The organism is Serratia sp. N21D137 (assembly GCF_047530005.1).
In the GTDB taxonomy this organism is placed as follows: Bacteria; Pseudomonadota; Gammaproteobacteria; order Enterobacterales; family Enterobacteriaceae; genus Chania; species Chania fonticola_B.
Map to the genome: position 1 here is coordinate 115,343 of NZ_JBLJAJ010000003.1, position 115,343 is coordinate 230,685.

103 protein-coding genes, 3 tRNA genes, 2 pseudogenes and 1 other annotated feature (2 of these 109 running past the window's edge) are annotated in these 115,343 nt (G+C 55.2%); of the genes and pseudogenes, 36 read left to right on the forward strand and 72 right to left on the reverse strand.

All coding sequences use genetic code 11. The annotated features are described in order from the left end of the window. The 12 genes from kefC to ribF all read right to left on the reverse strand — a co-directional run. On the reverse strand, positions 1-978 hold the 5' portion of the coding sequence (kefC, locus tag ACMV5H_RS03765; protein ID WP_021179268.1) for a glutathione-regulated potassium-efflux system protein KefC. 876 nt of this gene lie to the left of the window's left edge; only the first 978 of its 1,854 coding nucleotides appear in the window; the start codon lies at positions 976-978; the stop codon falls past the left edge of the window. After that, entirely contained in the window at positions 971-1,531 is a 561-nt protein-coding gene (kefF, locus tag ACMV5H_RS03770; protein WP_059201950.1) for a glutathione-regulated potassium-efflux system oxidoreductase KefF, read from the reverse strand. Before kefF ends, kefC begins: the two co-directional genes overlap by 8 nt. 137 nt (positions 1,532-1,668) lie before the next feature. Continuing rightward, the gene (locus tag ACMV5H_RS03775; RefSeq protein ID WP_414821478.1) at positions 1,669-2,910 is read right to left on the reverse strand and encodes a cysteine desulfurase-like protein; all 1,242 of its coding nucleotides are present in this window, start codon (positions 2,908-2,910) and stop codon (positions 1,669-1,671) included. Then, positions 2,907-3,545 carry a 2OG-Fe dioxygenase family protein gene (locus ACMV5H_RS03780; protein ID WP_071682153.1) on the reverse strand — a complete coding sequence of 213 codons (639 nt, stop codon included), beginning with the start codon at positions 3,543-3,545 and terminating at the stop codon, positions 2,907-2,909. Before ACMV5H_RS03780 ends, ACMV5H_RS03775 begins: the two co-directional genes overlap by 4 nt. Positions 3,546-3,761: 216 nt before the next feature. After that, the gene (gene carB, locus ACMV5H_RS03785; protein WP_414821479.1) at positions 3,762-6,983 is read right to left on the reverse strand and encodes a carbamoyl-phosphate synthase large subunit; all 3,222 of its coding nucleotides are present in this window, start codon (positions 6,981-6,983) and stop codon (positions 3,762-3,764) included. A gap of 18 nt (positions 6,984-7,001) precedes the next feature. Beyond that, complete coding sequence (gene carA / locus ACMV5H_RS03790) at positions 7,002-8,150, reverse strand: glutamine-hydrolyzing carbamoyl-phosphate synthase small subunit (protein WP_115159055.1); 1,149 nt, start codon at positions 8,148-8,150, stop codon at positions 7,002-7,004. A 469-nt stretch (positions 8,151-8,619) separates the two neighbouring features. Further along, positions 8,620-9,441: a 4-hydroxy-tetrahydrodipicolinate reductase gene (dapB, locus tag ACMV5H_RS03795; protein WP_021179262.1), complete on the reverse strand. Its 822-nt coding sequence runs from the start codon at positions 9,439-9,441 to the stop codon at positions 8,620-8,622. Between the two features lie 372 nt (positions 9,442-9,813). Next, positions 9,814-10,767 carry a 4-hydroxy-3-methylbut-2-enyl diphosphate reductase gene (ispH, locus tag ACMV5H_RS03800; protein ID WP_021179261.1) on the reverse strand — a complete coding sequence of 318 codons (954 nt, stop codon included), beginning with the start codon at positions 10,765-10,767 and terminating at the stop codon, positions 9,814-9,816. Continuing rightward, on the reverse strand, positions 10,748-11,218 hold the full coding sequence (gene fkpB / locus ACMV5H_RS03805; RefSeq protein ID WP_414821480.1) for an FKBP-type peptidyl-prolyl cis-trans isomerase: 471 nt from the start codon (positions 11,216-11,218) through the stop codon (positions 10,748-10,750). The genes ispH and fkpB overlap by 20 nt, the downstream gene beginning before the upstream one ends. A gap of 1 nt (position 11,219) precedes the next feature. Continuing rightward, entirely contained in the window at positions 11,220-11,726 is a 507-nt protein-coding gene (gene lspA / locus ACMV5H_RS03810; RefSeq protein ID WP_024527207.1) for a signal peptidase II, read from the reverse strand. A 13-nt stretch (positions 11,727-11,739) separates the two neighbouring features. Next, complete coding sequence (ileS, locus tag ACMV5H_RS03815) at positions 11,740-14,556, reverse strand: isoleucine--tRNA ligase (RefSeq protein ID WP_094982166.1); 2,817 nt, start codon at positions 14,554-14,556, stop codon at positions 11,740-11,742. Positions 14,557-14,586: 30 nt separating this feature from the next. Continuing rightward, a complete protein-coding gene (gene ribF, locus ACMV5H_RS03820) occupies positions 14,587-15,525 on the reverse strand; it encodes a bifunctional riboflavin kinase/FAD synthetase (protein ID WP_024483575.1) in 939 nt (312 codons plus the stop codon). A 435-nt stretch (positions 15,526-15,960) separates the two neighbouring features. On the opposite strand from ribF, the gene rpsT reads away from it, so the two are divergent. Next, the gene (gene rpsT / locus ACMV5H_RS03825) at positions 15,961-16,224 is read left to right on the forward strand and encodes a 30S ribosomal protein S20 (RefSeq protein ID WP_024527210.1); all 264 of its coding nucleotides are present in this window, start codon (positions 15,961-15,963) and stop codon (positions 16,222-16,224) included. Positions 16,225-16,290: 66 nt separating this feature from the next. Here the strand turns inward: rpsT and nhaR are convergent, their stop codons facing one another. The 5 genes from nhaR to ACMV5H_RS03850 all read right to left on the reverse strand — a co-directional run bounded on the left by nhaR (position 16,291) and on the right by ACMV5H_RS03850 (position 22,230). Continuing rightward, complete coding sequence (gene nhaR, locus ACMV5H_RS03830; protein ID WP_021179255.1) at positions 16,291-17,190, reverse strand: transcriptional activator NhaR; 900 nt, start codon at positions 17,188-17,190, stop codon at positions 16,291-16,293. Between the two features lie 179 nt (positions 17,191-17,369). Then, the gene (gene nhaA, locus ACMV5H_RS03835) at positions 17,370-18,536 is read right to left on the reverse strand and encodes a Na+/H+ antiporter NhaA (protein WP_059199710.1); all 1,167 of its coding nucleotides are present in this window, start codon (positions 18,534-18,536) and stop codon (positions 17,370-17,372) included. A gap of 279 nt (positions 18,537-18,815) precedes the next feature. Beyond that, positions 18,816-19,946, reverse strand: coding sequence for a molecular chaperone DnaJ (dnaJ, locus tag ACMV5H_RS03840; protein WP_021179253.1), 1,131 nt, complete (start codon positions 19,944-19,946; stop codon positions 18,816-18,818). Between the two features lie 105 nt (positions 19,947-20,051). Beyond that, positions 20,052-21,968 (reverse strand): molecular chaperone DnaK, encoded by a 1,917-nt coding sequence (gene dnaK / locus ACMV5H_RS03845; RefSeq protein ID WP_021179252.1) that lies wholly within the window; start codon positions 21,966-21,968, stop codon positions 20,052-20,054. Between the two features lie 91 nt (positions 21,969-22,059). Further along, a complete protein-coding gene (locus ACMV5H_RS03850) occupies positions 22,060-22,230 on the reverse strand; it encodes a hypothetical protein (RefSeq protein WP_166734064.1) in 171 nt (56 codons plus the stop codon). A 61-nt stretch (positions 22,231-22,291) separates the two neighbouring features. Between ACMV5H_RS03850 and satP the strand changes: the two genes are divergently transcribed. Continuing rightward, entirely contained in the window at positions 22,292-22,891 is a 600-nt protein-coding gene (gene satP, locus ACMV5H_RS03855; protein WP_039995478.1) for an acetate uptake transporter, read from the forward strand. Between the two features lie 71 nt (positions 22,892-22,962). Here the strand turns inward: satP and ACMV5H_RS03860 are convergent, their stop codons facing one another. From ACMV5H_RS03860 to tal, 3 genes are all read right to left on the reverse strand, one after another. Beyond that, the gene (locus tag ACMV5H_RS03860) at positions 22,963-24,255 is read right to left on the reverse strand and encodes an MFS transporter (RefSeq protein ID WP_179248457.1); all 1,293 of its coding nucleotides are present in this window, start codon (positions 24,253-24,255) and stop codon (positions 22,963-22,965) included. A gap of 128 nt (positions 24,256-24,383) precedes the next feature. Beyond that, positions 24,384-24,971 (reverse strand): molybdopterin adenylyltransferase, encoded by a 588-nt coding sequence (gene mog / locus ACMV5H_RS03865; RefSeq protein WP_024483581.1) that lies wholly within the window; start codon positions 24,969-24,971, stop codon positions 24,384-24,386. Between the two features lie 137 nt (positions 24,972-25,108). Next, positions 25,109-26,062 carry a transaldolase gene (gene tal, locus ACMV5H_RS03870; protein WP_024483582.1) on the reverse strand — a complete coding sequence of 318 codons (954 nt, stop codon included), beginning with the start codon at positions 26,060-26,062 and terminating at the stop codon, positions 25,109-25,111. Between the two features lie 377 nt (positions 26,063-26,439). Here tal and ACMV5H_RS03875 point away from each other — a divergent pair, with 377 nt between their 5' ends. Beyond that, positions 26,440-27,873 (forward strand): alanine/glycine:cation symporter family protein, encoded by a 1,434-nt coding sequence (locus tag ACMV5H_RS03875; RefSeq protein ID WP_115159052.1) that lies wholly within the window; start codon positions 26,440-26,442, stop codon positions 27,871-27,873. A gap of 100 nt (positions 27,874-27,973) precedes the next feature. Further along, positions 27,974-28,747: a peroxide stress protein YaaA gene (gene yaaA, locus ACMV5H_RS03880; RefSeq protein WP_059199707.1), complete on the forward strand. Its 774-nt coding sequence runs from the start codon at positions 27,974-27,976 to the stop codon at positions 28,745-28,747. 43 nt (positions 28,748-28,790) lie between these two features. Here the strand turns inward: yaaA and thrC are convergent, their stop codons facing one another. The 6 genes and pseudogenes from thrC to ACMV5H_RS03910 all read right to left on the reverse strand — a co-directional run. Next, complete coding sequence (gene thrC, locus ACMV5H_RS03885) at positions 28,791-30,080, reverse strand: threonine synthase (RefSeq protein WP_094982169.1); 1,290 nt, start codon at positions 30,078-30,080, stop codon at positions 28,791-28,793. Positions 30,081-30,083: 3 nt separating this feature from the next. Further along, the gene (thrB, locus tag ACMV5H_RS03890) at positions 30,084-31,013 is read right to left on the reverse strand and encodes a homoserine kinase (protein ID WP_115159050.1); all 930 of its coding nucleotides are present in this window, start codon (positions 31,011-31,013) and stop codon (positions 30,084-30,086) included. Position 31,014: 1 nt separating this feature from the next. Continuing rightward, entirely contained in the window at positions 31,015-33,474 is a 2,460-nt protein-coding gene (gene thrA / locus ACMV5H_RS03895; RefSeq protein ID WP_115159049.1) for a bifunctional aspartate kinase/homoserine dehydrogenase I, read from the reverse strand. Positions 33,475-33,499: 25 nt separating this feature from the next. Further along, positions 33,500-33,618, reverse strand: a sequence feature (Thr leader region). Beyond that, positions 33,557-33,643 (reverse strand): thr operon leader peptide, encoded by an 87-nt coding sequence (gene thrL, locus ACMV5H_RS03900; RefSeq protein WP_071592991.1) that lies wholly within the window; start codon positions 33,641-33,643, stop codon positions 33,557-33,559. Its footprint overlaps the feature before it by 62 nt. A 195-nt stretch (positions 33,644-33,838) precedes the next feature. Beyond that, entirely contained in the window at positions 33,839-34,525 is a 687-nt protein-coding gene (locus ACMV5H_RS03905) for a tRNA/rRNA methyltransferase (protein ID WP_414821481.1), read from the reverse strand. Positions 34,526-34,914: 389 nt separating this feature from the next. Beyond that, positions 34,915-35,052, reverse strand: a pseudogene (locus ACMV5H_RS03910) (hypothetical protein); the annotation flags it as partial. A 108-nt stretch (positions 35,053-35,160) separates the two neighbouring features. On the opposite strand from ACMV5H_RS03910, the gene arcA reads away from it, so the two are divergent. Continuing rightward, on the forward strand, positions 35,161-35,877 hold the full coding sequence (gene arcA / locus ACMV5H_RS03915; RefSeq protein WP_024483588.1) for a two-component system response regulator ArcA: 717 nt from the start codon (positions 35,161-35,163) through the stop codon (positions 35,875-35,877). Positions 35,878-36,000: 123 nt separating this feature from the next. Here arcA and creA read toward each other — a convergent pair whose 3' ends face one another. Then, positions 36,001-36,480, reverse strand: coding sequence for a protein CreA (gene creA, locus ACMV5H_RS03920; protein WP_059199702.1), 480 nt, complete (start codon positions 36,478-36,480; stop codon positions 36,001-36,003). Between the two features lie 342 nt (positions 36,481-36,822). On the opposite strand from creA, the gene robA reads away from it, so the two are divergent. Continuing rightward, the gene (gene robA / locus ACMV5H_RS03925) at positions 36,823-37,692 is read left to right on the forward strand and encodes an MDR efflux pump AcrAB transcriptional activator RobA (protein ID WP_021179240.1); all 870 of its coding nucleotides are present in this window, start codon (positions 36,823-36,825) and stop codon (positions 37,690-37,692) included. Here the strand turns inward: robA and gpmB are convergent. Continuing rightward, entirely contained in the window at positions 37,689-38,336 is a 648-nt protein-coding gene (gene gpmB / locus ACMV5H_RS03930; protein WP_021179239.1) for a 2,3-diphosphoglycerate-dependent phosphoglycerate mutase GpmB, read from the reverse strand. The two genes, robA and gpmB, sit on opposite strands and share 4 nt — an antisense overlap. 127 nt (positions 38,337-38,463) lie before the next feature. Here gpmB and yjjX point away from each other — a divergent pair, with 127 nt between their 5' ends. Continuing rightward, positions 38,464-39,009, forward strand: coding sequence for an inosine/xanthosine triphosphatase (gene yjjX / locus ACMV5H_RS03935; protein WP_021179238.1), 546 nt, complete (start codon positions 38,464-38,466; stop codon positions 39,007-39,009). Positions 39,010-39,043: 34 nt separating this feature from the next. Here yjjX and trpR read toward each other — a convergent pair whose 3' ends face one another. Further along, the gene (gene trpR, locus ACMV5H_RS03940) at positions 39,044-39,364 is read right to left on the reverse strand and encodes a trp operon repressor (protein WP_021179237.1); all 321 of its coding nucleotides are present in this window, start codon (positions 39,362-39,364) and stop codon (positions 39,044-39,046) included. A gap of 101 nt (positions 39,365-39,465) precedes the next feature. Then, complete coding sequence (gene sltY, locus ACMV5H_RS03945) at positions 39,466-41,385, reverse strand: murein transglycosylase (RefSeq protein ID WP_094982241.1); 1,920 nt, start codon at positions 41,383-41,385, stop codon at positions 39,466-39,468. Positions 41,386-42,035: 650 nt separating this feature from the next. Here sltY and ACMV5H_RS03950 point away from each other — a divergent pair. The 5 genes from ACMV5H_RS03950 to ettA all read left to right on the forward strand — a co-directional run bounded on the left by ACMV5H_RS03950 (position 42,036) and on the right by ettA (position 49,235). Then, positions 42,036-44,765, forward strand: a complete 2,730-nt coding sequence (locus tag ACMV5H_RS03950; RefSeq protein ID WP_179252260.1) for a cation-transporting P-type ATPase — start codon at positions 42,036-42,038, stop codon at positions 44,763-44,765. A gap of 274 nt (positions 44,766-45,039) precedes the next feature. Further along, positions 45,040-45,642, forward strand: coding sequence for a YfiR family protein (locus ACMV5H_RS03955; RefSeq protein WP_059199699.1), 603 nt, complete (start codon positions 45,040-45,042; stop codon positions 45,640-45,642). Next, entirely contained in the window at positions 45,639-46,886 is a 1,248-nt protein-coding gene (locus ACMV5H_RS03960; RefSeq protein WP_059199698.1) for a diguanylate cyclase domain-containing protein, read from the forward strand. The genes ACMV5H_RS03955 and ACMV5H_RS03960 overlap by 4 nt, the downstream gene beginning before the upstream one ends. Before the next feature lie 41 nt (positions 46,887-46,927). Beyond that, positions 46,928-47,425: an OmpA family protein gene (locus ACMV5H_RS03965; protein WP_059199697.1), complete on the forward strand. Its 498-nt coding sequence runs from the start codon at positions 46,928-46,930 to the stop codon at positions 47,423-47,425. A 142-nt stretch (positions 47,426-47,567) separates the two neighbouring features. Further along, positions 47,568-49,235, forward strand: a complete 1,668-nt coding sequence (ettA, locus tag ACMV5H_RS03970; protein ID WP_021179229.1) for an energy-dependent translational throttle protein EttA — start codon at positions 47,568-47,570, stop codon at positions 49,233-49,235. 56 nt (positions 49,236-49,291) lie between these two features. On the opposite strand, the gene ACMV5H_RS03975 is transcribed toward ettA, so the two are convergent. Further along, complete coding sequence (locus ACMV5H_RS03975) at positions 49,292-50,194, reverse strand: LysR family transcriptional regulator (protein ID WP_414821482.1); 903 nt, start codon at positions 50,192-50,194, stop codon at positions 49,292-49,294. A gap of 100 nt (positions 50,195-50,294) precedes the next feature. Here ACMV5H_RS03975 and ACMV5H_RS03980 point away from each other — a divergent pair, with 100 nt between their 5' ends. Further along, positions 50,295-51,296, forward strand: coding sequence for a zinc-binding alcohol dehydrogenase family protein (locus ACMV5H_RS03980; protein ID WP_115159045.1), 1,002 nt, complete (start codon positions 50,295-50,297; stop codon positions 51,294-51,296). A 497-nt stretch (positions 51,297-51,793) separates the two neighbouring features. On the opposite strand, the gene nadR is transcribed toward ACMV5H_RS03980, so the two are convergent. Genes nadR through serB form a run of 3 tightly spaced genes read right to left on the reverse strand, consistent with a single transcriptional unit; the run spans position 51,794 to position 55,471 of the window. Continuing rightward, on the reverse strand, positions 51,794-53,044 hold the full coding sequence (gene nadR / locus ACMV5H_RS03985) for a multifunctional transcriptional regulator/nicotinamide-nucleotide adenylyltransferase/ribosylnicotinamide kinase NadR (RefSeq protein WP_037376678.1): 1,251 nt from the start codon (positions 53,042-53,044) through the stop codon (positions 51,794-51,796). Between the two features lie 57 nt (positions 53,045-53,101). Then, positions 53,102-54,490, reverse strand: a complete 1,389-nt coding sequence (radA, locus tag ACMV5H_RS03990) for a DNA repair protein RadA (RefSeq protein WP_021808023.1) — start codon at positions 54,488-54,490, stop codon at positions 53,102-53,104. Positions 54,491-54,493: 3 nt separating this feature from the next. Then, positions 54,494-55,471, reverse strand: a complete 978-nt coding sequence (gene serB / locus ACMV5H_RS03995) for a phosphoserine phosphatase (RefSeq protein ID WP_021808022.1) — start codon at positions 55,469-55,471, stop codon at positions 54,494-54,496. Positions 55,472-55,671: 200 nt separating this feature from the next. On the opposite strand from serB, the gene ACMV5H_RS04000 reads away from it, so the two are divergent. Beyond that, on the forward strand, positions 55,672-56,358 hold the full coding sequence (locus tag ACMV5H_RS04000; RefSeq protein WP_021179224.1) for a YtjB family periplasmic protein: 687 nt from the start codon (positions 55,672-55,674) through the stop codon (positions 56,356-56,358). Here ACMV5H_RS04000 and yjjJ read toward each other — a convergent pair. The 14 genes from yjjJ to ACMV5H_RS04070 form a co-directional block, all read right to left on the reverse strand. Next, a complete protein-coding gene (gene yjjJ / locus ACMV5H_RS04005; protein WP_115159044.1) occupies positions 56,355-57,698 on the reverse strand; it encodes a type II toxin-antitoxin system HipA family toxin YjjJ in 1,344 nt (447 codons plus the stop codon). The genes ACMV5H_RS04000 and yjjJ overlap by 4 nt on opposite strands. Positions 57,699-57,834: 136 nt before the next feature. After that, positions 57,835-58,566 carry a purine-nucleoside phosphorylase gene (gene deoD / locus ACMV5H_RS04010; RefSeq protein WP_021179222.1) on the reverse strand — a complete coding sequence of 244 codons (732 nt, stop codon included), beginning with the start codon at positions 58,564-58,566 and terminating at the stop codon, positions 57,835-57,837. Positions 58,567-58,631: 65 nt separating this feature from the next. Beyond that, positions 58,632-59,855, reverse strand: coding sequence for a phosphopentomutase (gene deoB / locus ACMV5H_RS04015; protein WP_021179221.1), 1,224 nt, complete (start codon positions 59,853-59,855; stop codon positions 58,632-58,634). Between the two features lie 74 nt (positions 59,856-59,929). Next, positions 59,930-61,252 (reverse strand): thymidine phosphorylase, encoded by a 1,323-nt coding sequence (gene deoA, locus ACMV5H_RS04020; protein WP_115159043.1) that lies wholly within the window; start codon positions 61,250-61,252, stop codon positions 59,930-59,932. 101 nt (positions 61,253-61,353) lie between these two features. Continuing rightward, complete coding sequence (gene deoC, locus ACMV5H_RS04025; RefSeq protein WP_037376682.1) at positions 61,354-62,133, reverse strand: deoxyribose-phosphate aldolase; 780 nt, start codon at positions 62,131-62,133, stop codon at positions 61,354-61,356. A 353-nt stretch (positions 62,134-62,486) separates the two neighbouring features. Beyond that, positions 62,487-63,764, reverse strand: coding sequence for a NupC/NupG family nucleoside CNT transporter (locus ACMV5H_RS04030; protein WP_059199644.1), 1,278 nt, complete (start codon positions 63,762-63,764; stop codon positions 62,487-62,489). Positions 63,765-63,941: 177 nt separating this feature from the next. Beyond that, a complete protein-coding gene (locus ACMV5H_RS04035; RefSeq protein WP_059199643.1) occupies positions 63,942-64,736 on the reverse strand; it encodes a TatD family hydrolase in 795 nt (264 codons plus the stop codon). Then, the gene (locus tag ACMV5H_RS04040; protein ID WP_414821483.1) at positions 64,733-65,830 is read right to left on the reverse strand and encodes a patatin-like phospholipase family protein; all 1,098 of its coding nucleotides are present in this window, start codon (positions 65,828-65,830) and stop codon (positions 64,733-64,735) included. The genes ACMV5H_RS04035 and ACMV5H_RS04040 overlap by 4 nt, the downstream gene beginning before the upstream one ends. A 10-nt stretch (positions 65,831-65,840) precedes the next feature. Continuing rightward, on the reverse strand, positions 65,841-66,026 hold the full coding sequence (locus tag ACMV5H_RS04045) for a CsbD family protein (protein ID WP_021179216.1): 186 nt from the start codon (positions 66,024-66,026) through the stop codon (positions 65,841-65,843). Between the two features lie 57 nt (positions 66,027-66,083). After that, on the reverse strand, positions 66,084-66,245 hold the full coding sequence (locus tag ACMV5H_RS04050; RefSeq protein ID WP_004933089.1) for a DUF1328 domain-containing protein: 162 nt from the start codon (positions 66,243-66,245) through the stop codon (positions 66,084-66,086). A gap of 140 nt (positions 66,246-66,385) precedes the next feature. Continuing rightward, on the reverse strand, positions 66,386-67,000 hold the full coding sequence (gene osmY, locus ACMV5H_RS04055) for a molecular chaperone OsmY (protein WP_021808016.1): 615 nt from the start codon (positions 66,998-67,000) through the stop codon (positions 66,386-66,388). A 536-nt stretch (positions 67,001-67,536) separates the two neighbouring features. After that, positions 67,537-69,126, reverse strand: a complete 1,590-nt coding sequence (prfC, locus tag ACMV5H_RS04060) for a peptide chain release factor 3 (protein WP_021808015.1) — start codon at positions 69,124-69,126, stop codon at positions 67,537-67,539. Between the two features lie 192 nt (positions 69,127-69,318). Beyond that, complete coding sequence (rimI, locus tag ACMV5H_RS04065; RefSeq protein WP_037376676.1) at positions 69,319-69,762, reverse strand: ribosomal protein S18-alanine N-acetyltransferase; 444 nt, start codon at positions 69,760-69,762, stop codon at positions 69,319-69,321. Continuing rightward, a complete protein-coding gene (locus tag ACMV5H_RS04070; protein WP_021179210.1) occupies positions 69,707-70,144 on the reverse strand; it encodes a DNA polymerase III subunit psi in 438 nt (145 codons plus the stop codon). Before ACMV5H_RS04070 ends, rimI begins: the two co-directional genes overlap by 56 nt. A 143-nt stretch (positions 70,145-70,287) precedes the next feature. On the opposite strand from ACMV5H_RS04070, the gene rsmC reads away from it, so the two are divergent. Beyond that, entirely contained in the window at positions 70,288-71,331 is a 1,044-nt protein-coding gene (rsmC, locus tag ACMV5H_RS04075) for a 16S rRNA (guanine(1207)-N(2))-methyltransferase RsmC (protein ID WP_024527242.1), read from the forward strand. A gap of 64 nt (positions 71,332-71,395) precedes the next feature. Here the strand turns inward: rsmC and ACMV5H_RS04080 are convergent, their stop codons facing one another. Beyond that, positions 71,396-72,388, reverse strand: a complete 993-nt coding sequence (locus tag ACMV5H_RS04080; RefSeq protein ID WP_414821484.1) for an aldo/keto reductase — start codon at positions 72,386-72,388, stop codon at positions 71,396-71,398. A 117-nt stretch (positions 72,389-72,505) separates the two neighbouring features. On the opposite strand from ACMV5H_RS04080, the gene ACMV5H_RS04085 reads away from it, so the two are divergent. From ACMV5H_RS04085 to ACMV5H_RS04100, 4 genes are all read left to right on the forward strand, one after another. After that, the gene (locus ACMV5H_RS04085) at positions 72,506-73,456 is read left to right on the forward strand and encodes a LysR family transcriptional regulator (protein WP_021808012.1); all 951 of its coding nucleotides are present in this window, start codon (positions 72,506-72,508) and stop codon (positions 73,454-73,456) included. Between the two features lie 65 nt (positions 73,457-73,521). Next, positions 73,522-73,608, forward strand: a tRNA-Leu gene (locus ACMV5H_RS04090). 35 nt (positions 73,609-73,643) lie between these two features. After that, a tRNA-Leu gene (locus ACMV5H_RS04095) sits at positions 73,644-73,730 on the forward strand. A gap of 43 nt (positions 73,731-73,773) precedes the next feature. Next, positions 73,774-73,860 (forward strand) — tRNA-Leu (locus ACMV5H_RS04100). A gap of 79 nt (positions 73,861-73,939) precedes the next feature. On the opposite strand, the gene ACMV5H_RS04105 is transcribed toward ACMV5H_RS04100, so the two are convergent. Further along, positions 73,940-74,224: a DUF1435 domain-containing protein gene (locus ACMV5H_RS04105; RefSeq protein WP_021808011.1), complete on the reverse strand. Its 285-nt coding sequence runs from the start codon at positions 74,222-74,224 to the stop codon at positions 73,940-73,942. Between the two features lie 238 nt (positions 74,225-74,462). Here ACMV5H_RS04105 and ACMV5H_RS04110 point away from each other — a divergent pair, with 238 nt between their 5' ends. Further along, complete coding sequence (locus ACMV5H_RS04110) at positions 74,463-75,533, forward strand: GGDEF domain-containing protein (protein ID WP_115159039.1); 1,071 nt, start codon at positions 74,463-74,465, stop codon at positions 75,531-75,533. Positions 75,534-75,674: 141 nt separating this feature from the next. Next, positions 75,675-76,817 (forward strand): D-alanyl-D-alanine-carboxypeptidase/endopeptidase AmpH, encoded by a 1,143-nt coding sequence (ampH, locus tag ACMV5H_RS04115; RefSeq protein ID WP_021808009.1) that lies wholly within the window; start codon positions 75,675-75,677, stop codon positions 76,815-76,817. Between the two features lie 11 nt (positions 76,818-76,828). On the opposite strand, the gene hpaA is transcribed toward ampH, so the two are convergent. The 9 genes from hpaA to ACMV5H_RS04160 form a co-directional block, all read right to left on the reverse strand. Then, the gene (hpaA, locus tag ACMV5H_RS04120) at positions 76,829-77,725 is read right to left on the reverse strand and encodes a 4-hydroxyphenylacetate catabolism regulatory protein HpaA (RefSeq protein WP_059199639.1); all 897 of its coding nucleotides are present in this window, start codon (positions 77,723-77,725) and stop codon (positions 76,829-76,831) included. A 123-nt stretch (positions 77,726-77,848) separates the two neighbouring features. Then, positions 77,849-79,219 (reverse strand): 4-hydroxyphenylacetate permease, encoded by a 1,371-nt coding sequence (hpaX, locus tag ACMV5H_RS04125; RefSeq protein WP_059199638.1) that lies wholly within the window; start codon positions 79,217-79,219, stop codon positions 77,849-77,851. 11 nt (positions 79,220-79,230) lie between these two features. After that, positions 79,231-80,028 (reverse strand): 4-hydroxy-2-oxoheptanedioate aldolase, encoded by a 798-nt coding sequence (hpaI, locus tag ACMV5H_RS04130; RefSeq protein ID WP_059199637.1) that lies wholly within the window; start codon positions 80,026-80,028, stop codon positions 79,231-79,233. A gap of 11 nt (positions 80,029-80,039) precedes the next feature. Further along, the gene (gene hpaH / locus ACMV5H_RS04135) at positions 80,040-80,843 is read right to left on the reverse strand and encodes a 2-oxo-hept-4-ene-1,7-dioate hydratase (protein WP_021808005.1); all 804 of its coding nucleotides are present in this window, start codon (positions 80,841-80,843) and stop codon (positions 80,040-80,042) included. Between the two features lie 14 nt (positions 80,844-80,857). After that, positions 80,858-81,244 carry a 5-carboxymethyl-2-hydroxymuconate Delta-isomerase gene (locus ACMV5H_RS04140; protein WP_021179191.1) on the reverse strand — a complete coding sequence of 129 codons (387 nt, stop codon included), beginning with the start codon at positions 81,242-81,244 and terminating at the stop codon, positions 80,858-80,860. Positions 81,245-81,253: 9 nt separating this feature from the next. Further along, positions 81,254-82,111 carry a 3,4-dihydroxyphenylacetate 2,3-dioxygenase gene (hpaD, locus tag ACMV5H_RS04145; protein ID WP_021808004.1) on the reverse strand — a complete coding sequence of 286 codons (858 nt, stop codon included), beginning with the start codon at positions 82,109-82,111 and terminating at the stop codon, positions 81,254-81,256. Between the two features lie 106 nt (positions 82,112-82,217). Continuing rightward, positions 82,218-83,672: a 5-carboxymethyl-2-hydroxymuconate semialdehyde dehydrogenase gene (gene hpaE / locus ACMV5H_RS04150; protein ID WP_115159038.1), complete on the reverse strand. Its 1,455-nt coding sequence runs from the start codon at positions 83,670-83,672 to the stop codon at positions 82,218-82,220. Further along, positions 83,669-84,433, reverse strand: a complete 765-nt coding sequence (locus tag ACMV5H_RS04155) for a fumarylacetoacetate hydrolase family protein (RefSeq protein WP_021808002.1) — start codon at positions 84,431-84,433, stop codon at positions 83,669-83,671. Before ACMV5H_RS04155 ends, hpaE begins: the two co-directional genes overlap by 4 nt. Positions 84,434-84,435: 2 nt before the next feature. Beyond that, a complete protein-coding gene (locus ACMV5H_RS04160; protein ID WP_115159037.1) occupies positions 84,436-85,062 on the reverse strand; it encodes a fumarylacetoacetate hydrolase family protein in 627 nt (208 codons plus the stop codon). Between the two features lie 260 nt (positions 85,063-85,322). On the opposite strand from ACMV5H_RS04160, the gene hpaR reads away from it, so the two are divergent. After that, positions 85,323-85,766: a homoprotocatechuate degradation operon regulator HpaR gene (gene hpaR, locus ACMV5H_RS04165; RefSeq protein WP_021808000.1), complete on the forward strand. Its 444-nt coding sequence runs from the start codon at positions 85,323-85,325 to the stop codon at positions 85,764-85,766. A 40-nt stretch (positions 85,767-85,806) separates the two neighbouring features. Here hpaR and ACMV5H_RS04170 read toward each other — a convergent pair whose 3' ends face one another. From ACMV5H_RS04170 to ACMV5H_RS04190, 5 genes are read right to left on the reverse strand one after another with little or no spacing between them, the layout of a single operon-like run. Then, complete coding sequence (locus ACMV5H_RS04170; protein ID WP_414821485.1) at positions 85,807-86,598, reverse strand: SDR family oxidoreductase; 792 nt, start codon at positions 86,596-86,598, stop codon at positions 85,807-85,809. A gap of 4 nt (positions 86,599-86,602) precedes the next feature. Then, on the reverse strand, positions 86,603-87,394 hold the full coding sequence (locus ACMV5H_RS04175; RefSeq protein WP_094982185.1) for a MoaF C-terminal domain-containing protein: 792 nt from the start codon (positions 87,392-87,394) through the stop codon (positions 86,603-86,605). A 10-nt stretch (positions 87,395-87,404) separates the two neighbouring features. Beyond that, complete coding sequence (locus ACMV5H_RS04180) at positions 87,405-88,187, reverse strand: SDR family NAD(P)-dependent oxidoreductase (protein ID WP_037376672.1); 783 nt, start codon at positions 88,185-88,187, stop codon at positions 87,405-87,407. Next, a complete protein-coding gene (locus ACMV5H_RS04185) occupies positions 88,180-88,767 on the reverse strand; it encodes a DUF3156 family protein (protein ID WP_094982186.1) in 588 nt (195 codons plus the stop codon). The genes ACMV5H_RS04180 and ACMV5H_RS04185 overlap by 8 nt, the downstream gene beginning before the upstream one ends. Then, the gene (locus tag ACMV5H_RS04190; protein ID WP_262185908.1) at positions 88,742-90,235 is read right to left on the reverse strand and encodes an APC family permease; all 1,494 of its coding nucleotides are present in this window, start codon (positions 90,233-90,235) and stop codon (positions 88,742-88,744) included. The genes ACMV5H_RS04185 and ACMV5H_RS04190 overlap by 26 nt, the downstream gene beginning before the upstream one ends. A 428-nt stretch (positions 90,236-90,663) precedes the next feature. Here ACMV5H_RS04190 and ACMV5H_RS04195 point away from each other — a divergent pair, with 428 nt between their 5' ends. The 3 genes from ACMV5H_RS04195 (at position 90,664) to ACMV5H_RS04205 (ending at position 93,729) form a co-directional block, all read left to right on the forward strand. After that, positions 90,664-91,323 carry a response regulator transcription factor gene (locus tag ACMV5H_RS04195; protein ID WP_414821486.1) on the forward strand — a complete coding sequence of 220 codons (660 nt, stop codon included), beginning with the start codon at positions 90,664-90,666 and terminating at the stop codon, positions 91,321-91,323. A gap of 106 nt (positions 91,324-91,429) precedes the next feature. Continuing rightward, complete coding sequence (locus ACMV5H_RS04200) at positions 91,430-92,620, forward strand: MFS transporter (protein WP_414821487.1); 1,191 nt, start codon at positions 91,430-91,432, stop codon at positions 92,618-92,620. Continuing rightward, positions 92,617-93,729, forward strand: coding sequence for a class II histone deacetylase (locus ACMV5H_RS04205; RefSeq protein ID WP_414821488.1), 1,113 nt, complete (start codon positions 92,617-92,619; stop codon positions 93,727-93,729). Before ACMV5H_RS04200 ends, ACMV5H_RS04205 begins: the two co-directional genes overlap by 4 nt. 41 nt (positions 93,730-93,770) lie before the next feature. Here the strand turns inward: ACMV5H_RS04205 and mngB are convergent, their stop codons facing one another. Then, positions 93,771-96,407: a mannosylglycerate hydrolase gene (mngB, locus tag ACMV5H_RS04210; RefSeq protein WP_414821489.1), complete on the reverse strand. Its 2,637-nt coding sequence runs from the start codon at positions 96,405-96,407 to the stop codon at positions 93,771-93,773. 37 nt (positions 96,408-96,444) lie between these two features. After that, positions 96,445-98,370 (reverse strand): PTS 2-O-a-mannosyl-D-glycerate transporter subunit IIABC, encoded by a 1,926-nt coding sequence (gene mngA / locus ACMV5H_RS04215; RefSeq protein ID WP_414821490.1) that lies wholly within the window; start codon positions 98,368-98,370, stop codon positions 96,445-96,447. 234 nt (positions 98,371-98,604) lie between these two features. On the opposite strand from mngA, the gene ACMV5H_RS04220 reads away from it, so the two are divergent. From ACMV5H_RS04220 to nadS, 3 genes are all read left to right on the forward strand, one after another. Then, positions 98,605-99,321: a GntR family transcriptional regulator gene (locus ACMV5H_RS04220; RefSeq protein ID WP_021807990.1), complete on the forward strand. Its 717-nt coding sequence runs from the start codon at positions 98,605-98,607 to the stop codon at positions 99,319-99,321. Between the two features lie 218 nt (positions 99,322-99,539). Next, complete coding sequence (locus ACMV5H_RS04225) at positions 99,540-99,863, forward strand: type II toxin-antitoxin system RelE/ParE family toxin (RefSeq protein ID WP_039995466.1); 324 nt, start codon at positions 99,540-99,542, stop codon at positions 99,861-99,863. Between the two features lie 42 nt (positions 99,864-99,905). Further along, positions 99,906-100,196 (forward strand): NadS family protein, encoded by a 291-nt coding sequence (nadS, locus tag ACMV5H_RS04230; protein ID WP_071682469.1) that lies wholly within the window; start codon positions 99,906-99,908, stop codon positions 100,194-100,196. A gap of 52 nt (positions 100,197-100,248) precedes the next feature. Here nadS and ACMV5H_RS04235 read toward each other — a convergent pair whose 3' ends face one another. Both ACMV5H_RS04235 and ACMV5H_RS04240 read right to left on the reverse strand, forming a co-directional pair. Continuing rightward, positions 100,249-101,169: a L,D-transpeptidase family protein gene (locus ACMV5H_RS04235; RefSeq protein ID WP_021179171.1), complete on the reverse strand. Its 921-nt coding sequence runs from the start codon at positions 101,167-101,169 to the stop codon at positions 100,249-100,251. 435 nt (positions 101,170-101,604) lie between these two features. After that, a pseudogene (locus tag ACMV5H_RS04240) lies at positions 101,605-101,962 on the reverse strand (helix-turn-helix domain-containing protein); the annotation flags it as partial. A 143-nt stretch (positions 101,963-102,105) separates the two neighbouring features. Here ACMV5H_RS04240 and ACMV5H_RS04245 point away from each other — a divergent pair. The 5 genes from ACMV5H_RS04245 (at position 102,106) to ACMV5H_RS04265 (ending at position 107,075) form a co-directional block, all read left to right on the forward strand. Then, positions 102,106-102,927, forward strand: coding sequence for an AraC family transcriptional regulator (locus tag ACMV5H_RS04245; RefSeq protein ID WP_414821491.1), 822 nt, complete (start codon positions 102,106-102,108; stop codon positions 102,925-102,927). A gap of 125 nt (positions 102,928-103,052) precedes the next feature. Beyond that, positions 103,053-103,814 carry a hypothetical protein gene (locus ACMV5H_RS04250; protein ID WP_115158996.1) on the forward strand — a complete coding sequence of 254 codons (762 nt, stop codon included), beginning with the start codon at positions 103,053-103,055 and terminating at the stop codon, positions 103,812-103,814. Then, positions 103,795-104,523 (forward strand): RES family NAD+ phosphorylase, encoded by a 729-nt coding sequence (locus tag ACMV5H_RS04255; RefSeq protein ID WP_181817525.1) that lies wholly within the window; start codon positions 103,795-103,797, stop codon positions 104,521-104,523. Before ACMV5H_RS04250 ends, ACMV5H_RS04255 begins: the two co-directional genes overlap by 20 nt. A gap of 305 nt (positions 104,524-104,828) precedes the next feature. After that, a complete protein-coding gene (locus ACMV5H_RS04260) occupies positions 104,829-105,830 on the forward strand; it encodes a PQQ-binding-like beta-propeller repeat protein (protein WP_371822171.1) in 1,002 nt (333 codons plus the stop codon). 480 nt (positions 105,831-106,310) lie between these two features. Continuing rightward, entirely contained in the window at positions 106,311-107,075 is a 765-nt protein-coding gene (locus ACMV5H_RS04265; protein WP_115158994.1) for an HNH endonuclease, read from the forward strand. A gap of 48 nt (positions 107,076-107,123) precedes the next feature. Here the strand turns inward: ACMV5H_RS04265 and ACMV5H_RS04270 are convergent, their stop codons facing one another. The 3 genes from ACMV5H_RS04270 to ACMV5H_RS04280 are packed head-to-tail and all read right to left on the reverse strand — an operon-like array spanning position 107,124 to position 110,805. Then, positions 107,124-108,734, reverse strand: a complete 1,611-nt coding sequence (locus tag ACMV5H_RS04270) for a hypothetical protein (RefSeq protein ID WP_414821492.1) — start codon at positions 108,732-108,734, stop codon at positions 107,124-107,126. 51 nt (positions 108,735-108,785) lie between these two features. Further along, the gene (locus ACMV5H_RS04275) at positions 108,786-109,577 is read right to left on the reverse strand and encodes a DNA polymerase beta superfamily protein (RefSeq protein WP_094982194.1); all 792 of its coding nucleotides are present in this window, start codon (positions 109,575-109,577) and stop codon (positions 108,786-108,788) included. Between the two features lie 4 nt (positions 109,578-109,581). After that, positions 109,582-110,805: an RtcB family protein gene (locus tag ACMV5H_RS04280; protein WP_115158992.1), complete on the reverse strand. Its 1,224-nt coding sequence runs from the start codon at positions 110,803-110,805 to the stop codon at positions 109,582-109,584. 189 nt (positions 110,806-110,994) lie between these two features. On the opposite strand from ACMV5H_RS04280, the gene rtcR reads away from it, so the two are divergent. Beyond that, entirely contained in the window at positions 110,995-112,566 is a 1,572-nt protein-coding gene (rtcR, locus tag ACMV5H_RS04285; protein WP_414821493.1) for an RNA repair transcriptional activator RtcR, read from the forward strand. A 35-nt stretch (positions 112,567-112,601) separates the two neighbouring features. On the opposite strand, the gene ACMV5H_RS04290 is transcribed toward rtcR, so the two are convergent. Beyond that, the gene (locus ACMV5H_RS04290; RefSeq protein ID WP_037376596.1) at positions 112,602-113,084 is read right to left on the reverse strand and encodes a hypothetical protein; all 483 of its coding nucleotides are present in this window, start codon (positions 113,082-113,084) and stop codon (positions 112,602-112,604) included. 119 nt (positions 113,085-113,203) lie between these two features. Here ACMV5H_RS04290 and idi point away from each other — a divergent pair, with 119 nt between their 5' ends. Continuing rightward, positions 113,204-113,758 (forward strand): isopentenyl-diphosphate Delta-isomerase, encoded by a 555-nt coding sequence (idi, locus tag ACMV5H_RS04295; RefSeq protein WP_115158991.1) that lies wholly within the window; start codon positions 113,204-113,206, stop codon positions 113,756-113,758. Positions 113,759-113,958: 200 nt separating this feature from the next. Beyond that, positions 113,959-115,343, forward strand: the 5' portion of a protein-coding gene (locus ACMV5H_RS04300; protein WP_414821494.1) for a carbon starvation CstA family protein. Its footprint extends 769 nt past the window's final position; 1,385 of the gene's 2,154 nt are visible here — the first part of the coding sequence; it begins with the start codon at positions 113,959-113,961; the stop codon falls past the right edge of the window.

The following is a 115,343-nucleotide window of genomic DNA, read 5'->3' on the forward strand; positions in this document are numbered from 1 at the left end:
GCGCTGGCGCTTGGGTACCCCAAGCATTGGCGCAACCAGCCACAACAGTGCCGCCTTCAGCAGCATAAAACCCAGTAACAGCGAGGCGATCAGCAACGGATGATGGAACAGCGTGCCAAAGTCGATTGACATCCCCACGCCGATAAAGAACAGCCCAAGCAGCAGGCCTTTAAATGGCTGAATATCGCTTTCCAGCGCATGGCGGTATTCGGAACTGGCCAGCAACACGCCAGCCAGAAAGGCTCCCATCGCCATCGATAGCCCAGCCATCTCCAGCAGAATGCCAAAGCCAAACACCAGGAACAGCGCCACGGCGCTAAAGACTTCACGCATGCCGGAACGCGCCACAAAGTGCAGCAAGGGCCGGGTCACATAGCGCCCCAGTAACACCACGACCGCCAGCGCCCCCACCACCTTGGCAGCAGAAAACACAAAGGCACCCAGCGTGGTAGCCGCACCGCTGCTGGCTAGCAGTGGGATCATCGCCACCAAGGGGATGGCGGCAATATCCTGGAACAACAGCACCGCAAACGAGCTGCGGCCAATCGGCGAAGGCGTCAGGTTACGCTCACTCATCGCCTGCATGGCGATCGCCGTAGAGGAGAGAGCCAACGTCAAGCCAATCAGCAAGGCCACCTGCCAATTCAGGCCGAGGAAATAGCAGAAGGCGCTCAGCACCAGACCGCATCCCACCATCTGGATGCTCCCACCGCCAAAGACCGCTGCCCGCAGCGTCCACAACCGCCGGGGATCCAGCTCCAGCCCGATGATAAACAGCATCAATACCACGCCGATTTCGGCAAAGGTCAGTATCGACTCGGGATCGGAAACCAGTTTCAACCCCCAGGGGCCAATGACACAGCCCGCAATCAGGTAGCCAAGTACCGATCCCAATCCCAGGCGTACGGCAATCGGCACCAACAGTCCGGCCGATCCCAGATAGATCAGCCCTTCAATCATCATCGAGTGGTTATCCATGCACGGACTCCTGCTCTGCTGCTGGATCACTGTGTTCCATCAGATACTGCACCAGCCGCTGGCGATAGGCTTCTCCAGCGGCGATCAAGGCCGGTTCGTTACAGGTAAAGGTGTTGTGCACGGCAAAATACGGTTGCCACTTCATACCGCAGTAAATCGCTGTGGCCTGCAGCGGCTGGCCCAGTGCGGCAAAGTTGGGGTAATCGCCCAACGCGAAATGCTGCTCATCTCCGCCGCTGGTGACCGCCCATAGGCAGTCTTTCCCCACCAGGGCGTTGCCCTCGTGGCCATAGGCCCAGCCATGCTCCAGCACTTTGTCGATCCACAGTTTCAGCAACGGCGGCAAGCTATACCACTGCATCGGATGCTGTAAAACCACCATATCGGCCCGTTCCAACGCCCGCTGTTCGGCGTTGATATCGATATTAAAATCCGGATACAGTTCATACAGTGCACGAACTTCCACGCCGGGAATGTCTTTTACCGCCTGTAGCAACCGTTGGTTGGCATGAGAATGCCGAGGATAGGGATGGGCGTAAATAATCAGGATCATGCGCTTCTCGTTGTTGCGTTTCATACAACGAGTATATACCAGTCATAGTGTCGCCATTACTGGCATGAAAACTTGCTGGCTCACGATGCCCCCATCCCCTGATCGTCAGGATATGGGGGCGATATGGCATCACCGGCTTACGGCAGTGACTGATTCAACGTGTTGATAATCTCAAACAAACGGTCAATTTCCTGGCGGGTGTTGTAGTGCATTAATCCGATCCGCACGACACCGCCACGTTGCTCCAGACCCAGTTGGCGGACCAGCCCCAGCGCATAAAAATGCCCGTTGCCGACACAAATATTGTGTTCTCCCAGCGCCTTGGCAACCTCTTCAGGCAGCCCGTGCGCAAACGTCACGGCAAAAGTCGGGGTCCGGCGGTTGGCATCGGGCCGATCGATACCGTACAAGCGCGCCCCCTTCACTTGCCGTAGTTTTTCCAGGAAATAAGCGCTGAGCGCTTCTTCATGCTGACTGAGTTGGCTAAAGCTGTCTTGCAAGCGCTGGCGCAACGGCGCGCCGGGTTCTCCCCACTGAGCCAGGTATTCGATCGCAGCAGTCACTCCCGCAAGCCCTTCAAAACTCTGAGTTCCCGTCTCGAAACGCCCAGGGCCAAGATCGGTGGCCGGCTCGACCTTGTAAGGACGTAACGTTTGTAACCACGGCGTAGCCAGATAGGCAATCCCGACGTGTGGGCCAAAAAACTTATACGCGGAACACAGGAGTATGTCGCAACCCAACGCCTGAACATCAATCAGACGGTGTGGAGCATAGTGCACAGCATCTACATAAACCAAAGCGCCTACCTGGTGCGCCGCCTCAACGATACGCTTTAAATCCACGATCGAACCTGTGGTATTTGACGCATAGGTAACAGCCACCAATCGGGTTTTGGCGTTAATAAGCGCACAAAGTTTATCGACGTCTAACGTACAATCCTGCTCATTAACCGGGGCCTGATGAACAACGACCTGTTTATCGGCAGCGGCCTGTTGCCAGCTCGATACGTTCGCATAGTGATCCAGAGCGGTGACGATCACCTCGTCCCCGGCTTGCCAATCCCGGCTGATGGCGCGGCTCAGTTGAAAAGTCAGTGAGGTCATATTGGCGCCAAAGACAATATTGTCGGCCGAGCTGGCATTCAACAACGCCCGAACAGACTCTCTGGCTTGTAACATCACTCGCTCAGTGGCTTTGCTGGAAAAATAGTGTCCCCCCAGGTTGGCATTATGGTGGCCCAAATAATCGACCATCTTGTCTAATACCGTGCGCGGGACCTGTGAGCCACCGGGGCCATCAAAGAACACCACGCTTTTTCCTTGATACAGCTGACCCAGAGCGCTAAATTGCATCCGGCTTTGTTCAGGCGTAAATTTCATGCCACCCTCGCTGTCAGAACAAAAACATCCATATGCCCTTCTTTATCTGTCTCGACGGCACGGATTGGGCAGGCGTTATGCCACAACTTACTGTCTGCAATCATGGCAACTTCGCCATTTTCCAACACCTTACGGAAAAATGGCTCTTCGCGATTGCTGTTATAGAGCAGGATATCCCCGCCGACAATGTTATGCCTGTCGATACCGACTATCGCGATGTGATCAAAACCATCGCGATGGATACCTTCCGGTGCCACCTGAGTTTCAACATAGGTGGTGGTAATGCGGATTTGGTGGATCTCTATCTCCTGGTTGTCCGGTAGGTCATTGCTATTAACAAAGACCTCGCACATTTCGCGCATCCCCTCATTTTGCCAGGTCGTGGTCAAGAGCGGTTCGAATTGGCGGACGATATTGCCCTGAAAATGGTTGATATCCTCAGACTGTACAAACTCATGTTTGCCCGTCTCTACCACCAAGCCTTGCTGAAAACGCAGGACGGAATAACGCCGCAGGCGGTACTTGCCATCCGCATGCTGGGTGTGGGGAAGCGTGTTGAATGAAGGAGCCAGTTGAGCAATCCCTTCCTGGCTAAGATGGGTGATCTGCAGGATATTCTCGTGTTTGTTGAGCATGATGACACCTTATTGAACAGGCCTGTTTCACAACAGAAAATAACAGTAATCACCATTAAAAATAGATAAAGATAATGGGATATCAAATTTGTCATCCCAAAAATATGACGCACCCCTACAAAATCAGCACAAGCCGCAAACCGCAACCTTTGGGGGGCTGCGGCAACAAAAAAGGCGCTGCAAAAGCAGCGCCTCAGTGGCAACCAAGTTATTAACTTACTTGGTGATACGTGCGTGTAGTTCCTGCACCGAAGTCACCTGCTCGGTTGGATCGGCCTTCATCGCCATCGAGGTGGCAAAGCCGCCGTTCATCGTGGTGTCGTAGTGCACTTTATACTGAAGTGCACTGCGGCGGATCAGCTTGGAGTCTTCAATCGCCTGACGCCCCGCCGTGGTATTCACGATGTAGGTGTACTCGCCGTTCTTGATGCGATCCTGAATGTGCGGACGCCCTTCATGCACCTTGTTGACCAGGCGCGGGTTAATCCCCGCTTCGCCCAGCACCACTGCGGTGCCGTGGGTGGCATCCAGTTCAAAGCCCTGTTTGAGAAGGCTGGCAGCCAAATCCACAACGCGAGCCTTGTCCCCACTGCGCACCGACAGCAGCGCACGGCCTTTCTTCATGCCGGAATTACTGCCCAACATCGCCTTGGAGAAGGCTTCAGCGAAGGTGCGACCAACGCCCATCACTTCACCGGTCGAGCGCATTTCTGGCCCGAGGATCGGATCAACGCCTGGGAACTTGTTGAACGGTAGCACCACTTCCTTGACCGAGTAGTACGGCGGGATGACCTCTTCAGTCACGCCTTGTTCGGCCAGTGATTTACCGACCATCACACGTGCCGCCACTTTTGCCAGCGCTACGCCGGTCGCCTTGGAAACGAACGGCACGGTACGCGCGGCACGTGGGTTCACTTCGATCAGGTAGACTTCGTTGTTCTTCACCGCAAACTGCACGTTCATCAGACCACGAACCTGCAGTTCAAACGCCAGTTTTTCTACCTGCTGGCGCATCACATCCTGGATATCTTTGCTCAGCGTGTAGGCTGGCAGTGAACAAGCGGAGTCACCGGAGTGGACGCCAGCCTGTTCGATATGCTCCATGATGCCACCAATCAGCACGCGCTCGCCGTCACAGATAGCATCCACATCCACTTCTACCGCATCGTCCAGGAAGCGGTCCAGCAGCACTGGCGCATCGTTGGACACGCTAACCGCATTCTGGAAGTAACGGCGCAGGTCGATGTCGTCATAAACGATCTCCATCGCGCGGCCACCCAGTACGTAGGATGGACGAACCACCAGCGGATAACCGATACCGGCCGCTTTCTCAACCGCCTGCTCGATGGTTGCCACGGTGGCGTTGGCCGGCTGCTTCAGGCCCAAGCGGTTAACCGCCTGCTGGAAGCGCTCACGGTCTTCGGCACGGTCAATCGCATCCGGGCTGGTGCCGATAATCGGCACGCCTGCCGCTTCCAGCTCACGCGCCAGTTTCAACGGGGTTTGCCCGCCGTACTGCACGATCACGCCTTTTGGCTTCTCGATGCGCACGATTTCCAGCACGTCTTCCAGCGTCACCGGCTCGAAGTACAAGCGATCCGAGGTGTCGTAGTCGGTAGAGACGGTTTCCGGGTTACAGTTGACCATGATGGTCTCGTAGCCGTCTTCGCGCAGCGCCAGCGAGGCGTGTACGCAGCAATAGTCGAACTCGATGCCCTGGCCGATACGGTTCGGGCCACCGCCCAGGATCATGATTTTCGGACGATCGTTGGTCGGGTTGGATTCACACTCGTCTTCGTAGGTGGAATACATGTAGGCGGTGTCGGTTGCAAACTCTGCCGCACAGGTATCCACACGCTTGTAGACCGGATGCATGTTGAAGCTGTGGCGCAGCTTGCGGATTTCGCTTTCCGCTACGCCAGCCAGCTTGGCCAGGCGCGCATCGGCAAAACCTTTACGCTTGAGCGTACGCAGGAAATCAGCGTTCAGGCCGTTGATGCCCGCTTCGGCAACCTGCTCTTCCAGACGCACCAGCTCTTCAATCTGCACCAGGAACCAGCGGTCGATGTTGGTCAGGTTGAACACGCCATCGACGGACAGACCGGCGCGGAAAGCATCGGCGATATACCAGATGCGATCTGAACCGGCATCTTTCAGTTCACGGCGGATCTTGGTCAAGGCTTCCGGATCGTCCAGGCTCACTTTCGGATCGAACCCGGTCGCACCCACTTCCAGCCCACGCAGCGCTTTCTGCAACGACTCTTGCTGGGTGCGGCCAATCGCCATCACTTCGCCGACCGACTTCATCTGGGTGGTCAGGCGATCGTTGGCTCCGGCAAACTTCTCGAAGTTGAAGCGCGGGATTTTGGTGACGACGTAGTCAATGGAAGGTTCAAAGGAGGCCGGCGTACGGCCACCGGTGATGTCATTCATCAGCTCATCGAGGGTGTAACCCACCGCCAGCTTGGCGGCGATCTTGGCAATCGGGAAGCCGGTGGCTTTCGAGGCCAGCGCCGATGAACGGGATACGCGTGGATTCATTTCAATCACGATCAGGCGGCCGGTTTTCGGGTTCACCGAGAACTGCACGTTGGAGCCGCCGGTTTCCACGCCGATCTCACGCAGTACCGCCATCGAGGCGTTACGCATGATTTGGTATTCTTTGTCGGTCAGCGTTTGCGCTGGAGCCACCGTGATGGAGTCACCGGTATGGATACCCATGGCATCGATGTTTTCGATCGAGCAGACGATGATGCAGTTGTCATTCTTATCGCGCACCACCTCCATCTCATACTCTTTCCAACCGATCAGCGATTCGTCAATCAGCAGCTCTTTGGTCGGGGACAGATCCAGACCGCGTTCGCAGATCTCTTCGAACTCTTCACGGTTATAGGCGATACCACCACCGGTGCCGCCCATGGTGAATGACGGGCGGATAATGCAAGGGAAGCCCACATCGGCGGCCACCCCCAACGCTTCTTCCATATTATGGGCAATGCCGGAACGCGCCGTATCCAGGCCAATTTTTTTCATGGCGATATCGAAACGGCGGCGGTCTTCAGCTTTGTCGATGGCATCGGCGGTAGCGCCGATCATGGTAACGCCGAACTCGGCCAATACGCCCTGCCGTTCCAGCTCCAACGCACAGTTCAGTGCGGTTTGCCCACCCATGGTTGGCAGCACCGCATCCGGGCGCTCTTTCTCGATGATTTTACGCACCACTTCCCAGTGGATCGGCTCGATATAGGTGGCATCGGCCATTTCGGGGTCGGTCATGATGGTGGCCGGGTTCGAGTTGACCAGTACGACGCGGTAACCTTCTTCACGCAGCGCCTTACACGCCTGGGCACCAGAGTAGTCAAATTCACACGCCTGGCCGATAACGATCGGGCCAGCGCCGAGGATCAGGATGCTTTTTATATCTGTACGTTTTGGCATGGCTTTTCTGGCTCCTGATTATTTGGCGTTGGTACGGTAAGTCTCAATCAGTTCGATAAAGTGATCGAACAGCGGCGCGGCATCGTGCGGGCCTGGGCTGGCTTCTGGGTGCCCCTGGAAGCTGAACGCGGCTTTATCGGTACGATGGATGCCCTGCACCGTGTGGTCGAACAGGGATTTATGCGTGACCCGCAACGTGCTCGGCAGATTATTTTCATCAACGGCAAAGCCATGGTTCTGCGCGGTGATCATCACGGTGTTGTTATCCAGATCCTTCACCGGGTGGTTACCGCCGTGGTGGCCAAGCTTCATCTTCATGGTTTTGGCACCGCTGGCCAACGCCAACAGTTGGTGGCCCAGGCAGATACCAAATACCGGGATATCGGTTTCCAGGAAGCGTTTGATGGCGCTGATGGCGTAATCGCAAGGCTCTGGGTCACCAGGGCCGTTGGACAGGAAGATGCCGTCCGGAGCCATTTTCAACACGTCTTCTGCAGGGGTTTGCGCTGGCACCACGGTGAGGCGGCAGCCGCGATCCACCAACATGCGCAGGATGTTGCGCTTGGCGCCGTAATCGTAGGCCACCACATGGTAAGGCAGTTCGCCCGCAGGTTTGGCCTCCGGCAAATCGCCTTCCAGCGTCCAGCTCCCCTGTTGCCAGGCGTAAGCCTCTTTGGTGGTGACCTCTTTCGCCAGGTCCATGCCTTTCAGGCCAGGGAAAGCCTTGGCTTTCTGCAGCGCCAGTTCGGCATCGGTGAGGTCGCCCGCGATGATACAGCCGTTCTGTGCGCCTTTCTCACGCAGCAGGCGGGTCAGCTTGCGGGTATCGATATCGGCAATCGCCACGATATTGTGACGCTTGAGGTAATCGGCCAGGCCCATTTCGTTGCGGTAGTTGCTGGCAATCAGTGGCAGGTCGCGGATGACAAGGCCTTGAGCATGAACAGCGGAGGATTCTGCGTCGGAATCATTGGTGCCGACATTGCCGATATGAGGATAAGTAAGAGTAACGATCTGGCGGGAGTAGGAAGGATCAGTGAGGATTTCTTGATAACCGGTCATCGAGGTATTGAAGACCACTTCCCCCACTGCCGTACCTTCTGCCCCGATGGCCCGACCGTGGAATTGGGTTCCGTCTTCCAGAACCAATAGCGCTGACTTAATCAAAACACCCTCCGAGGAATAATCAATCACAATATTTGCATATTAATTCAGATTTCACGCCCTAAATCAATGCAAAAACCGCCCTCAAGGCCAATTTTTGGCAAATTGGGCGCATTTTAATGATGAGCGTCCCGCTTGTCTAGATAAAGCGCCATTTTTTCCATTATTTTTGCTGACCTCAGGGTTTTAATGGGGTCACAGGCACAAAAACATCAGCAAACTAGGCCGAGTAAACGGTTGCGAGACACAGTGACAGAAAAAATAGCTTAAAACAGCTAAAATCGGTGTGGGGAGCAATAAAGATGACGGAATAAACAGGATTAAGACTGGATAACGCCAACAAAAACAGATTACAGCATTAAAATTAATCGTAAGCCTCATTTTTAATGTTAAAAAAAAGGACAATAAAATTATTGTCCGATTATCATATCATTATGATCAACACAACCACATCACGATGGTGTTCAATAAATTATAACTGGTCTAAACCGAGCACGTCTCGCATATCAAACAGCCCATTATGCTGGTTTGAGATCCAGGATGCGGCACGGACCGCGCCATTGGCAAACGTCATCCGGCTTGAGGCTTTATGGGTGATCTCTACTCGCTCGCCAATATCGGCAAACATGGCGGTATGTTCACCCACTATATCCCCGGCACGAATGGTGGCAAAGCCGATGCTCTTTGGATCGCGCTCGCCGGTATAACCCACACGCTCGTAAACCGCACACTCTTTCAGATCGCGTCCCAAAGCACCGGCAATCGCCTCGCCCATGGCTAACGCCGTTCCTGAAGGAGCATCTACCTTGTGGCGGTGATGAGCTTCCACAATTTCGATATCGGTATAATCGCCCATCACCTTGGCCGCTTTTTCCAACAGCTTGAGCACCACGTTGACACCCACGCTGAAGTTGGCGGCAAACACGATACCAATCTGCTGCGCAGCGGCCTGAATAGCCGCTTTACCCGCATCATCAAAGCCGGTGGTACCGATCACCATGGCTTTGCCGTGGGCCACGCAAAACGCCAGATGGGCCAGAGTGCCTTCCGGGCGGGTGAAATCGATCAGGATATCGAAATCATTGACGACCTTTTCCAGGTTATCGCTGACGGTGACACCTACTGCGCCAACACCAGCCAGTTCGCCGGCATCTGTACCAACCAGGCTAGAACCCGGGCGCTCCAGTGCTGCACCCAATACCACGCCCTGTGCCTGCTGCACGGCCTGTATCAATTGGCGCCCCATGCGGCCACCGGAACCCGCAATCGCGATGCGGATTTGTGAATCAGTCATACTTCGCTCTCTTTTATGGTCAAAAGCCACTCCTCGGCTATGGGTTCAGGGTAACTTCCCTACCCTATCACTACCAGAGGATTTGCTTACGGATTAGAAAATTATGATATGCCCGATATGTTATCAGTAACGCTGTCAATTGATTAACAATTACCCGATTAGCGTCAACCTTCTGTTGCTACATAATCATGCACTATTTATGCATTGCGATGAATGGCGATAAAGTCGATTTTTGCTCATTCTGCACGCTAATGGGCGAGCTCAATACTGCGACACCTGAAGCCTGATGCCGGTGGGAGCCATTAATTACAGCTAGTTAAAACGCAAAACGGGAAGCCAAGGCTTCCCGTTACTTAATGATATTGGCAACGATCAGTCGATCTGCTTGATATCCATGCGCAGTTCTTTCGGCACTTCAAACACGATGTTCTCTTCACGGCCGCTAAGCTCATGCACATCCTTGCCGCCCAAGGCTTTCAAGCGACTGATGACGTCCTGAACCAGCACGTCCGGCGCAGAGGCTCCGGCGGTGACGCCAATGTTGCTGGCGTCTTTCAACCAGGATTCCTGAATGTCCGCCGCCGAGTCGATCAGATAGGCTGGTTTACCCACACGCTGGGCAAGTTCCGCCAAGCGGTTGGAGTTGGACGAGTTCTTCGACCCCACTACCAGCACCACGTCGGCATCACCTGCCAAGCTGCGCACCGCTTCCTGACGGTTGGTGGTGGCATAGCAGATATCGTCCTTACGCGGCCCGATAATATCCGGGAAGCGCTTACGCAACGCATCGATCACGTCAGAAGTATCGTCCACCGATAACGTGGTCTGGGTCATAAAGCACAGGTTATGTTCGTTCTTCACCTGCAATTGCCAGACATCTTCCGGCGACTCAACCAGGTACATGCCCCCCTCAGGGTTGCTGTACTGGCCCATGGTGCCTTCCACTTCCGGATGCCCGGCGTGGCCAATCAGGATTGCTTCGGTGCCCTTACGGCTGGCCCGAGCCACTTCCATATGCACCTTGGTCACCAACGGACAGGTAGCATCAAACAGCATGGTCAGATCGCGGGCTTTGGCCTCGGCCCGAACTGCCTGTGACACACCGTGGGCGGAGAAAATCAGGATCGAGCCATCCGGCACTTCCGCGATCTCTTCGATAAATACCGCACCGCGCTCACGCAGGCTTTCGACCACGTAGCGGTTATGTACCACTTCGTGACGGACGTAAATCGGCGCGCCATAAATCTCCAGCGCACGTTCTACGATGCTGATCGCACGATCAACCCCGGCGCAGAAGCCACGCGGGTTAGCCAGCAATATTTGCATGCGCTTCCTCCTGCTGCGGGTCGATCTCCAGCACTTCGATATCGAAGGTCACCGGATGCCCCGCCAACGGATGGTTGAAATCAACGGTGATCGAATCTTCCGCCACTTCGCGCACCACGCCAGGCATTTCACTGCCGTCGATGGCGGTAAACAGCATGATGGTACCGACATCCGGCACGCCGGTTTCGTTGAAGTCGCGGCGTGAGAAGAACTGGATGAGATCCGGGTTCTCCGCACCGAACGCGGCTTCCGGTTGCAGGGTAAACGCACATTTGTCCCCTACCCGCAAACCGATCAACTGCTGTTCCAACGGAGCAGACAGGCTGCCATCGCCCAGGCGGAACAGCGCGGGTTTGCTGTTGCCCTGGGTGGATTCCGCGGTCGTTCCATCTGCCAGTTTCAGCGTGAAATGCACCAGCACTGCGCTGTTGCCGTTAACCTGAGCCGTCATATCACTTACCTTCGCTGTTGACGCTTTTCTTCGCTGGCAAGAACCCTTCCAGCACGATCATGGCGGCACCGACGCAGATAAAGCTGTCCGCCAGATTGAAGGTCGGGTAATGCCAGTTGCCGATATAAAAGTCGATGAAATCGACCACAAAGCCATGCCACAGCCGATCAAACAGGTTGCCGAGCGCACCGCCGATAATAAAGGCATAGGCGATATTATTCAGCTTCTGCTGGGCACTGCTGCGATACATCATCACCAGCAGCACCACCACGATGGCGACCGCAATACCGGCAAAGAACCAGCGCTGCCAGCCACCGTGATCCGCCAGGAAACTGAACGCCGCACCGTAGTTACGGGCGTAGTACAGGTTGATTGACGGGAACAACGGCTGGGTCTGGCCCAGCACGAAGTTACTCAGGATCCACTGTTTGCTGAAAAAATCCAGCGCCAGCACCACCACTACCAGCCATAGCCAGCGCAAGCCGGTCGAACTTATCGGTCTACTCATCAGGCGCTTGATCTCAGGCAAAGTTACGTTTTTCGCCGTCACCGGCTACGTTGGTCACACAGCGGCCGCAGAGTTCTGCGTGCTCCGCCACCTGGCCGACATCGGTGGTGTAATGCCAGCAGCGCGGGCACTTCTCACCATCCGCTTTGCTGAACGCAATTTTCAGCCCTTTCAACAGTTCACTTTGCTGCGCATCGGCAGGAGCATCGGCAAACGGTGCTACGCTGGCCGATGAGGTCAGCAACACAAAGCGCAGTTCGTCCTGCAGGCTGTTCAGGCGTGCTGCCAGATCGCTATCGGCATACAGCGTAACCGCCGCCTCCAACGAACCGCCAATGTGCTTGTCCGCACGTGCCTGTTCCAGCACCTTGTTCACTTCGCCACGCACTTTCAGCAGATCGGCCCAGAACGCATCGTTCATGCCTTCGCCTGCCGCCAGCCCGAACAGACCGTCATACCACTCTTCGGTAAACACGTACTGCGCGCGTTTGCCTGGCAGGAAGGCCCAGATTTCATCGGCGGTAAACGACATGATCGGTGCCATCCAACGTACCAGCGCTTCTGCAATGTGGAACAGAGCGGTCTGGCAGCTGCGGCGGGCAACGCTGTCGCTTTTCGCGGTGTACTGACGGTCTTTGATGATGTCCAGATAGAAGGACCCCATTTCTACCGAGCAGAACTGCATCAGGCGCTGCACCACTTCGTGGAAATCGTAGTTGGCATAGGCCTGCTCGATATCCTGCTGTGCGGCCATTGCACGGCCTACGGCCCAACGATCCAGTACCACCATCTCTTCCGGTGCCACGCAGTCAGTGCTTGGATCAAACCCGTTCAGGTTGGCTAGCAGGAAACGCGCGGTATTACGGATGCGGCGATAAGAATCGGCAGCACGCTTGAGGATTTCGTCGGAAACCGCAATCTCGCCGGTGTAGTCGGTAGAAGCGACCCACAGGCGCAGAATGTCCCCACCCAGCTTGTTCATCACGTCCTGCGGGCTGACGGTGTTGCCGATTGACTTGGACATTTTGCGGCCCTGACCATCGACGGTAAAGCCATGGGTCAGCACTTCTTTGTAAGGCGCCTTACCCTTCATCGCGGTCGAAATCATCAGCGATGACATGAACCAGCCACGATGTTGGTCGGAACCTTCCAGATACATGTCGGCAGAGTGGCCGTTGAATTCTGGACGCACGTCAACCACGGAAGAATGGGTTGAACCTGAGTCAAACCAAACGTCCAGCGTATCGGGCACTTTCACATAATCGGCCGCTTCGGCACCGAGGATATCGGCAGCGTCCAGATCCCACCAGGCCTGGATCCCGTCCTGCTCAACACGCTTGGCCACTTCTTCCATCAGCTCTACGCTGCGTGGGTGAAGCTGCTCGGTGTCTTTATGCACGAACAGGGACATTGGAACGCCCCAGGTACGCTGACGTGAGATACACCAGTCTGGACGGTTAGCCACCATGGTTTCGATACGCGCCTGGCCCCAATCCGGGATCCACTGCACGCCCTTGATCTCTTCCAGTGACTGCTTGCGCAGCCCCTTTTGATCCATGCTGATAAACCATTGCGGCGTGGCACGGAAAATGATCGGCGTTTTGTGGCGCCAGCAGCACGGGTAGCTGTGTTGCAGTTTTTCCACGTGCAGCAGAGCGCCTTTCTCACGCAGCAGCTCAACGATCAGATCGTTGGCCTTGAACACGAATTTACCGTCCAGCGTTGGATAGGTGCCGGTCAGGTAGCAGCCGTTCGGGCCAACCGGGTTGGCGACTTCCAGGCCGTATTTCTGGCCGATGATGAAGTCATCCGGGCCGTGACCAGGAGCGGTATGTACGGCACCGGTACCGGCATCCAGCGTAACGTGATCGCCCAGGATCGCCGGCACGTCAAAGCCCATAAACGGATGGGTAAAGCGCATCAGTTCCAGATCGCTGCCCTTGCAGCTGCCCAGCACTTCCCAATGGGTAATGCCTGCACGCTTCATCACGCTTTCTACCAGGTCCGCTGCCAGGATCAGGCATTGACCTTCAACCTGTACCAGATGGTAGCTGAACTCTGCATTCAGCGAGATCGCACGGTTGGCAGGCAGCGTCCACGGTGTGGTCGTCCAGATCACCAGTGACACCGGGCCATTCACGTTGGTTACACCAAACTTGCTGGCCACCGCCGCCGCATCAACCGCATGAAACGCGACGTCGATGGATGGCGAGGTTTTGTCGTAATATTCAACTTCTGCTTCCGCCAGGGAAGAACCGCAGTCCGTACACCAGTGCACCGGCTTGGCGCCTTTGAGCAGATGACCATTACTGATGATCTTGCCCAACGCACGGATGATGTTGGCTTCGGTTTTAAAATTCATGGTCAGGTACGGATGATCCCAGTCGCCCAGCACCCCCAGACGGATAAAGTCTTTCTTCTGGCCTTCTACCTGCTCGGCAGCATATTCACGGCATTTCTGGCGGAACTCTGCCGGTGTCAGTTTCTCACCCGGTTTGCCATACAGTTGCTCAACCTTCAGTTCGATAGGCAGACCGTGGCAGTCCCAGCCTGGAACATAAGGCGAATCAAAGCCAGCCATCCCTTTTGACTTGATAATAATGTCTTTGAGGATCTTGTTTACCGAGTGACCAATGTGAATGCTGCCATTCGCATACGGAGGGCCGTCATGCAGAATGAAGGATTTCTTGCCCTTTTTGGCGGCACGAATGATCCCGTACAGATCCTGTTCATACCAACGTGCGAGCATGCCAGGTTCACGCTTGGCGAGATCGCCACGCATCGGGAACCCTGTTTCCGGCAAGTTCAGGGTATTCTTGTAGTCACTCATTAGATTCTCGATCTCGTTTCGGTTCGTAGATTAAGCCGGTGTCTGTAGCCCGAAGAACGTCCGGGCCGTCACCACATCATTGGCGATTTGCTGCTTTAGCGCATCGAGCGAAGCAAAACGCTGTTCATTGCGCAATTTTGCGCGCAGCACCACATCAAGGTGGCGCCCGTAAAGATCCATGGTTACATCCAGCAGATGCACTTCCAACTGCTGACGTACACCTGCCACCGTTGGGCGAGTGCCAATATTGGCCACGCCCGGCAAAGGCTCGGGGCCAAGGCCATAAACATCGACGGCATATACCCCTTTCACCGGGGCAACCAGGCGTTTGAGCGGCAGGTTGGCGGTTGGGAAACCAATGGTTCGCCCCAGTTCATCGCCATGCACTACGCGCCCGGAAATACTGTAAGGATGCCCCAGCAGGGTTTCTGCCAGCGGCAAATCATCATCACGCAACGCATTGCGGATGGCGGTGCTGCTGATACGCAGATCGCCTTCACGGAAGCTTGGCGTGCTGACCACCTCAAAGCCGAATTCTTGCCCGGCAAGCTCTAACAGCGGGAAATCCCCCTGGCGACCAGCACCAAAGCGGAAATCATCCCCCACCATCAGGAATTTTACCCCCAGCTTTTCGACCAGCAGCTCGGCAACGAATGCCTGAGCGGTATGGGCGGCAAAGCGGGGATCAAACTTGACGCACAACAGGTAATCAACCCCGGCCTGCGCCAGGTATTTGGCTTTGTCACGCAAGCGCGTGAGGCGGGCCGGAGCCTTATCCGCGGCAAACAGTTCCAGCGGCTGCGGCTCAAAGATCATGACGATGACCGGTAACCCCAGACGCCGTCCTTCCTGCTTCAACTGCCCCAATAGCGCCTTATGACCGCGATGGACGCCGTCAAAATTGCCGATGGTGAGCACACAGCCACGGTGGCGTGCCCGGATATTATGGATGCCGCGAATTAGCTGCATAGCTGGCCCAACACAGTGGAAATCGGCGGATTATACCTTGTACAGCGGTCAAGGTTAACCCGCGATTGGTTCCTTTGATGTAATAGTCATACCATACCGGAGGATAATCGCCTTAACCACCGTTTATCTGGCCCAATGCGTGCTATATTAGCGCGCTGATAGCGAGCTTGGCTTCTGGCCGACGCTTGAAAGACGGGGGATAACCCACCAGGACCAACAGCTTGCAGACTGTGATGCAAATCACATGGCGATTTTTCTCGTGAAACACTGTATTCCCATGGCTGAAGCTGGTAAAATCCTGCGCCATCACAACGTAGCAAGTGCCGCCCGTACAAACGGCGCTTATTTGCACAAATCCATTGACAAACGAAGGCTAAAAGGGCATATTCCTCGGCCTTTGAATTGTCCTCAATATATATATTTGGGAGTTGGACCTTGGCTAATATCAAATCAGCTAAGAAACGCGCCATACAGTCTGAGAAACGTCGCAAGCATAACGCTAGCCGTCGCTCAATGGTGCGTACCTTCATTAAGAAGGTTGACGCAGCTATCGCAGCTGGCGACAAAGACGCAGCACAAAAAGCATTCCTCGTAATGCAACCACTTGTGGATCGCCAGGCAGCTAAAGGCCTGATCCACAAAAACAAAGCAGCGCGTCATAAGTCAAACCTGACGGCGCGTATCAACGCAATGCAATAAGCATTACGTTGTGTGCTTGTTAAAAAAACCGGCTTCGGCCGGTTTTTTTACGCCTGGCGTTCAAGCCTACAGCGCGAACAGCGCCGAGAAGTCCTTGTTGCATACCCGCTGTACCGCCGGATGCTGGATCATTCGCTCGGCAAAAATGATGTAATACTCTTCCTGCACGCTATCGACACGGCCGATCTCCACCACGTCATCATCGCTATAGGTATCCAGCGCATACAGCGTTGGCGCCACGAAGATCGCATTGTGGTACAGGCCGAAAGCCTTCATCAGGGCTGCATCGTCAAACTCCCCCAGTATCTCAACCTTGATACCTTGCGTGTTGAACCAGTTAAGCAGCTTGCGCCCCAGCATTGAACGCCTTCCCGGGATCAACAAGCGGCGCTGTTCCAGACAGGCCGGAAACGGTAAATCGGGTATCGGCTGACGACAGAAGAAGCTGACCCCACACTCCCCCAGCTTAAGCGAAAACAAGCCTTCCTGCTGGCTGGAGTCGACCGGGCAATCCGACAGGATCATATCCAGTTTATGCTGGCTCAGTTGCTCAAGCAGCATCTCATGGGTTGATTCAAAACAGCGCAGGTGGATTTGCTCATTGTCCACTACCACCGCAGTTTCCAACACCTGGCTGACCAGACGTTTGGATAGCGCATCCGCTACGCCCACGTCAAACAGCAGGTTGGACTCCTTGCGGTAGTTGACGATATCCAGCATTTCCTGGCTGAGCATAAACATCTTGTCGGCATAGCGGAACACCAGTTGGCCTAGCTCGGAGGGGACCAGCCCGCGCCCCTGGCGTTTGAACAGCTTACCGTTGAGCCGTTCTTCCAGTGCCTTGATTTGGCCAGTGATGGTCTGCGGCGTGAGGAACAGGGCTTCCGCCGCTCCCACGACCGACCCCTCCTTGCAGACCTGCCAGAAGTAATACAGATGGTTAAAGTTGATATGAGACATTCTCAAAACGTTCTCTCCTTAGGTTTCTCATCGGCAAACGGTCTGCCGTGATGAGCGACAAACTCCCTATCGTTAATTTCGGACAACGCAAAGTTATCTTTAATCCCAAGTGCAGCGTGGCTGACGAAGCCACGCTGCCGCTACTATTGTAATAGCCCTTCAGCAACGAGGGGTAAACACAAAGGTCATCGGCTGCGGGGCAAACTCAAACGCAGCAGGCCGTAACCCACTACCGCAGCGCTGGTCGATCCCAATAGTATGCCTAATTTGGCATAGGTACTGAGAGCCACATCCGCCTCGGCGAAGGCCAATGAGGCAATAAAAATCGACATGGTGAAACCAATACCACAGAGCACGGCCACGGCAAACACTTGTTTAAAGCCGATATCCTGCGGCAAACGGGCAATCCCCAGTTTCACCGCCAGCCAGCAGAAGACGAAAATCCCCAGCGGCTTGCCGATAAACAGCCCGGCAGCAATCCCCAGCGGCAACAGTGAAGTCAACCCGCTCAAGGACACCCCTTGCAACGAGACACCCGCGTTGGCAAAGGCAAACAGCGGCAGGATCAGGAAGGCGACCCATGGGTGCAGCTCATGCTCCAGGGTTTCGGAGGGCGAAGGCTCACTCTTGGCGTTCAGCGGGATCATAAAGCCGACAATCACCCCTGCCAGCGTAGCGTGAACACCCGACTTGAGGATCGCAACCCACAGCACCAATCCGACCATCATATACAGCGAGGTTTTACCCACTCCCCGCCAGTTCATTAGCGCCAATACCACGATCGCCGCAGCCGCAACGCCCAGCGCCACCATCGAGACCTGATGGGTGTAGAACAACGCGATAATGATGATGACCCCAAGGTCATCGATAATCGCCAAGGCCAGCAAAAATACTTTCAGGCTGGTCGGCACCCGGTTGCCCAGTAAGGCCATCACGCCCAAGGCAAAGGCAATATCCGTTGCCGCCGGGATCGCCCAACCCTGGCGGGTTACTTCATCGGCACCGTTGAACAGCAGATAGATCAGCGCCGGAGCCAGCATGCCGCCTAACGCGGCAATCGCCGGGAAGATGGCCTTCTCACGCCCAGCCAGGGAACCTTGCAGCAGTTCACGTTTGACTTCAAGCCCCACCACCAGGAAGAAGATAGCCATTAAACCGTCGTTAATCCACAGCAGCAGCGGTTTGGCAATGTCCAGCGAGGCGATGCTGACCGCCACGGGTAAGTTAAGGAAGGCCTGATACAGCCCCTGTACGGGGGTATTAGCCATGATCAAAGCCACCACGGCGGCAGCGATCAGAATAATGCCCCCAGCGGCTTCTTGACGCAGAAATTGACGAATAATAGTAGTCACAGTAAGTCGCTCCAAAATGCCCGTCGTCTTTCAAGCTGCGACTCGAAATCCATAGGGCATAGATAATGGGGGCAAAGCGCCCCGGTTTCCAGACAATGAAACGAGTATAGTCGAGGAATCACCTCGAAAAAATCAGTTTATAAATGCAAAACAACTCGTAAAAACCGACTTATTCGCGCTATATATCACACTTTTAATAGGGACTTTCATACATCAAAGATAAAAAAACCCCGGTTTGCTTAGACCGGGGTTTGAGGGTTGATGCGTGGAAAACGTTGATTAACGAGTCAGGTCGTCAAAAAACTTTTTCACGCCGTCGAAGAAGCTTTTCGAACGCGGGCTGTTTTTATCCCCAGAAGGGCCACCCAGGCTCTCTTCCAACTCTTTGAGCAGTTGCTTCTGCTTCTCGTTCAGACTCACCGGCGTTTCTACCACCACGCGGCACAGCAGGTCACCCTGGCTGCCACCCCGTACCGATTTCACCCCTTTGCCACGCATGCGGAACAGTTTACCGGTCTGAGTTTCCGCCGGGACTTTCAGCTTGACGCGGCCATCCAGCGTTGGCACTTCAATCTCGCCACCCAAGGCAGCCATAGCAAAGTTGATCGGCACTTCGCAGTAGAGATTATTGCCTTCACGTTCGAAGATCGGGTGAGCACTCACCTGAACCTGAACGTACAGATCGCCTGCTGGCGCGCCGTGTTCGCCAGCTTCACCTTCACCCGCCAGGCGGATGCGGTCGCCAGTATCTACGCCCGCCGGGATTTTCACCGACAGGGTTTTGGATTTCTCTACGCGACCATGGCCGTGACATTTGTTGCACGGATCCTTGATGATCTGACCACGCCCGTGGCAGTGCGGACAAGCCTGCTGCACGGTGAAGAACCCTTGGCGCATCTGCACCTGACCCTGACCATGACAGGTCGGACAGGTTGCCGGCGAACTGCCCGGCTTGGCACCGTTACCGTGGCAGACATCACACTCTTCCAGCGTTGGAATACGGATCTCTTTGGTCACGCCACGCACGGCTTCTTCGAGCGTCAGATCCATGTTGTAACGCAAATCGGATCCACGGCTAGCACGTTGACGGCGTCCGCCGCCAAAGATATCGCCAAACACGTCGCCAAAGATATCGCTGAAGTCGGCACCGCCGCCACCAAAGCCACCACCACCGCCCATACCACCTTGCTCAAAGGCCGCATGGCCGTATTGATCGTAGGCAGCACGTTTTTGATCGTCGGTCAGGACCTCGTAGGCTTCCTTGACCTCTTTAAACTGGCTTTCGGCGTCTTTTTCCTGATTACGATCAGGGTGATACTTCATCGCCAGGCGCTTATACGCCTTTTTGATTTCGCGCTCGTCTGCCGTCTTGGCAACGCCGAGCACCTCGTAATAATCTCTCTTCGCCATTATTTCTCTTACCCTTAACATGCGTGCACGGGCGTAGAGTTGCCTCGACGCCCGTGCTGGTTTCCGGTTACGGCCTGTGGCCGCACCGTGCCCGCTTAAGGGCGATTATTTTTTGTCTTTAACTTCTTCAAACTCGGCGTCAACCACGTCGTCGTCTTTCTGCGCCGCGTTGTCTGCACCGGCATCAGCACCCTGTGCCTGCTGCGCTTGCGCCTGGGCCATTTCCATCAGCTTGCCGGAAACCTGCACCAGAGCCTGGGTTTTCGCTTCGATTTCGGCTTTATCTTCGCCTTTCACCGCCGCTTCCAGATCTTTCAGCGCGCTCTCGATAGCGGTTTTGTCTTCAGCTGGCAATTGCTCACCCGCTTCTTCCAACTGCTTACGGGTACCGTGGATCAGGTGATCCGCCTGGTTACGAGTTTGCACCAGTTCTTCGAACTTACGGTCAGCTTCAGCGTTCACTTCGGCATCGCGTACCATTTTCTGGATTTCTTCTTCGTTCAGACCAGAAGACGCCTTGATGGTGATCTTCTGCTCACGGCCGGTGTTCTTGTCTTTCGCAGACACGTGCAGAATACCGTCAGCATCGATATCGAAGGTGACTTCGATCTGTGCCATACCGCGTGGTGCCGGCTGGATGCCGTCCAGGTTGAACTGGCCCAGTGACTTGTTGTCATTGGCACGTTTACGCTCACCCTGCAGCACATGGATGGTCACCGCTGCCTGGTTGTCTTCGGCAGTAGAGAACACCTGGCTATGCTTGGTCGGGATAGTGGTGTTTTTGGTGATCAGCGGCGTCATCACGCTGCCCATGGTTTCGATACCCAGTGACAGTGGGGTAACGTCCAGCAGCAATACGTCTTTCACATCACCGGCCAACACACCGCCCTGAACCGCAGCACCAACGGCTACCGCTTCGTCCGGGTTAACGTCTTTACGTGGTTCTTTACCGAAGAAATCAGCAACTTTCTTCTGAACCATAGGCATACGGGTCTGGCCACCGACCAGGATCACGTCCTGAATGTCAGAAACCGACAGGCCAGCATCTTTCAGTGCCACTTTCAGCGGCTCGATAGAACGAGCAACCAGATCTTCTACCAGCGACTCGAGTTTTGCACGGGTCACTTTGATGTTCATGTGTTTTGGACCGCTGCCATCTGCAGTGATGTACGGCAGGTTGACGTCGGTCTGCTGAGCGGAGGACAGCTCGATCTTGGCTTTTTCAGCGGCTTCTTTCAGACGCTGCATCGCCAACGGATCGTTGCGCAGATCCATGCCCTGCTCTTTCTTGAACTCTTCCACCAGATAGTTGATCAGGCGGCTGTCGAAGTCTTCACCACCCAGGTGGGTATCACCGTTGGTCGCCAGAACTTCGAAGGTTTTTTCACCGTCAACGTCGTCGATCTCAATGATTGAGATATCGAAAGTACCACCACCCAGGTCATAAACCGCGATGGTACGGTTGCCCACTTCTTTGTCCAGGCCATAAGCCAGGGCCGCAGCAGTAGGTTCGTTGATGATACGTTTCACTTCCAGACCTGCGATACGGCCAGCATCTTTGGTCGCCTGACGCTGAGCATCGTTGAAGTAGGCAGGAACGGTGATAACCGCTTCAGTTACCGGCTCACCCAGGTAATCTTCCGCCGTTTTCTTCATTTTCTTCAGGACTTCCGCAGAGATCTGCGGTGGTGCCATTCTCTGGCCCTTCACTTCCAGCCAGGCGTCACCGTTATCGGCAGCAACGATGCTGTAAGGCATGATAGCCTTGTCACGCTGTGCTTCTTCATCCTGGAAGCGACGGCCAATCAGGCGCTTGATCGCAAACAGGGTGTTCTGTGGGTTAGTAACAGCCTGACGCTTAGCAGGCTGGCCAACCAGAATTTCACCATCCTGGGTATATGCGATGATTGAAGGAGTGGTGCGATCGCCTTCGGCATTCTCCAGCACGCGCGCCTTGCCACCATCCATAATTGCTACACAAGAGTTGGTTGTACCCAGGTCGATACCAATAATTTTGCCCATCTAAACATCTCCACTAATAAATTCATAATCGGTCAGGTTGCTAACTATATGCGGGCGTTTTTTTGCTTTTCAACTGCCCGGCATCTCAGTGTTACCCGCGGTCAGCAACTGCGGTTGCCAATAAGATGGGGCCATCCACACCAGCATCAAGGGGCAGGGCAAAAAAAATTTCGTTTTTATCCGCAGCCAGATCATTGTTTCCTGGCGTGGGGATCATTATGATGCCGCGCGCTCTGATGGAAGTTATGGGTTTTTCGGCCATTCAGACCAATTATTAAATTACCTATCCATTTTCGTTACAATTCTGTTATCGCAGAGGACATATGCACTCCAACAAGTTGGCAAATCCCGGCCCCCTGGGTCTGATGGGCTTCGGGATGACTACCGTCTTGCTGAACCTGCACAACGCGGGCTTTTTCCCACTGACTTCCGTCATCATCAGTATGGGGATTTTCTTCGGTGGCATGGCTCAGATTTTTGCCGGTATTCTTGAGTTCAAGAAAGGCAACACCTTCGGCTTGACCGCCTTCACCTCTTACGGCTGCTTCTGGCTGAGCCTGGTAGGCATCCTGCTGCTGCCACGCATGGGCCTGGCAGAACCGACCGACGCGAACGTCCTCGGCATCTACCTTGCACTGTGGGGCGTCTTCACCCTGTTCATGTTCTTCGGCACGCTGCGTACCAACCGTGGGTTGCAGTTTGTGTTTGCCAGCCTGACCGTGCTGTTCGCACTGCTGGCCGTCGGCAACATTACCGGTAACCACGCGATCCTGACGTTCGCCGGTTACGAAGGCATTATCTGTGGTGCCAGCGCGATCTATCTGGCAATGGCTGAGGTGATCAACGAACAGTTGGGCCGCACCGTACTGCCAATCGGCCCGGTGGAAGCTCAGCAGGCAACACCCGCAGCTGTTACCGCATAAATCCGTACTAACGTGATATAAAAAAACCCTGCGGTGTTTAATCGCAGGGTTTTTTATTGGGCGAAAATCGCTTAGTTCAAGACTGTTTTTTCACTGTTCAGGTCGCGACGCAGGTAGATCCCGAGTAATAGGCCGAGCGTCGATAACGCCAGCATATAGTAAGCGGGCGCTAACGGGGTTAACTTCATGATCAGCGTGACAAATACCGGGGTTAAACCCCCAAAAATCGCGTATGCCACGTTGTAGGAGAACGAAATCCCGCTAAATCGCACTTCCGCCGGGAAAGCCCGCACCAACACGTAAGGCACCGCACCGACGATCCCCACACTGAAGCCAACCAGCGCGTAGGTGGCGAACAGCATTTCTGGATGTGTTGCCACCGACTGATAGAACAGCCAACTGCACCCTGCCAACAGCACACTGCCGACGATAAAGGTTTTGCTGGCGCCAAAGCGGTCCGCCGCCGAACCAGAGACGATACAGCCAGCAAACAGCATGATGATGGCGATGCTGTTGGCCTGCAATGACAGCGCCGGGGCTATGGCAAACTGTTTTTGCAGGTAGGTTGGCGTCATCAGGATCACCACCACAATGCCTGCCGACAACAGCCAGGTCAGCAGCATCGAGACCGCGATCTCTTTGCGGTGATTCATCACCACCGATTTCAGCGGCAGCTCTTCTGCCAGCGCCTTACGCGCCTGCATCTCGATAAAGATTGGGGTTTCCTGCAACCAGCGGCGCAGATACATGGCGAACAGACCAAAGATACCGCCCAGGAAGAACGGAATACGCCAGCCACCGTCATGAATGGCCTGTTGGCTGAGCGTGGTATTGATGATGGTGGCCACCAGCGAGCCGAGCAGGATACCGGCCGTCAGGCCAGCGGTGAGCGTGCCACAGGCAAAACCAACGCGTTTGCGCGGCACATGCTCCGCCACAAATACCCAGGCACCAGGGACTTCCCCCCCGATCGCCGCGCCTTGCAGAACCCGCATCAACAGCAGCAGCAACGGTGCGGCAATACCGATACTGGCGTAGGTGGGCAGCATCCCCATCGCCAGCGTCGGTAACGCCATCAGCAGGATGCTCAGGCTGAACATCTTTTTACGGCCCACCAGATCGCCGAAGTGCGCCATGATAATGCCGCCCAATGGCCGAGCCAGGTAGCCCGCAGCAAAGATACCAAAGGTCTGCACCTGGCGCAGCCACTCAGGCATATCCGCCGGGAAGAACAGGTCGCCCATTACCGCAGCAAAGAAAACAAAAATGATGAAATCATAAAACTCCAACGCACCGCCCAGAGCAGCCAACGTCAGAGTCTTATAATCTTGCCGGTTGAGCCGGCGATTATTATCGTGATGCATAAGATACCGTTAGAGGAAACAGGAAAGACACAGAAAGCATAATGGCTAACTGTAAAAAGTTTCTTACTATAACGGCAAAATACTTTCACACCAGATGCGCTGAAGGTTATCCCGCAGATTGCTGAAATTTAGAGATTTATCTCGCGCCGCGCATTCTTGGGACGAAATGCTGCTACCACGGCCTCGTGGGTCTCTACATAGGGGCCTTCGAGCAGTTGGATGCAATAAGGCACGCTGGCAAAAATACCGTGCACCACCACCTTGCCTGCCTCGTCCTTCACCCCTTCCAGCGTTTCTTTAATCGATTTGGGTTGCCCCGGCAGGTTGATGATCAACGCCTGTTTACGGATCGCCCCAACCTGACGTGAAAGAATTGCCGTTGGCACATAGTGTAGGCTGATTTGGCGCATTTGCTCGCCAAAACCCGGCATGACCCGATCGGCAATTGCCAGGGTAGCATCGGGAGTCACGTCACGCCGGGACGGGCCGGTGCCGCCGGTAGTCAACACCAGATGGCAGCCCATTTCATCAACCAGCTCACACAGGGTATGCTCAATCAGCGTCTGCTCGTCGGGGATCAGCCGGGTTTCCAGGGTGAACGGCGTCGCCAAAGCGCTGCCCAGCCACTCTTCCAGCGCCGGGATCCCTTTATCCTGATAAACGCCCCCTGAAGCGCGGTCCGAAATAGAAACCAAACCAATGCGTAATGTATCCATGTTTTACCTCTGTTTTATGCCCCGGTTACCCAAGGGAGATTCATCACGGGAGTATAGGGTGTTTGCTCAATGAGGTGGATATTCAGGTATAAAAAAAGGTGGCCGAGGCCACCTTCTGCGCTGATTGATTGCCGCTGTTACAGCAGATCGGCGATCATTTTTTCCAGCTTGCCCTGGTCTACGGCAAACTTGCGGATACCGTCGGTCAGTTTCTCAACCGCCATTGGATCCTGGTTGTGCTGCCAGTAGAACTCAGGCTCGGTCAGCGGTGCCGGACGCGCTTTCACTTCGCCGGTATAAGACAGTTTACGCTCCAGTGCACCTTCGCTCTCTGCCAGCTCTTTCAGCAGTGCAGGTGCGATGGTCAGACGATCGCAGCCCGCCAGTTCGATGATTTCACCGACGTTACGGAAGCTGGCACCCATCACCACGGTTTCATAGCCGTGCTGCTTGTAATACTGATAAATTTCAGACACTGAAACCACGCCCGGATCTTCGTGCGGGGCGAACTCTTTCTTGTCGCCATTGGCTTTGTACCAGTCAAGAATACGGCCAACGAACGGCGAGATCAGGTACACGCCAGCTTCGGCGCAGGCACGCGCCTGAGCGAAGGAGAACAGCAGCGTCAGGTTACAGTTGATGCCTTCTTTTTCCAGGCGCTCGGCGGCACGGATGCCCTGCCAGGTGGAGGCCAGTTTGATCAGGATGCGATCGTTGCTGATGCCCGCTTCGTTATACAGTTTGATCAGGCGCTTGGCTTTGGCAACGCTGGCTTCGGTATCATAAGACAGACGCGCGTCCACTTCGGTGGAAATGCGGCCCGGGACCAGTTTCAGGATCTCCAGACCAATGTTGACGGCCAGCTTGTCTGCGGCATCGGCAACCTGCTGATCGCGATCGCTGCTCTGCTCACGTGCCCAGGCAATGGCTTCATCGATCAGTTTGCGGTATTCAGGAATTTGCGCTGCATTGAGGATCAGCGAAGGGTTGGTGGTGGCATCTTGCGGTTGATATAGCTTCATTGCAGCGATATCACCCGTATCCGCAACTACCGTAGTCAGCTGGCGTAGGGACGTTAATTTATCGGTCATGTTGGCATTATCTCATCGTTTGTGCATGAACTTTTGGCATCGTTCAACCATGCCTTGTCCTGATAATAACATGCACGTAGCCCGGCGCAAGGCAGGAAAATCACGCGCTGGCGGCGGTTGTTTTATCCTTGTGCGAGCAACCGGTTACGCACCGATAATTCGCCATTACCGAAGCAATGCCACGGCATTAACGCGCTATCCCCCCTGGAAATTATGTTAAATTCCCGCCGCTGTTTTATTCACCGAAAAACCCAAAAGAAGGCTGTAATTCCCGTCAATGGGATGATTTTAGCCAAGTTCTTGTCGAGAACTGACTCAAGTTTTCCGCACCGGAGTCGAAGAACCTGAGGAGCAGTAATCTTAACAAGGAGAAACACGTGACGGATCTGATTAACTTTATCAATAACATCTTGTGGGGTTCAGTACTGATCTATTTGCTGTTGGGTGCCGGCATCTACTTCACCTTGCGTACCCGCTTTATTCAAATTCGTCACTTCAACCACATGTTTTCCGTGTTGAAGAACAGCACCAAAAGCGACGGTGCGGGCATTTCGTCCTTCCAGGCGCTATGTACTTCACTTGCCGCTCGTGTCGGCACCAACAACCTTACCGGCGTGGCGATAGCGCTTACGGCTGGCGGCCCCGGTGCCATCTTCTGGATGTGGGTGATCGCGTTTATCGGCATGGCGACCTCTTTCATTGAGAGCACCCTGGCGCAGCTTTACAAAACCAAAGACGATAACGGCCAATACCGTGGTGGCCCGGCCTACTATATGGAAAAAGGCTTGGGAATGCGCTGGATGGGTGTGATGTTCTCCATTTTCCTGCTGATCGCTTTCGGCCTGGTGTTCAATGCGGTACAGGCCAACTCCATCGCCCTGGCCAGTTCCGTGGCCTTCAACATCGACCCCATGTACGCCGGCATAGTATTGGTGGTCCTGAGTGCCATGGTGATCTTCGGCGGTATTCGTTCCATCGCCCGCGTCGCAGAAAAAATCGTGCCGTTTATGGCCTTGGCTTACCTGCTGCTGGCGCTGTGGATCATCGGCCTGAATATTGAGCATATGCCTGCCATCCTGGCGTTGATCTTCAAAAGCGCTTTTGGCCTGCAGGAAGTTGCTGCCGGCACCCTGGGCTACGGGATCTCACAGGCCATGACGCAAGGTATACAACGCGGGCTGTTTTCTAACGAAGGCGGGATGGGGTCTGCCCCCAACGTGGCCGCTTCCGCGACTCCTTATCCGCCACACCCTGCCTCGCAGGGCTATGTGCAAATGCTTGGCGCATTTGTCGATACCATCGTCATTTGCAGCGCAACGGCGGCGATTATTTTGGCCTCTGGTGCACTGGATAATCCCCCGTCCGACATCAGCGGTATCGATCTGACCCAGCGGGCCATGGCCAGCGCCGTCGGTTCCTGGGGCGCGCCCTTTGTTGCGATCGCCGTTTTCCTGTTTGCCTTTACCTCTATCATTGCCAATTATGCCTATGCCGAGAACAACCTGATCTTCCTCAAGCACCACCATCCGACCAAGCTGACGATTTTCCGCTGCTTTGCCTTGGGCATGGTGATGTTTGGTTCGATGGCAGAATTATCCACGGTGTGGAAAATGGCGGACATCTCGATGGCGCTGATGGCGATCACCAATCTGACCGCTATCTTGTTACTGTCCGACGTGGCCTTCACATTGGCCAAGGATTACAACCACCAGCGTTCACTCGGCAAGCTGCCCACCTTTGACATCAACCACTACCCGGAGCTGGGATCTCAACTCGAACCGGGGATCTGGAAGCCGACCAGGCAGCGTTAATCCTGCAGGGCGTGCGTAAAGTGCGCCCTATCACAGCCATACCTCCTGGTCTTGCGCGCTTTTTGCTACAGTAGCCACATGTTGATAACAGGATGTGACCATGCTCATTATTATTTCACCTGCCAAAACCCTGGATTATGCAAGCCCGTTAGCCACCGAACGCTTTACCCAGCCCGAATTGTTGGATCAGTCGCAAAAGCTGATCAAACTCTGCCGTAAGCTGACCCCGGCGCAAATTTCCGGCCTGATGAGCATCAGCGATAAGCTCGCGGGCCTGAATGCCGCACGCTTTGGCGAATGGCAGCCTGACTTCACCCCGGACAATGCTCGTCAGGCGCTGCTGGCGTTTAAAGGCGACGTTTATACCGGCTTACAGGCGCAAGACTTCAGCGAAGAGGATTTCGACTTCGCACAGCAGCATCTGCGGATGCTCTCTGGCCTGTACGGGGTGCTGCGCCCGCTGGACCTGATGATGCCTTACCGGCTGGAGATGGGGATCAAGCTGGAGAACCCGAAGGGCAAAGACTTGTACAGCTTCTGGGGCGATCGGATCACCGAGAAACTGAATCAGGCCCTGGAGCAACAAGGCGATGATGTGGTGGTGAACCTGGCTTCGGATGAATACTTCAAATCGGTAAAACCGGCCAAGCTGCACGGTTCACTGATCAAACCGGTATTCCTGGACGAGAAAAACGGCAAGTACAAAGTCATCAGTTTCTACGCCAAGAAAGCGCGTGGGCTGATGAGCCGCTTTATCATCAAAAATCGCTTGGAGCGCAGAGAACAGCTGGTTGATTTCAATCTGGAAGGGTATGCCTTCGATGAAGCGGCTTCGGCGGGTAATGAGCTGGTATTCAAACGCCCTGAGCAATGAGCAATCCGTTCCCTCTCCCGACAAGGAGAGGGAACGGGTTTTGTCAGACTGGCAACGTCATCATGAATTGACGCAGCGCGGCAAAGTCCGCTGCCATGTTATGCGACAACAGCGGCAACTGTGCACGCACCGCCAAGGCCTGTGGCAGCGGTAACTCCTGGCCAAGGATCTCTTCGACGCTTTCCTTGAACTTGGCCGGATGTGCCGTGCCCAGGAACAGGCCAAACTCCCCTGCTTGCAGTTGATCACGTAGAACGCGGTAGGCGATCGCCGCATGAGGCTCTGAAAGGTAGCCCAAGGCAGCCAACTCTTTCATGGTTTCTTTGGTGGTTTCATCACTCACCGCGCCATGAGCCAACTCCTTCAACTGCCAGATTTTACGGCGGAACAACTCTTCCACACGCGGCCAGTTGTTAGGCTGGCTGACGTCCATCGCGTTGGATAACGTCGCCACGGTGGCGTTTGGCTGCCATTGGCCAGTAGTCAGGAAGCGTGGCACGGTGTCGTTAGCGTTGGTGGCGGCGATAAAGCGTTTCACCGGCAGCCCCAGGGATTTCGCCAACAGCCCGGCGGTCAGGTCGCCAAAGTTGCCGCTTGGCACGGAAATCACCAACTGATTGCGGGCTTCCTGCGGCAGTTGCGCCACCGCTTCAAAGTAGTAGCAGATTTGCGCCAGCAGGCGGCTGATATTGATCGAGTTGGCCGAGTTCAGGTGTACGGCCTCTTTCAGTTCCTGATCGTCAAACGCCTGCTTCACCAACGCCTGGCAAGCGTCAAAGTCGCCATCGATAGCAATGGTGTGGATGTTGCCACCCAACGTGCAGAACAGCTTTTCCTGCAGCGAACTGATCTTGCCCTGTGGATAGAGGATCACCACGCGCACGTTTTTCAGGCCGTAGAAGGCATGGGCAACGGCAGCGCCGGTATCACCGGAGGTTGCAGTCAAGATGGTTACTGGCTGATCGCCCGCGACTTCCGCCAGCATCTGCGCCATAAAGCGGCCGCCGAAGTCTTTGAACGCCAGCGTCGGGCCGTGGAACAGCTCCAGACAGGCGACATCGCTCTCCACCTGCGCCACCGGGGCCGGGAACTCAAACGCGGCCTTCACCCGCTTGTACAGCGCTTCTTCGCCAATCTCGTCGCCAATAAAAGCGGACAGGATCTTGCTGCTGCGAGCGACAAAGTCCATCTCCAGCAGCTTATCAATCTCGGTCAGTTCGAATTCTGGCAGTTCCAGCGGGAAAAACAGCCCTTGCTGCTTACCCAGGCCCTGTTTGATAGCCTGCGCGAAGCTGACCTGTTCGTTATGATCTTTCAGATTGTACAGTTTCATGCGTTATCCCAATAGTCGAGCGCCAGCGGTATCCAGGCGGCAAATATGAACAAAACCTTCGTCGTTTTGCAGGTAATGGTTGGTCAGCCAATCGGCCATGCGTTGCGCCGTTGCGCCGTCATCACAGACCGCAAACAGCGTCGGGCCGGAGCCGGAAATGCCACAGGCCAAGGCACCGATCTCCTGTGAGGCTTTACGCGCTTCGGCGAAGCCTGGCAACAGGCGGGTGCGATAAGGCTCGGCAATCACATCCTGCATCAGCTTGGCCGCCAGACGCGGTTGCTGGGTGTGGCAAGCGTGAATAAAGCCCGCCAGATAGCGACCATGGCTGATACAGTCCTGGCGGCGGTATTGCGCGGGCAAAATGGCGCGCGCCTCGGCGGTGGACACTTTGATGCCCGGATAGGCCATCACCCACAGCCAGTCTTTAAAGCCAGGCACTTCCTGGCTGATGATCCCTTCTTCTTCCAGCATCAACTGCAAGCCGCCCAGATAGCACGGCGCAACGTTATCGTAATGCACGCTGCCGGAAATACGCCCTTCCAGTTCGCCCATCAGGGCCAGCAATTGCGTCTCGTTGAGCGGGCGCTCGCAAAATTCGTTCATCGCCATCAGACCGGCCACCACCGAGCAAGCGCTGGAGCCCAGCCCGGAACCGATCGGCATGTTCTTCTCCAGCCGCATCGCTACCGGCACTTCACGACCAATCGCCTGGCAGAAACGCTCCCAACACTGGTAAACAATGTTCTCTTTAGGATCGCTCGGCAGCTTGCTGACAAAACGCCCGCCATTTTCCAGGCTGAAGCGGCTGGCCGCTTCTACACTGACGCAATCCCCCAGCAGCGTGCCGTCGATAGGGGAAACCGCAGCTCCCAGCACATCGAACCCGACGCTGACGTTACCAATTGAGGCCGGTGCATACACCTTAACCATATTAGACTCCCAACTTCCATGACAGTGTGCGCAACAGATCGGCAAATACCCCGGCCGCCGTCACATCATTACCGGCACCATAACCGCGCAGCACCAGCGGCAATGGTTGATAGTAGCGGCTGTAGAAGGCCAGAGCGTTCTCACCGTTCTTCACTTTATACAACGGATCGTTGCCGTCTACCGCATCAATACGTACCAGACAGCGGCCTTCTTCGATAGCACCCACATAGCGCAACACTTTACCTTCAGCGGCAGCAGCGGCCACACGGCGGTTAAATTCGGCATCCAACTCCGGCAGGCGGGCAATAAAGTTCTCCACATCGCCGCTGGCATCAAACGACGGTGGTAATACCGATTCGACTTCAATATCGCTCAGTTCAAGCGCATAGCCCGCTTCACGCGCCAGGATCAGCAGCTTGCGAGCGACATCCATCCCCGAAAGATCGTCACGCGGATCTGGCTCGGTGTAACCGAGGGCCTTGGCCTGCAAGGTGGCCTCCGACAGCGACATCCCCTCATCCAGCTTACCGAAGATAAAGGACAGTGACCCCGACAGGATACCGGTGAAGCGCACCAACTCATCGCCCGCATTGAGCAGGTTCTGCAGGTTTTCGATCACCGGCAAGCCCGCCCCCACGTTGGTGTCATACAGGAATTTGCGGCGAGAACCGGCTGCTGCGGTGCGCAGTTGCTGGTAATAATTCATCGACGAGGTGTTGGCCTTCTTGTTTGGCGTTACCACGTGGAAACCGTCGGCCAGGAAATCGGCATACTGATCGGCCACCGCCTGGCTGGAGGTACAGTCGACAATCACCGGATTGAGCAGGTGGCACTCTTTCACCAGGCGGATCAGGCGGCCCAGATTGAAAGGCTCTTTGGCTTCGGCCAGTTCGTCCCGCCAGCTTTCCAGCGAGATGCCGTGCACGTTGGTCAACATCGCCCTTGAGTTGGCAATGCCACAGATGCGCAGATCGATGTGTTTTTGCTTCAGCCAAGGTTGCTGACGATAAACCTGCTCGATGAGCGCCCCGCCAACGCCACCCACGCCAATCACAAACACTTCGATCACCTGATCGGTGTTGAACAGCATCTGATGGCTGACGCGCACGCCAGTGGTGGCGGAATCGTTATCGACCACCACGGAGATTGAACGTTCGGAAGAGCCTTGAGCGATCGCCACGATATTGATGTTGGCGCGCGCCAGAGCAGAGAAGAAGCGTGCAGAGATGCCACGCAGGGTGCGCATACCATCGCCAACGACCGAGATAATTGCCAGGCGTTCCATCACGTCCAGCGGCTCCAGCACGCCGTCTTTCAACTCCAGGTAGAATTCGTCTTCCAGGGCACGACGAGCTCGTTGCAGCTCACTCTGCGGCACACAGAAGCTGATGCTGTACTCGGAAGAGGACTGGGTGATCAACACCACTGAGATCCCGGCGCGTGACATCACGGCAAACACACGGGCCGCCATGCCGACCATGCCTTTCATACCTGGGCCGGACACGTTGATCATCGCCATATTGTTCAGATTGGTGATGCCCTTTACCGGCGTATCATCGGCCACGCTTTCGCCACCGATCAAGGTGCCGGGAGCTTGCGGGTTGGCGGTGTTTTTAATCAGGCAAGGGATTTGGAACTGGGCAATCGGGGTGATGGTACGCGGGTGGAGAACTTTGGCGCCGAAGTAAGAGAGCTCCATCGCCTCCCGGTAGGACATCGACTTCAATAATCGGGCATCCGGCACGGTACGCGGGTCGCAGGTATAAACCCCGTCCACATCGGTCCAGATCTCGCAACAGTCTGCTCGCAGGCAAGCGGCCAGCACGGCGGCGGAATAATCGGAGCCGTTACGCCCCAGCACGACCAGTTCGCCTTTGTCGTTACCGGCAGTAAAGCCCGCCATCAGGATGATATGGTCTGAAGGAATGGCCGCAGCAGCGATACGCAGGGTGGACTCGGCAATATCGACGGTCGATTCCAGATAGTGGCCCTGAGCCAGCAGCTTCTCTACCGGGTTAATCACAGTAACCGGATAACCTTTGGCTTTGAAGACGCCTTCCATGATGGCAATAGAAAGCTTTTCACCCCGACAGATGATAGCCGCATTGACGCTATCCGGGCACTGCCCCAACAACGCCACGCCATGCAGTACCTGTTTGAGCTGCGCGAACTCCTGCTCGACCAGTGCCTTCAGGCGATCGTACTCAAAGCCTGGCAACGCCTTGGCCAAACCGCTGAGCAGGTCGGCAAAGATGCGCTCGGCGTCGCTCATGGTTGGCAGAATATCCTGGCCGGCTACCGTTTTGTCAATCATCGCCACCAGATGATTGGTGATCTTGGCCGGTGCGGACAATACCGTGGCTACCTGTCCTTGGCGTGCATTGTTCTCCACGATATCGGCAACGCGCAGAAAACGTTCCGCATTCGCTACCGAGGTTCCACCAAATTTAAGCACTCGCATTTCTGTTATCTCCTGAATTTATGCCGAAAAAAAAGCCCGCACTGGTTAGGTGCGGGCTTTTTTCTTCTGTTTCCTGTACGCGTCAGCCCGCCCCGTTACCTGTGGTATCGGTGGTGGTAATAATTGTCGTATTCAGGCTGATGTTTCGCATTTTGTCTGTCTGTCTCATTAGAATCTCTGTCCCCTCTATTGGTTAAAGCAATCGTCTGGCCAAGTCAAATTATTTCTTTGTTTTGCCTATTTACTGGCCACAGTGGGATCTGCGCGATGAAGCCGATAAAAAAACAGAATTGCAGAACAAAAAATCATAAGAAAGCCGATCAAACAGTGAATAACACCAGCCAAGCAACAGAAAACGCCTACATCACTTCGTCAGTTTTTTTTCAATATCATGCAGCAACCTGTGCAACATGACGGTATCGCGCTGCTGCAAGACCCCGAGCCGCTGGTGTAACCAATCGCACAATTTTTGGTCGCCCGCCACGTCCAGCGCTTGTAACAGGCGATCTGCCCGTTGCCGCAACGCGTTGAGTTGCCCGGCATCGGCCAGGGGTTCCTGCTGCGTGCTGACTGACATTAACTGCGCCAGTTGATAGCAATACACCATCACCGCCTGGCCGAGGTTCAGCGAAGGATAATCAGCCACCATCGGGACGCCGGTCAGCAGATCGGCCAACTCCAGTTCTTCATTGGTCAGGCCCGAGTCTTCACGGCCAAACACCAGTGCAGCCTGATGTACCCATTGCTGGCGTTCCGCCAACTGCACCGTCAGTTGCTGGGGGGTACAGTAGTAATGAAAGCGTGCGCGGCTGCGAGCGGTAGTCGCAACGGTAAAGTCCACATCTTCCAATGCCTGCTCCAGGGTAGCAAACGTCTGCACCGCATCCAGAATATCGCCAGCACCGTGGGCGACCCAGCGGGCAGCGGGCTGCAGATGGGCCTCGCTGTCGACGATGCGCAACGAGGTGAAGCCCATGGTTTTCATCGCCCGCGCCGCTGCGCCAACATTTTCCGCCCGAGCGGGCGCGACTAACACGATATGAAGCTGCATCAAGACTCCAGAAAAATAATGAGAATAGTTCTTTGACTGTTGGGATTTGTCTGATTATATTTACAAACGATTAACATCGTAAATGATCGCTTGCTATAATATTATTAAATAGGCATTTCAACCTATAAATCACACGAAACAATCATAAATGTAGGTTAAGTTTTAATTTTCATTAAAAACAAAGCGCTATATTTTCACCCCAAACAGTTAGCTTTCAATTGTAACGCATCAGCTCCAACAAAGCTGAATCGTTCACAGAATTTGACGATCTGTGACTTAACATGGCAGTTCTGTAAGTGTTTTTCACAAAACTGTTAACGTGCTACAATTGAATTTGATATATGTCAACAAAGCGTAGTTTTGTTAGGTGATGAATTCGGCACACACTGTTATATTGCTGTTAATAGGGTTAGGATATGCGCCGTTTTGGCATCATTCGGGGTGGTAAAAAATAGCCCCCCCACCCAGCTAGCGATCTTGTTGACATTGATGGAAAGCGCATCAAGAACGAGTTTACGTACTGTAGTCGTTTGGTAATTGAGGGAACGTGAGCGGTATCTCTGCCCTCCATGGAAGAACACCGAGACTGCTGTACTTCCTATTTTCTATTTTGTTGGCAATTTTAGGTAGCAAATATGCAGACCCCGCACATTCTGATTGTCGAAGACGAGTTAGTCACTCGTAACACCCTGAAGAGCATTTTCGAGGCGGAAGGCTACATTGTTCATGAAGCCAATGACGGTGCAGAAATGCACAACATCCTGTCCGAAAATGATATCAACCTGGTTATCATGGATATCAACCTGCCAGGCAAGAACGGCCTGCTGCTGGCGCGTGAACTACGCGAACAAGCCAGCGTCGCGCTGATGTTCCTGACCGGTCGTGATAATGAAGTCGATAAAATCCTTGGCCTGGAAATCGGCGCCGATGACTATATCACCAAACCGTTCAACCCACGCGAACTGACCATCCGTGCGCGCAACCTGCTGTCACGCACCATGAATCTGGGTAGCGTCGGCGAAGAGCGCAAACTGGTTGAGAGCTACAAGTTCAACGGTTGGGAGCTGGACATCAACAGCCGCTCTCTGATCGGCCCTGCTGGCGAGCAGTACAAACTGCCACGCAGCGAATTCCGCGCCATGCTGCACTTCTGTGAAAACCCGGGCAAGATCCAGTCCCGTGGTGAATTGCTGAAGAAAATGACTGGCCGTGAGTTAAAGCCGCATGACCGTACCGTGGACGTGACCATCCGCCGTATTCGTAAGCACTTCGAATCCACGCCGGACACGCCGGAAATCATTGCCACCATTCATGGTGAAGGTTACCGCTTCTGCGGCGATCTGGAAGAATAAGCCTGTCTTAACGTCACAGGTTAAAAAGGGTTCAGCTTGCTGAACCCTTTTTTGTTGAGGCCAGACGCGATGCCATCTGAACAGGCTACAACGTAGGAGCGCTGCATACTGCGCCCGTCTGGATTATTTGGCTTCACCCCAAGGGATGATGGGCACCGCGCTCAGGGCATTTTTCGGTGAACCATCTACCACCCGATCGGAATAGCTCAGGTAGATCAGCGCATTGCGATTGGCATCATAAAAACGCACGACCTGCAGCTTTTTGAACACCAAAGAGGTGCGCTTCTGGAACACCACGGTTCCTTCAGCCTTGCCCTTCTTAATCTTGTCGCTCAGCTCAATCGGACCAACCTGCTGGCAAGAAATGGCAGCATCCGAGGTATCCTCTGCCAGCCCTAACCCACCCTTTATGCCACCGGTTTTAGCCCGGCTGATATAACAAGTTACATTTTTAACATCGGGATCGTCGAACGCTTCCACCACAATTTTATGATCTGGACCAAACAGTTTGAATACCGTATCGACCGATCCTACCTGTTCCGCCTGCGCGCTATTAAGCGTTGCGCAAACCAGACCGAACAAAAATATCCATCCTTTTTTCATTCACTTAACTCCAATAGAACAGCGTGTTAAATCACAGGGCTGCTAATAAGAACGCTGATGCTTCAGGTCATAGAAATGGGTTTTCCTCGGCCCAGTCAGCTCTTTTTAGCACAGAGAGCGAAAAAAATCTTTGGGAGTCGTGGAGGAAAAAAGTTGCTATTATGCGGCATCGTCATCGCTTAATGCCTGTTAACACCAGTTTTCCCCCGCTTCCCGCAACGCATATCGCAAAAGCGCCGTATGTAATGCAACTGATTGATCAATAAGTCAGTGGGCATCAGGTATCAGCATGACAAATCAAACAGTTCGGGTTCCGAACCTGAAGCTCTACGAGGAAGATCTATGGATCAAGCCGGTATCATTCGTGATCTGCTTAGCTGGCTGGAAAGCCATTTGGACCAACCTTTGTCACTGGATAACGTGGCGGCAAAAGCGGGTTACTCTAAATGGCATCTGCAACGGATGTTTAAGGATATCACTGGGAACGCCATCGGCGCCTATATTCGGGCAAGAAGGTTGTCCAAAGCCGCCGTCGCATTACGCCTCACCAGTCGGCCTATTCTGGATATTGCTTTGCAGTATCGTTTCGACTCACAGCAGACCTTCACTCGCGCATTCAAAAAACAGTTTGCGCAAACCCCGGCGCTGTATCGCCGTTCAGAAGACTGGAACGCCTTCGGCATGTGCCCGCCAATACGTCTGGGCGCCTTTACGCTGCCACATCCAGAGTTTGTCACGCTACCCGAGCTGGACCTGATCGGCCTGACGCAGAGCTACTCCTGTACGTTGGAGCAAATATCCAGCTTCCGCTCCGAGCTGCGTACCCAATTCTGGCAACAGTACCTGGGGCAGATAGACACCCTGCCACCGGTGCTTTACGGCCTGCACCACTCGCGGCCAAGCCAGGAAAAAGACGACGAGCAGGAAGTGCTATATACCACTGCCCTGGAGGCGCAACATGTGCCGACCAAGGTGCAGGAAGGCCAGCCGATCACGCTGCAGGGCGGAGAATATGCCATGTTCAGCTATCAGGGGCCAGCCTCCGGCCTGCAGGACTTTATCCTGATACTGTACGGCACTTGCCTGCCAGCATTGGAACTGACCCGCCGCAAAGGGCACGATATTGAGCGCTTCTATCCGCAAGGTGACCGGCGTCCGCCTCAGCCACCCAGCGAGATCCGTTGCGACTATCTGATCCCGATCCGCCGTTAGCGCTGTAGCTCATCCAACGCGGGCATGTCCAGATGCGAGATATCGCCCGCGCTTTCCACAATCCAGCCTGGAGCCAACCAAGGGCTTTGCTGATAGTCGACGCGTGACAACGAGCAGTTGCGCAAACGCAGACGGCGCTCGGCATAGGCCGGTAGCCCTAAAACTGTCCCGATCAGGCACCCCAGCGCGATGCCGTGGCTGACAATCAACGGCTTGCTGCCCTGCGGCAGTTTCAGGCACTCGGTCAGCGCCGCATGCATCCGCGTGGCCAACTCCGTCATAGATTCACCTTGAGGGATACGGCCGTCAGCAGTACCATCGACCATCTGTTTACGCCACAGCTCTTCCTGCGGTGTCAGGCTGTCGATCAAACGTTCTTCCAGAACGCCCATATGCAGCTCACGCAGCCGGGCATCTACCATAACGTCGCAACCGCAAGCGTCCGCAATGATTTGCGCGGTCTGACGGGTGCGACCCAGATCGCTGGAAATCACGTGCGTCACGCCCTCGCGGCTAACGCGTTTGCCAACCAGATGAGCCTGGTGAACGCCAGTGGCGGTTAATGGGCTGTCGGATTGGCCCTGAATGCGGCGTGCTGCGTTCCATTCCGTTTCGCCGTGGCGAACGAGGTATACCTGTAACATTATGCTTTTCCGTTATACTGCGTGAAACTTGAGTTTATCTGTGGCTCGTGCCTTGCACTACGCATAACTTGCCGCCATCAAAAATCATGGCAAGACACAGCCCCACTTTAAGGAAGCTAAAGCCGTTATGTATCATGTTATCGCTGCAACTACCAACCCGGCAAAGATCAGGGCTATTCAACTGGCATTTGAAGATACCTTTGGCGCAGACCAATGCCGCATAGAATCGGTTGACGTCGCCAGCGGCGTTTCACTGCAACCCATTGGCAATACCGAAACCCGTACCGGCGCACGCCAGCGTGTGATGGAAGCGCGGCAGGTGCGGCCAGAAGCCGACTTTTGGGTCGGAGTAGAAGCTGGGATCGAAGAAAATATGACGTTCGCCTGGATGACGGTAGAAAATCCGACGACCCGTGGCGAATCGCGTTCTGCCAGCCTGATGCTGCCAGAATCAATTTTACAGGGTATTCGAGCCGGTCGCGAGTTAGGCGATGAAATGACCTTGATCACCGGCAATAGCGAAGTCAAACGTCAGGGGGGAGCGATCGGTATCTTTACCGATGGTCGGCTGAGCCGCACCAGCGTTTACCACCAGGCGTTGCTGCTGGCACTGGTGCCGTTCCACAATCCGATTTACCGCAGCCACAGCAGTAATAATACGCCGCAGCAATAATACGCCGCAGCAATAAGCCACCGGGGTGATTGCTTCACCCCAGTAATTGCTGTTCCAGCCACTGTTTCAGCTCTGGCGTCGCCATCTTCAGGCTGTTTGATCCTCTGGTGATGGTTGCGATACCTGCCCCGAGCTCATTCTTCAGCTCGCGCTGGCTCATTTCGCCACGCATCAGTTCCTGAATAATACGCACCCGTGTCCCCAGCGCAGTACGCTCATCCGGCGTCAGTAGCAGTTGCATCAACTGTTGGTGCAAATCCTGATCGAACGAACTCTGCAGCAGTGCGACAAAGCGCAGCCAATCTTCATTGCCTTGTTCTGAAAGAGCGGGATCGTTTAGCGATAATTGCGTCATGCCAGCCACCATACTATTTAACTAGTACAGCAGCATAGCATACCGCGAGTAAGCGTCAAAATACCGGTAACAACGCTACAGCTTGAAAGACGACGGGGATATCAATAGCGTCTTTGCCACTCGGCATCCGTCAGCACCTTCGCTGGCCGATGCATGAAGTGACGATAAAACGCGTCATAGGCCAGCACGTTCTTCACGTAAGAACGGGTTTCCGAGAACGGAATGCTTTCCACAAACGCCACGGCATCTACCCGGCCATCGCTATTGCCTAACCAGGTATTCACCCGTGATGGGCCAGCGTTATAAGCCGCAGACGCAAGAATACGGTTACGACCAAATTGCTGGTACACCGACTCCAGATAGCTGGTGCCAATGGTGATATTGGTTTGCGGATCAAACAGCTGGCTCGGGCTGCTGTAGCCCGGGATACCGAACAGATCCACCGTATGTTTCGCGGTGCGCGGCATAACCTGCATCAAACCTGCGGCCCCGACCGGCGACTGCGCTTTCGGGTTCCAGGCGCTCTCCTGGCGGGCTATCGCCATGGCATAGCTCGGCGTAATGCCTTTATCTTCGGTAGCACGGCGGAATTCCTGTGGCCAGGCCATCGGGAAACGTTCTTCAAGATGATCCCACAGTTTGCCAACGATCGTTGCCTGTACGCTCAGATCGGCCCATTTCTGCTCAAAGGCATAGCGGGCCAGCGCTTCCTGCTCCGGGCGGCTGCGGCTGGCGACGAATGAGCTCCACTCGCTGCGCGCCAGGTTATCCATATTCCAGTACATTAGTTCACGCACCCGGGCAATCTCCGGGCCACTCACCAGATCGGTACGCGGTTTTGCCGCCACGGCGACCATCACCGGATAAGGCACCTGCAGTTTTTGCGCCGCCACCATCGGGTAGAAGCCGCGTTCGTTCATCAGGCTACGCAGTATCGCTTCCCCTTCGCTGCGTTTACCTTCATCGATCATGACACTGGCACGCCAGTAGCGCCATTCATCCTTGTTACGCGATTCTTCAGGCAGGCGTGCCAGCCAGGTTTTCAGCCCCTGACGATCGCCCACGCCCAGCGCCATACGCACGCGGCGCTCCAGCAAGGCTGGCTGTTGGCTGCGCAGGATCACCTGATCGCGCCATTGGGTCTGCTCAAAGGTGGCATCATTGCCCATCAACCGCCAGGCCACCTCTTCCTCCATTGCCAACTTCTCGCTTTCGCTCATTTTCTGTAGGCGGACCAGCGTTGGGATCATAGCTCGAGCATTTTCTACGTCCTGACGGGCAAGACGGGCGAATACGATGGTGGTAGCCGAACGGGTAAAATCTGTTGGGCCGACGCTACGGGCGAAGGCTTCCAGCGTGGCGGGATCGTTTTGCAACCGTACCAGCGCATCCCCCATGGTTTGATAATCGCTTGGGAGTTGGCGGTACAGGTAGTTCACCAGGCCGCTGTTGCCCTCTTTCAGCGCCAGCTTCATCCGTGCCAGCGTATTCAACGGCGTTTGCTTACCGGCAGCCTGCCAGACGCTGAACAGCTTATCGCAGGAGCCTGGCAAGGTTTTACCGCTCATCCAGATATCATCGGCACCAGCCCAAGCTGCCTGCTGATCGCCGGTGGCCCACTTGGCGTAATAGAAATTACAGCGCGCCGCAACAGGTTTAGGCTCTTGCGGGCTGAAGGCCAGCAGGGTAGTCCAATCTTGACGGCTCGCCAGCTCGTTCACAAAACGGGCAGAGAGCGATTTTGCGGGTGGCAACGTAGGATGCAACCGCAAAAACTGCTGGACCTGAGCCGCACTGGCGGTGCTGAGATCCTGCGTCAACTGGCGATATTCCAGATAAGGATACAGGGGGTAATCCTGCAGCGTTGGCATCAACTGCGCCACCACGTCCATCTGTTTACTGTCCCAGGCCTGCTTGATTTGCAGATAACGCTGGCGTTCGCCGTCCAGGGAGTCTGCCAATGTTGCACCAGAAAATGCCGTCAGGCACAGGCCTACAGCCCACAACCGCCATTTGTCCACCTTGACCATACTTACTCTTTCCTCGCTGGGTTAGCTTGCCAGAACCGATCCACCCCGCTGCCGCGCCGCGTCAGCAGCCAACGGGCCAGTAGATCCTGCTCTGCGAATATCTCACGCCCCACCGTGGGAAGCCACGCCGGGAACAAAACCGTGCCGCCACCATGGGCTGGCATCAGGTATTAATCATAGACAGCAAAAACGCGTATCCATTCATTACTTTATAACAAGTTTATCAACCCAGATGAAAACCACCCTGCCTGGCGCAATCGCCAGGCAGAACAACAAGACGACGTTTTGAAAAATCATGGGATTATGGGCAATTTTTTCATCACACAATAACCCCGGTGTTCTATAGTTTTCTATGCAGACACGAGTTTTCCTATACAAAAAATGACGTTAAAGAGACATTAATAGAGAAACATTTTCTCACTGATTAAAACAATTCCTATTACTTTGTTTTTATTATCTCAGATCAAAAACTCAAGTTTGCGATTATTTACTATCACGCGGCAGATAATTGGCCACCCACTAACTGAAAATGACTACCTTTAACGTCTGTGTGACAGAAAACAATGGAATATCAACCCGGCAAAAGGGCTGCCGACACAGATGGGGACTTAGATTCGAACGACTTTAAGGAGAGGCACTCCATGCCAAAACATTCCCCCACTGAATACCAAGCGCCACCCAAGCCGGAAAAAGCCTGGTATCAATACGATATTGAACAAACGCTTCAGCATTTAAACGTTCAGCAACAAGGCCTAAGCGAACAGGAAGCCGCCGAACGGCTGAAGAAGTTTGGCCCCAACGCCCTGCCGGAGCAGGCAGGCAAAAGCGCCTTTATGCGCTTTATTGCCCACTTTAACGATGTGCTGATTTATATTCTGCTGGCCGCCGCCTTCCTCAAAGGCATTATGGGGCATTGGATCGATACGGTGGTTATTCTTTGCGTTGCCGTGATCAATGCCCTTATCGGATTTGTGCAGGAAAACAGCGCAGAGAAATCGCTGAAAGGCATTAAGAATATGCTTTCCAGCCAGGCTATTGTGGTACGAGACGGAATTAACCACACCGTGAATGCGGAAGATTTGGTCCCGGGGGATATCGTATTATTGCGCCCTGGCGATAAAATTCCCGCCGACCTGCGGTTACTGGAATCTCACAACCTTCAGGTTGAAGAGGCCATCTTGACCGGCGAATCTACCGTGGTCTCGAAGCAAACCGACGCTATCCCTGATGAAGTAATGATTGGCGATCGCACCAACCTGTTGTTCTCCGGTACCACTATCAGCGCCGGGAATGCCAAGGGCGTGGTTATCGCAACTGGCGGCTATACCGAACTCGGCCACATCAGCGAGATGATCTCGACCGTTAAGACCCAGCGCACCCCGTTACTGCAACAGATGGATCGCCTGGGCAAAAACATCTTCATCCTGATCCTGGTGATGATGGTGTTGCTGTTCGTGTTTGCCTTCACGATGCGTGATATGCCGCTCGGTGAGCTGCTGGTGGCGCTGATCAGCCTGGCGGTGGCCTCGGTACCCGAAGGTCTGCCTGCCATCATTTCAATTATCTTGTCCCTGGGTGTGCAGTCGATGGCACGTAACCGCGCGATTATCCGCAAACTGCCTACGGTAGAAACCTTGGGCTCGATGACGGTGATCTGCTCGGACAAGACCGGCACGCTGACCATGAACGAAATGACGGCAAAAAACGTCATCATGGCTGACCATGCCTACCGCGTGGAAGGGGAAAGCTATGAACCGGTTGGCGGCATTTTCTTTGCCGACAGTAACAAACCGGCGCAAGTTCAAGATATCCCACCGTTAGCGCAGTTCATTACCGCGATCACCCTGTGTAACGACAGCCAGGTCAAGCAGGATGACAGCGGCCGTTGGCTGGTCACCGGCAGCCCGACGGAAGGCGCATTGAAAGTGCTGGCGATGAAAGCTGGATTAGCGATTGGTGAAGCACGCCAACTGGCTAAAATCCCGTTCGACTCCAGTTACAAATACATGGCGGTACGTAGCCAGGTCGCAGGCAAAAATCAGGTGTTCCTTACCGGTGCGCCAGACGTGTTGTTCTCACTGTGCGAGTTCGAACTGACCGATTCCGGCATCCAGCCCTTCCGCCTCGGCTACTGGGAAGCGGAGATGTCGCGCTTCGCCGAGCAAGGTTTACGCATGGTGGCCGCCGCCAGTAAAACGACGCCAGACGGCGAAGTGGAACTGGATCACGGCGATATCCGCCAGCAGATGGTGTTTATCGGTATCGCTGGTGTGATGGATCCACCACGTCCTGAAGCGGTCGCAGCCATCGCCGAATGTCAGCAAGCGGGGATCCGCGTGAAGATGATCACCGGCGATCACCAGAAAACGGCCATGGCCATCGGTGCCATGCTGGGAATTGGCAACAGCCAGGACTCTATCACCGGCTCCGAGCTGGAACATATGGATGACCAGGCGTTGGCTGAAGCCGCCGTGCACTACGATATCTTTGCCCGTACCAGCCCGGAACATAAGCTACGTCTGGTAAAAGCGCTGCAGGATAAAGGCGGCGTGGTAGGGATGACCGGCGACGGCGTCAACGATGCACCAGCGTTGAAACAGGCCGACGTGGGTATCGCCATGGGGATCAAAGGCACCGAGGTCACTAAAGAAGCCGCCGATATGGTGCTGACCGACGATAACTTCGCCACCATCGCCAGCGCGGTAAAAGAAGGCCGCCGTGTTTACGACAACCTGAAGAAAACCATCCTGTTCGTGCTGCCGACCAACCTGGCACAGGGCCTGCTGATCATCATCGCCATTCTGGCTGGTGCCATGCTGCCGCTGACGCCCATCCAGATCCTGTGGATGAACATGGCCACCTCCACTACCCTATCCTTTGGCCTGGCCTATGAGCCCGCCGAAAAAGGGCTGATGCACCGTAAACCAAGGATGCCGGGCAGCAACGTGTTGGATCTGCACGCTATCTGGCGCATCGGCTTCGTCGGCGTGCTGATCGCCATCAGCGCCTTCGCATTGGAAGCCTGGATGGCGCCACGCGGCTACAGCAGCGAGCTGATCCGCACCGTGCTGCTGCAAACCCTGGTCACCGCGCAGTGGGTTTACATGTTCAACTGCCGTACCGCAGACCGCTTCCCGCTCAACCGCCAATTGTTCCTCAATAAGGGCCTGTGGTTGGTCAGTGGCGTGTTGTTACTGCTACAGATGGCCATCATTTATCTGCCGTTTATGAACGCGCTGTTTGGCACCGCGCCGCTGCCGCTGTTCTATTGGGGCGTGACGCTGATGATAGCCATTGCACTATTCCTGATAGTGGAAGTAGAAAAATGGGTGATTAACCGCATCAAAGCGAGCCGAAAAACGTTATTATAAGCACCTTAGGACTCGCAATTTTCACTAAAACGCCCGGCAAATCCTGCCGGGCGTTTTATAACGTTAAAAATACCTAGGAAAAATCTCATAAAAACGAGCATAAAGCGCACAACAAACTGCTCTTATAATACAATTCGCCCTCAAGACGGTCAGGTTATGCTTTTTTGGTAGTGCGATTGATGGTACGCGGCAAAGTTTTACCCTTTTCGACTAGGCTCAATTATTTAGTATCAGACTGCCGTGCCATCAAGCCGGCCGTAGGCAGGAATGGCAAATGAAGATGTCGATAAAGGCCAGGAAGTTGGCTGTCAGGACACTGGGTTTATGTAGCAACCCGGTCCGATCGCGTCGCATGTTACCGATCCTGCTGCTGGCTCTGTTGACGTTTCCCAGCTTGGCCGGGGCTGATACACAAGATCCCTACCAAAAACGCATTCATACCGTCACCACCGTGGTGGTGGGGATTATCAGCTATGCTCGCTGGCCCGCCAAACCTGATCCGATCCGCTTGTGCGTGACTGCGCCTGTCCAGTATGCCGAAGGTCTGTTCGACCCAGTGTTGCTGACAGCACCGCAGCCAATCAAAACCTTGCGGATCGAGATAGATAATCCGCAGTTGGCAACTAGCTGCGATGTAGTGTATTTGGGCGACGTTAATGACGCCCAGAAACAAGATTTCTTCCACCGGATTTCGGGTCACTCGATCCTCAGCATCAGCGAAAAGGATATGGAATGTGCTGTTGGCAGTGCCTTTTGTTTGCAAATCAGCAACGATCAGGCGGGTTTTAAAGTGAATCTGGACTCACTGGCGCGCAGTGGCGTGCGTGTGCACCCTAACGTGCTGCAGTTGGCGCGTAAAAAGGGGCCGCCGCAATGAAACTGTTAGGTCACAAAGGTTCGGCTACCTCTCGCCCTACGCTGGGCCAAGTGCTGCAACGGATGAACCTGAGTCTGGCGTTGATCGCCGTCGGTGCCGCAGGGATCTTCCTGACGTTGCTTGCGCTGTTTGCCCTTCGAGCCTATGCCAACCATAACCTGCATCTGATTGCCCGCTCGATCAGTTATACCGCTGAAGCCGCCGTGGTGTTTGAAGACCGCCCCGCCGCTCGCGAAGCGTTGATGCTGATCGCTTCCAACGAAGAAGTGTCAGAGGCTAAAATCCTGAATATGCAGGGTGTCGCTTTGGCCAGTTGGAGCCACCCAGCGGATAGCCCATTGCATGGGTTGGAACAGATGGTGGCCCGCTGGATCTTGCCGGAAGCGGTGGTTTTGCCCATTGCCCGTGAAGGCAAACAGATAGGCCTGGTCTGGCTGACCGGCAATGGCAGCAGTCTGCTGAAATTCTTGCTGCGCGGCATGGTAGGCATGATTGCCTGCCTGATGCTCAGTACATTGTGCGCCCTGATACTTTCCCGCAGAATGCTCAGAGGGATCGTGACCTCCTTGGACGATATCACCAATGTTGCCCATACGGTACGCCGCGATCGGACTTTCGAACTGCGGGTGCCTTCAGCACCGATTGCCGAACTGCACGAACTGAGCTGTGATTTTAACGGCCTGCTGGATGAAATCGAAGCCTGGCAACAGCACCTGCAACAAGAAAATGACGCATTAACCCACCAAGCCACCCACGACAGCCTGACCGGGTTGCCAAACCGGGCCTTCTTTGAAGCTCAGTTGGGCCGCGCGCTGTCAGAGCTCGAACCCGATGAAAAGCTGGCGGTACTGTTTATCGACGGCAATCGTTTCAAGGAGGTGAACGATAACCATGGCCATGCTGCCGGTGATACCGTCTTGATCACCATCGCAGAACGCCTGCGCAGCAGGTTGCGCAAGCACGATCTGGTCGCCCGGATGGGGGGCGATGAATTCGCCATCCTGCTGGCACCGCTCAAAGACACCAACGATGTGCTGCCGATTGCCGACATCATCATCGAGTGTATGCAACAACCCATTGTGTTGCCCAACAAGGAAAGAGTGATCGCCGCACTGAGTATCGGCATCGCATTTTACCCTGAACATGCCTCTACCACTCAGGAACTGCTGCACGAAGCGGATGACGCAATGTACCGGGCAAAACACCTGTCCCATGGAGGCTGGCGGTTAGCGATGCGCAAATAGCGTCAGCACCGGGTCTCAAACAACCAAAAAGAGAAAAATCAATGTTACAGCAAAATTTTAAACGGTCTTTTTCCCTACTGGCATTAGTGTTTATCACCTTGCTCACGCTGGCAGGCTGCCAGAGCAAGCCACAAGGGCTGACGGCAGAACAGATCGCTTTACTGCAGGCACAGGGGTTCAAACTGACCGAAAACGGTTGGGAGTTTGGTTTTTCCGACAAGGTGCTGTTCGGTAACAACGTCGGTAAATTGAGCCCGCAAAGTACCGAGATTGTCGAGAAGATGGGCAAGGCGCTGAAGAGCGTAGACATCGTGCAATTCCGCCTGGACGGCCACACCGATAACTACGGTGAAGACAGCTACAACGACCAGCTTTCACTGCGCCGCGCCAACGCCGTGGCCGATGTCCTGGCTGGTGTCGGCATCCCGCGTGCCAATATAGAAACTCGCGGCATGGGTAAACGCCAACCGGTAGCCAGTAACGCCACCTCCAGCGGGCGTGCTGAAAACCGTCGCGTGGCGATCGTCGTCACCCCTTAAGAAACAGCAAAGTTCACCTAATGGTGAGCATTAGCGGTTATACTTGGCGATCGTCATAGGGGATCTGGGAACCGGTGCTGAAACGGGCTACACTCAGGCCGCCAGACATCCTATAAAAACTGATAGAGAGGCTCGGAGCAACGTGGCTCAATACGTCTATACCATGCACCGCGTCGGCAAAGTGGTTCCGCCGAAGCGTCATATTCTGAAAAACATTTCCCTGAGTTTCTTCCCTGGGGCCAAAATTGGCGTACTGGGCCTGAACGGTTCCGGTAAGTCTACCCTGCTGCGCATCATGGCCGGCATCGATACCGATATCGAAGGGGAAGCTCGCCCGCAGCCGGGCATCAAGATCGGCTACCTGCCGCAGGAACCGCAGCTCAATATGGAGCACAGCGTTCGCGAATCGGTTGAAGAAGCGATGGCAGAAGTGGTCGGAGCCCTCAAGCGCCTTGATGAAGTGTACGCACTGTACGCTGAAGAAGGGGCCGACTTCGACAAGCTGGCCGCTGAACAAGGCCGCCTGGAAGAGATCATTCAGGCTCACGATGGTCACAACCTCAACACCCAGCTGGAGCGCGCCGCCGATGCACTGCGCCTGCCGGAGTGGGACGCAAAAATCGCCAACCTTTCCGGTGGTGAGCGCCGCCGCGTAGCGCTGTGCCGCCTGCTGCTGGAAAAGCCAGACATGCTGCTGCTGGACGAACCGACCAACCACCTGGATGCCGAATCCGTGGCCTGGCTGGAACGCTTCCTGCACGACTTCGAAGGCACCGTGGTGGCGATCACCCACGACCGTTACTTCCTCGATAACGTGGCTGGCTGGATCCTGGAGCTGGACCGTGGCGAAGGTATTCCGTGGGAAGGTAACTACTCTTCCTGGCTGGAGCAGAAAGACGCTCGTCTGGCGCAAGAAGCCTCAACCGAAGCCGCTCGCCGCAAGTCGATCGAGAAAGAGCTGGAGTGGGTACGTCAGGGGGCCAAAGGCCGCCAGTCTAAGGGCAAAGCCCGTCTGGCACGCTTTGAAGAGCTTAACAGCACCGAATACCAGAAACGTAACGAGACCAACGAACTGTTTATCCCACCTGGCACACGCCTGGGCGATAAAGTGGTTGAAGTTAACAATCTGCGTAAATCCTACGGCGACCGCCTGCTGATCGAAGATCTCACCTTCGCGGTACCTAAGGGTGCCATCGTCGGCATCATCGGCCCGAACGGCGCGGGTAAATCCACGCTATTCCGCATGATGTCCGGCCAAGAACAGCCTGACTCCGGCAGCATCGTGCTGGGTGATACAGTCAAGCTGGCTTCGGTCGATCAGTTCCGCGACAGCATGGATAACTCCAAAACCGTATGGGAAGAAGTTTCCGGCGGCCAGGACATCATGCGCGTGGGCAACACCGAAATGCCAAGCCGTGCCTACGTTGGCCGCTTTAACTTCAAGGGCGTCGATCAGGGCAAACGCGTGGGCGAACTGTCCGGTGGTGAGCGTGGCCGTCTGCATCTGGCCAAGCTGCTGCAGGTTGGCGGCAACGTACTGCTGCTCGACGAACCAACCAACGACCTGGATATCGAAACCCTGCGCGCGTTAGAAAACGCCCTGCTGGAGTTCCCGGGCTGTGCGATGGTGATCTCGCACGACCGTTGGTTCCTCGACCGTATTGCCACCCACATTCTGGACTATCAGGATGAAGGCAAGGTGGAGTTCTTCGAAGGTAACTTTACCGAATACGAAGAGTACAAAAAGCGTACTCTGGGTGCCGATGCGCTGGAACCTCGCCGTATCAAGTACAAGAAAGTCACCAAGTAACATCCGGTTGGCTATCTATACTCTCAAGCCCGCATTTTGCGGGCTTTTTCTTATCCCTAATCCAGTGCCTGCGCATAATCCACAAAGACCGGATGCTGGATCACCACATCAATAAAACAGGCCAGCGCCGGAGAATTGAGTTTGCGGCTCGGGTAAACCAGATACAGTTCATTGCCTTCGGCCTGCCACTGCGGCAACACTTCCACCAATTGCTTTTGTGCGACCACTTCGCGGCTGAGAAACGCCGGCAACAGCGTAATACCCGCCCCCAAAATGGCACATTCGCGCGCGTATAACAGATTATCGGTGGTATGCCGCAGGGGCAACTGCCAACGGTAATACTCTTCCCCCCGGCGTAATATCCAGGCAGGCCAGGCACGGTGAGCGATGCAAAGATGCTGCTGCAACTGCTGCGGATGCAGCAATGGCGGGTGTTGGGCCAGATAGTCCGGTGCAGCCAACAAATAACGGGGAGCATGCCCCAGACGGCGGCCAATCAACGAGGAATCCTGCGGCCTGCCGGTACGCAATGCCGCATCAAAGCCCTCCTGCACCATATCCACCATGGCATCCGACACTGACACTTCCAACGAGACATCCGGATATTGGCGCTGAAAATCTGCCGCCAGACGCGGAAGCAACGTCGCCCCCAGCCCGGCAGGCGTGGAGATGCGTAGACGGCCACTGGGGTTATCGCGTAAGCGCTGCAAGGCCAGATCGGCCCGTTCGGCAGCAGAGAGCATCTCCTGGCAATGTTCAAGATAGCGCTCACCGGCAAAGGTCAAATTTAACTGCCGGGTGGTGCGGTTGAGCAAGCGCAGACCGAGCTTTTGTTCCAACTGGCTGACACGCTGGCTGACGCTGGATTTAGGCAGCCCGGCCCGTTTGGCTGCCGCAGTAAAACTGCCGCACTCCGCCACCAGCGCAAACAACGCCATATCCTGCAACTGCTTGAACATAATTGTTCACCTCAGACGAACACTTAGTTAGTTATTGTCCATCTTATCACTCTACTCCTCAGGGTCTACACTGGGACTATTCATGCGAAGGAGCACAATTATGTTAATCAAAGCCATTGCCGTCGATCCGAAAAATCCAGCCGGTTTTATCGAGATCGCTCCAGAAAAACCCGCACCGGGTCAATACGATCTGCTGGTGGAAGTGAAAGCCGTTTCCGTTAACCCGGTCGATACCAAGGTTCATGCAGGCCTGCAAAAGAAGGGTTTGCAGCAGCCACGTATTCTAGGCTGGGATGCCAGCGGCGTGGTGCTCGAAGTGGGCAGCAGCGTTAGCGGGTTCAAACCCGGCGATGAGGTGTGGTATGCCGGGGATATTACCCGTCCGGGCAGCAACAGCACCCATCAGCTGATTGACTCACGTATCGTGGCACATAAACCGGCCAGCCTGGACTGGGCGCAAGCCGCCGCGATGCCGCTGACCGCGCTTACCGCGTGGGAAGCCCTGTTTGAACACCTGAATATTCAGCATGCGGCTGCCGGTAAAACGCTGCTGATCATCGGCGGAGCCGGTGGCGTCGGCTCGCTGGCGATCCCCTTGGCGGCACAGCGTAGCAAGGTGAAAGTCATCGCTACGGCCTCTCGCCCGGAATCGGCCGCCTGGTGCCGCGAACGGGGTGCTGAACTGGTGGTGGATTACCGCGACCTGAAAGGCAACCTGGCTAAAGAAGGGATTGAGAGCGTGGATTATATCCTGTGCTTGAACGATACCGACGGCCACTGGCAAGCCATCAGCGATCTGGTCGCCCCGCTCGGCCATATCTGCACCATCGTCGAGAACAGCCAACCGCTGGATCAAAATGCGCTGAAACTGAAAAGCGCAGCGCTGCATTGGGAATTCATGTTTACCCGCAGCATGTTCACCACGCCGGATATTGCCCAGCAAGGGGAGATCCTCAAACAGGTGGCGCAATTGCTCGATGAGGGTAAATTGACCACCACGCTGAGCGAAACGCTACAGGGGCTGACGGTGGATACGTTGACCGCCGCGCATGCCAAGCTGTTGGGTGGGCATATGCAGGGCAAGCTGGTGATAACTTACTAAGTTAGTGGAAAGGTCGATTTATCAGGTATTAATAAATTGCTATATACATGATATTTAAGCGATGGCCCCCTCACCCCAACCCTCTCCCACAGGGCTGAGGAATCCCCACTAATTTTTTCTTAGTGGTTTCAGAGAACTAGAGCGAGTGTTTTACGATCAATCTGTTCCATTTTGGTCGTAAATTGGCAGTGAGAGAATGACGAACCACTTCTTCTCGTCTGCTTGAGGCTATTTTTTAGTCCGCTTTTGGCTAAAAAACAGCCTATTTCTCATCTCGATTTTTCTGGGGATTCCTCAGCCCACAGGGAGAGGGAGCTGATAGCCTCTGCTCGTTTGCAAGTGAAGAGAACATCTTGGCAAACTCGATCGCCTCCCCATCAAAGGTGAGTCACGACAATTTCAAACACACTCGATCGGTTCCCTCTCCCTGTGGGAGAGGGTTAGGGTGAGGGGCACTACATCGCCACTACATCGACATTTACCAGCCTAAAACGTCCCTAAAACTTCACCAAGCGGCTGGCATCCGCCGCCAGCAGTTGCTGCACCAGCTCGACACAGCGCAAGAAACGCTCCTCGTAATCGCTCGACTCTACGTGAGCATATTCGATGTTATTGGCGTGCAGCATCTCTTCCAACAAATATTGAAACGCCTTGCGATCGACCGGGCTACCCAGGCTGCGCAAGCCGTCGGCCACCCAAGGGGTATTGTTCTCCAGCAGGATCACCAGATCGAAACGGTATTCGTCGATCAACGCCTGAACGAACGGGTGCTCCCGCCCTTCATACTTTTTACAGAACGCCTGCGTGGTGACAAAGTCGGTGTCGATAAACGCCACTTTATTGGCGTATTTCACCGCAAAATCCACGTACTGGGCCTGCCCAAGCGCGATCTTGTCATAGTCGGAATACTGCAACGCCATCTCGTCACCCCCGAGGTGGGAGAAGACGTAGTCACGGCCATATTCCCAGGCGCTGGTGGTGTTGAAGATGTTCGCCAGTTTGTTGACCAGCGTTGACTTACCGCTGGATTCGCCGCCCAGGATCGCCACCGTGCGCACAAAGAACGGCTTCACTTCGGTCGGGATATAGTCCCAATAGCGGAATGGATCCTGTCGGATCTGGCTACCGCTGATGTTCATAAAGGACCGTTCCGGATCCACCAGGATGGTTTCAATCCCAAGATGTTCGCGGTAACGAGGGGCATCCAGCTCTTCGCTGGAATAGATAAAGCTCGGGACGATGCCCTTTTGCTCCATAAAGCTCTTCACGCCGTTGCTCCACACGTCCCAGCCGTGCGGGTAAGGTTCGATGCCCTTTTCGTCGAAAGAGTGAATATGGATATTTTTCTGGTATTTAAAGGTCTGCAACAGCCAGCGCAGACGATCGCTGACCGTCGGCTGCTGTGACATGGAGCTGTTCTCGAACAGCAACAGATCGCGCGGTTCATCGTGGCACAGGATCACATGCAGCTCGTCAACCTGGCTACAGGCGCGCTGGATCAGATAGATATGGCCAGTATGCAGCGGGTAAAATTTACCAAACACCACGCCGACTTTCTTCTCCCTACGTGGGAATTCCAGCCCCAGGAAACGGTGCAGGGCTTCCAGCTTCTGCGCACTAGGGCTTTTGATTTTGTCATTCAACAGCTGGCTGAGGTAGCCTTTGGTCATGCTACTGGCATCAGCTACCTGCTGTAAGGTACATCCCTGTTGCTTAATCGCTGCCTTGAGGTAATCGAACTGCCGCATAAACCCTCCCGTTTATTATGCTAAACAAAATAGCATATTCCGCGCAGCGGGCGGCAATTAATAAAACTGTTCCAGCACGTCCAGCGCATCCGCCAGCTTCTTGACGCCGAATACCTGCATATTGGCCGGTGGTTTCTTCGGCACGTTGGCATGTGGCACGATCGCCCGCTTGAAACCGTGTTTGGCCGCTTCAGAAATACGTTCCTGGCCGCTAGGCACCGGGCGGATTTCCCCTGCCAGCCCCACTTCGCCAAACACCACCAGATCGTTAGGCAATGGGCGGTCGCGCAGGCTGGAGACCAACGCCAACAGCAATGCCAGATCGGCACTGGTTTCGCTAACCTTGACGCCGCCCACCACGTTGACAAAAACGTCTTGGTCGGACATCTGCAAGCCACCGTGACGATGCAGCACGGCCAACAGGATCGCCAAACGATTCTGTTCCAGGCCCACGGCAACGCGGCGCGGGTTAGACATCATCGAGTGATCGACCAGCGCCTGGATCTCAACCAATAGCGGTCGGGTGCCTTCCCAGACCACCATCACCGAACTGCCGGAAGTCACTTCATCACCCCGGCTAAGGAAGATCGCGGAAGGGTTACTCACCTCACGCAGCCCCTGCTCGGTCATGGCGAACACGCCCAGCTCATTAACCGCACCAAAACGGTTTTTATGGCTGCGCAGCGTACGGAAACGGGAATCGGCATCGCCATCCAACAACACCGAACAGTCGATACAGTGTTCGAGGACTTTCGGCCCGGCCAGCGAGCCATCTTTGGTGACGTGACCAACCATCACGATCGCCACGCCGCGAGTTTTAGCAAAGCGGGTGAGATAGGCCGCCGTTTCGCGCACCTGCGCCACGCTGCCTGGCGATGACTGGATATCCGCCATATGCATGACCTGGATCGAGTCGATCACCATCAGCCGTGGTTGCTCCTGCTCGGCGATCAGGCAGATCTGCTCGATACTGGTTTCCGACAGCATGTTAAGGCCGCCGGTGGGCAACCCAAGACGATGGGCACGCATCGCGACCTGTTGCAGCGACTCTTCACCGGTGACGTACAGGGTTTTCATCTGCTCGGCGAGTTTGCACAGCACCTGCAACAGCAGCGTACTTTTCCCCGCGCCGGGGTTACCGCCGATCAGGATCGCACTGCCCGGCACCACGCCGCCGCCCAGTACGCGGTCAAATTCCAGAAAGCCGGTAGAGAAACGCGGCAGCTCTTGCAGACTGATGTCCGAAAGCTTCTGCACCTTGCTGATACCGGCATCGCCCGCATAGCCGCTTAAACGCTCGCTACGAGCAGCGGAAGAGGAGACTGAAGCCAGGCGCACTTCTGTAATGGTGTTCCAGGCCTGACAGGCACTGCATTGCCCCTGCCAGCGCGGATAATCAGCGCCGCATTCATTACAGACAAATGCCCGCTTTACTGCTTTTGCCACAGCTTACCTCACATCGTGTTTCAAACTGCCGCAGAGCACACAGAGCACTCCCAGCAGATCGGCATGGCGGATCGAGACCTGCGCCTTCTCATAGACCTTAGGCTTCGCGTGATAGGCAATACCCAGCCCGGCCACCTGCATCATTTTCAAATCGTTGGCACCGTCGCCTATCGCTACGGTTTGCTGCGGTGGGATCCCCAGCTTCTCTGCCAGCGCCACCAAAGTATCGGCCTTGAACTGCGCATCCACGATCGGCCCCAGCACCTCGCCGGTCAGCTTACCGTCGCGGATCTCCAGTTCATTGGCGGCTACGGCCACCAGCTTGAGCTTGTCACGCAGGTACTCGGCATAATAGGTAAAGCCGCCGGAGGCAATGGCGACGTGCCAATCCAGCGCCTGCAGCTTGCGCACCAGGCTGGTCAACCCAGGCATCAACGGCAATTCGTCACGCACCTGCTTGAGGATATTGGCATCAGCCCCTTTCAACGTACCCACGCGTTGGCGCAGGCTAGCGGTGAAATCGAGTTCGCCACGCATCGCGCGTTCGGTCACTTCACTGACCTGCTCGCCCACCCCGGCCAACTTGGCGATTTCGTCGATGCACTCAATCTGGATCGCCGTTGAGTCCATATCCATCACCAACAGGCCCGGCTTGCGCAGGTTAGGGATTTTGCCCAGTGGGGCAACGTCTAGTCCGCTTTCGTTCGCCAACAGTTTGGCGCGCGCAGTTAGCGTGCCCGCCAGGCGAACCACCTGATAATCTTCCACCGCCCAGGCCGTCACGATCACCATCGCGGCACCCAGCTTGCGCTGGAACTGAGTAATACGCTCTTTATCCAGTTCTCTGCCATATAGTAGCCAACCGGTGTGGCCCGCCCGATAGTCCAGCGGCATGACTTCGTCACCGCTCAACGAAAGAGGCAACCCCGGCCATTGAGAGATCTCAGCGGGGAGATCGCAATAGGTCAGACTATTTGGCATCCTTAACTCCTGAATAACACTGCATGATAAAACGACGCATCAAGCTATCCTATCGCCATTGCTTCTGGCAACATATTACCCTATGAATCTCTAGTTGGCCGCTCTAGCGCATCGCTGCGCTCGCGGTATTGGTACATCCCGGTACCGCACAGCCAGGTGGTCAATCGTGACTCCCGGATGACCGCCCTAAAGGAAGCCTAATGGCTAAAGCTAAACTGAAATTCCGCCTGCATCGCACCGCGATTATCCTGATTTGCCTGGCGTTGCTGGTGCTGTTGATGCAAGGTGCCTCCTATTTTAGCCTGAGCCACCAAATGGCGCGATCGGAACAGGTCGAAGAATTGGCACAAACCTTGACCAAGCAGGTGGCTTTTAGCCTGACTCCGCTGATGGATGGCGACAGCGACATAGACAATCAGCAGGTTGAGCGCATTCTCACGCAGTTGACCGATCACAGCCGTATTCTGGACGCCAGCGTCTATCAATTGGACGGCACCCTGATCGCCCATTCCGGCGAGCAGATTAGCGTGCGCGATCGCCTGGCGCTGGATGGCAAACGCGCGGGTAGCTACTTCAACCACCAGCTTGTCGAGTCAATCCAGGGCAAAGATGGCCCGCTGGGCTTTATCCGCGTAACGCTGGATACCCACGTACTGGCCACCGAATCCAAACAGGTGGATAACACCACCAACCTGCTGCGCCTGATGATCCTGCTGGCGCTGGCCATCGGCATTATTTTGGCCCGTACCCTGTTGCAAGGCCGCCGCAGCCGCTGGCAGCAGTCGCCTTACCTGCTAACCGCCAACACGCCGCTGGCAGAAGGTAACACGGTAGACGATGGTGATGACGAGAAACCGGCAGAGCAGGAAGAGACAAAGAAAGATTAAGCCAAGCGCTGAATACGATCGTTCAGCGCCTGAAGCTGTACCCGCATTTGAGCAGCAATGGCCCGGAACGATTCGCTGATCTGCGGATGTTGTGCCGTACGCTGCCAGAATTCAACCGCCATCAACTCGGCCTGCCGCCAAATGGGGCCGTTGACCTCATTGCCCAATCTGATTTCCACCGCTGTTTTTCGCATATTACCGCTATTGGCAGGGGCAAACGCCATCGGCAACATGTCATACAACGGAGCCAATACCATCGGCCACTGCTCCGTACGCAGGAACGATAGATTCCCCTGGTGCATATCGCTATTGGCGATCAGCCTGCCAAATGCCCAATATAGACCGATTGTTTTCCAGGTTTGATGATCGATGATCCCCTGCTGCAATAGCTTTTCCGCTGCGGTGACCCAGTTAGCCCCGCCGCTGCCGCTAAACTCGGCATCCAACGCTTCCAGTGAAACCAGAGCGACTCTCCCATGTTCACCAATACGATCAAATCGTTCGATCTCCAAAAAACACTGTTGGTTATCGCCAAACAGCACCTTTGTCGGTGCGGAACACAACCCGGCCTCTGCAACCACTTGCAATGCCAATGACTCTGCGATTAGCAAATCGCTCCAGCGTTGCGCAATGGCGTTGTCCGGTACCGTACTGAACTTCACCAACACATGACTTCGGCGACCTCCCGACAGTTCGGCATAGGCACTAAACTTGGGCTGCTCGCCACCGGCAGAAGAACCAATCAGTTCCCCCGCTAATGCGCGTGCAGACAGCGTAGCGTAATGCTTGGCCTTGCCCGCCATCGGTACCGGGATTTCAGCCGCACGCGTTAACCAACGCTGATAACTCTCTGCGCCTGGCAACAGATCGCCACTCATATCCTCACCATAATGACAAAGCGCTACCAGGCGCTGTTCTTCATTCCATTGCAGAACGTCTTCCGGCAACTTTAGCTGCCGTGCAACGGCTTTCCCCCAGGCGCGGCCAAGAAAACCTACCGGGCGCAGATCGTTCAGATACCAAGGCAAACCATCATACAACTGCCACTTACCGCTTTGTTCATCGAACACCGCGCAGCTGTCTGCCGGATAGAGGGAATAGAGCGTGGCAAACAGATGCGCCTTACCCAGCTTATCGATTTGATACAGTGGGAAATTCGACTCACCAGCCACCTCCCGCCTGAGCGCATAACGCGTGGATCTGCCTTTGTCGATGACCAGAACCGATCTTGCCAAATCGCGGATACGGCGCGACAGCGTGGGTTGGCTGATCCCCAATGCGGCAGTCAGTTCCCGGGAAGAAGCGGGTCCATTACGCAGAATTTTTTCGACTGTGCTCATCGCTGAATAGATTAGTGAATAGATAGATGAATAGAGTAATAGCGCTAATTAGCGGAAAGGTAAAGAATTAGCTAGAAAGGTTGGTATAAGGGGGAATAGATAAAATGGGGCGCAGCGTGCTGCGCCCGCGAGGTCATTACGCTTTGTCGCCCAGCAGGACAGATTCCAGCGCGATAACGATCATCTCGTTAAAGGTGGTCTGACGCTCGGCAGCAGTGGTCTGCTCGTGACGCAGGATATGGTCGGAAACGGTGCAGATGGTCAACGCCGTGCTACCAAACTCTTCATACAGCTCTGCGGCCACGCCGTAGATGCCTGCCGCTTCCATCTCTACGCCCAGGATGCCGTACTTCTTCATCACCTGGAACATATCCGGATCTGGCGTGTAGAACAGATCGGCGGAGAAGATATTACCCACGCGTGCAGGGATGCCCTGAGCAGCCGCAGCGTCTACCGCATTACGCACCATGTCGAAATCCGCAATGGCCGCATAGTCGTGGCCTTTGAAGCGCATACGGTTAACCTGGGAATCGGTACAAGCCCCCATGCCGATCACCACATCACGCAGTTTGACGTCATCACGCACGGCGCCACAAGAGCCGACACGGATGATTTTCTTCACGCCAAACTCGGCAATCAGTTCACGCGCATAGATAGAGCAGGATGGGATGCCCATGCCGTGGCCCATTACCGAGATTTTACGACCTTTGTAGGTGCCGGTGAAACCCAACATGCCACGCACGTTGTTCACTTCCACTGCGCCTTCCAGGAAGGTTTCTGCGATATATTTTGCCCGCAGCGGATCCCCCGGCATCAGCACTACATCAGCGAAATCACCCATCTCAGCATTAATATGTGGCGTTGCCATAATCACTTCCCTCAATTCATTGAAATAAAGACGCTGGCATCAAGGCCAGCGTCATTAAAGCGATATTAAAACATGGATTTGCCGTAATCCATCGGCGATACGCCAAAATAGCTGGCGACGGTCTGGCCGATATCGGCGAAGGTTTCGCGATGCCCCAGCGAACCTGGTTTGACTTTCGGGCCATAGACCAGAACCGGGATGTGCTCACGGGTGTGGTCGGTGCCTGGCCAGGTCGGGTCGCAGCCGTGGTCAGCGGTGAAGATGATGATGTCATCCCCTTTCACCAGCTTCAGCAGCTCTGGCAGACGGCGGTCGAACAGCTCCAGCGCGGCAGCATAGCCAGCCACGTCACGGCGGTGGCCGTAGGAGGAGTCGAAATCAACAAAGTTGGTGAACACGATGGTGTTGTCACCGGCTTTTTCCATCTCGATCAAGGTGGCGTCGAACAGGGCGTCGATCCCGGTAGCTTTCACCTTCTTGGTGATCCCTACGTTGGCATAGATATCGGCAATCTTACCGATGGAAACCACTTCGCCACCCTTCTCATCTACCAGCTTTTTCAGCACGGTTGGAGCCGGGGGTTCCACGGCCAGATCGTGACGGTTACCGGTACGCTGGAACTCACCTGGCTTATTCCCCAGGAACGGACGGGCAATCACACGGCCGATGTTGTAGCCACCTTCGGTCAACTCTTCACGAGCGATCTCACACAGCTCGTACAGGCGATCCAGGCCGAAAGTCTCTTCATGGCAGGCAATCTGGAACACCGAGTCCGCAGAGGTGTAGAAAATCGGCTTGCCGGTTTTCATATGCTCTTCGCCCAGTTGATCCAGGATCACGGTACCGGATGAATGGCAGTTACCGAGGTAGCCTGGCAGGTTGGCACGCGCCACCAGCTTGTCCAGCAGTTCCTGCGGGAAGCTGTTGTGCTCGTCCGAGAAATAGCCCCAGTCGAACAAGACTGGCACACCGGCAATTTCCCAGTGACCTGATGGCGTATCTTTACCGGAGGAAAGCTCGCTGGCATGGCCGTAAGCACCAATGATTTCAGCGTCTTTATCCAACCCTTCCGGGAACTTGCCGGTCGATTCTTCCGCCGCTTTGCCCAAGCCCAAACGGCTCAGGTTTGGCAGGGTCAGCGGGCCGCTACGGCCCACGTTGGCTTCGCCGCGCGCACAGGCAGCAGCGATATGGCCAAGGGTATCGGAACCTTCATCACCAAAGCTTTTGGCATCTTCACTCGCGCCAATGCCGAATGAGTCTAATACCATAATAAATGTACGTTTCATCATACTCTCCTGCGTATTCACGCTGAGGGCGACAGCGAAAAGGCCGCTGCCACTCCTGATTCTTTAGACAGAGGTTATTCGGTGATGCGTTTGTAAACCACCGGCGTGACTTCTGGCGCTTTGTCGCCCAGAACCATCGCGCTGCGTACCGCATCTGCCGCCTGCTGCCAGCTTTCTTCGTCGTTGGCATGGATAACCGCCAATGGACGCTGCGTATCGACAGTGTCGCCAAGGCGGGCCACATCGGTCAGGCCCACGCTGTAGTCGATGCTGTCGGTCGCGCGACGACGGCCACCGCCCAGTGACACCACCGCCATACCCAGAGCACGGGTATCCATCGCGGTAATGATACCTGGTTTCTCGGCATAAACCGGTTTGGTTAACGTCGCGGCTGGCAGATAGCTGTCGTAACGCTCGATAAAATCGCTTGGGCCTTTCTGTGCCGCCACCATACGGCCAAAGATTTCCGCCGCTTTGCCGTTATCCAGCACCGCCTGCAGTTTGGCACGCGCGTCAGCATCGTCGGTGGCCAGGCCGCCAGACAGCAGCATTTCCACGCTCAACGCCATGGTCACTTCCAGCAGACGCGGATTGCGATATTCCCCGGTCAGGAAGCGTACCGCTTCACGCACTTCGACCGCATTACCGGCGCTGGAAGCCAGCACCTGGTTCATATCGGTCAACAGCGCGGTAGTCTTGCAACCGGCACCATTCGCAACGCCCACGATCGCCTGCGCCAGATCGTCAGAAAGCTGGTAGGTCGGCATAAAGGCTCCGCTGCCAACCTTCACGTCCATCACCAACGCATCCAGCCCTTCGGCCAGTTTCTTAGCCAGAATAGAGCCGGTGATCAGCGGAATGGAGTCGACGGTAGCGGTGATATCGCGCGTCGCGTAGAAACGCTTGTCTGCCGGAGCCAGTGAACTGGTCTGGCCGATAATCGCCACGCCAACGTCTTTGATGATCTTACGGAACGCGTTATCATCCGGGAAAATATCAAAACCTGGGATCGCTTCCAGTTTGTCCAGCGTACCGCCAGTGTGGCCCAGACCACGGCCTGAAATCATCGGTACGTAGCCGCCACAGGCTGCCACCATCGGGCCAAGCATCAGCGAAGTCACGTCGCCCACGCCGCCGGTAGAGTGTTTATCCACAATCGGGCCTTTCAGCGACAGGCTTTTCCAGTCCAGCACCGTGCCGGAATCACGCATTGCCATGGTCAGCGCCACACGCTCTGGCATGGTCATGTCGTGGAAATAGATGGTCATCGCCAGCGCAGCAATCTGCCCTTCTGACACCACGTTATCGCGAATGCCGTTAATGAAGAAGCGGATCTCAGCTTCGCTCAACGGTTGCCCGTCACGTTTTTTACGGATTATTTCTTGTGCCAAGAACAAAGTAGCCCCCTGTTTTAGCTAAATAGAGTCATTCGATACGCCTGCGCGCTGCGTTAACGGGGCCGCTTGGCAGCCCCAACGCAACAAGACGTGAGAGAAAATCAGTAACCGTTACCAGCGGCTTGGGTGCTATGCCCCAGCGTGGTCAGCAGGCTGGCTAACAGGCTCGAAGCACCAAAGCGGAAGTGGCGCGCGTCGGCCCAGTCTTCTCCCAGCAGACGCCCGGCAAGTTGCAGATACTGTTGAGCATCTTCAGCGGTACGCACGCCACCGGCTGGCTTGAAGCCAACGGTTTTGCCTACGCCCATATCACGGATCACGGTCATCATCAGCTCAGCGCTTTCCAGCGTGGCGTTGACCGGCACCTTACCGGTAGAAGTCTTGATAAAATCAGCACCAGCCTTGATAGAGATCTCGGAGGCTTTACGGATCAGTTCCGCCTGCTTCAGCTCACCGGTTTCGATGATCACTTTCAGCAGCACGTTGGCAGCGGCGCAGGCCTGCTTGCACTGTTTGACCAGCTCAAACCCGACTTCCTCGTTACCGGCCATCAGGGCACGGTAAGGGAATACCACGTCAACTTCATCGGCACCGTAGGCGATGGCCGCACGGGTTTCTGCCACGGCGATGTCGATATCATCATTGCCATGGGGGAAGTTGGTGACGGTGGCGATACGGATATCTGGCGTCCCCTGCTCACGCAGCGTTTTGCGGGCAATCGGGATAAAACGCGGATAGATGCAGATGGCGGCAGTATGGCCTGCCGGGCTGTTCGCCTGACGACACAACGCGATCACTTTCTCGTCGGTGTCATCTTCGTTCAGCGTGGTTAAATCCATCAGGTTCAGCGCGCGTTGCGCTGCTGCGGTTAATTCGGTCATAAAACTCTCCAACTGAGCATTCTGATGTTGGCGAGCGGACTTGGTTCCTTGAAGATAGCGCGCGGGATAGTCTTCCCACGCCAGCAACTGAGATCCTTCTCACCGCACATAGCCCTTCGATTTTCGCATAGCCAGCAATCGCCATTTGAACACGATCACTCTGGCATATTTGTGCTCTGATTCACACTACACAGGATAGCACTGTAACAGGACTGAATTATATGTGAAGATAATCACAAAATAACGCGATATTGTTCACAAATTCACTAAAGAGACGGCGGTCATCAGGCGAATGCCCTTTTGGCAGGCAACCAGGCCCCTTCAGGAGCCTGATTGTTGATACCAAGTATAGCTTACAACGCCAGGAAGAATCCGGCGATGGTGGCACTCATCAGGTTGGATAAGGTACCGGCTGCCACCGCTTTCAACCCGAAACGAGCAATGTCGTGACGACGGCCTGGTGCCATGCTGCCTAGACCACCCAGCAGGATCGCTACGGAAGACAGGTTGGCAAACCCACACAGCGCGAAGGAGATGATCGCCTTGGTGTGCTGTGACAACACCTGTAGACCCTCAGCAGCCACCACGTCATCTGGACGCAGGTAGGCACCAAAGTTCATGTAGGCCACGAATTCGTTAACGATCACCTTCTGCCCGATAAACGAACCGGCCACCATCGCTTCACTCCAAGGCACACCAATCAGGAACGCGATTGGCGAGAACACCCAGCCCAGGATCAGCTCCAGCGACAGCTGTGGGAAATCGAACCAGCCACCAATACCGCCAAGAATACCGTTAAGCAACGCGATCAGAGCGATAAATGCCAACAGCATCGCCCCCACGTTCAGCGCCAACTGCATACCGGATGCCGCACCCGAGGCAGCAGCGTCGATGACGTTGGCCGGGCGGTCATCTTCGGCGATCAGCTTCATCGCATCGGCTCGGTCTTGGGTATTTTCGGTTTCCGGCACCATCAGTTTGGCAAACAACAGCCCACCCGGCGCGGCCATAAAGGAAGCGGCGATCAGGTATTCCAACGGTACGCCCATCTGGGCATAGCCCGCCAGCACGGAACCGGCTACCGAAGCCAGGCCGCCGCACATGACGGCAAACAGCTCCGACTGGGTCATGGTGGCGATATAAGGGCGCACCACCAGCGGCGCTTCGGTCTGCCCCACAAAAATATTGGCCGTGGCTGACAGCGATTCCGTCCGCGAAGTACCCAACAGCTTATGTAAACCACCGCCGAGGAGCTTGATCACCACCTGCATGATGCCCAGGTAATAGAGCACCGCAATCAGCGAGGAGAAGAACACAATCACCGGTAACACGCGCAGGGCGAACACGAAGCCGCCACCGCCGAACACTTCAAACATTTTGTCGGAAACCAGGCCACCAAAGATAAAAGAGATGCCCTCGTTACCGTAAGCGATGACGTTTGCCACCCCTTCCGACATGCCACCAAGAATACGTCGCCCGATCGGGACATAGAGCACTAGCGCGCCAATGCCAACCTGGATGATAAACGCGCCGAGTACGGTACGCAGTTTAATAGCGCGCCGGTTGCTGGAAAGCAGCACCGCAATGGCGATCAAGACCACCATACCGACCAGGCTCATGAAGAGTTGCATACGAATATGTCCCTGTTGCGAAGAAGAAATGCCCCCGGCCCGCAGGATAAAACGGGTTGCCCAAGGGCGATAATGGGACGCAATTATACTGAGCGAGGCGGGATGAGACTCGTTTTATGTCACAAATATATACAAGTGGAAGTAACTGAAAATCACACAACGTGATTCAAATCACATTTAAAGTGAGAGGTACGGATCTAGTGCAAACAGGGATTGGCTATTTTGTTGTAGCTGTTCGGCAATGTCGTCGGCAGATTCAGGCCGCAGTTGGCAGAGTACCTGAAATACCTCCGCAGCCCGTTCAGGTCGGTTCGGCTGCCCTTGATAACCCGCCAACGGCATGTCCGGCGCATCGGTTTCCAGCAACAGCGAGGTCAACGGCAACTGCGCCATCACCTGGCGGGTTTTCTGCGCCCGCTCGTAGCTGATCGTGCCGCCTACACCAATGTAATAACCGAGGCGAATAAAGGCCTGCGCCTGAGCCAGACTGCCAGCAAAGCCATGCACCACACCACGGCGCGGCACCTCGGTACGACGCAATGCGGCAGCTAACTGATCGTGGCTACGGCGAGAGTGCAGGATCACCGGCAGATCATACTGCTTTGCCAGCTTCAGCTGTGCCTTGAGCAACGCCTGTTGGCGTTCAAACTGCGGCTCGGCCATATACAGATCCAACCCTATCTCCCCCACCGCGACCAGCTTCTGCGGCTTACTGGCCAGAAAACCTGCCAGTTGTTCGAGCTGCTCATCATGGTGTTGGGCGATATACAGTGGGTGTAACCCCAGCGCGGCAAACAACGGAGTATGTTCGCGCGCCAGTTTGAGAATACGCACAAAGCGATCGGCCGTTACCGCTGGCACAATAATTTGCTGCACCCCAGCTTGCGCGGACAGTGCCAGGCTCGCTTGCTCATCCCCGCTAAAAGGCGGGAAATCAAAGTGGCAATGGGTATCCGTAAAGGCGTAACTCACAGCACATCTCCGTCACCTGGCAGGATGATTTTTGGTGGCAGTTCAGGTTGCACGGCATGGCCCTGCGGGTTGAGCACATCGGTAATAATCGGCGAAGGCATCCGCACGGTTTCCGGCTGGATCAGACGACGCGAGAGCGACTTTTTCACCTTCATACCATCCATCTTTTCCTGCTCCAGCAGCCAGTTGCCAACCGTAGCCAGGAAATAGCGCCCACAACGGCGGCCCAGATGGTAATCGCGATTAAGCGCGGGCAAACGGCTGCCGAGCGCATTGCTCGCCAGCGGCTTAGGCGGGAATATTTCGAAGATGCGCAGTTTACCGGGAGGTTTTTCAATAAATTGCTGGATGCGCAAATAGCTCTGCTCATGATGCTGCAACACCCGCACCATTTGCTGCAGGCTGCTTTCACCCAGCCATTGCTCCATGCGTTTCATCCACTTCGGCGTATAAACCATCTGTGAAGGTACGGTGCGGATCACCACGATGGTATCCGCCCCACGGCGATAGGCCTCTTCCACGGGGATAGCATCGCTGATGCCGCCATCCTGATAGCTGATGCCATCCAGCTCTACGCCCATACGATAAAAACCGGGAATGGCGCTGGAGGCCTTGATTGCCGGTAACCAGCTATCCCGTGCCGCAGGGAGATAAACCGGCGTAAAGTCATCGCTGCGGCAGGCACACATCAAAAATTCACGGCCATCGCCCAACTGTTGCTCCGCCACGTCAAAGGCCAGTGGCAACTGTTGCGAAGTGATGTCCAACAACCAATCGAGATCGATAAGATGCCCACCACGTACAAAGCGCAGCGGGTTGAAGAAATTGGCAGAGGTGGTGTAGCGGGTGATCACCCGCCGTGCGTAGCCCATCTGGCCACAAATAAATGCCGACAGGTTCTGCGCGCCGGCAGAGGTGCCAATCATCAGCTCAAAAGGGTTGAAGCGGGCGCGCTGGAATTCATCCAGTACACCGGCGGTAAAGATACCGCGCTGTCCGCCGCCCTCACACACCAGCGCCATTTTACCGGGCCGGTATGGTTTATACGCCAGGGGTTCAATATTCCCGAGCGTGATGGGTATTCTGTATCCCAACCCTATATCCTCAATGTGGCCGTTTTCTCGAGGATACCTCTTCTTGCTCTCTTCCGTAATCTTCTTGTAATACGCCAGAGAGGCAGTCATTGCTCCCTGCCAGCCACAGGCCGTCATTGCCGGAAAACTCCGCCCATGCCTGCCAAACCTGGCCTTTCAGCTGTTTCCAACGGCCAACAATGATGTCGCTATTCATGACCTGCCTCCTGGCGCCGAGAAAAAGAATCAAGCTTTGTTACAGTTTAGAGAGACGCTAAGGGCGCCGACGGCCGGTAAACAGGCTGACCAGGAACAGAATGATCCCTACCACGAACACGACTTTGGCGGCCCAGGCAGCAGTACCTGCCAACGAACCAAAACCCAGTGCTGCGGCGATCAATGCAATAACTAAAAATATAATGCCCCATCGAAACATAAGCCTCTCCTTACCATGGTGATAAAAATTTCGCGTTTGGCTCGCCCCTGCTGGGTGCGGCTTAAAACTGCGGATTATTCTATTTCTGGTAGTACATCCCAGGCGTTAGCCTGGGAGTTGTTGCTTACTGTTACTGACGATTAAGGTTTTACCGCCAGATCGTTCTTGACGCTTTTCACGCCATCAATGGCTTTGGCAATACTTTCTGCACGGTCAGACTGCGCCTGGGTTTTCACCTCACCGGAAAGCTGCACCACACCATCGGTGGTTTCTACTTTCACGTTGCGTGAAGGCACGATGTCGTCGGCCAGCAGTTTGGCTTTCAGTTCGCTGGTAGTCGCAGTGTCACCGGCATAGGATTTCACCGACTGGGTCGCTTGATCTTTCACGTGCAGCTTATCGCTGACGGATTTGACCCCTTCTACCCGACCTGCAACGTCTACCGCTTTCTCAGCCTGAGCCTGAGTGGCGACAAAACCGCTTAACGTCACCACACCTTTTTCGGTTTCCACCGAGATGTCGGTGCTTTTGATGGCTTTATCGTCAACCAGCGCAGTTTTAACTTTAGCCGTTATGCCGCTGTCATCCATATAGTTGTCGACTTTTTTCATGGAGCTATCGATTTTGGCACCAGTACTATCAACTACGCCTGATGCTTTGTTCATCATGGTCTCTTCAGCCAGGGCTGAACCACTAACCAGTACCGAACCCAAAACGACTGCCATCAGCGAATGTGCAAACTTGGTATTTTTCATCGATCTCTTCCTTCTTGTTGTAGAACCCCAAACTGCTGTGGGCTCTGGTGCCGCCAGAGTGCGGCTAACTCAAATGAATACTTCACGATCTCTATACAATCAAACGTTCACGACCGGACTATTGCTCTACGGTAAGTATACCTGCAATGCCCGTGCCAAGTTAAAAACGCCGTTAAAAATCAACAACAACAAAACAAATGAGCAACAATTAAGCGCAAAACTGTCGTCTATTGGAGACATATGACAGTTGATTTGGGATCCACATCACTATCTTATTGATATTACTAAGATAGGACTGTCTCCAATCGGCAACACTACCGAATAACTCTCTAAAATATGTGGATACGATAGTATTTTACGCTCAGATGTCGCTACGCACCCTGATAAATATAGACCATAAGTGAAAATTTGCCGCCAGATCGCGGAAAATCTTGTTCGGTCTAGACGAAAGGATTAGTGAGAAGGGTTTAATAATTAGCAGGATGGGGGGTGAAGAAGGAAAACACAGGGCGCTTAGAAGCGCCCTGTTGACGAGATTAATGCTCGCGGGTTTTGCGGAACACCACTTCTGGGTAGCGTTCCTGAGTCAGGTTGAGGTTCACCATGGTTGGTGCGATATACGACAGGTTGTTGCCGCCGTCCAGCGCCAGGTTCAGCTCGCTCTTACGCTTGAACTCTTCGAATTTCTTCACGTCGTCGCACTCGACCCAACGGGCTGTGGAGACGTTCACCGATTCATACAGCGCTTCCACGTTGTATTCGCTTTTCAGACGGGCAACCACCACGTCAAACTGCAGCACGCCGACCGCACCAACGATCAGATCGTTGTTGGCGATTGGGCGGAATACCTGCACCGCCCCCTCTTCCGACAGTTGGACCAGCCCCTTCAACAACTGTTTCTGCTTGAGCGGATCGCGCAGGCGGATACGGCGGAACAGTTCTGGCGCAAAGTTCGGAATACCGGTGAACTTCATATCCTCACCCTGGGTGAAGGTATCGCCGATCTGAATGGTGCCGTGGTTATGCAAGCCAATGATGTCGCCTGGATAGGCTTCTTCAACGTGCGAGCGGTCACCGGCCATAAAGGTCAGCGCATCGGAGATCACCACGTCTTTGCCGGTACGAACCTGGCGCAACTTCATGCCTTTCTCATAGCGGCCAGACACCACGCGCATAAACGCCACACGGTCGCGGTGTTTAGGATCCATGTTTGCCTGGATCTTGAACACGAAGCCGGTGAATTTCTCTTCAGCGGCGACCACTTCACGGGTATCGGTTTTACGCGGCATTGGCGCAGGCGCCCAGGCCACCAGCCCATCAAGCATATGATCGACACCAAAGTTGCCCAAAGCGGTACCGAAGAACACCGGGGTCAGTTCGCCTGCCAGGAAGGCTTCCTGCTCAAACTCATGGGAGGCCCCTTGCACCAGTTCCAGCTCATCACGCAGCTGGGCGGCCAGATCTTCGCCTACGGCAGCATCGAGCTCCGGGTTGTTCAACCCTTTAACGATGCGCACTTCCTGAATGGTGTGGCCTTTACCGGTCTGGTACAGATAGGTTTCATCTTTATAGAGATGGTAAACCCCTTTGAACAGCTTGCCGCAGCCGATCGGCCAGGTGATCGGCGAGCAGGCGATTTTCAGTTCGCGCTCAACTTCGTCCATCACTTCCATCGGATCGCGGATGTCACGGTCAAGTTTGTTCATGAAGGTCAGGATCGGCGTATCACGCAGGCGGGTAACTTCCATCAGCTTGCGGGTACGATCTTCAACGCCTTTTGCGGCATCGATTACCATCAGGCAGCAGTCCACCGCCGTCAAGGTACGGTAGGTATCTTCGGAGAAGTCTTCGTGCCCAGGGGTATCGAGCAGGTTGACCAAGCAGTCGCGGTACGGGAACTGCATCACCGAGGTGGTGATTGAAATACCACGTTGTTTTTCCATCTCCATCCAGTCGGATTTGGCATGCTGGCTGGAGCCACGGCCCTTTACCGTACCGGCGGTCTGGATAGCGTGTCCGAATAACAGCACCTTCTCGGTGATGGTGGTTTTACCCGCATCGGGGTGCGAGATAATGGCGAAAGTTCTTCTTTTCGCAACTTCGCGGGCGAATTCACTAGGAGACATGTTTTTCACGTTTCTATGGTTAGTCCGCCCTGCTCATCATCACAACGCGCCAATCGCGGCGCCAGGCAAAGCGGTAATAAAAAGATAGTAGCCGAGTATTTTCGCTGATTTACCAACCGGTGACAATCAATGGTTTCTTCGGTACAAGATAATGGCAGGCCAAACTGGCTGCACAAGGGGAACTATAAGTCGCTACCCCAGCGGCAGCGCCATAACGATCGCGTCTTCGCGGCCACTGGCTGCGGGGTAATAGTTGCGGCGCACCGTCACTTCATTGAAGCCAAGGTCTTCGTAGAGTGCTATCGCTCCGCGGTTGGAGGCTCGAACCTCCAGCCATAGAGTGACCACACCGCGCGCTGCCAATTGCTCGATCACGGCAGTCAGCAAAGTGCGACCAAAGCCCCGGCGCTGCCAGCTTGGATGGATGGCAATATTAAACAGCGTGGCTTCGTCCAGCACGATTTGGGTAATGGCAAAACCCGCCATTTGCCCTTCAGCTTCCAGTTTCAGGTTAAGGTAACGTTCACCCTGATTGCTGGCTAGCGTCGCCTCGGTCCAGGGAAACGCATGGCTGGCTTGTTCAATCTTGAAGGCTGTGGCCAGATCGGCCGCTGTCAGGGTAGAAATGCTGTTCATGATGACAAATCTGCTGCCAGAGCGCGCGTTTCGCACTCGCATCTTGAGAAAGCTCGGCCAGCGCCGGGCTATGTAGTTGCGCGCCGGCCACCGCTAACGGCTCCGTGACGCCCAACCGCCAACTGTTGCACTCGGTATCTTGTGGCAGCATCGCTACCTGATCCGGTGTCAGGCCATAGGTTTGTGCCGCCGTCAGCCCCAGGCTGCGCAGCACGTCACAAAACAGCGGGTCGTGCTGGTCTGGCAATGTCTGCGCCACCACCAGCAGGCGCACGTGTGGGGGCACGCTTACCGCCACCTCCCCCTGCAACACTCCAGGGCGGCGTAATGTCCACTGCGTAATCCCCAGCTGTTGTAACAACCAGTCGCGTTTTGATGCCATGCCGATCCCCGTGTGTGACGCACCCTACCTGCCCTATGCCGCGCTATGCTAACAAACCCGCGCAGCCTGCGCCAACAAACCCGTCGAACATCTGGCCACAAAGCTCTATAATCTCCGGCTAAATCTTGAGGAGCCGAAAACTGATGTCTGCATTAACCCCCGCCAGTGAAGTCATGCTGCGCCACAGTGATGAATTTATGGAACGCCGCGTGCTGTTTGCCGGCGATCTGCAGGATACCCTGCCGGCCCAATTCGAGGCCGCGGATGTGCGTGTCCACACCCAGCAATACCATCACTGGCAGTTACTGAACCGGACGATGGGAGAGCATGCACAGTTCGGCCTGACGATCGATCCTGCCTTCGTCGCCGAGTGCGATACGCTGGTGTATTACTGGCCAAAGAGCAAGCAGGAAGCGCAGTTCCAACTGTGCAATATCCTGGCCCTGCTGCCGGTTGGCGCAGAAATTTTTGTCGTCGGTGAAAACCGCAGCGGCGTGCGCAGTGCGGAACAAACCCTGGAAGGCCATGCCACGCTTGCCAAGATCGACAGCGCTCGCCGCTGTGGGTTGTATCATGGCCGCATCGATGTGCAGACCCAGTTTGATCTGGCCGACTGGTGGGAAAGCTATCAGCTGCACGATCTGGAAGTGAAGACGCTGCCTGGCGTGTTCAGCCGTGACGGCCTGGACGTTGGCAGTTCACTGCTGCTCTCCACGCTGGAAAAACACATGAAAGGCAAAGTGCTGGACGTGGGTTGTGGCGCTGGCGTAATGGCTTCGGTGCTGTCTAAACTGTCGCCGAAAATGAAGCTGACCCTCAGCGACGTCAACGCCGCAGCCGTAGAATCCAGCCGGGCGACACTGGCTGCCAACGGTATTGAAGGGGAAGTGATCGTCAGTAACGTCTACTCCGACATTACCGGCCGCTTTGACCTGATCATCTCCAACCCACCGTTCCATGACGGCCTGGCCACCAGCCTGACCGCCGCAGAAACGCTGATCCGCGGGGCGTTAAAACACCTGCCAATCGGTGGCCAACTGCGTATCGTCGCCAACGCCTTCCTGCCTTACCCGGATATTCTGGATGCCACCTTCGGCAGCCATGAAGTGTTGGCGCAGAATGGCCGCTTCAAGGTGTATAAAGCCACCGTGGCCCGCCAGCCACGCGATGCGAAGAAGAAAAGGTAGTAGGTCAGGATTCCCCCTTACCACTCTGGTTAGGGGGAAATATCCTCACTGTAGCCCCCTGCCATCAACCGTTAACCAACTCCATACCTACCGTTGTATAGCGTGCACCTGCCACGCCTGCCAGTGGGAATACAGCCTCGATCGCTGCCAGTTCATGCTCACTTAGCGAGATCTCCGCTGCCATCACGTTCTCTTCCAGATAGCGCCGACGTTTGGTGCCAGGGATTGGGACAATATTTTCCCCCTGCGCCATCACCCAGGCCAACGCCAGTTGCGACGGGGTCACGCCTTTCTGCCTGGCCAGTTCACTGACCTTGGTGACCAGCTCCAGATTGCGAGCAAAGTTTTCCCCTTGAAAACGTGGATTGTCGCGGCGGAAATCGTCTGCAGCCAAGTCCTCGATACTCTGGATCGCCCCGGTCAGAAAGCCACGCCCAAGCGGGCTATAGGCGACAAAGCCAATGCCCAAACGTTGGCAAGCGGCCAGTTGCCCCTGCTCGGCATCCCTGCTCCACAAGGAATATTCAGTCTGCAACGCGGTGATCGGATGCACCTGGTGAGCGCGTTCCAACGTGGCAACCGAGGCTTCACTCAGGCCAATATGACGGATCTTGCCTTCTTTGATCAGATCCGCCAGGGTGCCAACCACCTCTTCGATCGGTACCGTAGGGTCGACCCGATGCTGGTAGTAAAGATCGATGGTTTCTACCCCCAGCCGCTGCAAGCTGCCTTCTACCGAGCGACGGATATAGTCCGGTTTACTGCTCACGCCCCGCGCTGTGGGATCTGCCGGATCGCGCACAATACCGAACTTGGTGGCCAGAAATACCTGGTCGCGTTTGCCTTTGATCGCCTTGCCGATCAGTTGTTCATTGGTGTGAGGGCCGTACATATCTGCGGTGTCCAGCAGCGTCACCCCCAGTTCCAGAGCCCGATGTAGCGTGGCGATCGCTTCCTGCTCGTCATAGCCGGTGAAGTAAAAATCGCTCATCCCCATGCAACCTAAACCCAGGGCAGAGACGAGGGGGCCATTAGTACCTAATTTGCGCTGTTGCATTGTGTGGTCCTTGTTGAACATGGATGTCGAAACAAAGTCTGGTTGTTTATGCCACAAAGATAAATAATGCAGATTGCACATCACTGTTCATAAATCACCAACAATGCGGGCGGAAAAATGGATCAGGTTCAGGCTATGCGCATCTTTACCCGGATCGTGGAACTAGGCAGCTTCAGCCGCGCGGCCGAACGGTTGCAACTGCCGCGAGCCACGGTAAGCAACGTGCTCAAACGCCTGGAGCAACGGCTTGGCGTCAGATTATTGGTGCGCACCACGCGCCAGGTTCAGGTCACCGCCGAGGGGACGCTGTACTACCAACGTTGTCTGCACCTGCTGGACGCCCTGGAAGAAGCAGATACCCTGTTCAGCCACCACAAGCTGCAACCTACCGGCAAGGTGCGGATCGATATGCCCCATTCGCTGGCGCGGGAAATCGTTATCCCGGCGCTCGATGAGTTCTATCAACGCTATCCAGAAATAGAAATTGCGCTGGGGGCCAACGACACCCACGTTGATCTGCTGCGCGAAGGTGTGGACTGCGTGCTGCGGGCTTGGGAAACCGCAGACGATACGCTGGTTGCCCGGCGGATTGCCCAACTGCCGCAGCTCACCTGCGCCTCCCCCGATTATCTAAAAGCGTTTGGTACCCCACAATCGATCGACGAGCTGCAACATCATCGGGCGGTGGGCTATTTCTCTTTGGTGAATAACCGCAACTACCCGCTGGAATTTTGCCGTGATGGTCACCTTGAGCTTCGCGAATTGCCAAGCAGATTGAGCGTTAGCGGAGCCGATGCCTACACCAGTGCCTGCCGTGCCGGATTGGGCCTCATCCAGGGGGCGCGTTATACGCTCTCTCCCTGGTTGCAAAGTGGTGAAATGGTGGAAGTGCTGGCCGATACGCCACCACCGCCGATGCCGATCTACATCATGTATCCGCCTGGCCGTTTCCTTGCCCCTCGTGTCAGGGTATTGATTGATTGGCTGATTACGTTGTTCGAGGGCCATAAAAGTGCTGATATGCCGTTTTTTACAGCAAACGCCGCTAATCCAGGAAATAACTATTGACGTCCCCGCCAAAATCTCTAGAATTCGCCTCCGTGGTAGCGTTACTCCGGTAACGTATCTGGTATGCGAAGGTGGCGGAATTGGTAGACGCGCTAGCTTCAGGTGTTAGTGTCCTTACGGACGTGAGGGTTCAAGTCCCTCTCTTCGCACCAAATAACCACATGATTTATATTGCACAGCATCGTATGCGAAGGTGGCGGAATTGGTAGACGCGCTAGCTTCAGGTGTTAGTGTTCTTACGGACGTGAGGGTTCAAGTCCCTCTCTTCGCACCAAGCTGGTGATATAAATCGACATCAAAGCAACACATCAAACTGTGCGAAGGTGGCGGAATTGGTAGACGCGCTAGCTTCAGGTGTTAGTGTTCTTACGGACGTGAGGGTTCAAGTCCCTCTCTTCGCACCACTTGATGGGTTCTCTTCTAGCTGTTCCTGCATTAAAACTCACTGAAAAAACCAACACGCTCAGGCGTGGTTTTGTCGTTTCAGTTAAAGCTGAAATGCAGGCTGATTGCGGCCAGTCCTCCGGCTAGAGCCATGCAGGAAGGGAGCAGCAGGTAATGACGCCAGCGGCTGTTAAACAGCATCACCAGCGTGGCCAGCATAGCAACCACGATCAGAGTACGTAGTTGCATCATATCCAGGTCGATCAACGCCAGAAACGGCATCAGAGCACAGGGCAGCAACACGCCCCAGGCGCTGGCAAGCCGATTCCCCAGGCACCAACTGATGCCCCACAATCCACAAGCGGTAACCATGGCTGCTAACATGATAACCCCACCCTTTAAGTGATAATGATAACCAATATCATATAACACTTTTTTTGGGCCCGCACTCTTTTCAAGATCCGGCTGAACGCGGATGACAGCCTGCGCGAAAAATGTTAGTTTTATATAAGAAAATTCTTAACATTTATAGTCTGTTAATAATAACCAATTGGAATTATTCAGCAGGCATTGTCCAACATTTTTCCTTCGACCGGCCCCATTGGTAAAGAGTGATCCCCGTATGAACTCGCGTTCTTATCAGCAACTGCAAACCAGCAAACAGCGCTTATCCCTGTTTCTTTTCTTGTTGATGAATGCAGCCTCTGCCATTTTTACTTTATTCGTGCCCTTTAAAGAAATCCCGGCATTCACGCTGCCGCTATTGTGCATTCCAGCAATTTGCCTGGCGGCCATGCTATTTACGCTGTATTCACCGCGCCACTATGTCCAAAGGCTCAACCTGCTCGCCATCACCCTTGGGTTGCTATGGGCAGCGCACATCTATAGCAAGAGTCAACTTATCGCCAGTGACAACCACGGCTTTTTGCTGATCAGCCTGTTCAGTATTTTCTTTATCAGCGCGATCTCGCTGACGGATAACCTGCTGGCCTTCTGTCTGCATGCCGTTCCCTCGGCGCTGATAATCCTGTGGCTGGACGGCATGCATAACACCATGCGTATTCTGTTCACCACCCTGCTGCCAATCGTCGCCTTCTCGGTGCATCATTTGCTGTTGAAGCGCAGCGAAATGTTTACCCAACATCTGGTGGCCAACCTGTATCACGAACGGGATAAGTTCAGCGATCTGAGCATGATCGATCCGCTAACCGGCCTGTATAACCGCCGTGGGCTGGAGAGTAAACTGGATCAGTTGCTCTCGCCGACCTCGGGCAACCACTTTGTGCTGCTACTCGATATCGACCACTTCAAGGTCTACAACGATCGCTACGGTCACACCCTGGGCGATCAAGCATTAGTCCAGGTGGCAACGGCCATCCGCGATGCGGTGCGCTCACGGGATATCGTGGTGCGTTACGGCGGAGAAGAGTTTTTGGTTCTGCTGACCAACGTCGGTGAAGATTACGCGGCCTATCTGGCGGAAAAGGTGCGCCAATGCGTGCAGGAATTGACCATCACCCATCGTTTCCACGCGCAGGAGACAACCAGGGTGACGTTAAGCGCCGGGATTTCTGCTCTGGATAAGCTGGACATCGACTCTGCGATCTGTGCCGCCGACGCCGCGCTGTACCGGGCCAAAAACAGTGGCCGCAACAATATTCAGCTAGCCCCCCACCCTCAGCCAGTCGCCTGATCTTTTCCCCTTCGCCGGAAGGGGAAAGGTGAAAAACTTTTACCTGTCGCCACTTTTACCACATGCCAATCGCGCCGTAGCGCATTACACTAGCGGACAACTTACGCCTTCCCTGCCACATTTTTATATGGAACACGACCGTTGAAGACCTCACTCTCCACGTTATTGCTGGCGCTTGGCCTGTGTGCCACCCCCTTGGCCAGTCAGGCGACCGACGCGCAGCTCACCTCACAGATTGTCGATCGGTATGCTGAACATATCTTCTATAACAGCGGCGCAACCGGTATGGCGCTGGTGGTGATCGATAACAATCAGGTGGTTAACCGCAGTTTTGGCGATACCAAACCGGGCAACGATCTGCGTCCACGGCCAGATTCCCTGATCCGCATCGCCTCCATCACCAAACTGATGACCAGCGAAGTGATGGTCAAAATGGCGGCGGAAGGTAAGGTTAAACTCACCGATCCACTGCGCAAATATGCTCCCAAAGGGGCCGTCGTTCCTGCCTACAATTCTCGCCAGCCGATTACCTTGCTGAACCTGGCAACGCACACCAGCGCCCTGCCGCGTGAGCAACCCGGCAAGAAACCGCCAAAAACGCCGGTGTTTACCTGGCCCACCAAGTCACAGCGCTGGCAGTGGTTGTCTCATGCCACCATTACCGTGCCACCGGGCGTGCGGGCGGCCTACTCCAACCTGGCCTACGACCTATTGGCCGATGCGTTGTCACGTGCCGCTGGCAAGCCTTATAACGTCTTGTTGCGCGAGAAAGTCACTGGCCCACTGGGGATGGTTGATACCACGCTGACGCCAAGCGCAGAGCAGTGCTCACGCCTGATGGTGGCTGCCTCTGGGCCAAGCGCCTGCCGCGATACCACAGCCGCCAGTGGCAGCGGTGGCGTTTACTCAACGCCGCGCGATATGCAGCGCTGGATGCAGCAGTTCCTCTCCTCCAACGTAAGCGGCTCGCGCAAGCCAACGGCTTTAACCGAACAAACCATGTATTTCCAGCGCAAAGATCTGACGTCACTGAAAGGCATGGACGTACCAGGTGAAGCCTCTGCTTTAGGGCTGGGCTGGGTCTATATGGCGCCGAAAGACGGTCTGCCAGGGATCATCCAGAAAACCGGCGGCGGCGGCGGCTTCATCACCTATATGGCGATGGTGCCGCAGCAAAATATCGGTGTGTTTGTGGTTGTTACCCGCTCGGAGTTGACCAAGTTCACCAATATGAGCGATCCGGTCAACCGGCTAGTCGCGGATTTGGTGGCGAACAAAGGTTGACCCGCTCCTGGTTATGACAGCACGTGTTGCGTAGCGCGATAGGCGGAAGGCGAACAGCCTTCCAGCCGATTGAAGAAGCGTGCGAAGTAGGCGGGATCTTTGAACCCCAGGCTGTAAGCCGTTTCATGTACCGTGCAGGCGCTGAACAGCAGCAGCCGTTTGGCTTCACGCAGCAGGCGATCGAAGATTAACCGCTTGGGTGGCCGATTGGCAAAACGGCGGCACAGGTCGTTGAGGCGTGATTCCGTCACTCCCAGCGACTGGGCATATTCCGGCACCGACAGGTGATCGCGAAAACGCTCGTCCACCATCTTGTTAAAACGCTGGAACAGCTTCAGTTCGCCGCGCACACCGCTGGCGGCCTTGTCATCCAATGAGGTATTGCGCAGCATCAACGTGAAGACCGCTTGGGCCAGCAATGCCAGCGTCTGCTCGCGCCCTGCCATCTTTTGGCTGAACTCGCGGGCGATCAGTTCCCAATAATGCCCAAGCGCCGCCAACTCTTGCGGTACTGCGGCCAGCGAAAGGCAAATTCCCGGCATATCCAGCGCCAGATTACTGCCCGGATACAGGCGTTCCAGCAACGGCCAGATCAGTTCTTGCCGCACCGTTAACACGTGGCCGTCGCTGTCTGGTTCGGTGAAAAAGGCGTGTGGTACTGAGGGTGGGGTGAGGATAAACAGCGGAGCCTGCACCGAATAGTGCTGATCGTCGAGCTGTAGCTCTATCCTGCCAGTGGCCAGATAATGCAACTGGAAGAAGCGGTCGTGCCAGTGCACCTGCATATCCCGGCCAAAAAATGCCGCCAGCCCGGCAAAAGTTTCGTAGTGCACCTCATCAGCGGCGTAACGCGCGTCATACTCTTTGCCAATATCGATATTGGCGATAAAGCCGTTACTTTTCTGCACGTTATCCTCCGGTGAAAATAAGAGAAGGAATGGGTGAAAAGGAAAATATTACCGATTCAATTTCCCCTCACCCCGACCCTCTCCCAAAGGGAGAGGGGGCGTATCCTCAAGCACTATCAAAGTTTATGGCGTGGCCCGCGGGCGCGAGTCCTTCATCGGGATGCGCCATACCAGCACGGCCCCGATAATCAACAACGCCGAGACAAAATAGAGCCCGGAGTTAAAGCTGCCGGTCACATCCTTGAACCAGCCGATCAGCAGCGGGCTGACCGCCGAGCCGATGTTACCGGTGGCGTTGATCACCGCGATCCCCACCGCTCGAGCTTCGAAGCTGATTGACTGATCCGGCGTGGTCCAGAAGATCGCCATCGCGGTAAACGAGCCGACTGACGCCATCACGATCCCTAATAGCTGAACCATGCTGTGGTTGGTCGCCGAAGCCAACAGCCAACCTGCCGCCGCAAACAGATATGGCAGCGCGGTGTGGAACTTGCGCTCCTGCAAGCGATCCGAACGTTTACTCCACCAGATCATACCGGCGATGGTACAGATTTGCGGGATTGCCGCCAGAAAACCGATCATGATGTTACTGCTGCTCTGGTTGAAGCTCTGCAGGATCTGCGGCGTCCAGATATTGATGGCGCTCAGAGTATTGGTGAGGCAGAAATAGGCCAGCGTATACATCAACACCACCGGCGTCAGCACCTCACGCCACAGGCTGCGCTGTTGCAATGCCCGGTGGCTGCTTGGCCCTTCCGGCTGCACCAGTTGCAATTTGTCGGCTTCCATCATCGCTTTTAGGCTGGCCTTCTCTTCACTAGTCAGCCACTTGGCTTTGGCCGGTGTGTCGTCCAGGTAGAACCACACCACCACGCCAAGGATCACCGAAGGGATCCCTTCCAGCAGGAACAGCCATTGCCAGCCTTTCAGGTTCATCATGCCATCCAGCGCCAGAATATAACCGGACACCAGCGACCCCAATGCCATCGTGACCGGCATGGCAATCATAAACAGCGCGTTGGCCCGGGCACGGTAAAACGCCGGGAACCAGTAGGTGAGATACACCAGGATCCCTGGCAGGAAGCCCGCCTCGGTAATGCCGACGATCATCCGCAGCACGTACAGGCTGGTTGGCCCAGTGGCGAACATGGTGCAGGTAGAAGCAATGCCCCACAGCACCATGATGGTAGCGATCCAACGCCGTGCCCCCACCCTGCTCAGCATCATGTTGCTAGGGATACCGAAGATCACGTAGGTGACGTAAAACAGCGTTGCGGCCAGGCCGAACATGGTGGAGCTAAGACCAAGGTCCTGCTTCATGGTCAAACCAGCAAACCCGATGTTGATGCGATCAAGGAAAGAGAAAACAAACAACACAAATAAGAAAATAATCAGGCGCCGAAATAACTTTTTAATCACCGACTGCTCGGTGGCGGTTAACGCTTTATGTTGCTCTGCCGGGTTCAGCGGCTTGAGCGAATCGACGTTGCTCATGATGACTCCGATTAGTAAACGCCCTGGGATGGTGTCCCCGCCGGTTTATCCTGTTTGAAACTGCTGAGCAGGGAGTCTGCCGCCCGCACCAGCAGGGTGGTATCCACGCCAACGGCAACAAACAACGCGCCGGATGCCAGATAGTGCTGCGCCAGTTCCTGCTGTGCCATCAGGATGCCCGGTGCCTTGCCTGCGGCACGGATACGGGCAATGGCATCGTCGATAGTGCGCTGTACTTCGGGATGCTGTGGATTACCGGCAAAGCCCATGTCGGCACTCAGATCCGCCGGGCCGATAAAGACTCCGTCCACGCCTTCCACTTCCAGAATGGCGTCCAGATTTTTCACCGCCTCACGGGTTTCTATCTGCACCAACACGCACATCTGGCTGTCGGCTAGGTGCAGGTAATTCGGCACCCGGTTCCAGCGCGAGGCCCGAGCCAGCGCACTGCCAACCCCGCGAATACCGTTTGGTGGATAACGGGTAGCCCGCACCGCCTCCTGCGCCTGTTCGGCGTTTTGGATCATCGGGATCAACAGGGTTTGCGCACCGACGTCCAGCAGCTGTTTGATCAGCACCGGATCGTTCCAGGCCGGGCGCACCACCGGATGGCTGGCATAAGGCGCAATCGCCTGCAACTGGCCCAATATCGTTTGCACATTATTGGGCGCATGCTCGCCGTCGATCAGTAGCCAGTCGAACCCGGTTCCGGCCAGCAGTTCAGCGCTGTAGCTGCTGCACAGCCCCAGCCACAGGCCGATCTGCGGGCGTTTTTCCTGCAGGGCCTGTTTGAAATGGTTAGTTAGCATGGTGTTTCTCCTTAGACAAACCGGCAACTGATGCAGCCCATAGGGCCATAGTCGGCATGGAAGGTATCGCCGCGCCGCGCCGCCACCGGGCGGGTGAAAGAACCGCCAAGAATGATCTGCCCGGCTTCCAGTTCCACGTCATACGGGGACAGCTTGTTAGCCAACCAGGCCACGCCGTTGGCTGGGTGATTGAGCACCGCCGCAGCCACGCCAGACTCTTCAATCACGCCATTGCGATACAGCAAGGCACTGATCCAGCGTAGATCCAGCGCGTCCGGCTTGATCGGCCTGCCCCCCATCACCACACCCGCGTTGGCAGCATTGTCGGAAATGGTGTCGAACACCTTGCGTGGCCGCTGGGTTTGCGGATCGACGTTATGACTGCGAGCATCGATGATCTCCAACGCCGGGATCACATAATCGGTAGCGTTATAGACATCAAACAGCGTGCAGTTCGGCCCGCGCAGCGGCTTCGCCAGCACAAACGCCAGCTCCACTTCGACGCGTGGCACGATAAAGCGATCGATCGGAATGTCGCTGCCATCGTTAAAGAACATGTCGTCCAGCAGCGCGCCGTAGTCCGGCTCGGTGATCTGCGAGCTGACCTGCATGGCGCGCGAGGTCAGCCCGATCTTATGCCCCTTCAGAGTGCGCCCTTCGGCGATCTTCAGCTCAACCCACTGGCGCTGGATAGCATAGGCATCTTCAATAGTGATCTCCGGGTGATCCAGCGATAGCGCGCGGATCTGTTCCCGGCTCTGCTCGGCCTGATGCAGGCGCTGCACGGCTCGGCTCAGTACGTCTTTATCCAGCATTTACCACTCCTTGTTCAGTCCTTGCTAAACAGCGCATGGACGTTGTTCTGCTTATAGTTGAGCACCGGATCCAGCTCTTCGATGGTGAAGGAGAGCGCCAGATAACGGTTAGCCATCAGCGCGGCGAAGTGATCCTTGATCAGGATGAACAGCATTTCGCCCACCTGCTGGCGGCTCTCCAGGCTGCGGCCGTGGCCAATCTTCAGCGTCATATGCACAAAGGCATAGTTCTGCTTGCCGTCGGCCATCTGCCAGGTATCCAGCCAGATGGCGCGGCTACGGATGCCCGCCAGCGGGAAGATGCCGGTTTCCGCCAGCGCGTGATTAACCTTGTCGAACAGCGCGGGTAAATCCGCCTCCCGGCGGATGTTGTCGGTACATTCAGCGTAAAAATGGGGCATTGGGTATCCTCAGGCTTCAGCAGGAAGAGGGAATATGCCGTTGACCTGGCCGGTTCCGGAACTGGCAAACAGCGGGGTAACAAACTCCACCTTGCCCTGATATTTGTCCCAGCCCAGCAGGCCCAGCAACATCACGGTGTCGTGCATATTGCCTTCGCCATAGCAGTAGTCAGCGTACTCCGGCAGCATTTCGCAGAACTCGCGGAAGCGCCCTTCTTCCCACAGTTTCACTACCCGTTCGTCCATCTGCTGGTCGAACTGGCGGGTGTAGCTGTTCATGCCCTGCTCGGCACGTTGATCGTCGATAAAGCGATGCGACAGCGAGCCGCTGGCCAATACCGCCACGGTGCCGTCGTATTTCTCAATCGCGGTTTTAATCGCTTCACCCAGGCGGCGGCTATCGGCAAAATCATGCACGGTGCAGAAGGCAGAAATGGAGATCACCTTGAAGTGGCGGTCGCTGTTCATGTAGCGCATTGGCACCAGCGTGCCGTACTCCAGCTCCAGGCTTGGGATCTCGTGCGCCTTGGCACGTACGCCAAGCTTGCGAGCTTCCTCGGCAATCATCTGGCCCAGCTCCGGGTTGCCGTCATATTCGTAAGTCATGTCACGAATGAAGTGCGGCAGCTCGTTGCTGGTGTAAAGCCCTTTGAAATGCGAGTTGCAGTTGATGTGGTAGGCGCTGTTCACCAGCCAGTGGGTATCAAACACGATAATGGTGTCGACGCCCATTTCGCGACAGCGGGCACTGATTTCTTTGTGACCATCAATGGCGGCTTGACGGCAGCCATGGTGTTCTCCTGGCAATTCAGACAGGTACATCGAAGGAACGTGTGTAATCTTTGCGGCTAATGCTAATTTACCCATATGTCCTCCTATTCCCTTTATCTTTCAGCCTGCGGCACGGCTGGCCGCAGGCTGATGTCTATCGGGTCTAGTCCTTGGTTGTTGTTTTAAAGGGCACGGAGCTATCTCACACTCCCCAACGTGGGATCGGGTGATCCCCCATGGAGATACAAACGTTTTTCATCTCGGCAAATACTTCGAAGCTGTACTCACCACCTTCCCGGCCGGTGCCAGAGGATTTCACCCCGCCAAACGGCTGGCGCAGATCGCGTACGTTCTGGGTGTTGACGAAAACCATACCCGCTTCAATATTGCGGGCCAGACGCAGTACTTTGCTCACATCCTGCGTCCAGATGTACGACGCCAGGCCGTACTCCACATCGTTGGCCATGCGCAGGCCGTCTTCTTCTGATTTGAACGGCAGGAGGCAGGCCACCGGCCCGAAGATCTCTTCCTGCGCGACACGCATATTGTTGTTAACATCGGCCAGCACCGTTGGGCGCAGGAAGTTGCCGTGGGTCAAACCGGCCGGTTTATCCGGGCCGCCAGCCAGCAAAGTGGCCCCTTCTTCGATACCCAGGCGGATATAACCGGAGACTTTTTCCCAATGCTGCTGGCTGATCAACGCCCCAACCTGAGTATTTGGATCGGTTGGATCCCCCACGCGCAGGCGGTTGGCACGCTCGGCAAAGCGTTTGACGAATTCCGGATAAATGCTTTCTTGAATGAAAATGCGTGAACCTGCGGTGCAACGCTCACCGTTGATCGAGAAGATGGTGAACAGCGCCGCATCCAGCGCCCGTTCGATATCGGCATCCTCAAAGATCAGCACTGGCGACTTGCCGCCCAGCTCCATCGAGAACTTCTTCAGCCCGGCGCTTTCAATAATGCGACGGCCGGTTGAGGTACCACCGGTGAAGGACACTGCACGCACGTCTTTATGACGCACCAAAGCATCCCCCGCCGTCGCTCCGTAGCCCTGGACCACGTTCAGCACCCCGGCAGGAATACCGGCTTCCAGCGCCAGTTCACCCAGGCGATCCGCCGTCAGTGGCGAAAGCTCGGACATTTTCAGCACCGCAGTGTTACCCAGCGCCAGGCAAGGCGCGGTCTTCCAGGTGGCAGTCATGAATGGCACGTTCCACGGCGATACCAGCGCACACACGCCCACCGGCTGGATCAGCGTGTAGTTGAGCATCTTGTCGTCCACCGGGTAGGTGCGGCCATTCATCTGCTGGCAGATCTCGGCAAAGAACTCAAAGTTGTGCGAGGCGCGTGGGATCAGCACGTTTTTGGTCTGGTGGATCGGCAACCCGGTGTCCGCGGTTTCCATCTCGGCAATCTGCGGCACGTTCTGGTCGATCAGTTCACCCAGGCGACGCATCAGGCGCGCACGCTCTTTCATCGGCGTATTGGCCCATTTCGGGAAGGCTTCTTTGGCTGCGGCTACTGCCTGGTCGATTTCGAGCTGGCCACCGGACGCCACTTCCGCCAGCACCTCGCCGTTAGCCGGGTTGGTGGTGGTGAAATACTCTTTGCTGGCGACGTTCTTGCCGTTGATCCAATGGTTGATGGTTTTCATCCCTTGCTCTCCTCGTAATCTTTTTCACTGATGATGTGGTTAACCAAGCGGCCAATGCCTTCGATCTCCACCACAATTTCATCCCCAGGCTGCACGTCGGCCAGCCCTTTCGGCGTGCCGGTGGCGATCATGTCGCCAGGCTGCAACGTCATAAATTCACTCAGGTATTCGATCAGGAACGGGATGTCGAAAATCATGTCGGCAGTGGTGCCGCGCTGGCGCAGTTCACCGTTAACATAGGTGCTGAGCGTCAGGTTATGCGGATCCGCGACATCGTCACGATCGACAATGTAGGGGCCGATAGGCGTCAAGGTGTCGCGGCTTTTCACCCGCAGGTTGGGGCGGTAGTAGTTTTCCAGGTAGTCGCGGATGGCGTAGTCGTTACACAGGGTGTAACCGGCCACGTAATCCATCGCCTGCTCACGGCTGACGTTGCGCGCGGTTTTACCGATCACCGCCACCAGCTCGGCTTCGTAGTGCATGTATTCCACCTGCGCCGGTCGCACGGAAACCTGGCGGTGGCCGGTCAGGCTGTTTGGCCCTTTGAGGAACACCAAAGGCTCTTCCGGCGCTTTAAACTCCAGCTCACTGGCGTGATCGGCATAGTTCAGGCCGAGGGCAAATATCGTGCCCTGCGCCGGTGGCAGCCATTCCACATCGTACTCATCGAGCTTACTGCCATCGGGTAGGGTAACGCTTAGCTGGTCGTCTACGGTGACGTTAACAATCTGGCCATGATGGCGGATACGAGCATGTCTCATGGTTATTCTCCTGCCTGCGTCACTGGGTTGGTAAGGGTTGGCAAACCTGCGGCCCGCACCGTCACTTGGTCACCCGGTTTGATCTCAACCCGCTGGTGTGGCGTGCCAATCAGCACCGCATCCCCCGGTTGCAGGGTAATAAAATCGCTGATGGCGGCGATCAGTTCCGGCACCGAACGCACCAGATCGGCCGTTGACCAGCGATCCTGTTCCACGCCATTGATTTCGGTGATGATTTCCAGGCCGCTGGTGCTAGCCAGTGGAGCTACCTCTCCCAGCGGGCAGAAACCGTCGCGGCATTTGGCTTTGATTGCCGGGCGATAGAAGCTGGTTTCCGGCAGGCTGACGTCGTTTGCCAAGGCGTAACCGGCCACATAATCGGCCACCTTATCCGCTGGCACCTTGCGAGCAGTGCTACCCATCACTACAGCCAGCGTTGCGCCACTTTGTACGGTTTCACCGGCCGGAAACGGGATACAGCCACCGTTGGCAAGATGGGTATTGCGCGGTTTGATGAACCACACCGGCGTCTTGGGCGGCGTTTGGTAAGGGGCGGCGCGAAACGCCTGATCCCAGGCATCAAGCTGGCTGCGGTGGTTAAGTGCTACGGAAAATACGGTGCCTTTCATGCAGACTCCTTCTACGGAACGCCAATCATTAATATGTTAATGAATACTTTTATACGCTGTTCAGCATTTACGCAACGTTGTTAATTTAATTTGTGATCGTGATAACGAAATATTCACAAATTATGCACATTAGCGTTATTAATCAGCAAATTAACCTTTTTTGCAGGATTTTTACGTGACGGATCGCGTTTTACCGTTCTCCGCCGGTCAAAAATTGGCTACTATTAAGTTGTTAATAAAATTAAGCCAAGGCCATCGACATGCATGAATCGTTAACCATCGCCCTGTTGCAGGCGCGTGAAACCGCCATGGGGTTCTTCCGCCCGATCCTGAAAAGCCACAACCTGACAGAGCAGCAATGGCGCATCATTCGCGTATTGGCCGATAACCGTTCCATTGAGTTTCACGAATTGGCCGCAGAGACCTGCATCCTGCGCCCCAGCCTGACCGGCATCCTGTCGCGCATGGAGCGGGATAAGCTGATCTTTCGCCTCAAGCCGGTTAACGATCAGCGCAAGCTGTACGTGTCCTTGACCCAGCAAGGCCAGGAGCTGTATGAACTGGCACGCCACCAGGTGGAACAGGGATATGGGGAAATAGAAGCAGCATTCTCGAAGCAGAAGATGGATCAGTTGATGACGTTGCTCGATGAGCTGATCCGCTTAGGGGATCAACAGGCTAACAACGTGGTTGCTCACAAATAGGGGCGCTGCTCGCAGCCCCCATCAGCACCTAGAGGGTTCCTCAATTAATGACAGGTTGGGCTTCCGGCAATAGCGCACCGCCATCCACCACCAGCGTCTGGCCGGTGATATAACTCGCAGCCGGCGAGGCCAAAAAGACCATCGCTGCCGCAATATCCTCCGGCTCCCCCAACCTGCCCAGCGGCACCGCAGCGGCTATCGCCTGATTCAGCGCTTCCCCGCCCAGATTTGCCATCGCGGGCGTGCGGATCATCCCCGGCTCCACGCCATTTACCGTGATCCCGTCACATGCCAGTTCCAACGCGGCAGCGCGAATAAAACCATTTACCCCCGCCTTGGAAGCCGCATAGTGCGCCAGCCCTGGGTAGGCTACCCTTGGCCCAGTGACCGACGAGGTCACCAGAATACGTCCGCCCCCCTGGCGCTTCATCCACGGCAACGCCGCCTGCGCCAGAAAGAACGGGGCCATCAAATTGACGCTCAAGGTGCGTTGCAACAGTTCGGCATCAATCTGGTTAAACGGCCTCAGCGGAAAATAAGCGGCGTTGTGGATCACCACGTCCAGCCGTTGATGCCGCTTCGCTGTCTGTGTGACCAGCTCGTCAATCTGCCCTGCATCGGCCATATCACAGGCTGTAGCCTCCACGTTACAACCCCGTTGGCACAGGCTTTCAGCCGCCTCCAGTGCCTTTTGCAGTTGTATGTCCGCCATCACCACCTTGGCCCCCAAACGTGCAAAGGCGCTGACGATCGCCAGCCCAATGCCCTGTGCACCGCCGGTCACCAGCACCACCTGCCCGGCAAACGCATCACTGGCATAAATCGCCGTCATCGGCTCAGGCCTTAGGGTAATGCGTGGTGTTCAGGATCTGCGCGTGAGCGCCTACGGCAAAGTTGCTCAGGCTGCTGAAATCGCTGCCCTGATAACCGAGGATCTTGCCATCGGTGCGCATCTCTTGCAGGTCGATCATCACTACGCCAAGCGTCGGAATGATCTTCTCGCGCCAGACGAACAGATACAGCTTCTCCGCCACTTTGACGTAATGGCAGCGATCGACATCCGCCAGCCCTTTCTCGACCCCGTCCAAGCACTGCCAAGCGTAGAAATTATTGTTCAGATAAATATGCTCATAGCGCTCCGTCGGGCTGTAGGTATATAGATTACGCATCCCAATCAGTTCGTCGGTAAACTGCGGCAACGCTGCATCGTTCTTGTCCAGACGGCCAAAGCGGAATTCGGCATTCACCGCCGTGAGCGGCAACCCCTGCTCTACCCGGCTAAAAGCATCCAGCCGCGCCTGCGATTCCTCCGGCAACTGACCATAGACGGCGGTAAAGTTACCCTGCTGACGATCGCACACCAGCGTAACGCTGCTGTTGGGCCGCTGCGGATCGAGGAAATCGATAAACAGGATCCCCGGGCGAATGCCGGTTGCCCGGTAATCAACCCGTTGCTCTCCCCACTGCAGGGTTTGATCGTCGTTAAAGCTGCACTGCACCGTTTCCCCCTCGGCAAAATGGAACGCCAACGAAGTACCGGCCAAATCCTGCTGCTCCAGCGTATGGCTGTGAGGGGCGAAACCTTCCGCCAGTGCGCCAACCTGAATAAATACCGCTTCTGAACTCATGACAATCTCCTTACAGGGAAGTGAAAGCTAAGGTCGGCACATCGACAATGGTGGAACCGCCATCGGCCACCAGCGTTGCGCCAGTAATAATTGACGCCTGCGTTGAGCAGAGAAAACGACACACCTGGGCGATCTCTTGCGCACTGGCCGGGCGGCGCAGCGGCACATCGCGACAGACATGTTGATAGGCCTGCTCGAGCGTTAAGTTATGTGCCGCCATCAACGGCTGCATCTCTTCATCGGCCATCGGCGTGGTTACCCAGCCGGGGCAAACCGCGTTGGCACGCACGCCCTGTGGGCCATAGTCACGGGCGATGGAACGCATCAGGCCGATTAGCGCGTGTTTGGCGGTGACATACCCACACACCTCCGGCCCGGCGGCCAACGAGGCGATAGAAGCGACAAACAGCAGATTGCCGCCGTGCTTCACCAGCTCCGGCAAACAGGCCCGGGCGCTGGCAAACGCACTATTGAGATTGCTGTCCAACGCCTGCTGCCATTGGACATCGGTGACGTCGGTGATACGACCCAACCCCATCCCGCCAGCGCTGGCAATCAGGCAGTCGATACGTCCGGCCCGCTGTAAAATGGCTGGCAGGATGTCGGTTTGCCAACTGGCTCCGCTGGCGGCGTCTCCAACTACGGCATACGCCCCAATCTCCGCAGCCAAGGCGTTCAGAGGTTCACGGCGACGTCCGACGATAAATACCCGGTCCCCCTCCTGCACCAGCAAACGAGCACAGGCAGCCCCAATGCCGGTTCCGCCGCCGGTGATCACAACCACTCTACTCATCGCATTGCTCCATCAACTGGCTGACCATCAGGAAACTGCTCAACAGCAAACGCCGCTGCTCGGCTTCCAACCGCAGATAGCGACGGCTGGCGGGAAGGCGGCTGACCACTTCGGAAGCGGCAAAATGCTCAATATCCAACTGCCAGTTGCCCTCTGTTATCGTGAGCGTGGCGCGGCGGAAATCGAGCTTGGCTAACGTGTCGCCGATTTGTGGGTATTGCCGCAACGCGGCAATCAACTGCTGGGCACCATCATGTTTGGCCTTGGTGCGATAAACCACGCCATTACGACGCAGCCAACCACCAGTGATGATGTTGAGCACCAGCGGCTCGGTAAAACGTGCGTTGCCCTGCAAGCGGAAACGGTGAGTGACGATGTGCGCCAAAAACAGCGACTGCACCTGCTCTGCCACCTCTATTACCGGCCCCTGTGGCAGCGTGAGCCGTAACTGATTAACGGCAACGCGCTCACAGGCGTAAGGCTGCAGGTTCGCCGTCAACCGGGTGAGCGTGGCCCCTGCCTGATAACCTGGAGGGTCACGCCGCCAATAACGATTAAGTGAGGGAAGTAAGCCGATCAAATTCCACCTCCGCAGCTTCTGCCTTGTTGAAGGCGCTCTCCAGCACCTCTTCCACCGGCACCGGTTTAAACGGATTCACCTTCTGTACGCACAAGGTCCAGAACAGCGCATAGGCGGAGGTCAGGCCGATCATGATGCCAAAGGGAATGTAGACATCGCGTGGGTTCATGCCCGGCGGCGTGATGTAGAAAATCGCCAGCACGATCCCGATGCTGGAGACAATCTGCGGCAGCGGGAACCAAGGCGACTTATAGGCGCGTGGCAGATCTGGACGGCGGATACGCAGGATCACCACCGAGCAGGTCACCAGCAGGTAAGCCACGCCCCAGGCACAGACCGCTGCCAGCACCATCGGCATGATGCGGTCCAGATTGCCCTGAATGGCGAAAGCGTGAACGCAGGGGATCAGCACCGCAGCGGCAATCGCAACTACCGGTGTTTTAAAGCGTGGATGCAGATAAGCGAAGATGCGCGGCATAGCGCCGTCCAACACCATGCCGTAGATAATGCGTGGCACCGCCGCCATCAGGGTGTTAATGGTGGCCGCCCCGGCTAACAGCAGCCCAACACCCAGCCAGTATTTACCGAAGTTGCCCATGATCTGGCCAGCAAATGCCGGGATAGCCATCGGCGTATCCAACAGATGTACGTTATTGGCAGCATCTACTACCACGTTCTCCACTTGATGGCTAAGTGCTGCTCCGTATAACGCCATACACAACGCTACACCGCATAGTCCCAAGGACATGGCACGCGGGATCACGCGGTGAGAACGTTTGATCTCCGGCGCCATCGGCGTCACCAACTCGCAGCCGACGAACATAAACATCGCCATACCCACCAGGCTGAACACCGCCAGGGGATCGCCGACATCCAGCATGGTGCCAAACCAACCTTCTAGCGGTACAGCATGCGGTAAAAGCAACCCGGCGATCGAAAAGATCATCAAGGTGCTCCACATGCAGAACGTCAGCACGACCTCAGCCTTACCGAAGGCTTCAATGCCAAACGCATTCAGAATACCGAAAATGATCACCAAGCCCACGCCGATCATCCACGAGCTGTTGTTGCTTTCCATCAGGGTATTGAGGTGCTCAAAGTTCACCAGCGCCATGATGCCGGAAAGAATGGTTTCGGCGGTACCGGCAAAGATATGCACGATCAGATAGGCAGACAGGGTGCCGGTAATGGCAAAAAATCGCCCCATGCCGCAGGAGATATAGTCATACACCGAGCCGGTGGTGGGCAGGATCGCCGCCGCTTCCGAGAAGGTGGTGAGCTGGGCTTGCATCATGATAAAGGCGATCAGCATCGCCAGCGCGAAGGTGTCGCCACCGATACCAAAACCGCTGGTAACGGTGAGGATCACCGGGCTAGCCATGATCACCCCAACCGAACTGGCTAACGTGGTGGGGAACCCGACCTTGCCCCGTTCTAGCTGGGCACTGAGCCGCGACGACAGGTTCATGGTTACTTCCTCTTATAGTAGTTTTACCCGGTGTTGTAGCCGCCAAGGGCGGTAATCTCACTATAGGAAGGAAAGCAAAAGGCTGGCTATCGTCCTTAAGGACGAGAGACGTAAAGGGAGTAAGGGGGAGTTGAGCTACTGGGCAAAAAGCACCATTAGCGAGAAATTACTTTAAATTCAATAGTAACCGCTCGGCAATTTTTATTAATGTGTTAATGAAAAAGCCACTTTCTGTCAGAAAGACACCCCGTCAATCAGCATGGGGATGTTGTTATTAATGTATTTTATTGCAATCCGGCTCACGTTGTTAATATGTTTTCGTTGTGTTGCATAATTGCTACACCTATGCTGATATCGTTCACATATTGTCCAGATACCTTTGCAGGTGTCCTTCAGGGTACTGAGCGATCAACGGAGGAAAATGCATTATGACAACCACATCATCCTTCATGCGTAACGACGCTTTTATCTCGAGCTGTCTGAATACCATTGCGCATCTGATCCCAGTTTCTGCCGGGGTTTTTTATCTGGTGGACCCAAATCTGCGACCAGATCACTATATTCTTCATGGTATTAGCGCTGATACGCATCAGCAATATCTCGACCATTTTCAACAGTTGGACCCGTTAAAACCGGCCAACTTCCACCAGCAAGACATCCAGATGGTGAACATGACGCCAGCGGCGATCGCCAATAACCGCCACTATTATCACGACTTTATGCTACCCAATCGCATGCGTGACATGACGGAGATTTTTATCCGCCAGCGTAAGCGGATCATTGCCGGGGTTTCTCTGATCCGCGATACGCCGTTCACCGAATTGGAGCGCAGCCGCTTACGTGCGGTGCTGCCGTTGATCGAGTTGGCCACCCGCGATCTGCTGCCAGATAGTGAAGCCCAGTTGCTCACTGCCAAAGAGCAGGAGATCGTCAATATGGTGCGTGAAGGGGCCAGCAATAAGCGCATTGCCTTGCAGCTCGGTATCTCTCTATCGACGGTGAAAACCCATATGCGCAACATCTTTGCCAAAACCGCCGTGGTTAATCGCACCGAACTGGTCTCCAGCGGTTTTATTGCCTACGGCTGATCCTGACTAAAGCAGTAACAATCAACCATACGCCAATGCTGGCGCGGCCTCCCCATGCTTAAAAAGCGTGGAGGGTAATGATTGACGAAACTCAAGGATAACGACGATGTCCAGTGATGCAGTTTCTGTGCCTTCTGCCGGGGCCTTGCTCCCCTGCCCACCCAGGCTGTTAACGGCGATTATCGTGTTTGCCGCCATCGCACCGGGGATCCTGATGACCGCCCCCGCCGTCGCTGCCCAGTTAGCTAGCCAGTGGCACCTCACGCCAGGCCAGATCGGCCATCTGTTTTCCACCGAACTGGGAGCCATGAGCATCGCCACGCTGCCTGCCTGGTGGTGGATCAGCCGGATCAACTGGCGCAAAATCGCCACGCTGGCGGCTATCGTCTTCCTGATCGGCAATCTGGCCTCGGCGATGGCCACCGATTTCAGCCTGCTATTGGCCTTGCGATTTATTGCTTCACTAGCCGGTGGCACGCTGATGATCCTCTGCATTTCCTGCGCGGCGGGCACCGCCAACCCCAGCCGGGTCTATGCCTTTTGGGTGCTGGGCCAACTGCTGCTAGGCGTATTCGGCTTACTGGCATTGCCTCCGCTGTTTGCTCATTTCGGTCTGATGACCGTTTATCTGATCCTGGCGGCGATCATGCTGTGTTGCCTGCCGTTACTGGGCGCATTCCCTAGCGGCTTTCGCCATAGCCACAGCGCGGCCAGTCAGATACCTCCAAGCCCCCCCATCTACAAGCTGTTTGCCGTGCTGGCGGTATTGGCCTTTTACATCAGCCTGAGCGCGGTCTGGACCTTTATCGGCACTATCGCCGAGGCCGCAGGCCTTTCACCGGTGCACAGCGGGCAGGTACTGGCCGCCGCCACCCTGTTTGGCATCATTGGGGCTGGTGGGGCGGCACTGGTTGGCGCAAGACGCAGCCACAAGCCGTTGTTGTGGATCGGTTACGGCCTACTGATTGCCAGCGTCCTGCTACTGAGCCGCAACCCGCTACTCATTCGCTTCACCCTCGCCGCTGTGATGTTCAAGTTTACCTGGACCTTTGTGCTGCCATTTATTCTGGCGCGCGTCTCGGTGCTGGATAACAACGGCAAGCTGATGAACAGCATCAATCTGGTGATTGGCGGCGGCATGGCCATTGGCCCCACGCTGGCTGGTTACCTGATCGAATCTTCCGGCGGGATCAACGCATTGCTGATCGGCGCATTGAGCTGTGCGCTACTGTCACTGCTGCTGATCTCGCTGGCTTCACCGCGCGCGCCGCGCCGTTTAACAGGAGTCATAAGGTGAAAAGAACAACCGGTTTTTTCTTCGATGAACGCTGTTTCTGGCATAGCACCGGCCTACATGCCACCACGCTGCCGGTGGGCGGCTGGGTGCAACCGCCTTCGGGGGCTGGGCATGCCGAATCGCCGGAAACCAAGCGGCGGATGAAAAACCTGATGGACGTTTCCGGCCTGTCGCGCCAGCTCAAACTGCTGAGCGCCGAGCTGGCCGATGAGGAAGACTTACTGCGCATTCATCCGGCACATTATCTGCAACGATTCAAACAGCTGAGTGATAACGGCGGCGGTATGTTGGGAGAAGAGGCACCTTTGGGTCCAGGCAGCTATGAGATTGCCAAACTCTCCGCCGGGCTGGCCTGCGCTGCGGTCGAGGCGGTGCTGAAAGGTGAACTGGACAATGCCTATTCCCTGTCGCGCCCACCGGGCCATCACTGCCTGCCGGATCAATCGATGGGGTTCTGCTTCCTGGCTAATATTCCTATTGCCATCGAACGCGCCAAAGAGCGCTTCGGGTTAGGCAAGGTGGCGGTGATCGACTGGGACGTGCACCACGGCAACGGCACCCAGCATATCTACTGGCAACGTAATGACGTGCTGACCATCTCATTGCACCAAGACGGCTGTTTCCCGGCGGGCTACGCTGGCGAACAAGATCGCGGTGAAGGGGCAGGAGCGGGTTACAACATCAATATTCCGCTGCTGGCCGGGGCCGGTGACGACGGTTATCACTACGCCATGCAGCAAATCGTCATCCCAGCACTGGAGCAGTTCAAGCCAGAGTTGATCATCATCGCCTGCGGTTACGATGCCAACGCCATCGATCCACTGGCGCGGATGCAGTTGCACAGCGACAGTTTCCGCGTTATGACCGCGCAGGCGCAAAGCGCTGCGGACAGGCTCTGTGGTGGCAAGCTGGTGATGGTGCATGAAGGGGGTTATGCCGAAGCCTATGTGCCGTTCTGCGGCCTGGCAGTAATGGAAGAGTTGAGCGGCATACGCACCGAGGTGCAGGACCCGATGCTGGAATTTATTCAGCAACAGCAGCCCCGCGAAGCGTTTAACCAGTTCCAGCGTGACGCTATCGACCAACTGGCACGCCAATTCGGTTTATAGCTGCATTCGGAGGCGTGGCAATCCACGCCTCTGGCTGTTAGCTAGCGAATAAAGCGGAAGGTTTTCGACTGGCAAGGGGCCAAGGTAGCGAAATCCCCTTTAGCCACATCCTGCTGTGGCAGCGGATGCTCGTCCATCCCAGTTTCCAACCATTCCTTGACTGGTTCTGCCAACGTTAACTTTCCGCCGAACGACACCTGTTCCGAAGGGTTATACACACGGATAATCAAAGCATCGGCATCCTCGGCTTTCTTCAATACGCTCAACACCGGGCCTGACTCAGGCATCGAAAGCAGGCTAAAGTGCAGCGGCGTGCGGAAGTTTGCCAGATTGAGCTTCATCGCATCAAACGGGATCTTGTTGTAACAGCGCACCGGTGTGACGTAGGCCCGCGCCTGCTGCATCACGCCCGCCCGGTGTGGATCTCCTGCAAAACCGAACAGGCTGAACCGGCAATGCAATTTGCCACGCATCTGGGAATCAGGCGTTGGTAGCTTGATGCCAGAAGGGCGACCTGGCCGCAACAGCAATTCTTCTTTACCCAACACGCCTACCGAACGGAACAGCGTCAGGGCAAAGGTATCGCGCCGCTCACCAACAATCTCGAACTCGCGCAGCCCCTCGGTAAACAACGCCAACCCATGCAGATCGTCATTCAGGGCGGCAAAATTCATGAGTTGCCACACTGGGATCGGCGCTTCTTTCCAGCCCTCTTGCTGCCAAACGGCCATCGCCGGATCGTCCACCGGACGAGTAATGCAGCCAAACTGGTTATCCGCCAGCACGCTTTCACTGGCGAACGGCGTTGGGATCAACACCCGTACGCGGTGATCGTCGGCCTGGTTATCCAGCCACATCTCAATATCGATCCGGCGGCTGTTGTGGGCTAACGTCACTTGGCACAGCACATCCAGATAACCGTCACTACGGCGCTCCGCCCGCTGTTGCAGGTTGGCTGGCAATGCCATACGCAGTTCCAGTGTGGCGATACTCTGCCAAGCCTCATGTTTGATGGAGGTAGCCACTGCGCTTTGCGTGGAATAGATCAACCACTCTTCACGGGAAGGCGAATAGTCATACTCATCGCCATCGTCGGAGCCATCCTCCAGTTGCAGCACCTGCTGATAGAGATAGCCGCTTTGTTTATCGCTAATATCCAACGTACCGTTGGCATTCAGGGCAATGCGGTAATACTCGTTTTCCAACAGTTCTGCCGGTTGCGAGGCAGCTTGGCGTTGCTGGCCTAACTGGTTGGCATGAATATGCAGGGTGCAATATCCCATCGCGGGCAATGGCTGACAGAGTTGAATGTCGTATTCCATAAAGGGATCGTAGTTGCCGTAATGCACAATCTGGCGATCTACCAGTCCAGGATCGATCTCCCGCGCGGCGCGGATAAAATACTCCACCGGCTGGCCCTGTTCGTCCACCAGCGAGAACTGCTGGGCACGAATACGAATGGTGGTGTTGATCACCTCTTCACGCGGGTAAGGCAGCAGGTTGAAGAACGTCAGTTTGTCGGCATCTGCGTGCTGTACCGGCATATTGTCGACGATCTTGCGCATATAGAAGCGCACCAGGTTTTCCGCCATGTCGTCCGCCAGAATAAAGCGCGTCATGATCTCCTGATGTACCTTGTCGCTACAGCAACAGCCGATGCTGTCATGGGCGTGGTTCTTGAGGATCTCTTTCCACATTTTCTCCAGCAGGCCGTGATGGTATTCAAAACCCAGCGACCAGGCGATCGCCGCCAACGGCTCGAGGATATTAACGATTTTGTTCTCGATCTCGGCGTGGGCGATCTTGATGTCCATGCGGGTAGACGAGATGGTGCGGTGCACGCGCATGTATTTGCCGTCGTTAAACTCCCCCTTCAGCGTCGCCAAACGTTCACGACTGGCCTCAATCCGTTCGAAGACCTCTTCAAAGCGGCTCATGACAAACTCGCGCTGCGGGTAAATCTCGCGCAGTTTGGCCATCACCTGGAAGATATTCTGTTGCAGCGGCATCTGATCGTGGCCGTTCGGCAACAGGATATCCTTGGTAACCGAGGCGTTTTCCAGCACGGTGAAATAGCTGTCCAGCCGTTTGCGCAGCCCGGCTTCATCTTCGGGCAGGTATTTACCAATGGCGTAACCCAGCGGCAGCACCTGTGCCGCAACTTCGCTGCCGTCGTTGCTTTGCCACAGGAACTCGGTCTTGTCGGTGCCGTGGCGCTCGGAGCAGCCGCGCCAGAACATGGCGCGCGTGATACCAAACCCGTTGAAAATATGCGGTAACTGCGAAGACATGCTGAAAGAGTCCGGCAGATAGCCGATCTTCATCGGTTCGCCAAAGGACAGGCAGTCGCGCATGCCATACATCAGGTTACGAACGATCGATTCCCCTGACACCACCATGGTATCGGTTTGGGTATACCACGGGCCAACGATCAGCTTGCCAGCCTGCACCAACGCTTTCACCCGCTCGTGGTTTTCTGGTTTGATGGCGAAGTAGTCTTCCAGCACCGCCGTTTGCCCATCCAGTACATAGAAGCGATACTCGGGATCGGTTTCCAGCCGGGTCAGGATCTCTTCCATGTTGTTGATCAGCAGGATGCGTGACTCCTCGGTGGTGAAATACCACTCACGATCCCAATGCATATGCGGTGTAATGTGAACACGTGATACAGCTTTCATAATCAATTCCTAAATAAGACAGCTAATTCGTCTGGAATTACTGCGGCTGAACGAGGGTGTATTTGCCCTGCTTCATCGCCTGACGGCGCCAAAGGATCAGCACCAATGTTGAGATCGCCGTGCCAAGCAGCGCCGCCCCCAGCCAAACGGCTGCCGACAGCAAGCCACCGAGGCCATTATCGTGCAGCAGGAACAGCGAGAAGATCCCCGCGCCCGGCGTCGACAGGCCAATCCCCATCCCACCAACGATCGCACCGGTCACCAGCGATCCCACCAGGAAGGAACCGATCACCCGCACAGGATCTTCAATTGCCATCGGGATTGCCCCTTCGGTAATGCCTGCCAGGCCAAGCAACCAGGTCGATTTACCGGTTTCAATCTCGAACTGTTGGAACAGCCGTGGGGCCAGCAACGTTGAAGCGGTAACCGTAAAGGCCGAGACCATTTTGACCGCGCCAAAGATCGCATAAGGGCCGAACACACCGTTGGCCATCGCACCCAGGCAGAACGCATAGGCTGCCTTGTTCACCGGGCCGCCGAGGTCGAAAGAACACATAAAACCGAGGATCGCTCCCAGCACCAACGCGTTGGTACCAGACAGGCCGTTAAGCCAGGCGGTCAGGCTGTTGTTCAACCAGGCCACCGGCTCGCCGATCACAAACAGCATCAAGCTGCCCGCTACCAGCGTGCCAATCACCGGGTAAAGATAAAACGTCAGGAAACCGTTGAAGTTGGGGCTGAGGCGCACATGGTTTTTCACCCAGCGCATCAGATAGCCGGCGATCAGGCCGCCCACAATACCGCCAAGGAAGCCGGAACCAATCATGTTTGCCGCCAGCCCGGCCGCAAAACCTGGGCCAAGGGCCGGTTTATCCGCCAGCGAATATGCCGTGTAGGCCGCCAATACCGGCACCATCAAGATACCCAGCATGCCACCACCCAGCTTGCGGTACATCCACAGCCAGGAGTTCTCTTGATCGAACAGATGCTGCAGACCAAAGATTTGCGCCAGCAGTACCGAAACGGCCAACACCGTGCCACCCGCCACAATCAGCGGCACTGCAAAAGAGATCCCGCTGAGTAATGCCTGTTTGAGTTCGGTCTTCACGCTATTTTTCTGCACCGGCGCTTCGCTTTGCTGCACCCGCTCAGCACCGTTAGCGGATTGGCCCACAGCCAATGCCTGCTGCAAAATGCGTTCGGCGTGTTTGATTGGCTCGGCGACCGGCGTTTCGATACGGGGGATACCGTTGAAGCGCTCCACTTCTTTAATCGCGACTTCGGCAGCGAACACGCAGGCCGTCGCACTATTTAGCTGTTCCGCCGTCAGGCGGCCCTCGATCCCGTTGGCCCCTTGTTTCTCCACATACACGTTGATGCCGAGCTTACGCCCCGCCTTCTCAAGATATTCCGCCGCCATATAGGTATGGGCGATACCGGCCGGGCAAGCGGTGACGCACACCACCGTAGGCCGCGAATCATCCTGCGGTTTGGGGGCAGATTCCGGCGTCCCTCCTGCCAACAGGGCCAACAGCTGTTCCGGAGTGCTGGCCTGTAACACTGCCGCGCGGATATCGTTATCCACCAGCGCCGTTGTCAGGCTGGTCAGTAATTGCATATGCGTGGTACCGGCCTGCGCCTGCGGGATCGCCAGCAGGAAGATCAGGTTGACGCTTTCCGGCCCATCAATCCCTTCCCACTCCAACGGCGTGTTCAGCGTGGCAACGGCAAATGCGGATTCCTTTACCGCATCGCTTTTACCATGGGGCACTGCCAGCCCTTCACCCAGCGCGGTAGGGCCTTGCGCTTCCCGGGCAAAGACCTCGCGTAGAAAAGCCGCTTTGTCGTGTAATTTGCCTTGCGCATCTAGTTGGTCGGCAAGCAGATGAATGGCCTGATCGCGCCCCGCAAAGGCTACTTGCAGGTTTATCAGGCTGGGGTGGGTCAGGCTGCTCAGGTCCATCTTAATCCTCACGCTGAAGCCAGGGCGGCTCCGTCAATAAACAGGCGGCGATCATACCAACACAATCCACACCAATTTGTGATCAATTTCAAATCAACGTCATTTTTGTATTAAATTTGTATTAATTCAACTTAAAAACAACTTAACGAGAAATAGCGTTATTGGTTTGTTTATCCCTGGCCTAAGGCTAGAATGCGGGCAGCAGATCCAACAACCAGCCGGGGACACTCAAGCGTGAGCAAAAAGCCTATTTATCGCCAGATTGCGGATACCCTGCGCCAACAGGTTGCGGATGGTGAACTGAAACCCGGCGACGCGTTACCGACCGAGGCTTTACTGCGCGAGGAGTACAACGTCAGCCGGGTAACGGTGCGCCAGGCGTTGAAATTGCTGACCGAAGAGCAGGTGATTGAGAGCATTCAGGGCAGTGGCTGGTACGTCAAAGAGGAAAAGGTCAATTACGATATCTATCAGCTCACCAGCTTTTATGAAAAGTTGGCGGATCGCAACGTGGAAACCCACAGCGACGTGCTGATCTTTGAAGTCGCCAAGGCCAGCCCAACCATCGCCGAAGCATTGCACCTGACCACTGAAGACAAAGTGTATTACGTCAAACGGGTGCGCTATATCAAGCAAAAACCGGTCACGCTGGAAGAGACCTGGATGCCGTTGGCGCTGTTCCCCGACCTCAGTTACGAAGTGATGCAGAAATCCAAATATCACTACATCGAACAGGTTAAAAAGCGGGTGATTGACCGCAGCGAGCAGGAGATCATCCCGGTAATGCCAAGCGAAGAGGTGGTGAAGGCGTTAGGGATCGATCCGCAGAAACCGATCCTGGAGAAGGTCTCCACTGGTTTTCTCAACGACGGCACGGTGTTTGAGTTCAGCCGCAACTTCTTTAAAAGCGAAGATTACAAGTTCACCCTGGTGGCCAAGAGAACACGCTGAGTTTTTCCCATAAAAAAAGACGCCCGCAGGCGTCTTCTGAAACTGCAGACATTCCCCACCAAACTCACAAGGGGGCCCGTACGGCCCCCCTACAAACTCCACAATATTGTCAAACTGAGATTGCCGCAGGCGTCTGTGCAATTTTTCTGTACAATAAACCATCAGAACTTGATTGTCGTACTATGTACGAGTATTGTGAATGATATGGAGGCGTCGTAATGGAATACTTTGAGTTCATCGAAACCCCAGTTTTTAGCAGGCAACGCGAAACCCTATTAGACGATGATAGCTTTCGTGAACTACAAACCCACCTGTTAAAATATCACTCAGACGGCGATACTATAAGTAAAACAGGCGGTTGTAAAAAAATCCGATGGAACCGTCCAGGCATGGGGAAACAAGGTGGTGTAAGAGTTATCTATTACGTTATCACCCGCAGCGGCAAGCTTTACCTACTGATTGTTTATCCTAAAAACGCCAAAGACGACTTAACCGAATCCGAGAAAGCGATACTTAAAGCGTTAACGGATAAACTGAATTAAACGGTGCCGCACAAGGTATAGCACTTGCTTAGAGGTTGCACAGTGGACAAAGAACTTTTTAACGATCTGGTCGAAAGCATGGAACAGATGGTCGCGATTGAAAAAGGCGAAATGCAGCCTGCTCGTGTCCATCGCCATCATATCCCCAACGTGAAATCACTACGCGAAGCCAGCGGCATGAAGCAGGAAGAGTTTGCGCAGGCGGTTGGAGTTAGTCCTTCCCTAGTGCAAAGTTGGGAACAAAATCGCCGAATACCCTCCGGCTCTTCACTCAAAATCTTGCTGATGATTGAGCGCCACCCCACAATTGTTAACGATCTACTCACCATCTAAATTCCATAAAAAAAGACGCCCGCAGGCGTCTTTTTCACAGCAACAGCCTAAATCAGTTCACTTTAACCGGCATACCGGAACGAGCCTTGATGGCCGCGTCCACGACGCTCTGGTCAACAGCTGGATCCATTAGCACTTTACCAACCGGCGCGGTAATGGTGATTGGCACTGGCTCTTTCGACTTCAGCTCTTCTTCGTTGGCAGACAGCGGGTTGTGCACTTCCAGGTAACGTGAACCGTCTGGCTCAACGGAAGCCTTCACCGGCTCGTTGATGAACTGTACGCGAGTGCCTACTGGCACGCTGTCGAACAGGTATTTGATGTCATCAGCACGCAGACGCACACAGCCATGGCTCACGCGCAGGCCGATACCGAAGTTGGCGTTGGTACCATGGACCGCATACAGACGGCCAACATAGAGCGCGTACAGACCCATCGGGTTATCCGGGCCTGCCGGGAATACGGCTGGCAGGATTTCACCATCGGCAGCGTACTCTTCGCGCATTTTAGCGGTTGGCGTCCAGGTTGGGCCTGCCTTCTTACGCTGTACTGTAGTCACCCAGTCCAGCGGCGTATCTTTACCCAACTGGCCGATACCAATCGGCAGCACCACGACGGTCTTGGTGCCTTTCGGATAGTAGTACAGACGCATTTCTGCGCTGTTGATAATGATGCCTTCACGCGGGGCGTCTGGCAGGATCAACTGTTGTGGGATGGTCAGCGTGCTACCTGGCAGCGGCAGGAACGGGTCAACACCAGGGTTAGCCTCCAGCATGTTGCTCAAGCCCATCTGGTATTGAGCCGCAAAGCTCTCCAGCGGCAGTTTGCTGTCTGCAGGCACGGTGATCTGAATATTTTCCCCAACCAGACGGCTGTCTTTGGCGGGCAAAGGGTATACAACGGCGAAGGCAGCCTGGCTGAATGCAACCAGAGCGGTAAACAGGGTTAATAACGCGCGAATGCTCATTTTCATCTTCGTAGTAAAGTGGTGGCCGCACTGGCTAAAAATGGTATGTGTTCTGCCCGGCCTGGTTTGACCGGATGCGCATTATATGTGCACTTGCCGCCAAGATGGAAACATTACTCGCGCCGATACCTCACTTTTTTGTAGCCGGATATGGGGAAAAGTGTTCTTTTGGTAAATTCCTGCCTTAGCGTAGCCCATTTCCCCCTCGCCATGGTGGATCGAGATAAGATATTTACAGCCGATTGCCGCCGTTGAAACCTCTGCTGACAATGCCTGATGTCGCCTTTCAGGCTATACGCGGTGACGGATAATCCCTGCTGGAGCAGCGGCTGTTGCGAGTACCCACCTGCCCCAGCGTACAGCTCCCCTGCTGCACGTGCCCCCCTGATTTCATCGGCGGCAGCGCAATCATCTCCACCTCTGGCGTTGGCTCATTGGTCATATGCAACGGCGGTTGCAAACCCTCACCAGGCCAGTCCAGATTGCGGCGATAGGCCGCTGGCGGCACACCAAACTGCTTTTTAAAACTCCGGGTGAAGGTCTGCTGGGAGTCGAACTGGTATTTATCTGCGATACAGGCAACCGTGGTGCTGGTCAGGCGCAGTTCACGCGCCGCCGCCGTCAGCCTTCTGCGCCGGACATAGCTCCCCAACATTTCACCGGTGAAGTGTTTAAACATCCGTTGCAGGTGCCATTTGGAATAGCCAGATTTGGCCGCGATGCTACCCACCGTCAAGAGCTGATCCAGGTTTTGCTCAATCCAGGCCAGAAGTTGACTGATGACATTTTCCTGGTGCATAGCCTCTCCTTTTGCGTTATCGGTCATGAGCGCGTTACCACAAAACACGCCAGTGGCGCTTACTCTATCGGCGTTGGCGCTAGACCACATTGCACAATCAAGACATAATATTGCTCAAACACGCCAATGTGATAATTATTCTCATGAAAGCTACTTGCCAAGATCCCAGGCCCGATATCGATAACGTGCCACGCGCCATCTTCGCGGTTCAGGCATCAAGCGTGCAGAAAGACTGGGAATGCACCCATCATCGTCACCGCAAGGCGCAATTGATTTACACGGTGCGCGGCATGATCCGCTGCGAAGTGGAAAATGGCCTGTGGCTGGTGCCGCCACAGTGCGCGCTATGGATGCCCAGTAACGTCAGCCACAACGCGCGGGCCACCAGCCAAAGTGAATGTTATTGCCTGTTCGTTGAGCAGGATGCCATCCCTGGTTTGCCGCAAAACTGCTGTACCCTGACAGTGTCCCCTTTGCTGCGAGAGCTGCTGCTGCAGGCCAGCCAGTTCGATATTCTCTACCCGGAAGAGGGCCCGGAAGACCGCATTGCGCAGGTTTTGTTGGATCAACTGGCCGCCGCGCCGCTGGAGAACCTGCACCTGCCGGTGTCCAATGATGCACGCATCCGCCAACTGACCGAACAACTGCTGGCCAACCCGGCCGATAAATCCACTCTGGGCCAGTGGGCACAACGCATTGGCATGAGCGAGCGTTCACTCAGCCGTACGCTGCAACAGCAGATGGGCATGAGCTTTGGCCACTGGCGGCGGCAATTACATGTGATGCTGGCTCTGCAACGCTTAACCCAAGGTGAAAGCGTCCAGACCGTGGCGTTAGATCTCGGCTACGAGAGTGCCAGTGGCTTTGTCACCATGTTCCGTAAAGCGGTAGGTAAGCCCCCTGCCCGTTATCTGGCCGAAAAAGCTGCTGCAGATCAGGCTGTTGCTGGTGCGATTAGGCTGTGAGTTCGTTCTTCGACTGAACATGTTGCCTGCATCTGTTCTGGTCAATTCTCACACAACCTGCTATAACTGAGGATAGTTTGGTTAGAATGATTAAAACGGTTAGCTTTAGCTAACGGGAGAAGAGAATGCTGGCCCGAGAAATCGACATCAACAGAGATGGCCTCAGGATCAGGGAAGATGGGCTGCAGATGGTCATCAGTAAAAGGAAAATGAAGGCGCAGAAGCCTTTCTTTCAGCTGAAAGTTGATATAGACAACTCAACGTCTCTCGGCGTGGTCGAAGAGCACCTGAAAATCATGTTGCAAACTCTCCGCCAGGTTAGAGAAGCTGAAAACGATCACGGCGACATATGCCACATCGACGAAACACGTTTTGAAGCCATGTTTCATAGCCTGGAGCAACAGATCAATCCAGATGACACTGCCCGGATAATTCTTCCGCGGGATACGCAAAAGCCCGTCAACCACAGCGGACTGGTTGATATCTCCAAGGTGGAGCGCGGGCGTGAGCATATCCTGGCGGCCAGTGAATGGCTCACGGCAGAGCAGATTTCCCATCTGGCAGGCTTTGCTACCGAGAATCCCTCGGCCCAGCCAAGCAAATGGAAAAGCCATAACCGCATATTTTCATTGAAGAAAGGGGCAACACAACTCTTTCCTCGTTATGCGCTGGATGATAACTATCGCCCTCTCCCCGTTATGGCAGCGTTACTCGCCAGCTTTAAAAACCTGAAACACGGCTGGGGGCTTGCCCAGTGGTTCGCGACGTCAAACGCCCTGCTGGCTGGCCGCCGTCCCATGGAGATGTTGCAATCATATCCGGCCAATGTGATTGCGGCGGCGGAATATGAAGCGAAAAGGATCGCCGATGGGGCAGAACAAAATTAAACAGAAGGGTGAGCCCAAAAAGGAAGATTTTGGTTCACCCATTTTTCTTGGCCGCAAGATTACTGCCCCTGGTAAGACTCTGCGGGTAAGAATCGAAGTCATCCCCAAAGGCACGGTGTTACATCGCTGCCATGATGCGCAGTACCCCGGTGACAGTTTTAATCCCGGCAGAATATTGCTTCCCCATGAGTATGGAGCCCGCTTCAGCCCTATCTGGGATGCGGCCTCGGATCTGATCCCCACCATGTATCTGGCCAGCAGTTGCGAAGCCGCAATCGCAGAATCGGTTTTTCACGATGTGGTCGCCACCGGCAAAACGGAATTTTTCGACTTACGCCCATTTACCAATATGCACTACATCCAGTTGCAACTAGAGCGGGATCTTAACGTCGTCAGTTGCCGAGCACAGGACTGCATCTATATGGGCATCGATCGTGACGAATTGATCGGCAGTTCCCAGCTCGAATACTCACAAACCCGAGCCTGGTCGCAGGCTATTTATCAACAGCATCATAACGTTGACGGAATGAAGTGGTACTCAAAAAGAGATGACGATCATTTCGCCTTGGTCCTGTTTGGCGGCCAACGGGTCATGGCTAGTGAACTCTCAATAGTCGAACCCTCAAGCCGTCTTCTCAGCCATAAAACCCTTGGCCAAATTATCCAAAAGACCGCCGAGCGTCTGGGCCTGATCCTGACCGAAGAGTAGACACTGGCCGGATATTCTCCTCTCTCTGATTTCCCTAAACGTGACAGTTATCGCCCCAAGCAACAAAAGTGCTCCCCTTCCGTAAGAATAATGATTATCATTCACAAATATAGTGAGCCGCATGCGATGACATGTCCGGCCAGATTTTGCTTTCGATTCAATGTTGAGCCCGATTTAGCCGCCGAGCAGCAGCCCGGTGGTGACCTGTATTTTGATGAAATGGAGCTTTTATGAACGCTATGATGACCACCAGCCGTAAGTTTGGCGGACGTGCGGTTTACCCTCTGTTACTGCTCAGCAGCCTGATGTTTTCCACCTCTGTGCTGGCACAGACAGAAACGGAACTGCTGCGTAAGCCGGTAGGTAAAGGCGCTTACGAGATGGTGTACAGCCAGGGCGAGAATGCGCTGTATCTGGCAACTTCACAGAGCCGCAAGCTGGATAAGGGCGGCATCGTCTATCGCCTCGACCCACAAACGCTGGATATCACGCAGATCATTCATAACGATATCAAACCGTTCGGTGCCGCCATCAATACCAAGACCGACACTCTCTATTTTGGTAACACCACCAGTAACTCGCTGACCGCGATCGACGGCAAAACCGGCGAAGTGAAAGGCCGCCTGGTGCTGGATGCGCGTAAACGCTCTGATACCGTCAAACCATTGGCCCCGCGTGAGCTGGTGGCAGACGCGACCACGGACACCGTCTATATCACCGGCCTGGGCGAATCCAGCGTGGTTTGGGTTGTGGATGGCAAGGATCTGACCCTGCGCACCACCATCACCGAAACCGGTAAATACGGTACCGGTCTGGCGCTGGATGCAGCGGCAAGCCGCCTGTATGTGACCAATGCCGATGGCGAGTTGGTGACTATCGATACCAAAACCAACAAGGTGCTATCACGTAAGAAGCTGGATGAGTCTAAGGAACACTTCTTCCTGAATATCAGCCTGGATCCGGCAAACCATCGTGCGTTTATTACCGACTCCAAACAGCCACAGGTGCTGGTTGTTGATACCAACAACGGCAACATTCTGCAGAAGATCGACGTGCCGGAATCCCTGGCCGTGCTGTTTAACCCAGCGCGTAATGAAGTCTACGTCACTCATCGTAAAGAAGGCACCGTGAGCGTGATCGACGCCAAGAGCTACAAGCTGTTGGAAACCATCAAGACGCCAACGCATCCAAACAGCCTGGCACTGTCACCAGATGGTAAGACGCTGTATGTGAGCGTGAAACAGGCTTCAAGCCGTGAAAAAGAAGCGACCGATCCGGATGATGTGATCCGCATTGCGTTGAAATAACAGCGTTATTCTCCCTCACCCTAACCCTCTCCCCAAGGAGAGGGAATCGAACGTGCAACGGTTTACCCCAGCGTTTGAAAGCCACAGCGCTGGGGTGGGAAGAATAGTCTCAACCTGGCTTTTTACCCTTTGGCTCCCGCTTCTCTCCCGCTAATGTCAATCCACGTCAAGCTCCTTAACGAAGCTTATCACTTAATTACCTGAGCTTATCTTGAGCCAGCGATCACGATGTCCTACGGTATCGGTAGTTTGAATGGATAGCTAACTGACCATAAAAGGATCAATGATCATGGGAAAGGTCATCCAGGACGCCGTTAATCTCAGACAAAATCCACGACCCCCTGAGGCTGCAAACATTTATTCACTGGCTCGCCACGTAGGGGCGCTGCATGTTATCGATGAAAGTAGGCAATCACCGATGTGCCTGGCATAGTAAGTGGCTCAACTAACACCATTAAGTTATGCCACAACGAGGCCCTGATGGTTGCCGTCAATCTCTGGACACGGGAACAGTTGCTGGTAGCTTTTACGCTATACAGCCAAATCCCTTTTGGTAAATTGCACGCCAAAAACCCCGACATTATCCACTATGCAGGGTTAATCGGCCGCTCACCTTCGGCATTGGCAATGAAGTTAGTGAATATCGCCAGTCTGGATCCGTTTATCGTTAACTCTGGCCGTCGTGGACTGACAGGGGCATCCAAAGCAGATGAAGCGCTATGGCGAGAAATGAACCTCGACAGCGACGCCTTTGAACGGCAGTGCCAATTGGCGATGACACAGTTGCGGCCTCCGGTCACGGCCTTACATGACAGCGTAATAGAAGACTTCAGTGGCAGAGAAAGAACCACCATCATCAATGCGCGTGTTGGCCAGCAGTTGTTCCGCAAGCGGGTGCTAGATGCGTATGAAAATCGCTGTTGCCTGACCGAACTGGAAGAACCGATGCTGCTGGTCGCCAGCCATATCCGCCCGTGGAAGCATACCGTTGAACATCGGCTCAACCCCAACAACGGATTATGTCTGTCCAACCTGCACGATAAAGCGTTCGATCGCGGGTTAATCACCTTTAATGAACACCTTGAGCTGGTGCTTTCACCGCGCCTTAAACAACTGAAAAGCACCATCAGCGAAGAGAACTTTGCCAAATATGAAGGTCGCAGGCTGAGGCAACCGGTCGATTTCCCTCCAGATGCCAGCCAGTTGGCCTATCATCGGCAAAACATTTTTATCGCTAAAAACTGAAAAGCCCTGAGAATGACTCTCAGGGCGGTTGACCAAACCTACATCGACTCAGGCTGTCGCAATCTTCAGATTTGCGCACAACGCTTGCAGCCGCTCGCGTAACTGCTCATCGGGTTCAATACGTAAGCCCACCAGCAAAGCCTGTAATATTTCAGGTGACCAAGCAGTCTGTGGCCATGCTTCTAAAGCGTTAAGCGTCATATGCCGGTTACGGATCACCTCACTACGTAACCCTACCGCCAACAATGACCTGCCCATGCCGGGGAATTTTTTGAGATCCTGCAGCACAAAATCCAGCGCCTGATGCTGTCGATAAGCCAACCCTAGCCCCATCGCCGTTCCTGGACCGGAGGCGATAGCCCCTAAATCCAGCTGCTGTTCGGCCAGCGATATCACTCTGGCAATATGCTCTGGTTGGTCGGTCTGCATTAACTGATACCAGTTGTCATCCGTTGGATCTGCTGACTGCCGTGAGTAAATGGCCTCCCACGGATCCTGCTGACGCAGCCGGCTAGCGGCAACGGCCAGATTGAAAAGATACTTGTCACTCCCCTGCAAGTCATTGTCGATAACACCTGGCCATTGCGGCTGTGCCATCACCGCATTGGTCAGTTCGACCAGCCGCCCGCACTGATCCTGAGTCCACGTGGCATTCTCTGCACCACTTTGTTCCTGTGCAAAACGTGCAATATCACCCGCCGCCAGATAATGCTGTATTTCTGCCGGAGGAGCCGCTAACAAGCATCGCAGATAACATTCGCAAGCCTGCGCGCCATCGTCATAATCATACATATCCCGCGCCGGACCGCCATTAATTAACGCCTGCAAAATCTCCGCAGCGCCCAATAACCGCGCCGCATCAGGTTGCCGCTGCATTGCCTGGAGCAGTTGTCCATGGATAGCGCAATGCCAGGCAGTGTATTCATACATCACCGCGTTGCGATAACCTTCGCAGATCAACCAATCGCGGCTTTGTTGCGTCAAGGGGGTGGGTAAAAGCTCGATCAGTTGTACTCTTCCCCAACCATCAGTCCGCTTGGCCAATGCAAGCCAGGCGCTTTCATACTCATCGGCGGGTAGCATTGATCCTAATGCCACTACCGCATAGAGTGTGAACTCGTCATGCCCTCCCAATACGTTGAGTATCTCGCGGTTTTTCTGCGTCGGGAACAGAGCCAACAGCGCCATGGCGACCTTGACCACGTTACGATCCGGGCTTTCGGTGGCCAGCCATTCCACCAAAGCTTGCAATGTGTTGGCGGGCAACTGCGGATCCTGTGCAACCTCAGGCAACAATGCATCGATATAATCTAACGGAGTTTCCTGACACAACAGATTATAGAGCTGCTCGACATTCTGCTGCTGCGGCTTATGCAACACACTTCTTAGTGTAACCATGATGGCCTCAACCGGCGATTCATATTCGGTTGTGCCCCCATGATGACCAAAAACTCCATCAAGCGCCCCTGCCGACCAACGGATTTTGCCATCAATGGCCGGGGGCTCATCCGGCAAGATTTGCGCTTCCGCGGGCAATGGCTCGGCCCTATGCTGCCAAGGTGCCAACCAACGATAAATTGCCGTACGGTCGGCCGCCCAAGGAGCCGGGAAAGCCTTTGGAATATCCTTGCCAAATAAACGTGTTAACCATGTTTTCATTTTTTATCCTTATCATTTCATGACCGGGGAGCCTTCCTTCTCCCCGGTTGATTACCCCATCACCGTGCGATAAAGCAGTTCATCCAGCGATTGGTCGCTGCGGGCCGGGCTGTCGGGCAAGGCCTCCTGCCGGGCATCCGCCGTCAGTTCCTGCGCGATAAACGCGTGGATCCTTTCTCTACGCGGGCCGTACTCTGCCTCACCTGCGCGCCGTTTCGCCGCCAGTAATTCATGGATTTCCTCCAACAACAGCGGATCCGCCACCGTGCCAGCCAACAGTTGGTCAAAACGCATCGGTGGCACGCCCTTGCCCGCTTCTATCCAGCGCACCGCCAGCAACGGGCGCAGCACGTAGAAGTATTTCTTCAGCCGTACCTGCTCCCCCTGCAAATAGCCACGGAAGTTTTTCCTGGCCATCGACAGGTAGTGCCAACGCGCCCGCTGCGCGGAGAACCACTCCGGCACCACATCCCGCAACGCCGCGACGCTCTCAGGGGCTTCCTGATACACCACCGGTGAATCCAGCCACTCGATCAGCGTCGGGTTAGCCCGTTTCAGCAAGCCAAGCGCCTTGCGCCATTCCCAGCCACAGACATCCAGCTCATGATCGATTGGCAGCTCTATCACATCCCTCTGCGCTTCTACCCGCAGATACCATTCTGGTGGGTGAACATACAAAAAGCGCACGTCGTAATCGCTGTCCGGCGAGGCAAAGCCCCAGCCGCGACTCCCAGACTCGCAGGCATAAAGCACCCGCACGTCGTAACGTTTTTCTACCTCACCCAACGCTTGCCGGACTCTTTCCCGCATGGCGCTGTCCACGCCGTTTAATTGCTGTTCCATCACGTTATCCTTTTACACATACCACCTGCCGCAGGGTATGGACGATTTCCACCAGTGAAGACTGTGCCGCCATCACCGCATCGATATCTTTATAAGCCATTGGGATCTCATCGATCACCTCGCTGTCCTTACGGCATTCCACATGTTCGGTGGCCCGGATCTGATCGGCCACGGTGAAGCGTTTTTTCGCCGCCGTACGGCTCATGGTGCGGCCAGCGCCATGGCTGCAAGAGCAGAAGCTCTCTTCGTTACCCAATCCGCGCACAATGAAGCTTTTCGCCCCCATTGAACCGGGGATGATCCCCATCTGCCCTTTCTGCGCAGACACGGCCCCTTTACGCGTCACCAACACCGGCTCACCAAAGTGCGTCTCACGTTGCACATAGTTATGGTGGCAGTTCACGGCCTCTTGCTGGGTAATAAACGGTTTGGTCACGATACGCGACAGCGCCGCCAGCACGTGTTCCATCATCACTTCCCGGTTATGACGAGCAAAATCCTGCGCCCAACCCACGGCTTCCATGTAATCATCAAAATGCTGGCTGCCTTCCTCGAAATAGGCCAGATTACGATCCGGCAGGTTAGCGATATGCTGTTGCATATCCTGCTGCGCCAACGCAATAAACAATGAGCCGATGGCATTCCCCACGCCACGGGAACCGCTATGCAACATCACCCACACCTGCTGCGTTTCATCCAGGCAGACTTCGATAAAGTGGTTACCCGTTCCCAACGTTCCCAAATGCTGATAGTTGTTGGTTTTCAGCAACTGCGGATATTTGTCGGTCAAACGCTTAAAGCGCGGCAGCAACGTGGCCCAATGCTGATCGACCGTTTGCGGTGGAGTTTCCCAGGCCCCTTTATCTCTTCTGGAACGGGTCGAGGTGCGGCCATGCGGTACCGCCTGTTCGATGGCGCTACGCAGCCCGGCCAGGCTATCCGGCAGGTCGGACGCCACCAGCGAAGTACGCACCGCAATCATGCCGCAACCAATATCCACGCCAACGGCCGCCGGAATAATTGCGCCACGGGTAGGGATCACGCTACCAATGGTGGAGCCTTTACCCAAATGCACATCCGGCATCACCGCCAGATGTTTAAAAATAAACGGCATTTTGGCCGTATTCAGCAACTGCTCACGCGCTTCTGGCTCTACGGGCACGCCCTGTGTCCACATTTTGATCGGTGCGCTGTTAACCGGTGCCATCAACTCATAATTATTCTTCATTCTTTAGTCATCCTTTTTCTTTTGACGTAGTGGATATAGCGAAAGGCGTGCCAACTCGGTCAAAAATACGCATTAAAATCACAATATATTGATATTTAACCAATAAATAATTAATCAAAGATAACTGGCGATGATGCCAACAAGTCGTTATTTTATCTTGCAGGATAGTAATTTATCGCAAGGAATAATATGAAGCGCAGAGTTGTGATCGGCGTGCTGGGCACCACGCTGGATAAACGTGGCAAACGGGAAAACCGCTGGAACAAGTGGCGGCCAACGGTGGGGCTGTGCCAGCAGCCAGACTTGCCGATCGATCGCCTGGAGCTGCTACATCAGCCACGCGATAAAGGTATGGCGCAGCAGGTGGCGGAAGATATCGTGGCAGTTTCGCCAGCCACTCAGGTGGTATTACAGGAAGTAGCACTCAAAGATCCCTGGGATTTGGAAGAGGTGTACAGCGCCTTTCTGGATTTCGCCAGCCGCTATCCGTTTGATACCGAGAACGAAGACTATCTGGTGCATATCACTACCGGCACCCACGTGGTTCAGATCTGCTGGTTCCTGCTGACCGAGGCACGCTACCTGCCTGCTCAACTGCTGCAAACCGCTCCCGGTGAAAAAGCCGATCGCCCGTCCCCGCAAGGGATCTACTCGGTAATCGATCTGGATCTCAGCCGCTATACCGCGCTCACCAGCCGTTTCCTGCATGAACAACAGCGTTCGGTGTCGTTCCTCAAAGCCGGTATTGAAACGCGCAACGCCATCTTTAACACGCTGATCGACCAGATTGAACGCGTGGCCCTGCGTTCCAATGCCCCCATGCTGCTCACTGGCCCCACCGGAGCCGGCAAGTCCTTTTTGGCCGAGCGTATCTACCAACTGCGGCACTCGCGCCATCTGGTGAAAGGCCGTTTTGTCGCGGTGAACTGTGCCACCCTGCGCGGCGATAACGCCATGTCGACCCTGTTTGGTAATGTGAAAGGGGCATTCACCGGAGCATTGAAGGCGCGGGCGGGCCTGCTGCGAGAAGCCGACGGCGGTGTGCTGTTCCTTGATGAGATCGCCGAGTTGGGATTAGACGAACAGGCGATGTTATTGAAAGCCATCGAGGAAAAAACCTTCTTCCCGTTTGGTGCCGATAAAGAAGCCAGCAGCGACTTTCAACTGATTGCCGGTACCCACCGAGATATGCGCGACTGGATAGCCCAAGGCCGTTTCCGTGAGGATTTATACGCCCGTATTAATATGTGGACCTTCCCACTGCCGGGCCTGGCTGAGCGCCGCGAAGATATCGAGCCCAACATCGATTACGAATTACAACGCTTTGCCCGCAGCAACCAGGCGCAGGTCCGGTTCGATAAAGACGCCAGGCAGCGTTACCTGGCTTTTGCCCGTTCCCCGCAGGCAGCTTGGCGCGGAAACTTCCGCGAACTGGGATCTTCCATCGCCCGCATGGCCACGTTGGCGGAGCAAGGACGCATCAATCTGCCGCTGGTCGATGAAGAGATAGACCGGTTGAAATCCCATTGGCAGGGGAATACCACAGCGCAACACCCCGTCGAGCTGGCCAATATCGATTTGTTTGAGCAAAGCCAGTTGGAGACAGTGCTTAAAGTGTGCCGAACCTCCCCGTCACTTTCCGAAGCGGGTAGACAGCTGTTTGCCGTCTCGCGCCAGCAGAAAAAGCAGCCCAACGATGCCGACCGGTTGCGTAAGTACCTGGCGCGCTTTGGTCTGAATTGGGACGAGGTCCGAAAATAGAGGCTGAATGGGCACCGTATGCAGCGCCGGTTTAACTATTTTAGCCCCAGATACGCCTTTGCCACCGCCATATCATTGAAGGTGATATCAACCGCAATAGGCGGTTGCCCTTTGCGATAGAGGAAAGCTCCCCAACCGCCCTCATCTTCCGAGTCCGGCTGTGGTTTTTGGCTATCGAAGATCATCCGTTGGTCTTTACCCAACGTAAAGATCAGATAGCGTTTGTCGGTGCTCACCACCTTCACATGTAGCGCTTCAAAACTTTGGGTGATCTCGCTGGCATAATAAGACCAGTCGTCCATGGCGGTAGAGTAATCCATCGCCTGTTCCGAGTTTTCATCGGCAAACGTTTTAAGCTCAGGCTGGATCAGCACCAGCTCCGTTTGCTGCATTGCAAACGCATCCTGTGCGAGCGTTGGGTCATAGGGGCTATAAAGCGTAACCGGGGCCGCAAATGCCATGGCGCTACTTACCGCCAGCACCAGGGCCGAAAGGATACCGAAATTCCGTTTTCTCACGTTCACTCCTGAATGTTCCATCAACCCTCATCGAAACAGAGAGATTATCCCAATATTTGATAGTCGCCCAGTTTTGCCTATAGTAGCAGTCGTACATCGCGATTAAATTGGAATCTTCAATGACCCAGCAGCATGTCGTTTTACTTGATGAACAAGGTCAACCCACCGGCGTGATGGAAAAATATGCGGCCCACCAGCAACAAACGCCCCTGCATCTGGCTTTCTCTTCCTGGATCTTCAACCCGCAGGGCGAGTTGCTGATCACCCGCCGAGCGCTGAGCAAAAAAGCCTGGCCCGGCGTTTGGACCAACTCGGTCTGTGGCCATCCGCAGTGGCAGGAGAGCACCGAACACGCCATCGAGCAACGCTGTTTGTATGAAGTGGGCCTGAGCGTGGAACAGATCACCGCCGTAGACCCCGATTTCCGCTACTGCGAGACAGACGCCTCCGGCATTATGGAAAACGAAATCTGCCCGGTTTACGCGGCATTGGCTAAGGATGCGGTTGCAGCCAGAGCAGATGAAGTGATGGACTTCCACTGGGTTGATTTACCCGCTTTGATCTCTGCGGTAACGGCAACCCCCTGGGCCTTCAGCCCTTGGATGGGGCAGCAGTTGGCGAGTGCCAAAACGGAGCAAAACCTGCTCGCCTTCGCCACTCGCACTTCCGCCTAAACCACTCACCCCGCCATTCCAACCGTTCACCAGCGTATAAAACCGCTGGCTGAAATTCAGATGTCTTTCCCTATCCAGCCTGGCAATGATGAGCTGTTCCTAAACCTGACCCTTACCAGGGGAAGACGCTACAGCTAAATGTCCGACATCTAAGAATCGGATTTATCACTCAATTTTTGCAGATAGGATAAGGATACCTCATGAAACGCGAGGGGATTTTAAAACACCTCCCATGGATGCTGCTGGGGATACTCGGGGCTTCCTGCCTGGGTGTCATCGCATTGCGCCGTGGTGAAAGCATTAGTGCACTGTGGATCATCGTTGCTTCGGTAGCGGTCTACCTGGTGGCTTATCGTTACTACAGCCTCTACATCGCCACCAAGGTGATGCAGTTGGATCCCACCCGCGCCACACCGGCGGTGGTGAACAATGACGGTCTTAACTACGTCCCGACTAATAAAAACGTGCTGTTCGGCCACCACTTTGCGGCGATCGCCGGTGCGGGCCCGCTGGTTGGCCCAGTGCTGGCGGCACAGGTCGGTTATCTGCCCGGTACGCTGTGGCTGCTAGGCGGCGTGGTGTTGGCAGGGGCGGTACAGGACTTTATGGTGCTGTTTATCTCCTCACGCCGTAACGGCGCCTCATTGGGCGAGATCATCAAAAAGGAAATGGGTCCAATCCCTGGCACCATTGCGCTGTTTGGCTGCTTCCTGATCATGATCATCATCCTGGCGGTGCTGGCGTTGATCGTGGTGAAAGCCTTGGCCGAAAGCCCATGGGGCGTGTTCACCGTCTGCTCCACCGTGCCAATCGCACTGTTTATGGGCGTGTATATGCGCTTCCTGCGTCCTGGCAAGGTGGGTGAAGTATCGATCATCGGTATCGTGCTGTTGATCGCCTCCATCTGGTTCGGCGGAGTGATTGCCCACGACCCATACTGGGGCCCGGCGCTGACCTTTAAAGACACCACCATAACCTATACGCTGATTGGTTATGCCTTCGTTTCTGCCCTGCTGCCGGTATGGCTGATCCTGGCTCCGCGTGACTATCTGGCTACCTTCCTGAAAATCGGCGTGATCGTCGGGCTGGCGATCGGTATCGTGATCCTCAACCCAGAGCTGAAAATGCCTGCGGTTACGCAGTTTGTTGACGGTACCGGTCCGGTCTGGAAAGGCACCCTGTTCCCGTTCCTGTTTATTACCATTGCCTGTGGTGCCGTTTCTGGCTTCCACGCGCTGATCGCTTCAGGTACCACACCGAAACTGCTGGCCAATGAAATGGACTCCCGCTTTATCGGTTATGGTGCCATGCTGATGGAATCCTTCGTTGCCATCATGGCGCTGGTTGCGGCTTCTATCATCGAGCCTGGCCTGTATTTCGCCATGAACACCCCACCGGCGGCTCTGGGCATCACCATGCCAGACCTGCACCGTCTGGGCACCGAAGATGCGCCGATGATCATGGCCTCACTGCGTGATGTTTCCGCGCATGCTGCCGCAACCGTCAGCTCCTGGGGCTTTGTGATTACCCCAGAGCAGATCCTGCAAACGGCCAAAGACATCGGCGAACCTTCGGTACTGAACCG

Excerpts from the sequence above, each read along its gene's own strand:
- nadR (WP_037376678.1), bottom strand. The coding sequence starts at position 53,044 with ATGCGGCAGTTCGATTACCTCAAGGCAGCGATTAAGCAACAGGGATGT.
- ACMV5H_RS04250 (WP_115158996.1), top strand. The coding sequence starts at position 103,053 with ATGCTGGCCCGAGAAATCGACATCAACAGAGATGGCCTCAGGATCAGG.
- ACMV5H_RS03955 (WP_059199699.1), top strand. The coding sequence starts at position 45,040 with ATGAAGATGTCGATAAAGGCCAGGAAGTTGGCTGTCAGGACACTGGGT.
- satP (WP_039995478.1), top strand. The coding sequence starts at position 22,292 with ATGCACTCCAACAAGTTGGCAAATCCCGGCCCCCTGGGTCTGATGGGC.
- ACMV5H_RS04050 (WP_004933089.1), bottom strand. The coding sequence starts at position 66,245 with ATGTTTCGATGGGGCATTATATTTTTAGTTATTGCATTGATCGCCGCA.
- dnaK (WP_021179252.1), bottom strand. The coding sequence starts at position 21,968 with ATGGGCAAAATTATTGGTATCGACCTGGGTACAACCAACTCTTGTGTA.
- ACMV5H_RS04280 (WP_115158992.1), bottom strand. The coding sequence starts at position 110,805 with ATGAAGAATAATTATGAGTTGATGGCACCGGTTAACAGCGCACCGATC.
- ACMV5H_RS04045 (WP_021179216.1), bottom strand. The coding sequence starts at position 66,026 with ATGAATAGCGACATCATTGTTGGCCGTTGGAAACAGCTGAAAGGCCAG.
- kefF (WP_059201950.1), bottom strand. The coding sequence starts at position 1,531 with ATGATCCTGATTATTTACGCCCATCCCTATCCTCGGCATTCTCATGCC.
- ileS (WP_094982166.1), bottom strand. The coding sequence starts at position 14,556 with ATGAGTGACTACAAGAATACCCTGAACTTGCCGGAAACAGGGTTCCCG.
- ACMV5H_RS04245 (WP_414821491.1), top strand. The coding sequence starts at position 102,106 with ATGAAAGCTACTTGCCAAGATCCCAGGCCCGATATCGATAACGTGCCA.
- carB (WP_414821479.1), bottom strand. The coding sequence starts at position 6,983 with ATGCCAAAACGTACAGATATAAAAAGCATCCTGATCCTCGGCGCTGGC.
- hpaH (WP_021808005.1), bottom strand. The coding sequence starts at position 80,843 with ATGCTGGATAAAGACGTACTGAGCCGAGCCGTGCAGCGCCTGCATCAG.
- ACMV5H_RS03905 (WP_414821481.1), bottom strand. The coding sequence starts at position 34,525 with ATGCAGCTTCATATCGTGTTAGTCGCGCCCGCTCGGGCGGAAAATGTT.
- ACMV5H_RS04140 (WP_021179191.1), bottom strand. The coding sequence starts at position 81,244 with ATGCCCCATTTTTACGCTGAATGTACCGACAACATCCGCCGGGAGGCG.
- thrA (WP_115159049.1), bottom strand. The coding sequence starts at position 33,474 with ATGCGAGTGCTTAAATTTGGTGGAACCTCGGTAGCGAATGCGGAACGT.
- ACMV5H_RS03965 (WP_059199697.1), top strand. The coding sequence starts at position 46,928 with ATGTTACAGCAAAATTTTAAACGGTCTTTTTCCCTACTGGCATTAGTG.
- prfC (WP_021808015.1), bottom strand. The coding sequence starts at position 69,126 with ATGTCTCCTAGTGAATTCGCCCGCGAAGTTGCGAAAAGAAGAACTTTC.
- yjjX (WP_021179238.1), top strand. The coding sequence starts at position 38,464 with ATGTATCATGTTATCGCTGCAACTACCAACCCGGCAAAGATCAGGGCT.
- ACMV5H_RS04270 (WP_414821492.1), bottom strand. The coding sequence starts at position 108,734 with ATGAAAACATGGTTAACACGTTTATTTGGCAAGGATATTCCAAAGGCT.
- ACMV5H_RS03775 (WP_414821478.1), bottom strand. The coding sequence starts at position 2,910 with ATGAAATTTACGCCTGAACAAAGCCGGATGCAATTTAGCGCTCTGGGT.
- lspA (WP_024527207.1), bottom strand. The coding sequence starts at position 11,726 with ATGAGTAGACCGATAAGTTCGACCGGCTTGCGCTGGCTATGGCTGGTA.
- ACMV5H_RS04260 (WP_371822171.1), top strand. The coding sequence starts at position 104,829 with ATGTTTTCCACCTCTGTGCTGGCACAGACAGAAACGGAACTGCTGCGT.
- ACMV5H_RS04085 (WP_021808012.1), top strand. The coding sequence starts at position 72,506 with ATGGATCAGGTTCAGGCTATGCGCATCTTTACCCGGATCGTGGAACTA.
- ACMV5H_RS03975 (WP_414821482.1), bottom strand. The coding sequence starts at position 50,194 with ATGTTCAAGCAGTTGCAGGATATGGCGTTGTTTGCGCTGGTGGCGGAG.
- ACMV5H_RS04235 (WP_021179171.1), bottom strand. The coding sequence starts at position 101,169 with ATGAAAATGAGCATTCGCGCGTTATTAACCCTGTTTACCGCTCTGGTT.
- mngA (WP_414821490.1), bottom strand. The coding sequence starts at position 98,370 with ATGGACCTGAGCAGCCTGACCCACCCCAGCCTGATAAACCTGCAAGTA.
- yaaA (WP_059199707.1), top strand. The coding sequence starts at position 27,974 with ATGCTCATTATTATTTCACCTGCCAAAACCCTGGATTATGCAAGCCCG.
- ACMV5H_RS03960 (WP_059199698.1), top strand. The coding sequence starts at position 45,639 with ATGAAACTGTTAGGTCACAAAGGTTCGGCTACCTCTCGCCCTACGCTG.
- thrB (WP_115159050.1), bottom strand. The coding sequence starts at position 31,013 with ATGGTTAAGGTGTATGCACCGGCCTCAATTGGTAACGTCAGCGTCGGG.
- ACMV5H_RS04175 (WP_094982185.1), bottom strand. The coding sequence starts at position 87,394 with ATGAGTTCAGAAGCGGTATTTATTCAGGTTGGCGCACTGGCGGAAGGT.
- rsmC (WP_024527242.1), top strand. The coding sequence starts at position 70,288 with ATGTCTGCATTAACCCCCGCCAGTGAAGTCATGCTGCGCCACAGTGAT.
- ACMV5H_RS04080 (WP_414821484.1), bottom strand. The coding sequence starts at position 72,388 with ATGCAACAGCGCAAATTAGGTACTAATGGCCCCCTCGTCTCTGCCCTG.
- hpaR (WP_021808000.1), top strand. The coding sequence starts at position 85,323 with ATGCATGAATCGTTAACCATCGCCCTGTTGCAGGCGCGTGAAACCGCC.
- robA (WP_021179240.1), top strand. The coding sequence starts at position 36,823 with ATGGATCAAGCCGGTATCATTCGTGATCTGCTTAGCTGGCTGGAAAGC.
- hpaI (WP_059199637.1), bottom strand. The coding sequence starts at position 80,028 with ATGCTAACTAACCATTTCAAACAGGCCCTGCAGGAAAAACGCCCGCAG.
- idi (WP_115158991.1), top strand. The coding sequence starts at position 113,204 with ATGACCCAGCAGCATGTCGTTTTACTTGATGAACAAGGTCAACCCACC.
- ACMV5H_RS04195 (WP_414821486.1), top strand. The coding sequence starts at position 90,664 with ATGACAACCACATCATCCTTCATGCGTAACGACGCTTTTATCTCGAGC.
- ACMV5H_RS04225 (WP_039995466.1), top strand. The coding sequence starts at position 99,540 with ATGGAATACTTTGAGTTCATCGAAACCCCAGTTTTTAGCAGGCAACGC.
- deoC (WP_037376682.1), bottom strand. The coding sequence starts at position 62,133 with ATGACCGAATTAACCGCAGCAGCGCAACGCGCGCTGAACCTGATGGAT.
- deoD (WP_021179222.1), bottom strand. The coding sequence starts at position 58,566 with ATGGCAACGCCACATATTAATGCTGAGATGGGTGATTTCGCTGATGTA.
- mog (WP_024483581.1), bottom strand. The coding sequence starts at position 24,971 with ATGGATACATTACGCATTGGTTTGGTTTCTATTTCGGACCGCGCTTCA.
- thrC (WP_094982169.1), bottom strand. The coding sequence starts at position 30,080 with ATGAAACTGTACAATCTGAAAGATCATAACGAACAGGTCAGCTTCGCG.
- yjjJ (WP_115159044.1), bottom strand. The coding sequence starts at position 57,698 with ATGAGCACAGTCGAAAAAATTCTGCGTAATGGACCCGCTTCTTCCCGG.
- arcA (WP_024483588.1), top strand. The coding sequence starts at position 35,161 with ATGCAGACCCCGCACATTCTGATTGTCGAAGACGAGTTAGTCACTCGT.
- ACMV5H_RS04105 (WP_021808011.1), bottom strand. The coding sequence starts at position 74,224 with ATGTTAGCAGCCATGGTTACCGCTTGTGGATTGTGGGGCATCAGTTGG.
- ACMV5H_RS03780 (WP_071682153.1), bottom strand. The coding sequence starts at position 3,545 with ATGCTCAACAAACACGAGAATATCCTGCAGATCACCCATCTTAGCCAG.
- ACMV5H_RS04190 (WP_262185908.1), bottom strand. The coding sequence starts at position 90,235 with ATGAACCTGTCGTCGCGGCTCAGTGCCCAGCTAGAACGGGGCAAGGTC.
- ACMV5H_RS04275 (WP_094982194.1), bottom strand. The coding sequence starts at position 109,577 with ATGGAACAGCAATTAAACGGCGTGGACAGCGCCATGCGGGAAAGAGTC.
- hpaX (WP_059199638.1), bottom strand. The coding sequence starts at position 79,219 with ATGAGCAACGTCGATTCGCTCAAGCCGCTGAACCCGGCAGAGCAACAT.
- fkpB (WP_414821480.1), bottom strand. The coding sequence starts at position 11,218 with ATGACGGCTCAGGTTAACGGCAACAGCGCAGTGCTGGTGCATTTCACG.
- tal (WP_024483582.1), bottom strand. The coding sequence starts at position 26,062 with ATGACCGATAAATTAACGTCCCTACGCCAGCTGACTACGGTAGTTGCG.
- ispH (WP_021179261.1), bottom strand. The coding sequence starts at position 10,767 with ATGCAAATATTGCTGGCTAACCCGCGTGGCTTCTGCGCCGGGGTTGAT.
- mngB (WP_414821489.1), bottom strand. The coding sequence starts at position 96,407 with ATGAAAGCTGTATCACGTGTTCACATTACACCGCATATGCATTGGGAT.
- ribF (WP_024483575.1), bottom strand. The coding sequence starts at position 15,525 with ATGCAGCTAATTCGCGGCATCCATAATATCCGGGCACGCCACCGTGGC.
- ACMV5H_RS04000 (WP_021179224.1), top strand. The coding sequence starts at position 55,672 with ATGGCTAAAGCTAAACTGAAATTCCGCCTGCATCGCACCGCGATTATC.
- ACMV5H_RS03850 (WP_166734064.1), bottom strand. The coding sequence starts at position 22,230 with ATGGCCGAAAAACCCATAACTTCCATCAGAGCGCGCGGCATCATAATG.
- ACMV5H_RS04110 (WP_115159039.1), top strand. The coding sequence starts at position 74,463 with ATGAACTCGCGTTCTTATCAGCAACTGCAAACCAGCAAACAGCGCTTA.
- creA (WP_059199702.1), bottom strand. The coding sequence starts at position 36,480 with ATGAAAAAAGGATGGATATTTTTGTTCGGTCTGGTTTGCGCAACGCTT.
- ACMV5H_RS04200 (WP_414821487.1), top strand. The coding sequence starts at position 91,430 with ATGTCCAGTGATGCAGTTTCTGTGCCTTCTGCCGGGGCCTTGCTCCCC.
- rimI (WP_037376676.1), bottom strand. The coding sequence starts at position 69,762 with ATGAACAGCATTTCTACCCTGACAGCGGCCGATCTGGCCACAGCCTTC.
- thrL (WP_071592991.1), bottom strand. The coding sequence starts at position 33,643 with ATGAGACAGACAGACAAAATGCGAAACATCAGCCTGAATACGACAATT.
- osmY (WP_021808016.1), bottom strand. The coding sequence starts at position 67,000 with ATGAAAAATACCAAGTTTGCACATTCGCTGATGGCAGTCGTTTTGGGT.
- ACMV5H_RS04155 (WP_021808002.1), bottom strand. The coding sequence starts at position 84,433 with ATGAGACATGCTCGTATCCGCCATCATGGCCAGATTGTTAACGTCACC.
- hpaE (WP_115159038.1), bottom strand. The coding sequence starts at position 83,672 with ATGAAAACCATCAACCATTGGATCAACGGCAAGAACGTCGCCAGCAAA.
- ACMV5H_RS03980 (WP_115159045.1), top strand. The coding sequence starts at position 50,295 with ATGTTAATCAAAGCCATTGCCGTCGATCCGAAAAATCCAGCCGGTTTT.
- ACMV5H_RS04170 (WP_414821485.1), bottom strand. The coding sequence starts at position 86,598 with ATGACGGCGATTTATGCCAGTGATGCGTTTGCCGGGCAGGTGGTGCTG.
- ACMV5H_RS03860 (WP_179248457.1), bottom strand. The coding sequence starts at position 24,255 with ATGCATCACGATAATAATCGCCGGCTCAACCGGCAAGATTATAAGACT.
- trpR (WP_021179237.1), bottom strand. The coding sequence starts at position 39,364 with ATGACGCAATTATCGCTAAACGATCCCGCTCTTTCAGAACAAGGCAAT.
- ACMV5H_RS04160 (WP_115159037.1), bottom strand. The coding sequence starts at position 85,062 with ATGAAAGGCACCGTATTTTCCGTAGCACTTAACCACCGCAGCCAGCTT.
- rtcR (WP_414821493.1), top strand. The coding sequence starts at position 110,995 with ATGAAGCGCAGAGTTGTGATCGGCGTGCTGGGCACCACGCTGGATAAA.
- ACMV5H_RS04255 (WP_181817525.1), top strand. The coding sequence starts at position 103,795 with ATGGGGCAGAACAAAATTAAACAGAAGGGTGAGCCCAAAAAGGAAGAT.
- dapB (WP_021179262.1), bottom strand. The coding sequence starts at position 9,441 with ATGACTGATTCACAAATCCGCATCGCGATTGCGGGTTCCGGTGGCCGC.
- ACMV5H_RS04180 (WP_037376672.1), bottom strand. The coding sequence starts at position 88,187 with ATGAGTAGAGTGGTTGTGATCACCGGCGGCGGAACCGGCATTGGGGCT.
- ACMV5H_RS04030 (WP_059199644.1), bottom strand. The coding sequence starts at position 63,764 with ATGCAACTCTTCATGAGCCTGGTCGGTATGGTGGTCTTGATCGCCATT.
- serB (WP_021808022.1), bottom strand. The coding sequence starts at position 55,471 with ATGCCAAATAGTCTGACCTATTGCGATCTCCCCGCTGAGATCTCTCAA.
- deoB (WP_021179221.1), bottom strand. The coding sequence starts at position 59,855 with ATGAAACGTACATTTATTATGGTATTAGACTCATTCGGCATTGGCGCG.
- hpaD (WP_021808004.1), bottom strand. The coding sequence starts at position 82,111 with ATGGGTAAATTAGCATTAGCCGCAAAGATTACACACGTTCCTTCGATG.
- ACMV5H_RS03950 (WP_179252260.1), top strand. The coding sequence starts at position 42,036 with ATGCCAAAACATTCCCCCACTGAATACCAAGCGCCACCCAAGCCGGAA.
- ACMV5H_RS04070 (WP_021179210.1), bottom strand. The coding sequence starts at position 70,144 with ATGGCATCAAAACGCGACTGGTTGTTACAACAGCTGGGGATTACGCAG.
- ACMV5H_RS04265 (WP_115158994.1), top strand. The coding sequence starts at position 106,311 with ATGGTTGCCGTCAATCTCTGGACACGGGAACAGTTGCTGGTAGCTTTT.
- dnaJ (WP_021179253.1), bottom strand. The coding sequence starts at position 19,946 with ATGGCGAAGAGAGATTATTACGAGGTGCTCGGCGTTGCCAAGACGGCA.
- gpmB (WP_021179239.1), bottom strand. The coding sequence starts at position 38,336 with ATGTTACAGGTATACCTCGTTCGCCACGGCGAAACGGAATGGAACGCA.